Raw genomic sequence first — 115,343 nt, forward strand, 5'->3', positions numbered from 1 at the left:
TCACCGTGCAGGGGATGTATTTCGCCTCGCTGCTCGGCGGCGCGCTGGTGACGGAAATCATTTTTGCCTGGCCGGGCATTGGCCGCCTGGCCGTACAGGCCATTCAGAACCGTGATTTCCCGCTGGTACAGGCCATTGTGTTGCTGGCCGCGCTGGTGTTTGTCGGCATCAACCTGATTATCGACCTGCTCTATGTGGTACTGAACCCGAGGATCCGCCTGTGAGTATTTCAATTACGCCGTCGATTTATCCGACGCTGGATTTGCTGTCTGCCATCACGCCGTTTACCAGCGTATCCGGCCAGCTGGGTCAGCAACGCGCGCTGGCGCACTGGCTGGAAGACTGGATCCGTACCGAACTGGGCGGCGTGCCGGTGATTTCTGTCAGCGAGCAAACGCAGCAAGACGCCCCGCCGCTGGTGCATATGCGCATTGACCGGCAGGCGGAAAAAACGCTGGTGCTTTACAACATGTATGACGTGATGCCTGCGGACAATGCGGGCTGGGAGTTTCCACCGTTTACCGGCGGCGTGACCGACTGGCCGGGCGTCGGTGAAGTCTTTATTGCACGCGGTGCCGAAAACAACAAAGGCCCGCTGGCGGGCATGCTGATGGCAGTGAAATCACTGTGTGAGAGCGGAAAACTCAACGTCAATCTGGAAATACTGCTGGAAGGTGAAGAGGAAATTGGCAGCGGCCAGCTGCGCCGCTATCTGGCGCAGGAGCCGTGCCCGGTGTCTGCCGCCGGTGCGGTCTTTTTCCCGTCGCTGTGCGAATACGGCGGCGGCGAGCCGCGCGTTTATCTCGGATTCAGCGGGCTGAGCGGAGGCCGCTTAAAAGTCAGCGGCGGCAAATGGGGCGGCCCGTCTGCGGCGATCCACGCCAGTAACGCCAACTGGATTGCCAACCCGGTCTGGCGTCTGGTGGCTGCACTCAATGCCATCGCCCCCGCGCACAACAGCGGTGTGATTGCCCGTCAGGCTATTGATGAAGAAGCCAACCGCCTGCTTTCCACACTTGCCGCACAGTTCAGCATTGCCGACGAATTGACGTTTCGCCGCAGCGAAACGTTATCCGTCAGCGGCGATACGCTGGCCTGCCTGCAACAGCTGATCAACGGCGCAGTGCTGAATATTTCGGAAATCCGCAGCGACCCGCTGGAATCGCGCGGCGTGATCCCACGCAGCGCCAGCGCCGAGATTGCCCTGCGCGTCCCGCCGGGCATCGACGGTGAAAGCCTGCTGGCGGTGATCCGCCAGACGCTGTCCCGCCCGGAATTCAACGGCGTGGAACTGGAACTCGACGACTGTTATCCCGGCCACCGTTTCGCATACCACAGCCCCGGCGTTGACGCCCTGCTTGCCAGTTACGCAATGCAGGGCGCGAAACCGCAAATCTGGCCGTGGGCACCCGGCTGCGCACCGGCTTACACCTTCGCCCGCGTGGCACCGGCCTTCCTGATTGGCGGGCTGGGGCGCGGCGGCAACGCACACGGCGTGAACGAATTCGTCACCCTGCGCGGGCTGGAACGTTTTCAGCAATCGGTCACTGACTGGATCACCGGATTCAGCGATGACACCCCTTTTTCTACACCGGCGGTATAAGCCGCCGGTGTTTTGCGTCAACTCCCGGGAAAGTTTTAAAAATAAACCAGCAGGATACTTACCATGAAACAGTCCGATGATTTTGAAAGAGTGCCACTGGGGTTTTTCCCCACGCCGCTTGAGCGCCTGACGACACTGGGCGACTCACTTGGCATCACGCTGGATATCAAACGTGATGATTACACCGGCTTTGGCGGCGGCGGCAATAAAGTCCGCAAACTGGAATATCTGATGGCCGACGCCTGCCGTAAGGAGGTTGATGTGGTGATTACCACCGGCGGACATCAGTCAAACCATGCGCGCATGGTTGCCGCCGCTGCACGTAAGTTCGGCATGAAACCGGTGCTGGTGCTGCGTGGCAATCAGCCCGATACATATCAGGGCAATCTGCTGCTCGACAAACTGTTCGGTGCGGAGCTGGAGTTTCTCGACCCCGACGGTTATTTCACCCAGATTGAAGGCGCAATGAACGCCCACGCCGAAGCCGCACAGGCGCGCGGAGAAAAGGCGCTGATTATTCCGCTGGGGGGTGCCACACCGCTTGGCGCACTGGGATATGTCCGCGCCATCGAAGAAATGGACGCTCAGTTGAAAGAACGCGGCGAACCTGCGCCGGACGTCATCGTTGCCCCAACCGGTTCCGGCGGCACGCTGGCAGGTTTGTACGTCGGTGCGCGCCGTTACTGGCCGGACACCAAAATTATCGGTATCAGCGTCAGCGCTAAAGCCGAATGGTTCCAGACCCGCATTTCAGCCATGGCGCAGGATTGCGCTGACCTGCTCGAATGGCCGCAAAGCTGGACGCCGGAAGATATCTGGATTGAAGACGGTTTTGTCGGCACCGCGTACGGCGTGCCTTCTGACGGTGGTATCAACGCCATTTACCGCGTTGCGCAGGCCGAAGGGGTGCTGCTGGATCCGGTCTACACCGGCAAAGCGATGCACGGCTTAATCAGCCTGACGGAGCAAGGCAAAATCAGCGCAGGTTCGCGGGTGATTTTCGTTCACTGCGGCGGTTCACCGGCCCTTTATCCGTTTGCACAAACGTTGCTGGAGCACTGAACATGACACCGGGTTTTCGCACACTGAGCCGCGCGGACGTGGTGGCGCTTGGCGGCACCGATCCGCAGGCCGCGCTGGAAGATATCTGTGACGTTGTCACGCTGATGCGCCAGAATGCAGCGCAGATGCCTGCGGAAACCCACGTCAGTTTAGGCACGCCGCGCGGCAAAGCGTATGCGCTGCCCGCCAGCGTTGGCGGGCGGTTTAACGCCGCCGGGGTGAAATGGACCGCCCATCGCCCGGACGCGCAGGACCAGCTCCCGCAGGCGATGGCGCTGACGCTGATTAACCGCGCCGATAACGGCCAGCCGCTCGGGCTGGTGGAAAGCGGCGCACTGACCGCCACGCGCACCGCGGCGGTGTCGGCCCTTGCGCTGCGTCATGCCGCACCGCGTCCGGTTCAAAGTGTGTTACTGCTCGGTGCGGGTGTTCAGGCACTGGCGCATCTCGACATGCTTCGCCAGTTGTTCCCCGATCTGCGCCAGGTCAGCTGGTGGGAACGCAGTGCGTCTGCGTTGCCGGTGGATACCGCGCAATTCCCCTGGCCGCTGATTCGGGTTCCCGATCTTCACAATGCGCTGGCACAGGACGCTGGCGCCGTGATCACCTGCACCAGCGCCGCCGAACCGCTGCTCGGGCCGGAAGCGATCCGCGCCGGTCGTCTGGTGATTCAGGTCGGTTATCACGAAGTGTCCTTTGCAGCGATTAACCGCTCGACGCGCGTGCTGGTGGATTTATGGGGGGATTTCTGTGAAACCAGCGCCAAAAGCCTGTTCCAGATGTACCGCGCCGGAAAAATCCTGCCCGAACACGTGGACGCCGATTTAGGCAATCTGCTGCTCGACGGCTGGCGACCGGCGGCTGACGACAGCGTGTATTTCTCTTCGTTTGGCCTCAACGTTTTTGACATTGCCCTCGCATCACGCGTTTTAAAACTTGCCGCAGAACGCGGAACCGGCATGCTTTTGCCGCTTTTCCCGGAGTAAGATTTTGGCTGTTCATCCTTTACCTACACCAAAAAACCTCAATCATAAAGTGCTGATCAGCGCCGCAGAACTGCTGTCGCGCCGCCAGCTCGGGCAGGAATTTGCCCTGATTGATGTACGTGAATTCCCGCAGTGGCAGGCAGAAACGTTGCCCGATGCGCTTCATCTCAACGTGTACGATTATTTTATTCCCGACAGCACCGTTGCAGGTATCCGGGGCATGGCGGATGCCTTTCACCGGGCATGGCAACAACTGGCTATCAGTGACAACGTCACGCCAGTTTTTTTCGAACAACAGGTCGGCATGCGTTCCCCGCGCGGCGCATGGTTTGCGCAGTTCGGCGGCATCGAAAACGCGCTGATACTGGACGGCGGACTGGACGCCTGGGCACAGGCAGGCGGCAAATTACAGCCCGGCACCGGACGCAGCGCGGTGGTCAGCCCGGACAATCCGAACGCATTCACCTCCTCTTTTTTTCAGAAAGGCCTGACCGCCACCCGCGATGAAGTGCTGAACGCGCAGGCTAATGGCGCGCAAATTCTGGATGCGCGCCGCCCGACGGAATTCAGCGGTGAATTTGCGCATGAATGCTGTCATCGCGCGGGCCGGATCCCCGGCGCGACGCTGCTTTTCTGGGAAGATGTGGTGCAGAGCGGCGCATTTCTCAGCGCGGAGGAAATCCGTCAGCGGGCAGAAGCCGCAGGCTTATCGCCTGACCGGCGGGTGATCATTTATTGTCATCGCGGCGCACGGGCGGCTACGGTGTACACCGCGCTTCAGCTGGCCGGTTATCGCCAGCTGGCGGTGTACGTAGGGTCATGGCATGAATGGGCGGAGCACCGCGAACTGCCGTTGCTGACGGGCTGTTAACCTGCCCGACGCAGTTGCAGCGCCCGCGTGATATCGGGCGCAGCAGCCAGTAAGGTTTGCGTATAAGGATGTTGCGGCGCACGCAGAACCCGCGCCGTATCGCCGCTTTCCACGATTTTCCCGTGATACAGCACCACCACGCGATCGCACACCTGTTTCACTGCTGCCAGATCGTGACTGATAAACAGCACCGTCAGCCCAAGCTGCTGGCGTAACTGATCCAGCAGCGCCAGAATCTGCCCGCGAACGGAAAGATCCAGCGCCGAAACCGCTTCATCCGCCACCAGCAGTTCAGGCTCCAGCGCCAGTGCGCGGGCGATTGCCACACGCTGACGCTGACCGCCGGAAAACGCGCCGGGCAGACGGCTGGCGTGATGCGCTTCCAGCCCGACGAGTTTCAGTAATTCTTCTACCCGCGCCTGAATCAGCGCCGCAGGCCGCAGTTTATACACGCGCAGCGGTTCGGCAATCTGTTCACCAATGGTGATTTTAGGGTTCAGGCTGGCGTAGGGATCCTGAAAGATAATCTGCGCACGGCGGCGCATTTTCTGCCGCGTTCCGTGGCTGGCCAGGGTCAGCGAGACACCGTCAAATTCGATATCGCCACTGTCGGTGTCCGTCAGGCCAATAATGGCGCGCCCGAGCGTGGTTTTGCCGGAACCGGATTCGCCAATCAGCCCGAGAATTTCACCCCGGCGGATATCAAGCGTGGTCGGGAAAAGCACCGTCTGGCGTTTCGCCGGTACAAAAGGCAGACGCTGCGCCTGCGGATAGCTTTTGGTCAACCCACGCAACCGCACCAGCGGCGAATCCGCGCTGATTTCACCGGTCTTTTCACGCGGTTCGGGCTGTGATGCGCCAATCAGTTTGCGGGTATACAGCTCCTGCGGATCTGTCAGCAACTGCGCCACCGGCCCCTGCTCGACCAGATTCCCCTGATGCATCACGTAAGCGCGGTCGGCGTAGCGTGCCACCACGCTCAGGTCATGCGTGATCAGCAAAATGCCCATGTCCATTTCCTGTTGCAACTCCTGCAGCAGCGTCAGAATTTGTGCCTGAATGGTGACGTCCAGCGCCGTCGTCGGCTCATCGGCAATCAGCAACGCCGGTTTACAGCTGATGGCGCTGGCGATCATCACCCGCTGGCGCATCCCGCCGGAAAGCTGATGAATATACTGCTTCGCGCGCTGTTCCGGGTTCACAATCCCGACGCGGCCGAGCAGCGCAACCGCTTCACGGTGCGCCTGTTTCCAGGTCAGTTGCTGATGCCGTACCAGCACCTCGGCAATCTGCTCACCGACTTTCAGCACCGGATTCATGCTGGTCATCGGCTCCTGAAAAATCATCGCCAGCCGTTTCCCGCGCACCGGCGCGTCAAAAGGCATCTGCGGGCTGGCAATCTTCTGATCATCGAGCCAGATTTCGCCACCGGTCATATTCACGCCGGGCGGCAACAACCCCATCAGCGCCAGCGAACTCAGGGTTTTCCCCGAACCGGATTCCCCGACCAGCGCCACAATTTCACGGCGGTTCACCTGTAACGAAACCGGCTTCACCAGCGGTAAACCGGCGGCGGTATGAATGGCGAGAGAGCGGACATCGAGAAGCGGCTTGGCGATCGTCATGAGCAAATCCGGCGAAGAAATGAACTTAGAGAATATATCGTATATCTTTTAGTGACAACCCGAATACCCGCCATTGGTTAGACGGATTTTAGCGGGGTTATAGCGGTTTGGTTGGTGGATGGGCACAAAAAAACCGGCGAAATTCCGCCGGTTCATTCTGACTCTCATTTTAATTCTCAGACCTGCGCCATCCCGCCGTCGACGAAGAGTTCGACGCCGTTGATAAAGCTGGCGGCATCAGAGGCCAGAAACGCGACAGTTTTGCCGATTTCTTTTGGTTCGCCTAAGCGGCCTAACGGAACTTGTGCGGCCAGCGCATCGTACAGGCCCTGACGATGTTCTTCCGGAACCAGGTCGCCTAAGCCCGGCGTGCGGATCGGGCCCGGGCTGACGACGTTGACGCGGATGCCGCGGTCTTTCAAATCCAGCGCCCATGAGCGGGCAAAGTTACGCACGGCGGCCTTACTGGCGCTGTAGACGCTGAAACTTGCCGTGCCCAAAACCGACGTGGTGGAACCGGTCAGAATAACGGAAGCGCCATCGGTCAGCAGCGGTAAGGCTTTCTGAACCGTGAACAACACGCCGCGGACGTTGGTGCCGAAAATCCGGTCGAAGTGTTCTTCGGTGATGCCGCCCAGCGGTAGCATGTCGCCGCCACCGGCGTTGGCGAACAGAATGTCCAGGCGTCCGGCGGTTTTGGCGATTTGTGCATAAACCGCATCAAGGTCGGCCAGAACGGAAGCGTCGGCGCGGATGCCCGTTGCCGCAGCGCCGATTTCAGCGACGGCGGCGTCCAGTTCGGCCTGACGGCGTCCGGTAATAAAGACCTGCGCGCCCTGTTCTGCCAGCTCTTTCGCTGTACCCAAACCAATGCCGCTTGTCCCGCCGGTGACCAGTGCAATTTTACCGTTCAGTGGAGTTGTCATTTTTCATTCCTCAAAGTCAGATTAGGTTACGTCGCCTGAGGTTTGTGACCGTTGTCTGCCGCCTCAGGCATGGCTGTAATTTAGCGCCTGACGGTTTATTGAAAAATAGCGAAAAATGAAAATGACTATTCCCGTGTGTGTATAATCAATGCTTCGGATAGCCGGCGGGAAAAGCGTGTGGATCAGTTAACGGCAATACGGGCATTTGCCCGGGTGGTTGAGGCGGGGAATTTCACCCGTGCGGCAGATTCTCTGGATATGCCCAATGCAACGCTGAGCAAAATGGTGCAGGAACTGGAAGCGCATCTCGGCGTGCGCCTGTTGCAGCGCACCACGCGGCGCGTGACGGTGACCCCGGAAGGCAGCGAATATTATGAGAAAACCGCACGTATTCTGCGCGATCTGGAAGATGTCGATACGTCGTTTAACGCCGTGCGCAGCAAGCCGCGCGGGCTGTTGCGCATTGACGTCGGTGGCTCAACGGCGCGCGATGTGCTGATCCCGTCACTGGCCGATTTTATGTCGCGTTATCCGGAAATCCGTCTGGATCTGGGTGTCTCAGACCGTTCGGTTGATCTCATCAGTGACAATGTGGACTGCGTGATCCGCGGCGGCCCGCTCGACAACTCTTCGCTGATTGCCCGCAATATCGGTCATGCGACGCTTGTCACCTGCGCGACACCGGCCTATCTGAAAGCCTTCGGCACACCGGCTTATCCGGATGAGCTGAAAAACGGCCACCGGCTGGTGAGTTATCTGTCGCCGCAGAATGGCCGGGCTTTTCCGTTCCGGTTTGAACACGAGGGCGATAAAGCGGAAATTAAGGTCGATCACCGTATCGGCGTGAATGAAAGTAATGCCCATCTGGCCGCCGGAATGGCCGGCCTGGGGATTATCCAGACGTTCAGCTATTCCCTGTGCGAGGCGCTGCAACGCGGAACGCTGGTGGAAATCCTTGCGCAGTGGCGGCCTGCGCCCTATCCGTTCCATGTGGTGTATCCGCAAAACCGCCACGTTCCGCACCGCCTGCGCGTGTTTATCGACTGGCTGGTGGAAGTGTTTCCACAAAAAGTGGCACCTCCGTTTTAAAGCTTATCGTAACGAACCCCGCCGCGGGATTTGTGCTCCTTCGGCGTTTCATTCAGCGACACCACGATGTATTCATCAGGCACGCCGGTGACGTCTTTCACCACCTGAAAAATCCCTTCGAGCAATTTGTCTTTCTGTTCCTGGGTCCGGCCTGTGGCAAGGTTCACAATGACTTCTGGCATAGTTATTCCCCTGTTTATACAGTATGAAAAGTTATCGAATTTACGGACGTTTGCCGAATTCGCACTCCAGCTGCGTCCAGGCTCTGGCCTGTTCGCTCAACGTGAAGCCCAGACCCGGGCGGTCTGATATCCACATCCGGCCATCACGCAGTTCAAGCTGCTCGTTAAAGAGCGGGTTCAGCCACTCGAAATGTTCCAGCCAGGGTTCAACCGGATACGCGGCAGAAAGATGCAGATGGACTTCCATCGCAAAATGCGGTGCCAGTTTTTTACCGTGCCGGGCGGCCAGATCCATGATTTTTAAGAACGGGGTGATCCCGCCGACGCGAGGCGCATCGGGCTGTACGTAATCGCTGGCATTGCCCAGGATCAGCTGTTCATGTTCGCGGTAACTGGTGAGCATTTCTCCGGTGGCAATCGGCGTGTCGAGCGCAGCGGCCAGCGCGGCGTGGCCTTCCACGTCATAGGCATCCAGCGGTTCTTCAATCCACACCAGATTGAACGCTTCCATTTTCCGGCCCATGCGGATGGCGGTTTCGCGATCCCATTGCTGGTTGGCATCGACCATCAGCGGGAAATCATCGCCCAGTTCCTGACGCACGGCGGTCAGGCGGCGGATATCTTCGCGGGTATCCGGCTGACCCACTTTAATCTTAATGCCGCCGATACCGCTTTCGCGGGAGATCGCGACATTTTTGATGACCTGCTCCAGCGGCGTGTGCAGGAACCCCCCGGAGGTGTTGTAGCACTGCACGGAATCGCGGTGCGCACCGAGCAATTTCGCCAGCGGCAGTCCGGCGCGTTTCGCTTTGAGATCCCACAGCGCGATATCGATGGGCGAAATCGCCTGTACGGCCATGCCGCTGCGGCCAACGGAAGCCCCCGCCCAAAGCAGTTTAGTATAAATCTTGTCGATATCGTTCGGATCTTCACCCAGAAGGTTGTCGGCAATCTCTTTAGCATGGGCATAAATCCCCTGCCCGCCGGCGCGTTTGGAGTAGCTGAACCCGACGCCCTCAAAACCGTCGCGCGTGCGGATTTCTGCAAAAATAATCGCCACTTCGGTCAGCGGTTTTTGCCGCCCGGTGAGGACTTTTGCGTCACTGACGGGCGTTGCCAGAGGCAGAATCGACAGCGAGATTTTCACCCACGCAATTCTGTCACCGGTTTCTGCTGCCGTTTTTGTTCCTGTCGCTTTCGCGTAAGTCACTGCCTGAGAATTTGTTCCGGAATCCATCTGATGAACCTCCACGTTAGGTGATCATTTAAAATGATTGCGCAATCATTGATACACCTGCGGATTTCCTCTGGCTATAAACAGCGCGGATAAATTTGTTACCGATCACAAAAACTGTTTCAGTGCAGGCGGTGAGCATGATTTGTATTTCAATCCCTGCGATACTGTTTTTCTGCTGGTTTCACACAATGATGTCGCAATCATTTATGAAAGGTAACGCCGTGAAAAACGCTTCTGACGCTAAAAAAATGCCCGTCCGCCCCCCGACGCTGGAAGATGTCGCCCGCGCGGCGGGGCTTTCGCCGATCACGGTGAGCCGCGCGCTGAATACGCCGGGTATTGTGCGCCCGAAAACCGTCGCGAAAGTCAAAGAGGCCGTGCAGCTGACCGGCTACATTCCTAACATGCTGGCCGGAGGCCTGGCGTCGCGGCGCAGCCGGCTGATTGCGGTGGTGGTACCACAAATCAATAACAGCATGTTTATCGATACGATCCAGGCAATAACCGATGAGCTGGCGCTGCGCGGCTACCATATGCTGCTGTGCGTTTCCGGCTACAGCGCTGAAACCGAAGCGGATATTGTCGCCACCCTGCTTTCACGCAGGCCTGATGGCATTGTGCTGACGGGCATTCACCACAGCAACGAGCTGAAAAAGTGCATTCTGAATGCGGCGATCCCGGTGGTCGAAATCTGGGATCTGACCCCGACGCCGCTGGATATGCTGATCGGGTTTTCCCACGAAAAAATCGGTCATGCCGTCGCCGGTTATTTGCTGCAAAAAGGTCACCGGCGGTTTGGCCTGATGTGGACACCGGATCAGCGGGCCGGGCTGCGCCACAAGGGAATGATGGAGGCGTTTGAACGGCAAGGTTCTGTTACGTTTCAGGAGGTTTCCATACCGTTGCCCGCCACTTTGCGCCGTGGCCGTGAAGGGCTGGCGCAGCTTATGGACAGCGGCGGAGCCTTTGATGCGATCATTTGCAGCTCTGACACGCTGGCGCACGGTGCCATCATCGAAGCACAAGACAGGGGGCTCTCTGTGCCGGAGGATGTCGCCGTGGTCGGCTTTGGTGATCTGGATTTTGCCGGATGTACCGCCCCGTCGATCACGACCATCAGCATCGATCGCGGAAGAATAGGCCGGGAAGCCGCCACCCTGCTGGCCGATAAAATTGAAGGTTTACCGGTCGTGAATAACGTCGTGGATATCGGGTTTACGTTAATAGAAAGGGACTCTGCGTGACGTTGTCACTAAAAAGCCAGCGCGATGGCTGGCTTTACGTTGCTTACCGTGGAAAACCGTTACGCCTCAAACATTTCAGCGCCAATATACGAGCCTTCTTTCGGTGCAGGTGGCACAAAGAAAATCCCCGAGCCGATGTGCGAAATATATTCGTTCATCGCATCTGACGCGCCCAGACGGGTCTGAAGTGCTTCAAACTGCGCGGGGTCTTTCTGATAGCTGATAAAGAGCAAACCCGCATCCAGTTGCCCCATATTGTTCAGGCCGTCTGTATAGTTATAAGAACGACGCAGAATTTTAATGCCTGCATTATTCTCATGCGCGGCAAGGCTGATATGCGCAGTGGCCGGGATCACCAGATTGCCATCGGCATCTTTCTTTTTAAAATCCGGCGTATCAAATTCTTTGGTTCCGCTGAGCGGCGCGCCGGAAACTTTATGACGTCCGAACACATTGTTCTGATCGCTGACACGGTCAGTATCCCAGCTTTCAATGTGAATTTTTATTTTCCGCACCACCTGATAACTGCCCTGCTGCTGCCATGCCGGGCCGCCATCTTTGATCCAGACAAATTTGTCGAAATCCGCTTTTTCGGTGATGTTCCGCGTGCCGTCTTTATACCCGAACAGGTTGCGGGGCGTTGACTGGCCTTTACCCGCAGAAGCCCGGCCAAAGCCCATCACCGTCCAGCGGGTTTGCGCAGCGCCGGTGCTTTTCGCGATACGCGCCAGGTCGCGGATGGCGTGGTAAGCCACCTGCGGATCGTCGGCGCACGCCTGCAGGGAGAGATCGCCGCCGGTCAGTTCCGGTTGCATATCATCGCTGGGCAGTTGCATCAGCTCACGCATCAGCACCGGTTTGTGCTGCGTCAGCCCGAAGGTATCGGTGAACACCCGCGACCCCAGCCCCACCGTCACGGTCAGTGACGCCGGTCCCAGATCCATCGCTTCGCCGGTATCCATGCCGACGCCGCTGTCCCTTGCCGGCTCAACCTGTCCGATCGTGCCACCTTTCATCAGCTGGGCAATCGCCGATGACCAGCGCGCCAGCAGCACCTGCAAATCCTGGCGGCTGGTGGTGGTCAGATCAAACGTCATATACATAATATGGCGCTGCGGCGCGGTGCTGATACCCACCTGTCCGCCTGCGCCATAAAAATCGTGCTGCCGGGAGAGATCAACCATATCGTCAGGATCATGGGCGGCAGCCGCCTGACCGTGCGCATGGGAAACCGTCGGGATCGCCAGCGCGCTGGCCCCCACGACGGCGCCCTTGAGCAAATCACGGCGGGAGAACTTACCGGCCTCCCTGGCCGGTTCGAGTTTTTCGCTCATTCAGTCAGGCTCCTTTATTAGCCGCCACTTTTTCACCGATTTTAGACAGGGGTTCTTGCAACGCCTGAATAGTACGGCTCAATTTAGCGGCATCAGCGGCTTTCAGTTCAGCGGTGTAATACTTGTAGCCACCCGGGACGGTGGAATCACGGTAAGTTTCCAGCATGTCGTGCACGGCAGCAAACTGCGCGGCGACCTGTTTGGTCAGTGCCGGATCGATTTTTTCCAGACCCGGTTGCAGATAGGCAAAGGCTTGCTGTGCCCCTTCTACGTTACCGGCGAAATCGACCAGATCGAAATGGCTGAAGGCCTCTTCTTCACCGTTGATTTTGGTGTTCTGAACTTCTTCGAGCAGATCAGCTGCACCGTTTGCCAGATCTTCCGGTTTGTAAGTCAGCGCTTTGGTCAGGGTATCGAGCTGAGCCACGTTTTTCTGCAATTCAGCCGCCAGCTGTTTGGTTTCCGGAGTGATTTTGCCCTGACCAAACAGGTCACGCTCGATCGCATGGAAACCATGCCAGCCAGCTTTCGGGTCAAGGTTCGAAGCACGCATATCAATCAGGTAATCGAGGTTACCGGCGTTATCCGTGGCTTTGAAACCAGGCAATACAAACCCGTTTACATCAGATTCAATACGTTCATAGAACGGGCGCGCTTTCGCGTAATCGGCTTTGGCCGTTGCCAGGTCACCGGCGTCAATATCCGCTTTCAGGCGGTCAACCCCGACCACCATCGCATCAACGACGCCATTCACATAAGTCGCGTAATCCTTAGTGCCCTGCGCCAGGATAGTTGCAGTGCTGCCAACCGGCTGCGCGGCGCTTTTACCGGTCACGGTAAAGTCGATCATTTCGCGTTTCGCACCCGGGCAGTAGATTTGATATTTGCCGCCGTCGAGGGTCAGGGTGAATTTCACCGCAGGCAGACCCGGTGCCATATTTTCTTTTTCGCCCAGGATACGGTTGTTGCTCAGCAGTTCTAATTCCGTGATGGCTGTCGCCGTTTTATTCACCACGTTAAAGGTGACCGGGCCTGCTTTCGCAGAATTATGATCAACCACACAAGTCCCACCGGCATCACCGGTCATGGTGATGTTGACTTCGGACACCCCATTTTTCACCGGGGCTGGCGCAGCGTTAGCCGGTGCCTCAACGGAAAGCATCAGCAGTGCCGTCAGGCCCGCAGCGGTCATCAGAGATTCTTTTTTCTTAAACATCTTTTTACGCATGAATTTCCTACCCTTTATTTATTTTTTGGCAAATTGGTGTGTGGTTGAGAACCGAATGAAAGGCGATATTCATCAACATCTGATGACCTTTCGTTGCGCAGTCTCAGAAGAACCCGTACAGCAGATACAGCAAAAACCAGAGCCAGCGCCGCCAGAATGGCTGGCAGCATGTAAGCCCAGAAACGATAGGTGTCCTGATAGATTTGCATTTGTTGCAACGCGTCGGAAACGCTCTGCTGGTAAGCGCTGCTGACCTGCCAGTTACAGGCCGATACGGCAGATGTCGGGTTACGCGCGGTGATGGTCCGTGGCGATTGCAGACCGCTGCCTGACAACGTGATCAATTCATCGGCCTGCCCGCTGGCGTTCAGTAAAACCCCCTGCGACACCGAAGCCTGGACGGTGCACTGTACCGACCACTGCGCCTGATAAGGCCCCGGATGCATCGCCGGGTTCAGACCGATTGGGATGCGGTTACCATACAGCGCTACCAGCTGATCGAGCGTCAGCACTGCCGGTGCATCCGGCGGGGAAAATGCGCTTTTGGTGGTCCACTCCCGGGTTTGCAGGCTGCCGTGATTGCCGGTGGTCGAGGCCTGCGGCGTAAGCGCGATCAACGTCGCGTTCTCTCCGGCGGGTTTCACGCGAAGCTGGTAGCCGTTATTGCCAGCCGGTAACAGTTTTAGCTCACCGGCTGGCGCCGGATCCTGCGGGTCGCTGCTCACCAGCGGAAGGGTTTGCGGGAGTTGCAGTTTAAAGGTCGGATAAAACAGACACAGCGACAGCGCCGCTATCGCCATCACTGCGGCACAGGTCAGTTGCAGACGGGCAGCCGTTTTTGGCAACGGGCGGTGCCGCGCGGGCCAGTAAACCATCACTGACACAATCACGATGTAGAGCAGCCATGCTGCCGTCTGGATTTGGTTCGGGTCTGACGGGATCCCCAGCACGCCGGTCATGAGCGCCGATCTGATAGTGCCAGGGGGAACCAGCCAGCTAAGATCAGCAACGCGTTGCTGACCGATATTCAACCAGCCAGCCTCGTGCGCGGTTAGCAGTGCCGTGATAATCAGCCCGCCCGCCACCAGGATCAGAAACAACCCGGTAAAACGGAAGAAGCGGGATAAGTTGATGCGTATTCCGCCGAAATAAATGCCGCAGCCGATGACAACTGACACCAGCAGGCCAATGACTGCCCCGACCGCCGCCCACATGGCTGACTGGGCAACGGAGAATGTCGCCAGCAGAAAAACGCTGGTTTCGAAACCCTCCTTGAGCACCGCGAGAAAGGCCATACTGGCCAGCGCCCAGGCACTGGACTGGCTGATCGCCTGTGCGGCGTCGTTTTCCAGCGCCGTTTTCATGTTGTGGGCGTGCGTGTTCATCCACATGATCATGCCCGTTACAAAGAAGACGGCGATCGCGCCGATTACCGACTCCATCGCTTCCTGGCTGGCCTGCGGCAAAGCGCGTTCAGTCATATCCAGCGCCACACCGACAATCACCGATAACACGACGGCCAGACCAACGCCGACCCACATGGCGGTCAGGCTTTTACCATTTTTGCGTAAAAAAGCCGCGATGATCCCGACGATCAGTGAGGCTTCTAAACCTTCACGCAGACCGATAATAAATGTGGCTAACAATGGGTTAACTCCCAGGCAACAAGACGCATTATCAAATTATTAATGATAATTGATATCAGTTGGTCTACTAGCTGGGAAGAAATTGAGTATGTAGATTTGCAACAGAGTGATGTAGAAAAATCATTTTTACTAAAATACTGCCTTTTTTGTAACCAAATAATAAACCCGGCTTATGGCTGGCTCTGACATTTGCGCTTCAGGCTGATAATTTGCTTTACCGACTCCGGCAAACTGATGGTCCGGAAGATATCCCGCATCATCAGCGCATCGGCTTTGAGGCCCCGCAGCCAGCCCATTTTACTGGCTTTATAAGGGCTGATGACCGCTTCCCAACGAACAACCTGCACCCGCAGTTGCTCCGTGATCCACAGCCGGTTGATCCAGACTTCCAGCCCGAAATGCGCCAGCGAGCGGATCTCATCCAGACGGGCACTGACCAGATCCCGCGCGAATACCCGTTCGCCGGAAATATAGTCCAGATCAATCACACGCCAGATCCAGGGGCTGTTCCGGCGCAGGCTGATCGTGACATCCGCACGGTACTCCACGACCGGTTGTATCAGGGCGGTAATATCATCATAAGTCAGGCCCACCAGGTCAGCGTCCAGCATTAACACATGGCTGCCGGTGGCTGCCGCAATGCCCTCAGCAACGGCGTAACTTTTGCCCTTATTGCGGGCCAGGGTAACGACCCTGACGCCCTTAGCCTGCGCAATTTCAGTGGTGTTATCCGCAGAGCCGTCATCCACCACGATGATTTCAAACAACAGCGGATGGTTGCGCACGGCATCCAGCACCTTTTCAATGCGCAGCGCTTCATTATGGGCGGGAATAATACAGCTCACTGTTATCATTTTTTCGACCTCAGCCACATGACGCCTGCCGCGACCAGCACGATAAGCAGCCCCAGCGAGACGTACAGGATCCAGTTGTTCACCTGCGCGATGATGTCGCCGAACATCCAGCCGATCGCCAGCAGGAACAGGCTCTTGGGAATGGCGGCGATGATGTTGTAGAAGAGAAACGGGATCACGGGCATACGCGCCATACCCGCGCCGGTCAGCACCAGCGCACCGGCAGAATGGGTCAGCTTGGCTAACACCAGCAACCGTCCGCCTTTGCGCTCGAAACTGCGCACCATTTTTTCCAGCCTGGGCTGCGTCAGCCCGAGGCGCGCCAGCCAGCCGGGCGGTTGTCCGTCCGGCCCGATAACCCAGCGCCCGAGCGAATAGAAAAGAATATCGCCGAGCACTTCACCCGCCATCACCACGATTAAGACCGTGGCTAAACTGAAGTAGTTGAGGCGCACAAAGTAGCCGGCAAGTACCGTCACAACCGGTCCTTCGATAATCGCCAGCGGTGTAAGAAACAGCAATCCGTGCGCTTTAATCAGTGATTCAATGGTTTCAAGAGCAAACATACGGTCCTTATTTTCCCGGCGACTGACTCGCAGGCGCGGGTAGTTTTTCCACTAACAGCGTTTTCTCACCGGAGAGATTGCCGCGCCAGCTGAAGCCGCGTCCCGCCCAGCACCCTATCCACAGGGCGGGCAGCAGGATATCGCGCAGACACATCGCCAGAATATCCCTCATCTGATGCGGCCAGCCGAGCGCTTTTGCCAGCGCCCATTCCGCGCCGAACCACAGCACAAAAAGCACGGCAGGAGCGATCAGCGGCAAATCACCGCTGGCGGTCAGCCAGGTGACGGCAGCCAGCGCCGGCAGGAAACCCATAAAAATTTCGGGTATGAACAACCCCAGAAAACCGTCCCGGCGGATACGCGCCCAGCGCAGTTGCCTGCTCCAGACCGCGTCCAGGCTGCGATGCCCGATGGGTTGTGCAAAAGGCTGCGCCGGCAGACGCACCTTCAGCCCGGCGCGGCGTACCAGTTTGGTGGACGCCACATCTTCAGCGAGTTCACCGCCCAGCGCCGCCAGACCGCCGCCATTATCAAGCACCTCGCGCCGCCAGCACAGCGTTTTCCCCTGTGCAAAACCGTTACCCATGAAATCTGAGAGAAACTGCCAGCGGGCCTGATAGGTATTCAGCATTGCCGCTTCCACGGAACCCCACAAATTTCCCGGGCGAATGCCTGTCGCAGGCGAACTCACCAGCCCGGTTTTTTCATCAAAGGTGTTCGCCAGCGAACGCAGATAATCCGGCGGCAAAAGCAGGTTGCTGTCTGCCATCGCCACCACATCAGCCGTCGTGTTTTCCCACGCTTTATGGAGATTGTTCACTTTCGGATTCGCCGATATTTTGTCGTCACCAGTCAGCAGGCGCGCCCTCTGATGTGGATATTCTGCAATCAGTTTTTCCACCAGCGGGATCACCGGGTCAAACCGCGACGCCACGCAGAACACGATTTCGTAATCAGGGTAATCCTGAGTAAAGCTGGAACGCAGCGTTTCCTCTTCAAAGGCGTTAAGCCCGCACAGCGGCCTGATCAGTGCGATAAACTCTGCGGTTTCCTGCGTTTCATCCCTGCGCTCACGGCGGCGCAACCGCCAGTAAGCGATCGCCAATGACGTGAATTGCAACGTAATAAGAAAACTGCCGAAAGTCGCGGTTAATGCGGTATTTAAAGCCATGATGATGCCCCTTCATTCTGACGCACAGGTGATAACAGAGGTGCAGTGCCCTGATGCTCAGCGCCGGGATACTGCCCCCAGTCCAGCATGACGAGCTCTCCTGATGAATCTTCCGCAATGGCGCTCATGCTTTGCACCCAGTCACCACAGTTGGCGTAAAGCACGCCTTCCCGGTGCTGTAACACGGGCCGGTGCAAATGCCCGCAGACGATGCCGTCAAATCCGCCGCCGCCAGCGAAACGGATCAGCCGTTTTTCCAGCAGTTGTTGTGAGCGCAGAGAAATAGCGCTGCCTGCACGCGTAAACGGCAGGATAAGCTGGCGGAAAACCGGCATAGCGCTGATACGCTGCAACAAACGGGATACCCGTGAACGGTGTAATAACCCGTCAATGCTGCTGCCCAGCCGTGAAAACGTGTAGGACCGCAGGGGCCAGAAATCGCAACAATCGCCATGAACGACCAGATAGCGTTTGCCCTCTTTCGTTTTGTGAACCACTGAGCTGTGACAGGAAATAACCGAATTGAGCCGGGAATGGGATGAATGCAGGACTTCGCTCATGGGGTCGTGATTACCGGCAAGATTAATCACCCGGACACCTTGCCGGACCCGTTCACACAGTAAATCAATAATCAGATCATGCGTTCGCGTCCAGTGAACGGCACGCGGGTGCCAGATATCGAAAGTATCGCCGACCAGATAAATATGGTCAGCTTCATGATTTTTCAGGAAAGTCAGGAGCTTATCAGCATGGCATCTTCTTGAGCCCAAATGGAGATCGGACAGGAAAAGGCTCCGAAAACGCGTTGGTGTGTTGGCAAGTTCATATCGTGACATCACATACTCCGGTAAGAATTCCAGATTTCCGGCAGTCAACATCGCTTGGAAAAAGGTAAAGCGGTAACGAGGTAATAAACATCCTAAAGGTGTTTCGTTAAGGAATTCTTAAGGGGGAAATACGGTACTGCGGGGATGAATAATATAAGCCGTAAGAAAATGTTTTTATTATCTTCGGTTCGGATTTTTCTTAGTGCCATCAACAAACTGAAATATTTCCGCAGTATTCTGTTCATCTTCTTCGTGACCGGATCTGTCAGAGAATGGAACGCACAGGCTATCTGCAAAGACATTTCACCCCCGGTTCCCGTTCGCTGACCGCACGGGAATTGTGTATTGATGTCCCTTTTGTGACCCCTGAAAGTGACAACCTGCGGGTGATGGAATTATTTACCCAACACCATTCGCTGATCAGTTTGCCGGTCGTTGAAGGCACACGGCCATTCGGGCTTATTAACCGGCATATCTTTCTCTCCCAGATGGCCCGGCCTTATTTTCGTGAACTCTATGACCGGAAAAGTTGCATTGCCTTCATGGACAAACACCCGCTGGTGGTGGATTCATCCAGCACTCTCGATGAACTTGCCCGGCAAATGGTGGAATCCGGCGACCGCTCGGTCACCGATGGTTTTATCCTCACCAGGGGGGGTGATTACATCGGTATGGGGCTTGGGATCGACGTTATCAAAACGGTGTCGGGCATCCAGAAACAGCAGCACCAGCAAATCATGCAAAGCATTGAGTACGCGCGGGTTATCCAGGAGTCGATGCTGAATAAATCGCATCAGAATCTCGCCACCAAACTCAAAGACTGGAGCCTGGTCTGGCAGCCGAGAGACTGTGTCGGAGGGGATTTCTATGCTTTCCACGAAGTAGACGGCGGCTGGTTATTGTTTGTCGCCGACTGCACCGGTCACGGTGTTCCGGGGGCATTCATGACCGTTATTTTGTCTTCCGCGCTGGATAAATCCCTCAAAGAATGCCCGGCTGACCGTCCGGATTTATTGCTCGGCCACATCAACCATTTCATTAAAGAAACCCTCGGACAATCGCACCAGTTGCAGCAAACCTCAACCTCTAATGACGGCTGCGATGCCATGGCCGCCTTCATCGACCCGCATCATCATCGTATGGTCTGGTCGGGTGCCCGGGTATCAGGTTTCTTGCTGCCATCCGGAAGTGATGAAGCCGTTGCCCTCAGTGCAGACCGGATGGGTGTCGGGTATACCGAAACGCCCGCAGATTATTGCTGGACGCGGCATGAAACATCCCTTAACCCGCAGGATTTATTGTTTATTTTTACCGACGGTCTGACTGATCAGATTGGCGGAGAGCGCGGCATTATGTTTGGTAAGAAACGGATCAAGGCTTTGCTTGAACAGCACCGCTCAACGCCGGTCCCCGAACTGTCGGACGCGCTGATGCAGGCTTATCTCGACTGGCAGGGCAACCAGCAACGCCGCGATGATATGACCTTTTTAGGTTTTCGTTATTGTGGCCTGTAAGGCCGGCAACGGTAGAGTCTATTTATGAAAAGCAATCCTATTTTCACCGGGCATTTCAGCGCTCCGCATTACGACGTCGTGGCGCTCCAGTACACAGGTTTTTTCTCGCAAAACAATATCACGGCGATGGGCGAAGTGATCCGTCTGTACCTGGAACAGCATGAAGCATCCTCCAGCACGCGCCGTAAGCTGTTTTCCACCTTTATTGAGATGGTTCAGAACATTCTCCGTTATTCCTCAGACAGCCGTGCGCTGACCCGCGAAGACGATGAAATGCGCTTTGGTTCGGTTGCGCTGGGGATTGATAACGGAAAATATGTGTGTGAGAGCACCAATCTCATCAAAGCCGAAGACATCCTGCGGTTGCGCCAGTGTCTGGAGACGTTGAAAACCATGAGCCCCGATGAAATAAAGCTGACCTATAAAGCGACGCTGCGCACTGAAAGCCCGGCATGGAGTAAAGGCGCTAATATTGGTCTGCTCACCCTCGCCCGCGATGTCAGTGAACCTCTGGAATTTACTTTTAGGCAGGTGGAATCATCCGAACTCTCCACCTTTCATTTGAAAGCTGTTATCTAAAAATGAGCGCATCACTATGAATAATATCAGCATCCCTGCGACTTCCTGCACGCCGGAAGTTGAATTTGATTTTGATGGCCGCATCCTGTCGCTGGCAGGAGAATCTTATCCGGAAAATGCGGCGGCTTTTTATCGCCCGCTGGTCAATGCGCTGGAAAACTTTGTGACCACCCATTCGCAATACACCGGTTCCGCGCTGACCCTGCATGTGGCCCTGAGCTATTTCAACAGCTCCAGCACCAAAATGCTCTTTGGCTTGTTAAGCACACTCAATAACGGCGCTGTCGCCGGTATCACCACGGCGCTGCACTGGTATTACGACCCGGAGGATGATATTTCCGAGGAATTCGGCCAGGAGCTGAGCCTGGATTTTCCTGCCATCGCATTCCACCTCCACTCGGAAAGCTACCATGACGAGCTTAGATGAGTTATTCACGGCTGAAAGCGCCATCCTGCAAGACAATCGCGAACTGGCTGAGACGCACGGGCTGGACGCGGAAGTTTATCGCGACGCGCTGCTCAAACTCACCGCGCATTATCAGAAGATCATGAACGAATCTTACCGTCTGATACGTCGCAGCGACCGCGCCGAGAGGGATCTGAACCAGCTCAATGAGCGGCTGGAATATGAGGCCACGCACGACCCGCTGACGCGGGTCTATAACCGCAGCGCCATCATTGATCAGATAACCAAAGCCCTGAATACGGGAGAAGCCGGGCTGATTTTGCTCGACATCGACCACTTTAAGGCGATTAACGATCAGTACGGTCATCCGGCGGGCGATGCGGTGATTTGCGGGTTGATCCGTCGCATTGAACAGTCCGTGCCGGAACTGGGCACTATCGGGCGCGTCGGCGGCGAAGAGTTTACCATCCTGCTGCCCCGCTATACCAAAGCGCAGTCGGTGATTGTCGCCGGTTATATTCATGCGCTGCTCAACGCATCGCCGCTGGATTTACTGCCGAATCAGCTGGTGACGGCGAGCCTGGGAGTGAGCTGGGGAAAACAAAACAGCAGCTTTGATACGTTATACAACGATGCAGATGCCGCGATGTATGAAGCAAAAAGGCGCGGCAGAAACCGGGTTCATTGTGGATAACCATTCACCTGCATGCGTGTCTGAATACGTTCAGATGCCATGCAGGCATCAATAAACCGGGTCATTTTAGCCAGCGTGATCTCACGGTAACTTTCACAGAAAATATCATGCCGGGCGCCGGGAATATTATCAGCCTCACAATGTATCCCCCTGAGATGCTCCCACGCAGTTTGCGTTTCTTCGGCCAGCACGGTGGTATCCTGTGTGCCGTGCAGCCAGAGCGCCGGTAAATTGCCGAATCCGGGCCCCTCGTTAATCAGCATCAGCATACGCTCCATTGCCGCCAGGGTGCGGCGCATGAATGGCCCCACTTTTTCGCCCTTTTTCACCGTTTTACCTTCGCGCAAAAAAGCCTGCTGCGGTATGGCATATAAATCAGTGATACGCGTCCGGCTTCCCAAAAGCGGTGCCGACAGTACCAAACCCCTGACTTCCCCGCTGTTAAGCTGCACATAGCGCGTCGCAATCATGCCCCCCATCGAGTGCCCGACCACATACAGAGGCAAATCCGGATACTGACAACGAACGCTGGCGACGACATTCCCGACATCATTGACCACGGCGTCAAAATCTTCGATAACCAGTCTTTCCCCCTGAGAAAGCCCGTGTCCCGGATGATCCGGCCCAAAAACATACGCCCCGTGGGACTGAAAATGTCTGGCAACGTTTTCGTAATGACCAATATGCTCGCTGTGACCATGCACAAGGAGCAGCAGATAACGGGGCGACGCGGTGATCCACTGATACACCGCAATTGCCGCCGCACTGCCCTGAATGTAGTTAAGTTCAAAACCGGACACAGGCTCCCCCTTCAACATCAACGCGGATAAAAACATCGTTTATACGAGGGTAAACCGTCAAGGTTACAGTTTGCTTATGTCGAACCAACGCCAGATAACCATTGCCAGCAATAAATGGACCGATGCACAGGCACACATCATGATCGCCAGCGGAGAGTGTAAAGATTCACCTGCGAATGTTGATGGTAAGGGAGCGAACTCATCAGCGGTGTATCCGCTCCCTCAGGGCTTAGTTTTTCTTAAATTCCATGCGTTTAATTTCACCCACCACCAGCAGATAGCAAAGCATCGACATCAGCGCTGAACAGCCGACAAAAATCAACGCGCTGTTAAATGAATGCAATCCTTTCACCATATAACCGATGAGCAAAGGCGTGACAATAGAAGCCACGTTGCCAAAGATGTTGAAAATCGCACCGCACATCCCGACCATTTCTTTTGGTGCGGTATCGGCGATCACCGGCCAGCCGAGTGCCCCAAACCCTTTGCCAAAGAACGCCAGCGCCATCAGTGCCACCACGACCACATTATTGTTGGTGTAGTTACATAAGATAATGCCGGAGGCCAGAATCATGCCGCAAACGATCGGTATCTTGCGCGCGGCGGTTAATGAGAAACCGCGTTTGAGCAGATTATCCGAGACTACACCGCCCAGGATCCCGCCGCAGAAGCCGCACATCGCCGGGATTGAGGCAATCATCCCGACTTTAAGGATAGACATGCCCTTTTCCTGCACCAGATAGATGGGGAACCAGGTCAGGAAGAACCAGGTGATGGTATTCAGGAAATATTGCCCAAAGAAAATACCGAGCATCATGCGGCTGCTCAGCAACTGGCGCACATAGCTCCATTTTGGTCCCTGTTTTTCTTTTTTGCTTTTGGCCTGATCCATATTGACCACCGCACCGCCCTGCTCAATGTATTCAAGCTCACCGGCAGAAACCCCCGGATGCTCAAGCGGATTACGGACAAATTTCACCCAGAACAACGTCAGCACAAAACCAATCACACCCATGACGACGAAGACATTTTCCCAACCCCATGCGTAAGTCAGCCAGCCGAGGAAAGGTGAAAATATCGCGAGGGAAAAGTACTGTGCTGCGTTAAATATTGAGGATGCCGTTGCGCGCTCTTTGGTCGGGAACCACGCCGCTACCATACGGGCGTTCGCCGGGAAAGCCGGTGCTTCAGCAAAGCCTAATAAGAATTGCAGTAAGAACAGTGAGCCGACGGCGTAAGCCACCGGGAACCAGCCGACAAAACCCTGAACTAAAGTGAATAAAGACCAGAAGAACAGGCTGTAAGTGTAAACCTTAATGGTGCCAAATCTGTCGAGCAACCACCCGCCGGGTAATTGCATCAGCAAATATGAAATACCAAATGCCGAAAATATTTTCCCCAGATCCACAACGTCTAAACCCAGGTTTTTAGAAACTTCCGTACCGGCAATAGACAGTGTTACGCGGTCGGCGTAGTTAACAGCGGTAATAATGAAGATAATAAGTAAAATAATGTAACGCACATGCGTTTTTTTATTTCCTGATGCAACAGATTCAACACTCATGGTTCCCTCTCTATAATATTTTCCGGCCATAATCAAACCTGAATTAACTTTTATCGGATTTGAAAAACACCAAAGCCGGGGCTTTTCATCCCTGTTTAAATAAAAGTCCTTTAGGAAGATAGCGCCTTAACTCACCCGTATTGTTGACGCAATTAATGTTCGCCAGGGTTATCTTCAGAGAGTGGGGTCAGTATAAAAAAGAGGAAAGCGAATTAACACTGTGCGAACGCACAATAATACGCGGTGAATTTCAGCAAATTTATTTGCATTTTCACACCGGGTTAAAAATGTGATCACACAGCGTTACCGGCTCGCAATATGGCCTTCAGAGGGTGATACAGGTCACACTTTATATTTCATCTGCCATAATACTTTCGGTTTCTCCTGCGTAAAGCAGGTCAATTGCACAATGGGCATTTTGAGGTTCTGCTTTATAATTGACAGCATAGACCCGTAATAATTGACGCAGTGTTAGCCCGGAATTCAGAGATAAACGTTAGAGCGCTTTCTTTTGCAAAAAAAAGATTTACCGCAGGAGTCTTTAATAAAGGCAGGAATGCTTTAGCAATACGTGTGATTTAAACGGAGAATTTAAACAAGGCGTTTTATATTACGTCACAAATACTGATATACCCGCGGAGAATATTTCTCCGCGGGATATTATTGATTACGCCGTTGCCCCGGCCACCGCTTCACGGGCAAGATCGGTAATACGCGCATAATCGCCGTTTTCCAGCGCATCGGCTGGCACCAGCCAGGAGCCACCGATGCACAACACGCTCTTCAGCGCCAGATAGTTGCGGTAGTTCGCCAGTGAAATTCCGCCTGTCGGGCAAAAACGTACCTGCGGGAACGGGCCGCCGATCGCCTGTAACGCTTTCACACCACCGTTCGCTTCCGCCGGGAAAAACTTGAACTCACGTAACCCGTGATCCATCCCCAGCATCAGTTCTGAAACCGTAGAAATCCCCGGAATCAATGGAATAGTCCCGGCAGTCGCTGCGCTCAGCAGGTCATCCGTCAGGCCAGGACTGATGGCAAACTGCGCGCCAGCGTCAGTCACCGCCTTCAGCTGCTGCGCGTTCAGTACGGTACCCGCGCCGATGATCGCCTCAGGTACCTCTTTGGCGATAGCGCGGATAGCCTCCAGCGCGCAAGCGGTTCGCAGCGTCACTTCCAGCACGCGAACACCACCGGCGACCAGCGCTTTCGCCAGTGGAACGGCGTGTTCAAGTTTATTGATGACAATAACCGGCACCACCGGCCCTGCTGTCAGGATCTGTTCTGCACTTGTTTTCCAGTTTTTCATTTTCTTTTCTCTTCAGTCATCACATCGGCATTAAAATTTGATACAGCACGCGCCCTGTTCCGCGCCGGAAAGCTGGCTGCGGAGCGCACCGAAAAGTTCACGGCCACAGCCGGTATGTTCAGCACTCAGGTCCGGCTGGTACGCCGTGCGTTTTGCCAGTTCGGCGTCGTCCACCATTAACGCCAGCTCACCGGTACGGCCATTCACACGAATGATGTCGCCATTTCGCACTTTCGCCAGCATGCCGCCGGTACAGGCTTCCGGTGTGACATGTATGGCAGAAGGCACCTTGCCGGATGCGCCGGATAAACGCCCGTCGGTGACCAGCGCAACCTTAAAACCGCGATCCATCAGCACGCCGAGAGGCGGCATCAGTTTATGTAACTCCGGCATGCCATTGGCCTGTGGCCCCTGAAAACGCACGACGACCACGCAGTCCCGGTCAAGCTTACCGGCCTCGAAAGCCGGAACGATGTCATGCTGGCTTTCAAATACCACCGCAGGCGCTTCAATGATCTGATTATCTGCCGGTACTGCAGAGGTTTTCATCACCGCACGCCCCAGGTTGCCGGACAACACTTTGGTGCCACCATGATGCTCAAACGGCGCGGAAATACTGGCGATCACTTTCGTATCCAGCGAGCTTTCCGCACCTTCCCGCCATGCCAGTTTGCCGTTATCCAGCCACGGTTCCTGCGTATAACGTTCCAGGCCGAAACCGGCCACGGTGTTGACGTCCTGGTGCAGCAGGCCATTTTTCAGTAATTCACGCACCACCAGTTGCACACCACCCGCGGCCTGAAACTGGTTAATATCCGCCGGGCCGTTCGGATAAATACGGCACAACAACGGCACGGCGTCGGAAAGCTCAGAGAAATCATCCCAGTTAATGATGATGCCCGCCGCACGCGCCATGGCCACCATATGCATGGTCAGGTTGGTAGAGCCGCCGGTCGCCAGCAGTGAAACAATCCCGTTCACCACGGTTTTTTCATTCACCATCAGGCCGAGCGGTTGATAGTTACCGCTGTTTTCGGTCAGACGTGTTACCTGACGCGCCGCCGAATCGGTCAGCGCATCGCGCAATGCGCAATCCGGCGGCACGAATGACGAACCCGGCAGATGCAACCCCATCACTTCCATCACCATCTGGTTGGTATTGGCCGTGCCATAAAACGTACAGGTACCGATGCCGTGATACGACGCGGCTTCCGCTTCCAGCAGCGCCTGGCGATCCACTTTACCTTCGGTATACAGCTGGCGAATGCGGACTTTTTCTTTGTTCGGTAAACCGGTGCTCATCGGCCCGGCAGGAATAAAGACCGCAGGCAGGTGCCCGAATGACAGCGCCGCCATGACTAATCCCGGCACAATTTTGTCGCAAATCCCCAGATACAGTGCGCCGTCGAACATATTGTGGGAAAGGCCAATGGCAGCAGACATTGCAATCACATCACGGCTCATCAGCGACAGCTCCATGCCGTCCTGCCCTTGCGTGACACCGTCACACATTGCCGGTACGCCACCGGCGACCTGCCCGACGGCACCCACGGCTTTCAGCGATTCTTTCAGGCGTTGCGGATAATGCTCGTAAGGCTGGTGGGCCGAAAGCATGTCGTTGTAGGCAGTGATAATGGCGATATCACTGCGGACCATATTTTTCAGTGCATTTTTTTCATCCGGCTGACAGGCCGCAAAGCCATGTGCCAGATTGCCGCAGGCCAGTTGCGCGCGGTGCACCGTTTGCGAACGGGCAGATTCCATACGCACCAGATAGGCTTCACGGGTTGCGGCAGAGCGTTCGATAATGCGCTGCGTGACGCGGGATAAGGTTTCGTTAATCATATCGTTCTCCCTTTTTAAAGCATCGTGAAGGCAATCATGCCGATGATCCCACCGGTCGTGCCCAGAATGGTTTCCATCAGCGTCCAGGTTTTCAGCGTTTGCAGCTCACTGGCCCCGGTGAATTTGCCAAACAGCCAGAAACCGGCGTCGTTAACATGGCTGAGGACGATGGAACCGCCGGTGATACAGATGGCGAGCGCAGCAAGCTGGCCGCCGTTCAGCCCCATCTGATGGGTCACCGGCATCACCAGCCCGACCGTTGTCAGGCAGGCCACCGTGGCCGAACCCTGCATCACGCGCACGACGGCGGCCAGCACAAAACAGGCAACGGCTATCGGCAAACCGGTACCAATCAGCGCATCACCAATCGCCGGGCCAACGCCGGAATCGACCAGAATTTGTTTAAACACCCCGCCCGCACCGGTCATCAGCAGGATGATCCCGGCGGGTTGTACGGCTGCAGAGCAAATTGCCAGCGTCTGCTCATTGGTCATGCCGCGTGGTTTTGCCAGGCCGTAAATCACGATCAGGCAGGCAATCAGAATGGCGGTGAACGGATGTCCGATGAATTCCAGCCATTGCTGTAAATGCGAACCCTGCGTCACGAAACGCGCGCCGATGGTTTTCATCCCAACCAGCACCAGCGGGCAAAGCACCAGCGCCAGGCTAAAGCCAAAGGACGGCAGATTCTCTTTATTCAGCGTCGGCGCATTCTCTTCCACCGGCATTGGCCAGTTAACGCGTTTGCTGATGAAATTGCCGAAGACCGGACCCGCAAGCAGCATACCGACAATCGCGGCCACCAGACCGATGGCAATCATCCAGCCGAAATCAGCATGCATCTGCGAAGCCAGCAGCATCGGCACCGGACCGGGCACCAGGAAGCAGGCGGCGGCGGCCACACCGGCAAACAGCGGGATTGCCAGCCGGACAATATTGCCGTCAGTGCGGCGTGCGACGGCAAACACAATGCCGATCAGCAACACAATGGCGACATCAAAGAACAACGGCAAAGCACAAACCAGACCGGCGATACCCAGCGCATAGTTGGCCTTATTCTTGCCGAATCGTTTCAGTAAATGGGCCGCAATTTGATCGAGCGCGCCGACTTCATGCAGGATCTTGCCAAACATGGCACCCAGCGCGACGACAATCGCCAGAAAGCCCAGCGTGCTGCCCATCCCTTTTTGCATGGTGTCAGCGATGGTATCGATCGGCATGCCGGAAAAAATCCCGGCTGCGATCGACACCAGCATCAGCGCGACGAAAGCGTGCATACGCACTTTCATCACCAGGAACAGCAGCAATAAAACCGAACCAAAGGCGGTTCCGGCTAAGGTAATTGTATTCACGCGCATTGCTCCTGGGATTGAAAACTGTGGATGTGTTGCAGGGTTTCTGCGATCACGTCGTCGAGGGGCTGATTGATATTGATGGTAATCACATCGCTTTCTTCCGCACCGGGCTGCTCGAGCGCGGCAAACTGCGAAATCAGCATCTGAGGTTTAAAAAAGTGGCCTTTGCGTGCGGCCAGACGCGCTTCAATAACGGGCATTTCGCCATTCATATAAACGAACGACAGATTGCTGTTCCCGGCCCGCAGGCGGTCACGGTAACGCTTTTTCAGTGCCGAGCAGACAATGACCGACACGCTGTGGGTCCGCTGCATCGCAAATGCGGCATCGTTCAGGGCAGCCAGCCACGGCGCACGATCTTCATCGTTGAGCGCGTCACCGCCTGCCATTTTGAGAATATTGCTGCGTGGATGTAAAAAGTCGCCGTCAAGGAATCCGGCGGAAAGCTGCTGCGCTACGGCGTTTGCGACGGCAGATTTTCCACTGCCGGACACGCCCATGAAGATATAGATACGATTATTGTTTTGATGAGTGTTCACGACTTAGCTCCTGGTATTGGATGTTACCGGTAACATGTTATCGGTAACATTATCAGAGGGATTCTGGCGTCTGACAATCGGTGGCGGCGGCTGAAAACCATAAATGTGATCGGGTTCAAAGTTAACTATTAGCAATGAAACATTTTTTGTAGGGGTATTAACAGGCAGGTAACACAGGCACATAGCACACCCGGGTAAGTCTCACAGAATATTCATTCCGGCTTGTAATAATCACATTCCTTGTCTATTACTTAAACCACGTAATAAACCGCTGTTTTTGCACCGGCTTATTGCTTAACAGGATAATTATTGACGACTTATTCCGCCGGGTTTCCGGTACTCAAACTTCTGAGGCAAAAATGAAAATATCTCACGCATTGTTGGCAGTGGCTTTAACCGGTGGCCTTTCCTTTAGCGCATTTTCTGCTCAACTTTTGAAGAAAGCAGATTTTGAAAAAGTCGCTTCTCAATATACAAAAGTCGGTTCAGTCACCACCTCGAATAAAACGTCGCAGTCGGGCGCAATTGAAGATCTGTCCAAGAAAGCGGATAAAAAAGGCGGCGACGTTTTTGTATTAACATCGGGTAATACCAACAATAAAATCCACGGCACCGCTGACGTGTATAAGAAAAAGTAAGTTATTCTGGTTATAAAAAAACCACGTCAAGGCGTGGTTTTTTTACGTTATGATGATGCCGGTATCAGGCGGCAAGTCCTTCCGGCCAGCGCTGCGTCGGGTACAGCGCCATCCGGATGTTGAACAGATGGAACAGCGGTTTAAATAGCGTCATGTCATTACGGCATAGCGTTTCGAGCTGGATCAGCACGCGATTTAATTCCTCAAGCAGCGATTCAGGTGGTGCGATATAGATATTTTTCAGCCGCATTTTGATGTATTTATTAATTTCAAACATCAGCGCGTCCGTTTCCAGCGTATGGCTTTTTAAAATAGCCTGATGGCGGGCATAAAAATCATAACAATTGACTCCCAGCCAGATTTCCGTAATCAAATTCCCGCCCAGCGCGACATTTGAAATCGGATCCACCTTATTACGTGGCAAAATAATATTCACTTTATCGATCATGCTCGCGACATATTGCTGACGCCCGCGCAGTGACGATGCGTTAATTTTTATCTCGTTGGTAAACTGCAGCAGTTCTTTAATGCCTTTACGCAATGCGCGTTTTGCCGTCCACGAAGGCCGTTTATTGCGGATAAGCGCGGTGGTCAGCAGCGCAATCGCAATCCCCACCAGCGTGGAAATTGCCGCATTAACGATAACCAGCAGATCGGGCTTGAAGTCATGGCTCATGCCGATAAAACCGGGGATCTGCGTGGCAATAATCAGGCCGATAAAATTGGTTGAAGGATTGGCGATCACCAGCCCCAGCGCCAGCAAACCCGGGGCAAGGCAGATGATCAGCGATTCAAACGTCACCGACAGCGGGATAAACACAGCGGCGTAAACAATGCTGATAAGGATCGCTATCAGCACACCTTTCAGGAAAACTTTGATTGAGGCAATCGGGCTGTCGAGCGAGGCAAAGAAGGAGCAGATAACCGCCGCCATCATCGGTGCGGAAGCCCCGTCGCGCCAGCCGGTACCAATCCAGAACAGGCAGCCGATCATTGTCGCAGCAAAGGCGCTGAAGGCTGACAGCAAAATCATTCCTTCATCTTTATGTTTTCTGATGAGTTTGAGTTTGCTGCTTTTTTTCTCTTTGCTGAACTGACTCACGCGCTCGGTCACGCCGAAATACGATTCCGCAATGTGGATAAAATTCTGCAAACGCTCCAGCAAACCAATAAACAACAGCCCCTCTTCCGGCGTCATTTCGCCGCGGTCGTAGCACGCTTTGATTCTCTCCTGAGACGCACGGATATCCTCCTGAATCACTTTCGCATGACCGCTTTGTTCCGGGCTGTTCAGCCACAGCAGAAACTGGCTGAACGTTTCGCCGACAAAATCCGGGAACGCAATGCCCTGCTCACCCAGCAGGCTCAGCCGTTTTTCTATCGCCGTCAGGGTCGGGATCAGATACGACAGATGCTGATATTGCGCGGTCACCAGGCGAATTAACCTGCGCGCGGAGTCACCTTCAAAAACGCAGTGCGTGATCAGCGCTTCCACGCTGATGGGGTAATTCGCCATTTGCACCAGAATGTGTTCGCGCTCCGGCGACGTTTCTTTCGGGGTGGCGGTCAGCAGTTCGTTGCAGAGTTTTTTAGCACTTTCGTACCAGTTGCTGACGCTGTTTTCCAGCAGATTACGCATACGGACCGGGAAAATCAGCATGTGTATCAGGCTGCTGCACACAATCGCGACCGTGATTTCTTCCACGCGGGATATCACCGTATAGGTAATCGACATCGGTGTATCGACATCGGCAAACCCCATAATCGCCGCGCTGTAACCTGCCAGCATGAAGATATAGCTTTTCGGTGTGCGGTCATGCAAAGACAAATACAGGCAAAACGCCACCCACAGCGACACGCTGAGGCTGAAAAGAACCGGATCGGTAACGGTGAAGGGATACACCAGAAAAATGAAAACGCCGCCGAGAACAGTGCCGAAAAAACGATACGTGGCTTTAGAAAGCGTCGATGCGGAATAGAGCTGAGAAATGACATAAACCGAAACCATTGACCAGGCGGGTTTATCAAGATTCAGTTCCAGCGCTATGTATAAGGATAAAAATGCTGCAATACAGGTTTTGATTGAGAACAAAACAGCATTTTTTGTTAACCATTTCATCGTAAAATCAACAACTCAGCGTATTTTAAAACAGCATTTTATACTGTCCGAAAGATTACGCCCTTTTCAAGAGTGTAACAAAACATGCGAAACTATTAGTCACCTTACAAAATTTCCTGCGTGATTTTACCGGCCTTTCCGTTCAGGTACAAAAATCCACGCCGCAGCGTGGACTGTAGTGTGCCGCTAAGAGGATTCAGAAAGGCCGGATAACTGCCAATATCCCGATGATAATGACGCAGATGGCAATGATCCCCGCAGCATTACGCAATAACGCAAAATCTTTTGCCGGCTGGCCGGTGGCGCGTTTACGCAAATCACCCGAGAGCAAACCGTGAAGCGCCGAGAGGAAGAACACCACGACAATTTTAATCAGCAGCCAGGCATGCGGGAATTTGCCATAGCTGACTATCATCACAACCCCGGCAATCCACAGCACAATCATCGCCGGGCTGGTCACACAGCGGTTCCATTTACGGACGGTGTCGAGTAACGCGATTTTGCCCGCGTTATCCTGCATTCCGGCTGTTTTAGAAAACGTAATGGAAACCAGCGCCATCGCCAGCATTCCGCCAATCCACAATATCCCGGCAATAATGTGCAGGGCATTCAGCCACTCATGAAGCATGTTTTATTCCTTCTAAAGTTAACGACAATGCTGGTGCGCCGGACAACGTCAACCCGCTGTCTCTTCACGGCTTTTGCTGAATTATGTCCTTTTCCCCTGATAAAGGCACGGGTAATGTCCTGGCGTTCTCACTTGCCGGTCTTTCCGTTATCTTTCTTTTTGAGCATTGAGTAGGTAGACTGGTATACCTATTTAATGCTCAACCAGGATGAACCACCTATGTCACAACCTGAAACGCCACCGGAAAGTGCCCGCGACCGCCTGCTCGGCGCGGCGGGAGTCCTGTTTTATAACGACGGCATCGCCGCCACGGGTATTGATGCCATCGTGAAAAGAGCCGGTGTGGCGAAGAAAAGCCTCTACAACAATTTTGAATCCAAAGCTGAGCTGGTCGCGACGTACATCACCCTCCGTCACGATGAATGGCTTGGGCTTTATGCGCGCCGGGTAAAGGACGCCGTCACACCGAAAGATAAAGTGCTCGCCGTATTTCTGGCCTATGAAGATCACGCAGAATTTGCTTATGAGCACGGATTCCGTGGCTGCGGGTTGCTGAATGCTGCCGCCGAACTCCCTGCCGGTGCACCGGGAAGGCTGGCCGTTCGCGGGCACAAAGAGCAGATCGAATCGATTGTGACGGCTCATCTGCTGGAACTGTTCGCCGGTAATGAAGCAAAAGCACAGCGAACGGCACGGCACTTTTCATTCCTGCTTGAGGGGGCGATTTCCCGCGCCGGGCTGGAAGGCAATGGCGAATGCGTGCGTCAGGCGATGGCGATGGCCGAAGAAATGATGGAGGCACCATGATCAGCACGTCCGCAGAGCGGTTACTCGGTATTCTGGCGGTGGTGTTTGCCTCCGTGTTATGGGGCTCAACGGGTACGGCGGCCACGTTCGCCCCGCAGGTCAGCCCGCTGGCGATTGGTGCGGTGGCGATGGGGGTCGGTGGCCTGTTGCAGGCGGCGATTGCCGCACGCGGCATTCTCGGGCACCGCGCGGTGCTGTGCTCACACTGGCGCATTCTGCTGACCGGTGGCCTGTCCGTGGGCATCTATCCGCTGGCTTTTTATGCCTCAATGCATCTTGCGGGCGTGACCGTCGGGACCGTAATTTCCATCGGTTCCGCTCCTCTGCTTTCTGCGCTGATTGAATATTATCTCGAGGGGCAGCGGCTGACGCGGCGCTGGATGACCGGCGCGGCCATTGGCGTCGCGGGGATGGTGCTGTTATGTCTGGCGCAAAGCAGCGCGCATGCCCTGTCCGGCCAGCAACCGCACGCGCTGGCGGGCATGGCGCTCGGCCTGCTGGCCGGGCTGACTTACGCACTTTACGCGTGGGCGGCGCGCCAGCTGATGCAGCGCGGCGTTCCTTCGCGGGTGTCGATGGGCGCAACGTTCGGCCTTGGCGGTCTTTTGCTGATGCCGGTGCTTTTCGTTACCGGCGCGCCTTTGCTGGCTTCCTGGAATAACGCCGCCGTCGGCGCTTATATGGCGCTGATCCCGATGTTTACCGGTTACGTGTGTTTCGGTTACGCGCTGGCGCGTATTCCGGCCAGCATGGCGACCACCATCACGCTGCTTGAACCTGCCGTCGCGGCGGTTCTGGCGGTGCTGATTGTCGGAGAACGCCTGCCTGCAATGGGCTGGGCCGGCATCGGGCTGGTCGTCGCCTGCCTGATTTTTATCACCGTGCCGCTCAGAAGAAGAAAGGCATTACTCACCCCGGTCTGAAACAAAATCACGCCTGTCAGCAGGTTTTCTGCCTCACAACAGGCGTGATTTTGATATTTCACAATCAGATGTGAAAACAGTAAACACGCGAAAATAAAATATTTCCCTTCAATATCAATATTGATACAAAAAACCCACCGCTTAATCACATCGTTATTTCTGTGATTTCACAACTTTTAATGTGAAATTGAAATGCCTAAACTGTTAAACATCGAACAGATATCGTGTTCAGTCATTTATCAGGTGGTCAGCGTGCTGAGTGCAAACGAACGTCGGGATTTTATTTACCGGCATATTCATGAAAATCAGGTCGCCTACTACGATGAACTGGCGACCCTGATGAATGTCTCGCACATGACCATTCGCCGTGACGCCTCTCAGCTGGAACGTGAAGGCAAAGTTTTGCGCGTTAACGGTGGCGTCCGCTTGAGTGAGTTTTTGCATCAGGAACTGCCGTGGCAGGAAAAGTCCTACCTGAACCACAAAATTAAAAAAGAACTTGGCCAGTGCGCAATGCGCCGCATCACCGAAGGCACCATTATTTATCTGGATGCCGGTACCACAACGTTTGAAATTGCCTGTTGCATTCCGGCTAATTTCCGCCTCACCGTCGTGACCAATGATTTCTCGATTACTCAGTTATTAATGAATAATCCGGCCATTGATCTGTTTCATGTCGGTGGCCGGGTCGATAAAAGGAATTATTCCTGCGTCGGGCTGAGTGCGGCGAATTTTGTTAAGGCCCTGAACATTGATCTGGCATTTCTGAGTACCAGTTCATGGGATTTAAAACACGGTATTTCCACCCCTTATGAAGGAAAGGCGGAAGTTAAACAGACGGTTATTTCAGTCGCAAATCGCAGCATTTTAATTTCCGATAGCAGCAAATACGGTAAATACGGATTTTATTCGGTGTGCCCGCTGAGTACGGTCGATGAAATTATTACAGATTCGATATCCAAAGAGTGTAAACAGGCCTTATCCGATTTAACCTCACCCAAAGTGACATTTATCGATATTTTATAAAGTGAGAAAATAATGAAAGCAGAAAATAAAATACGCGAAGAGATTTGCTTTGCGGGGGAATCCCTGTTTAAAAGAGGCTATACGGTCGGTTCTTCCGGTAATATCAGCGCCCGTCTTGATGACGGCTGGTTAATTACGCCAACGGATGCCTGCCTGGGGAACCTGGATCCTGAAAGAATTGCTAAAGTGAATCACCAGGGGGAATGGGTGAATGGCGATAAGCCGTCAAAAACATTAAAACTGCATCAGGGGATATATCAGAATAACCCGCAGGCGCATTGTGTGACTCACACGCATTCGACCAACCTGGTCTTGCTGACACTGTGTGGCGTCTGGTCATCTGAGGCTATTTTACCGCCGATTACGCCTTATCAGATTATGAAAGTCGGCAAAATTCCGTTAATTAATTATCACCGCCCCGGCGCTCAGGCAGTCGCGGACATCGTTGCCACGCTGGCTAATCAGGTGCGTGGCGTGATGCTGGAACGGCTTGGGCCGGTCATCTGGGGTGACTCCGTCTCTCACGCCAGTTTCATTCTGGAAGAGCTGGAAGAAACGGCAAAATTATGGCTTAAAGCAGAAAGAAAGGTCAGCCCGCTGCCCGATGAGGCGATAAAGGAACTGTGCGCCGTATTTGGCTGCCGCTGGTAATAATAATAATCTTATCCGAACCCTAACACAGCAACCCTGAATAATGCGTGTCGCGGAAAAATTTTCTGCACCCCTGCGGCGCAAAATATCACGGGCTATAAGGTAAATAACATGACCGCATATGACATCATGCCACGGGTGGCCTATTTGATCGCCGTATCCATGCTGGGATGGTATACAACAAGAAAATTCAAAGTCAATTCGCAGGATATTGCGAAACTGCTGATTTATATTTTTTCACCGATTGTCTGCTTCGTGCTAATTCTAAACTCTCCGGCAAACATTGGCTATGCTATGTATTCCGTCGTGTTTTATGTGGTCTCCTGTATCGCCGCGTTTCTGGCGTATCTGACCGGGCGTTTATTGTGGAAAGATAACCGTGCCAATTTATTTGGCGCAGCGGGCGGCCAGGGTAATGTCGGGTATTTTGTATTACCTTTGGCAATCGGCCTGCTGGGGGGAACACCTGACGGTGCAGCCGCCATCAGTATTGTGGTTTTTGCTAAAGTCGCCTCCAGTATTTATGAATTCACAGCCGCTTATTATATTACCGCCCGTGGCCGTTATTCGATTAAGAACAGCCTGATTTTGGTTTTAAAAATGCCGACGCTGCATGCGGCCATTCTTGCCCTGATTTTGAAATATTTCCACTTTGAGCTGCCGGGCATCATTAAAAGCAGCGTCGACGGGTTCGTTGGCGGTTACTCAACCCTCGGCATGATGATTATCGGGATGTCACTGGCGCGTTTCGACAAATTAATCCCTGACTGGAAATTTGCTATCTCCTCCATTCTCTGGAAACAGGGTTTGTATGCGCTGGTCATCATCGCCATCTTCCGCTTGTTTAATCTGAGTCACTATGAATATGTGGTGATGGTCATGCTGGCCTGTAACCCGCTGGCGGCCAACATCGCGGCGGTGGCCTCTGCACTGGATGTCCATCCGGAAAAAGCAGCGTTCGCCATTATGCTCAGCACGATCCTGGCCGTTGTCACGGTGCCACTCACCATCTGGCTGGCGATGTGAATCGCCAGACATTTTACTGATAAACGATTTTATTCACGAATAAAGGAGTTTCTTATGTCTGCTTCTTCAAAAGCACTTACGCTGCAAAGCGGTCTGGTTGTCCGCTCCCCTTTTGACGCCACATTGATGGATATTTATCGCCAGGCCCACGGTGAGGTTGATATCACCTGGACACCGACAACCGTACTGATGAAGAACATCGAAAACGGGCTGACCGGTGATGTGGTTATCGTGACCGATCAGGCCATGGATGAGCTGGTCGCCAAAGGCGTCGTCGATGCGGAAAGTTGCAAAAAGCTTATCGTGTCACGCATCGGCTTTGCGGTAAAACAGGGCGAAGCGAAACCTGATGTTTCAACGCCGCAGGCACTGACGCAGACCCTGCTCGACACCCGCTCTGTTTGTTATTCCATTGGCGGAGCCAGCGGGATCCACTTCAAAACGGTGCTGGGCCGCCTGGGGATCGAAGCGGAAGTGGATGCCAAAGCCTGCCCGATCCCGGAAGGCTTCACGGCTGAAAAACTCATCACCGGCGAAGCCAGCCTGGCCGTTCAGCAAATCAGCGAACTGCTGGTGGTCTCCGGCATTGAAATCGTCGGTCGTCTGCCGGAAGAACTGCAAAAAGTCACGTCCTTTACTATCGGGCTTTACAGCCAGTCACAGCAAAAACAGAAAGGCGCTGCGCTGATTGAGATTGTGACGTCACAGGCTTCAAAAGAAGCCTACGCCCGCTTCGGGCTCGATTGCCGCTTCTGATACCAGCGGAGCACGGGAGAACAACATGTCTAAAACGATTGTATTGTTGCACGCAACGCCGGTGGCGATGCAGCCCATCAGTGATGCCATGGCTGAGCTGTGGCCGGATGCCACACCGGTTAACTTGCTGGATGACGGCTTATCCCTGGAGCGCGCGAAAGATAAAGAGTTAACCGAAGCCCTGACCGCACGTTTTATCCGTTTTGGCGAATATGCCCGTGATATGGGTGTGGATGGCATTCTCGCCACCTGCTCCGCTTTTGGTGAAGCATTGGAAAAACTGGCCGACAAGCTGGATATTCCCGTGCTTAAACCGAACGAAGCCATGTTTGCCAGCGCTATTGCCGCAGGCAACCGCGTCGGCATGGTGGCCACTTTCCGCCCGGCAATCGCCGGGATGGAGAAAGAGTTTTATGACATGGCTGCAAGGCTGAATAAAACGGTTTCGCTGACCACCGTTTGTGCCGAAGGCGCAATCGATCAACTGCGCGCAGGCAACGACAGCGCTCATAATCAGCTTGTGGCGCAATACGCCCGGCAACTGACAGAATGTGATGCCATTATGCTGGCTCATTTCTCCACCTCCCGCGCGCTGAAAGATGTTCAGGCCGTCACTGATGTGCCCGTACTGGCCGCGCCGCAGGCTGCCGTCACCGAGATGAAAAAGCGCGTGATGCAAACTGAAGGAAACACGACATGCTGATAGGTATCATCGCCGATGATTTCACAGGTGCCAGTGATATTGGTGTGACGCTGGCGAAAGGCCTGGCGGACGAAGGTGGCCTGAAAACCGCACTTTATATGGGGATCCCTTCTGTTCCCGCCGTGCCACACATTGCCGCTGGCGTGATTGCCCTGAAAAGCCGTTCACTCCCCGCTGAAGAGGCCGTTGCACAGTCTCTCGCGGCATGCGAATGGCTGCTGCAACAAGGCTGCCAGCAGATTGTTTTCAAATATTGCTCAACGTTTGATTCAACACCTGCGGGCAATATCGGCCCGGTGGCCGAAGCATTAGCGCAAAAGCTTGGCGCGTCGGGCGTTGTCGTCTGCCCGGCGTTTCCGGATATGGGCCGTACCCTGTTTCAGGGGCATCTGTTTGTCGGCGAACATCCGCTCAATGAATCCGGGATGGAAAACCACCCGCTGACGCCGATGACCGATCCGGATATCCGGCGAGTACTGGCGGCGCAATCTCAGTCCCCTCAGGGTTTTGTCGCCTGGCAGCAGGTTCAGCGCGGCAGCGCTGTGCTGCGGGAAGCCCTGGCCTCGCAGGCGCAGGCGGGGAATTGCCTGGTGGTCGCTGATGCCATCACTAATGCAGATTTAATTACTCTCGGTGCCGCCTGCGACAACGCACGGCTGTTGACCGGCGGTTCGGCGATTGCTCAGGGTTTGCCGCATAACTTTATCGCCCGTGGCGAAGCACAGGGTTCCGTACCGGAAAATATCGGCGTGACGGGTCCCGGGGCCATTCTGGTTGGCAGTTGTTCGCGAATGACATTGCGCCAGATTGCCTGGCACGCCAGGTCTCACGCGGTCATGCAGATTGATGCAGAAGAGCTGATACAGGGCACCGTTTCCCTGACTCCGTTACTGGCGTTTATCGGCGAAAACCAGCACCGCGCCCCCCTGATCACCACGTCCGGCGAAGTATCACGCGTCACCGCGTTACAGGATAAATATGGCCGGGAAAAAGTGGCGCACGTCATTGAAGATTTCTTTGCCAGACTGGCGGTATCTCTGGCGGATGCCGGGGTAAAACGCCTGGTCGTCGGCGGCGGTGAAACATCCGGTGCCGTGGTGAAAGGGCTGATGCTCGATTCCGTCGTGATCGGGGCAGAAATCAGCACCGGCGTTCCGGCCCTGCTGGCAACGCGTCGCGCACAACCTATGGCGCTGGCCTTAAAATCAGGCAATTTCGGCGGTGAAGACTTCTTCAGCGCCGCATTTCAGACACTGGCCCCTTAAAGGGGCCGGTTTTATCCCTTTCAGCCTGCGATTTCTGTTATCACGATACAGTTAGCCCCTTCTCCTCCCGCACATTGCCCCAGCAGCGTGAGCTCACCGGTTTGTGTACAGACGCGATACAGCGAAACTGTGCGGGATTTCTCCCCGCAGCTCAGCAAATACTGCCCGTCGGGCGTGAGCTGAATACTACGTGGCTGTTTCTCCGTATCTGTCTGTGCGCAGCACTCCAGCGCGCCCTCTGAATTCCGGTGATAAATCAGGATCTGCCCGGAAGTTCTTTCAGCGATATACACAAACCGTTCATCGGGTGTGACCTGAATTTCAGACGCCCAGCAAAGTTCTTTGAGCAATTGCGGGTCAGGCTGAACCGCCGCCGTGGCATTGGGACGGGGAAACCCGTCTTTCAGATGGGCCAGCGCCTGCGGGCGCGCGGACACCGTATCGCACGTCAGTTCACCCGTTTGTGCGCAGCGGTGAAATGCCGCGACGGCACCGGTGAACTCACTGATCACATACAGCCGGTCGCCCTGCCGGTTAAAGCAAAGGTGTCGAGGCCCGAAACCGGGGGCGATCGTGATACCGCCTTGCGCAACCAGCGTCTGGCCCTGCCAGCGGAAAATCTCAACCCTGCCGGTAGACAGTGAGGTCACATAAATAAACTGGCCATCCGGGGAGACCGCCGCGCAGTGTGCATGAGGGATGTCCTCCAGGGTCTGAATAAGCCGGAGATGCCCCTGTTTCAGCGCGGTAAAGTCATACACCCGCAACTGGCTGGTAGCATAGGAGACACCATAAAGATAACGCCCGTCCGGTGAAATGCTCAGATGGACCAGATTATCCGCGATACGCGTACACCTCTCATCGCGCAGATAATCAGGCTGTTGAAAAAGTGAATAGTGGATGAACGCCGGTGGCTCACCGCGCGTGTGGATAAACAACGTTGTTTTATCCGGTGACAGCGCCATCGGCATGGCTTTATCGCCGGCAGCCTGATGACGGTAAAGCGAAAGGGAGCCATCCTGAATCAGGTAAGAATAAAGCGTTCCGTCGGTAGCATTCGAAATAACAGCAAGAAATGAAGGTGCCTGCACAGACATGATCTGCACTCCGGGTTAGCAATAAAAAAATGGCCAGAAATCCTGACCATTTTTATCATTAATAACGCGTGTTATACAGCGGCCGGGGCTTCCAGTGATGCCATATCAATGACAAAACGGTAGCGGACGTCAGCCTTTTCCATACGCTCGAAAGCTTCGTTGATTTCATCCATACGGATCATCTCGCAATCCGGAAGAATGTTCTTTTCAGCACAAAAATCGAGCATTTCCTGCGTCTCGCGGATCCCACCGATTGGCGAACCGGCCACGCGACGACGGCCCAGCAGCAGCGGCACGGTATTAAACTCTTCCATCGGCCCGACCTGCCCGACCAGCACCAGCGTGCCATCCACATCCAGCAAAGACATGTACGGCGTGATGTCGTGTTTAACCGGAACGGTATCGATGATCAAATCAAAATGATCGTGTGCCTGTGCCATCGCATCGCCGTCAGCGCTGACCAGAAGACGGTTCGCGCCCAGTTCCAGTGCATCCGCCTCTTTGGCATTTGAACGGCTCAGCACGGTCACATCCGCACCCAACCCCACCGCCAGTTTAACGGCCATATGCCCCAGCCCACCGAGTCCAATCACCCCGACGCGGCTGCCCGCGCCGACATTCCAGGTTTTCAGCGGTGACCAGGTTGTGATACCCGCACACAGCAGTGGCGCTGCTTTGGAGAGATCCAAACCTTCCGGCATACGCAAACAGAATTCTTCACGCACCACTAAATGCTTGGAATATCCCCCCTGCGTGGGCTCTTTGGTAAAACGATCATAGCCCGCGTAAGTTCCGGTGTTGCCTTCACGGCACAGCTGTTCCTCACCTTTTTTACACTGATCGCATTCCTGACAACTGTCCACCATACAACCGACAGCCACATGATCACCGACTTTGTAACGTGTTACCTGGCTCCCGGTCTGCGTGACGCGCCCGACAATTTCGTGACCCGGAACAATCGGATAGTAGCTCCAGCCCCAGTCATTTCTTGCCGTGTGCAAATCGGAATGGCAAACGCCGCAATACAGAATTTCCATTGCCACATCGTTGTCACGCAGGCCACGGCGCTCGAAGGCGTACGGGGCAAGCGGTTTTTTAGGATCGTAGGCCGCAAATCCAACAGTTTTCATCAGTAAACTCCTGAGTCGTTAATGACCTGGTTACTATAGAATTTACCGCCGCCGGAACAAGCCACAGTTCTCTTTATTTCTTGCCTGATCCTGCCAGATACGCCGGTCAGGCTTTTCGCTCAGGCAACTGACTCAGCCACTGACTGCGGTACTCCGAGGGGGAACGCGCGGTACTTTTGCGAAACACGCGACAAAAGTAGTTACTGTCCACAAAGCCACAGCTGGTCGCCACTTCTTTGATTTTCAGCTCATAGCCTTTAAGCAGCAGTTTCGCCCTTTCCAGACGGACATGATTTAAATATTCGCTGAAACCGGTATCGCCGGATTTGCGAAACAGATGTGAAAGGTAATTCGGGGTGATATGAAACCGCTTCGCGACATTTTCACGCGTCAGGGAGAGTGAAGCATTCTCTTCAATGTACTGTTTGATCATCTCAAACAGTGCACCGCTGCGGGTCAGCACCTGTGCCCGGTTGGCCAGTTGCTCCTGACAGTGGCTCAGCAGCCCCGCCACGATGCAACGCGCGGTCTGCTGATCTTCCGGGTTCGACACAATTTCATTCATGGCCTGAAGGAGGAACGACCCTACCCGCGGGCCAAGGCGTGACACGCTCTGCTTGTCTGTTCCGGTAAATTTGTCGCCGTCCCAGAACTGCAGGCTGAACCCCAGTTTTTCTTTGCTGAACAGAATACTGAGCAATATCGCGGGTTGCTGCCAGACGGTCAGGTTCCATTTCCCGCCGGGGATATAAAAGGCATCCCCCTGACGCAGCAGCCCCTTACTGGCAGAAATACTCCGGTCATGTACCTCACCTTCCACGACAAATTCAAGGCGCGCAAAGCTGACCACGCAAGCCAGTTCAGGGGGAGGCTGGGAATTATCAGGAAACCGGACAGCCAGAGCATCGCTGCCGGAAACCGACCGGAAAAGGGTTTCTATGACATCAGGCAGCATAACGGTTTCTCTGTGATTTCTTTTCAGAATAACATATCCGTAACAAGTTAGGGGTTACGGAGAAACCGCAGACTGTGACCGTGCTCAACGCATTTGCATAAAAAAGCCTGAACGTCGGTTCAGGCTTTTGGCGGTAAACGGGGTTCAGAGAACATCAAGCAGCCATTTCTGCGCAGGTGTCAGGCGGTTAGCCGTTTCCGGTTTCAGCCATTTACGCTGATCCTGCTGCTGCGCATCTTCGCGATCAATATATAAGCTGTGTAACACCCGGCGACGCGTGCCGGCATGATTATTTGTCCCGCCATGCCAGGCATGAGCGTTATAAATCATCACACTGCCTGCCGGTGCCTCAAAAATCACCTCATCAGGATGCGGTAATCCGACATCCGCCAGCACATCCTCCGGCAGTTCAGGCCGGTGATGAGTACCGGGGATGATTCGCGGCGCGCCGTTTGCGGCACTGAGATCGTCAACCGCTAAGATAGCGTTGACCAGATGCACTTTCGGGAAATCCGGACGCGGCTTTTTCCAGTCAGCATGCAGTGGCTGATGCCCGCCACGGTGCAACGCCTCACGGCCATTTAAGCTCGAAACTTTAAATGCGCCCTGAAAAATATGGTGGCAGACAGAGAGGATCAGCGGATGCGACCACGCTTTTTCCCAGACCGTTCCTTTGTTGATCATGTTAGCGATACGGGTGGCGGTCGCCTCCTGATGGTGCTCAACGGCAAGGTTATCGCCCTCTTTTTCCACCAGAAAATCAAACGTGGCGCGCATGTCTTCAAGCCAGTCTTTATCGATAACATCATGAATAATAATGTAACCCCGGGTTTCCAGCTCATCAGCCTGCGCCGGTGACAGCGGTTGTGTTGCGCCCAGTGCTGCAAGATATGACTCAGATGAATTATTCATTTCCGACCTCTTCAGTTAACGTTTCCGTAACATGAAAGTACGGGAATTTTTATAGGAAAAAACGATGCAAATCCTACAAAAAACTGGATTTACGTGTGATCCGCAAAAAAGCGTGAAGCAGATTCACTCCGGACGCGGCGTATTTTCCGGTGCAGACACCAGCAACTGCGCCTTCAGCCTGTCTTGTAAAAAATCCAGAAAAACGCGGGTCACTTCGCTGCGCTGGCGGTGCTGCGGGTAGATGGCATGCAGGCTCAGCGAACCGGGATGGAATGCATCCAGCACACGAACCAGAGCGCCATACTGCAACGCCGGGCCGACAATAAACTCCGGCAACAAAACCAGCCCCAGGCCGGCAACCGCCGCATCACGCAGGACTTCTCCGTTGTTGCTCACAATCGGGCCGCGCACGTCAAACAGCCTGCGCCTGCCGTTATGCTCCAGTTCCCACCCGGTCTGCCCTTCACGGCCATAGCGCAGGCAGTGGTGATGCAGCAAATCGTCGGGCGTTTCGGGGGTTCCCATACGTTGCAGATAAGCCGGGCTACAGCAAATCACGCGTTTCAGCTCACCGAGGCGGCGCGCCACCAGTGAAGAATCCGCCAGATTGCCGATACGCAGCGCAATATCAAACCCTTCACCCACCAGATCCACATACCGGTCAACCAGCTCGATCTGAAACTGAATAGCCGGATGCTGGCCGAGAAACTCGGCAATTAAAGGCGAGAGATGGCTGATCCCAAACGACATCGGAATACTGATGCGGTACGACCCTTGCAGCGTCTGGCGTTTAGGCGATACCGCCCGCTGCGCTTCTTCAATATCATCGAGGATCCGCTGTGCGTGCTGCGCAAAGAGTTGCCCGGATTCGGTCACCGACAGTTTGCGGGTATTGCGGTTAAGCAGGCGCGCGTTTAATCCGGCCTCGAGCGCCGCCATCCGGCGGCTGACATACTGCTTTGACAGCAGCAACTGTTCAGCCGCCGCAGTGAAGTTCCCTGCCTTTACCACCGCAACGAAAATACGCAGATCTTCTATTTGCATCCCACTCACGCCTCTGTTTTGCACCGCGATTATTGTCAACTAAAACGTGACAGTGATAGTCATTCCACCTCATTGTTGAGCCATTTAGTTTACGTGTATTCTCTGTTCATCGGAAGCGCAAACGCACTTCCCCCCTGACACACTGAGGAGTACACCATGATCGAACAACGTCTCTCTGAACAACGCGGCTTAGGTGACCACGGCTGGTTACATTCCCGTCACACCTTCTCTTTCGCTAACTACTGGGATCCAAAACAGGTCGGCTTCTCAGACCTGCTGGTGATCAACGATGACCAGGTGGCACCGGGTCGCGGTTTCGGGGCGCACCCTCACAGCAATATGGAAATCATCTCCTATGTGCTGGAAGGCGCACTCGAACACAAAGATTCGATGGGCACGGGTTCAGTCATCGTACCGGGCGACGTTCAGCTGATGAGCGCAGGTTCCGGCGTAACGCACAGTGAGTTCAACCACTCCGGCGACGAAAACGTGCACTTCCTGCAAATCTGGATTGTGCCATCTGAAACGGGCACCAAACCGGTCTACCAGCAGGTGTCCGTCGCAGAGGCGGATAAACGCGGACAGTTCCGCCTGATTGTTTCGCCACAGGGTACGGAAGGCTCACTGACCGTTCGTCAGGACATGAAAATTTATGCCGGTTTATTTGATGGCGCAGAACAGGCCACGTTTACGCTTGATGCCGACCGCTATGCCTACATCCACGTAGCACGCGGTAATATCAAAGTGAACGGTATTGAGTTCAGAACCGGTGACGGCGCACGTATCCGCCAGGAAGATAAACTCACCTTTACCGATGGCGAGCAGGCAGAAGTGTTGCTGTTTGACCTGCGTCCGGTCGAAGTGAATCATCCGACACGGTAAGATAAATGGCATCAGCCACCTCCCCGGTTAAGGAGGTGGCGATGTTCCATGAGGATTTTTAGAAAAATCCCCCACCTGTATTTGCAGACCGCAAATAACGGCTAGAGCAATGACCAGCTATACGGGCTGTAAGCTGCAATTTTGGCATCCAGGTGATTATCTTTCGGCAACCAGACGGTGGTATTCCCCTGCGTTAAAGAGGCATAAGCAGGCGCGACCAGTATGGATGTCATGCTGCGGCCAAAAATAACCTTCCAGAGATATTGAACATAGGAATAATCAGGCCTTTCGCGGATGGCCTTCTCTTTCGTATACTCATTTAAATACCATGAAAGCAGACCATTTCCGTCAGTTCGGGAAACAAGATGGAATTTTAAGTGATAGCTTTTCCGTTTAGTACCGCTGGCTTCTACATCAACCGTAATTTCACCGGTATAAGGTAATTCCCCGAGGTAAGGGTGTTCAGGCCTGACATGTTTTGCCACTAAAGCACCTGACAAAGACATCTCCTTCTCCGGATTTAATGCTTTCAATGCAAATGCCATTTCACAGCCATCATTGTAGTAACGCGGTTCAAAAACCACATCTCCCTTAATAAGGTTTCCGCGCATACTGACAAAATTTAAAATAGATTCAGGTGGGCAAAGAGCCTTATCATTATAATGAGACGTTATCCGGATATCCGATAACGGTTTGTCGCCCGGATTCATCACAGAAAAATTCACCGGCACGAGCAACGTATCACGCTCAGTGACCGCTGAACCCGCCGCCACATAGATGTCTACCGGCTTATCTTCATCCAGCGCATGCCCGCCATAGCTCAGCACAACCTCCGTATCGTGGACATAATCATTATACTTATCAGTGAGAAATAATCCCGCAATGGTGGTGAAAACTAAAGCCAACACCCACTTTACCACTTTCCCGGCCTTTTTCTTATTAATCATCACGCCTCCTTAACGCAATCGAATAAACAGTAACAGACTGAACCTGTATATTTTACCGGCCTGTACCCTTAAGCCTGACAATAGTATTTTTACAGATAAAAATCAGAATTGGGGAAAAGAAAACCACCAACAAAATCCATTCAGCATAATAATTCAGGCCAATAATAAAATTGACATTCATTCTATCCATGACCGCTGGGAATTTAATGATGACATTGAAAAAAACATAATCCAACAGATGGAAAATAATCACACTCAGACAGTAATGCAGGATCGTACATGCTGTGAACCCAGGTAAAGATATTTTTGCCAGACTCCCGTCAAACACAAAGATGTTTTTAATTGAAAAATAATACCCTGAAAGCAACTTTCTCACCGAACTTTGCTTACTGACGAAAATAAAATAAAAAGCCAGCACTGACAGGGTCAGGTAAGTCACTGACCTCGCAACTTGCATTCCATTAAGGTAATGATAATAGATTGACAATGCGTAAATATGGTAAGCAAAAGCTGCAACTGATAACGCAGATCCCAACACTTTCAGATAGTGAATTTTCACATTCCTCCCCAGAATCAAATAATTCAGCTATTTCCCCGACAGACTATCAGGTCAGAACATGCATTCTTATCGGAAATTTTGAAAAAAGCTTTAGCAAAAATAGCAAGATTACACCATGGTGCGAAATGCTCATTTGTTCCCCTTCCCTGACGCAGTCACATTTAATTCCCCCCGTTTTAATTAGCTAACTAACTGATAATCCACTAAACAGCTGATAATGAAACATTTTGATGCATTTCGCGCATCAATGTTTATCGCCCGCTGGCCGTTAGTAAAGTCACTACTAAGTGAATGGATTTAAGGGGTTGGCATGAGAAACATAGGATTTATGGGTAGATTACGCATTGCATTAGCCATGGCACTAGTGGGTTTGCTGGTGCTGGGAACGTGGTCGGCCTTTGAAGGCCGCAATGTGATGCTCAAAGAAAGGGAAGACGGCGTCCGCAATATGGTGCAGGCTGCGCAGGCCATCGTTGCGGACTATGCCGCGCAAGCGAGTCAGGGCGTGATGCCGCAGGCCGAAGCGCAAAAGCAGGCGCTGGCGAAACTGAAATCGATGAAGTACGGCAAAGACGGCTACATGTTTGTTTTTGACAGCAATCTGACCTTACTGACGATCGGTAATCAGTCACTGCAAAAGCTGGAAAATCAGAGTGTGAGGGATCGCACCGATCCGAACGGGCTGCTCTATTATCAGGCGTTTCTCAAAACCGGTGAGGCGGGTGGCGGCTTTGTGAATTACGTCAGTAACCTGCCGGATACCGGCAAAACGGCGGACAAAGTCAGTTACGTCGGCAAATACCCGGCATGGGACTGGTATATCTGCTCCGGCGTCTTTCTCAACGATGTGCAGAACGTTTTCTATAAAAGCCTGATCCAATATTTCCTGATGATTTTACTGGTTGGCCTTGCGGTTTCCGCCGTGATGTTGCTCACCATGCGCACCACCCAGCGCAGCCTGGGCGGTGATCCTTTGTATGCCCGGCAGATCATCGAACAAATCGCCGACGGCAATTTAAATACGGACATCAGCCTGCGTTCCGGCGACAGCGCCAGCCTGCTGGCAATGATGGGGAAAATGCAGCAGCGCCTGGCCGAAATCGTTGGCGATGTCCGGCGCGGTGCCGATCAGATGCAACTGGCGTCGCAGGAAATCTCACAAGGTAACGATGACCTTTCCCGCCGTACCGAAGAGCAGGCTTCTTCTTTACAGGAAACCGCAGCCAGCATGGAACAGCTCACGTCAACAGTGAAACTCAATGCTGATAACGCCAGGCAGGCACGCGATCTGGCGGCGGATACGCGGGCTCTGTCGCAAAAAACCACCCAGACGGTCGATGGCACCGTCTCCACCATGCAGGGGATTAATGATCAGGTGGGTAAAATGGGTGACATTATTTCCACCATCGAGAGCATTGCCTTTCAGACCAATATTCTTGCGCTCAATGCTGCGGTAGAAGCCGCCCGCGCGGGCGAGCAAGGGCGTGGCTTTGCCGTCGTGGCGGCTGAAGTCGGCCAGCTGGCGAAAAGCAGCGCCAGCGCGGCGAAAGAAATCAAAGCTATGATCACCCTGTCAACGGAACGGATCGCCACCGGCAGCAATATGGTGACGCAGGTCGGTGAATCGATGCATGCCATGATGAAATCTATCGCCAATGTCTCGGATCTTATCTCTGAAATCTCTGACGCTTCCAATGAGCAGAGCAAAGGCATTCATCAGGTCAATATTGCTGTCACGCAAATGGATCAGGTGACCCAGCAGAACGCCGCGCTGGTTGAGCAAGGTGCGGCGGCAACGTCGTCACTCAACGAGCAGGCGCAGGAACTTCAGCAGGTCGTTTCTCTGTTTAAACTGGCCTGACGGCGTCAGCCACTCAGCAACATCACGCGTCTGTCCCCGCCCGGGGACAGATTTTTCAGTGCCATCAGACCGGCTTTTTGGTTGCAGGATTCAGACATGATGTATTTCAGGTTTCGCCCCGGTCATCAGGGGCGCGGGAGCCACTTCGCCTGATACTTCCGGCGGCGTTTCCTGCCGCATAGCCAGCGTAAAGCCGAAAGTATTGATACCGCCACGACTGCTGGCAAACACATCACCGTGGTGCATTAACGCCACTGCCCGTACGATAGAAAGCCCCAGCCCGTGGTGAGTGTCACTGCGCGTGCGCGACGAATCTGCCCGGTAGAATCGTTCAAACAGACGTGACAGATGCTGCTCGTGTATCGGCTCACCGGCGTTGCCCACGGCAATGACCGCCATCCCGTCATTCTGCGTCAGTGAGACGGTAACACAGGAATGTCGATCCGCGTGGCGGGCGCTGTTTTCCAGCAAATTGGCCAGTGAACGGTGAAACAGACGCCGGTCAATACGCACGGTGACATCCCCTTCTACCGCAATATTCAGTGATTTTTCGGCAAATGACGGCTCCACGTATTCCGCTGTTTTAAGCGTTTCCTCCCGCAGCGAAACGTCCGTCAGCTGCGTGGCGTGCTCCCCGGCCTGTGCATGCGAGAGAAAAAGCATATCGTTAACAATGGATGTCATGCGTGCCAGCTCTTCAAGATTGGATTCCAGCAGGTCTTCCAGCTCACTGATTTCCCGCTCACGCGATAATCCCAGCTGAGTCTGGCCGATGAGATTGGTCAGCGGCGTGCGAAGCTCGTGCGCCACATCGGCATTGAAACTTTCCAGTTGTCGCCAGGCAATTTCCTGACGTTCCAGCACGCCGTTGAAAGAACGGGCAAGCTGCTGGAGTTCGTCGGGCAACAGTGCGGTGTCCAGCCGCTGGCCGTGATTTCCGGGTGCCAGAGTTTGCGCCTGACGGCTCAGTTGTCTGACCGGCCGCATCCCGATACGGGTAATGGCAAAGCCCAGCAGCCCGACCAGAATCAGCCCGATAACCGAGATAATAATCAGCGTACGGGTAAATTCATTCAACGTGCCGATATAAGGTGTGGAATCGATAGCCACCACATAGCGCAACGCCGGGCGTTCACCCCGCGCAGGAATCTTTGTGATCAGCAAATACAGTGAACATGCCCCTTTATGCGCGCCGGGCACTTTATTATAGCCATCACTCAGTACGTCCCAGTCGACGCCCGGCGGCGGAGCGCCACCCACCTGAAAACGCGGATCGTCACTGAGGATCCAGTACTGCACCCTCCGGCCTTCGGTGTCCGACAGATCGGCAAATTTTGCAGGCAGCGGCTGCCAGTCCTGCACCGTCGTGCGGGCCAGGATCCACGGCTCCATTAATGAAGTCCGGAACTGGAGTTCATTGTGCATTTGCTTTTTCAGCGATTCATGCAGCGAAGTGCGCAGAAACAGGGCATAGGCCGAGACAATCAGCACCGCTGCCAGGGTAAACATCAGCGCCAGACGTACGGAGATCGAGCGTGTAAAGTTAAGCTTTTTCATTCAGGGTTTAACCGGGCGTTCAGGTCGGGTTTCAAGAACATAGCCCATCCCCCGGACGGTATGCAGAAGTTTGACCGGATAAGGCAGATCAATTTTTGCCCGCAGACGTTTGATTGCCACCTCCACCACATTGGCATCGCTGTCAAAGTTCATATCCCAGACCTGTTCTGCAATCATCATTTTTGACAAAATTTCCCCCTGATGGCGCACCAGCAGGCTCAGCAGGGCAAACTCTTTTGCCGTCAGCTCGACCCGCTCACCCGCGCGGGTCACACGGCGAGACAGCAAATCGACGTGCAGATCATTAATCTGCAACTGGGTAATATCGGCCCCGTCACTCGGACGGCGGCGCAGCAGCGCCTGAATACGCGCGACCAGCTCAATCAGGGAAAACGGCTTTGGCAGATAGTCATCCGCTCCCCGGCGCAGCCCTTTGACGCGTTCATCCACCGAGCCACGCGCGGAAAGCATCAGCACAGGTGTCTGTTTCACGGCGCGCAGCCCTTCAAGTACGCTGTAACCGTCCATTCCCGGCAGCATGACATCCAGGATAATGGCGTCGTAATCATATTCTGTGGCAAGGTGCAGCCCTTCAATTCCTTCTGCAGCCACGTCCACGGTAAAGCCCAGTTCGCTCAGCGCCCGGTTAATATAGGAAGACGTTTTTTCTTCATCTTCAACCAACAGTAGCCGCATATTGACTCTTCCCTTTCGCCCGACGGCGGTAATCATACATTTTTCTAATTTTAGCATTTCAGACCGTCGCGAAGCTGACATTTACCTGACATTTCTGTCAGGAAAGAATGTCGTCTGTTTTAAATCAGGGAACGTTGAAACAGGGATTATTAAGATCGGCCAAATTTAACAGGAAGAAGGGAATTTAAATATTCAGGAAGCACATTCCGATAAGACATAAAAAAAGGCGACCGGAGCCGCCTTTGAATACACTTCTCAGACAAATCAGAACTGGTAAACAATACCGACAGCAGTCACGTCATCGGTGCTGATCCCGGCTTCGCGGGTGAAGCTATTTTCATCCACCAGGTTAACCATGTAATCAACAAACATATTAATGTTTTTGTTGAAATAATACGTCGCACCGAAGTCTACGTATTTAACTAAATCCTGATCGCCGTAAGTACGACCAGAAGCAGAACGGCCCAAATCTTTACCTTTATTCACATCATAAGAAATGAACGGTTGCAGACCGAAATCAAACTGATAGCTGGCATACAGCTCCATAATTTGGGATTTATTGGCATAACCGTAAGCACTGTCATCTGAAACGCCCCCGAAGCGGGAAGCATTATAAGACTGCGTATACATCGCACCTAAATAAACACCGTGGGCATCATATTTAATTGCACCGGAATACGCTTCTGCGCGTTTACCATTCCCCATAATCCCGGAGGTCCGGCTATTTTGTTCAATGGTACGGTCGGCGCTGCTCATTGCACCCACAACGCTGACGCCTGCGCCGATATTATAGGTGGCAGACATCCCGTAGCCGTCGCCATTCTGGCGTAATACGCTACGAACACCCGGCTCACCGCCGCCGTCATTTTTACCCTGGTACTGAATCGCAATATCCAGACCATCAATCAGGCCGTAGAATCCGCTCTCACGGTAGGTGGCGACACCGTTTGCGCGGCTGAACATGAACTGGTCAGAACCGTAGGTCATGGCATCAAATTCAGGCTGCATATCGGTAAAGCCGAGGGAGTCGTACAGCACGCCACGGTTACGGCCATAGTCGAATGAGCCGTAATCACCGAATTTCAGGCCGGCAAATCCGTAACGGGTTTTAGGTGTTGCATCCTCGTTTTCAGCAGAGCTGGCATCAAACTGGGACTGCCACTGGCCGTAGCCGGTCAGCTGGTCGTTGATTTGTGTTTCACCACGGAAACCCAGGCGGACATACGTCTGGTCGCCATCCATACTTGGATCACGGGAGAAATAGTGTTCGCCGGAAATCAAACCGGTGATGTCCAGTTTGCTGCCGTCTTTATTGTAAACTTCTGCTGCGTGAGCTGTGCCTGCCAGCAGTACCGATGACATGGCTAAAAAGATCGCTTTATGCTTCATCATAACCCTCAATGATTGATATATCGCCGCTGCTAATTTATTGAGCCTTGGGCAAAATAAAGTTTCGAGCCTTAACTATCACGCCAGGCCCATTTATTGGTTATTTCGTATCACAGTGAAAACACTGCGTATTTGATTTATCATTTTTTATTCGCGGGTGTAAATAAATGTTTTATTTTGTCAGCACAGATTGATAAATATCACACGGTGAAATTCAAATCGCACATTTTGATAATCCAACCTCGCAGGCAATCGGTTACTTTGAGTCGCTTCATTATTATTATTGGCTTTTTATTGGCCTGATTTAGATTATTTTAATTATATGCTTTTCATATAACCGAATATTAATTTATTCGGTTTTTTGTTCATTCTTTTAAAATACTTTGAGATAAGAAAAACTTATATTACCTCAGTCGGGATATCGCATTGATTAGACTAACTGACAACGTGCGTTGTGAATTTAGGTTAAATCAGTGTTTTTTTGTTTTCTGTTATTCATTTTATAAGAATGAAAATAGATAAATGTTCTGAGGCTATAATGATGATAATACGCGATGAAATCGTTCGATCAATCATGTTATGGATTGACGACAATATTGATAAACCGCTTAAAATAAATGATGTGGCGGAGAAATCCGGATATTCCAAGTGGCACTTGCAACGCGTTTTTCATGAGAAAACGGAACAAACTATTGCGAATTATATCCGCGACAAAAAACTTGAAAGTGCTGCCTGCGATCTCATCAAAAAGACTGATTCTATCGTTGATATTTCTTACCGGTATGGTTTTGATTCGCAACAATCTTTCACCCGCGCGTTTTCCCGGAAATACCATATTTCGCCGGGGCACTGGCGCAGAAGATTCAATGATTACATCGGGAGTTCATGAACGACGCACTTCCCGCTGAGGCATGTGCCTTTGCACTCAGCGGGACAGAGGCTTACCGGGCGGGGCTGAGCCTGCCACACGCGGCCGCAATGCGCCGCCCGGCTTCGGCTACCGTGGCGTTATCGGTGGCAATCGATAACCGGAAATAAGGCGACAAGCCGTACGCACTGCCGCCCACGCCGGAGACGCCATTTTCTAACAGATAGTCCATCACGTCGGCTTCATTTTCGATTTTCGCACCGCCCGGACGATAGCGCCCGATAAGCCCTGCACAGCGGCAGAAAACGAAGAAACCGCCCTGGGGCACCCGCAATTCAAGGCCGTCAACAGTCGCCAGAATGCCGGTGATCGCGTCACGGCGCTGCTGATAGGCCGCCACCTGTGGCGCGAGGAAATCCAGCCCGCCGGTGTACGCCGCCAGCGCTGCGGCCTGGCTGACAGAACTTGCGCCAGAACTGATTTGTGACTGCACCACGGTCATGGCGGTGATCAGTTCTTTCGGCCCGGCACCGAAACCGATGCGCCATCCGGTCATGGCATAGGTTTTAGACACGCCACCGACCAGTAAACTTCGCGCCTGAAAATCGTCCGCCACGTTCAGCAAATTACGGTGTTCGCGGCCATCAAACAGAATGTGCTCATACAAATCATCGAGCATGACCAGCACCTGCGGATGCTGGCGCAACACATCGGCCAGCGCCTGTAATTCTTGCGTGCTATACACCGCACCGCTTGGATTCCCCGGATGGTTGAGCACCAGCCAGCGCGTGCGCGGCGTAATGCTGGCCGCCAGTTGCTGTGGAGAAAGCTTATAACCCTGCTCCAGATGGCACTCCACAAACACCGGCGTGCCGCCGTTAAAGCGCACGCTGTCCGGGAACGTCGGCCAGTACGGCACCGGCACAATCACTTCATCGCCGTCGTTTAACGTCGCCGCAAACGCGTTGAAAATGACCTGCTTCGCGCCGTTGGCAATCATCAGGTTTTCGATGCCAAATTCCAGCCGGTTTTCCTGCTGCAATTTACGCTGCACCGCCTCGCGCAGCGCCCGTATCCCGGGTGTTGGCGTGTATTTAGTTTCACCGCGCGCGATGGCCTCATACGCCGCCTGCTTAACGTGCTCCGGCGTATCAAAATCCGGCTCGCCGGTGGTGAGATCCAGAATATCGACACCGGCCTTTTTCAGATCATTGGTACGCTGCTTTGCCGCCGCGTTGGCGGAAAGCGAAACGCGCTGCACGCGCTGTGACAACGAAACTGTCATACCTTTATCCTTATATCAGAGCGCGGGCAAACCCAGGTTTTCGCGCAAAGTGCTGAATTCATACTCTTCGCGGAACAACCCGCGACGGCGTAATTCCGGGATCACCAGCTCGACAAACAGCGAAAGCTGCTCCGGCATGATGGCAGGCATAATATTGAAACCGTCCGCGCCGCCCTGCTCCAGCCAAAGCTGGAAATCATCGGCGATATCTTCTGCTGTCCCCACCAGAACGCGGTGTCCGCGTGAACCGGCAGCAATCGCAGCCAGTTCACGCAGGGTCAGATTCTCGCGGTATGCCAGATCCGTCAGCAGTTTCACGCGGCTCTGATTGCCTTCACCGGCAGGCACGTCCGGCACCGGGCCGTCGAGCGGGAACTGGCTGAGATCCATATTAAAGCGGGTTGAAAGCTGACGGATGCCGTTATCGATATCCACCAGCGAATTGAGTTCACGCCAGGTTTCACGCGCTTCTTCCCGCGTGCGGCCCACGACCGGCATCACGCCGGGCAGGATCAGCACGTGATCCGGATTACGCCCCGCGTCTTTCACCTGCTGTTTCTGCGAACGGTAAAACACCTGCGCTTCTTCCAGCGTCGCGGCGGCGGTAAACACCACTTCGGCGGTGGCGGCCGCCAGCTTCTGGCCGTCAGCGGATGAACCGGCCTCGATAATGACCGGACGTCCCTGCGGTGAACGGGTGATATTCAGCGGCCCCTGCACCTGGAAATATTTCCCGCGATGATCAATCGGCTGAATTTTTTCATTCACGAAATACTGGCCGCTGTCTTTGTCCGGCGCCACCGCGCCTTCCTGCCAGCCTTCCCACAGCTTAAACGCCACATCGAGAAACTCGTGCGCCACGGCGTAACGCTCGGCGTGCATCGGCATATCTTCCCGGCTGAAATTGCGCGCCACGTCGGTGGAAAACGACGTCACCACGTTCCACGCCGCACGGCCATGGCTGATGTGATCCAGCGACGAAAAGCTGCGCGCCAGATTAAACGGATCGGTAAATGTGGTCGATGCGGTCGCCGCCAGCCCGATGTGACGGGTCTGCACTGCCAGCGCGGCCAGTAACGTCAGCGGCTCGAGGCGCGCCATGGTAGAAGGCAGGCGGTAAACGCTGGTCGCCAGCGCGTCACCGATGAAGAACATATCGAACTTGCCTTCTTCGGCTTTTTTGGCGATCCACGTCAGCCATTCAACGTCCGTTGGCGAACCGAGCTTTTCGGTTAAACGCCAGCCGCTGACGTGATGCCCGAGCGGTTGAACAAACAGGCCGAGGCGCAGCTTTCTGGTGTTTTCTGAAGAAGAAGTCATGAAATGTTCCTAAGAATAATGTTGATTTTCTGTCGCCCGCAGGGCTTTTTCGATGTGTTCAGCGGCCATGGAAAACGGCAGGCGCGCCGCGTTTTCGGCGGAGAATTTCACTTCACGGGCAATAGATGAAAGGATTTCATCGCGGTTGCCGTTGAGTTCCGGCAGCGCCAGCGGCGCATCGTACTGCCGCAGCAGCGCCAGAAGTGCCGGCTCCGGTTCGCCGTTGTCGCTTTCCATCAGCGATTGCACCAGCAGACCGAAACCGACTTTCTCGCCGTGCAGCCAGTCGTGCAGTTCAGGCTGATGGGTAAAACGGTTGTGAATGGCGTGCGCCACGCCCGGCGCGGGCGTTTCATCACGCATGCTGTTGGCCATACCCGCCGCCGCGATATTGGCGTCGATTACTTTAATCAGCGCCGGAGTCACTTCATGGCGGGCATTATCAAGCACTGCCTGTGCGCCGTATTTATCAAAGGTTTCCACCGCCAGTTTTGCCGCCTGAACCTTGAGATTCAGCGCCAGGCTGTCGTCGCTTTTCTGTTTATACGGCCGGAATTCGTACCATTTCGCCAGCGCATCCACGATGCCCGCTTTCAGATAACGAACGTCGTTTTGCGCGATGACTTCGCTGTCCACCAGCACCATCAGCGGCATGCGCGACAACGGCTGGCTGCGGACGTGCCCGCCTTGCGCATTGTAAATAATGCTGACCGGCGACCAGGCGGCGCAGGTCGCGGCCACCGTCGGCAGCGTCACCAGCACAATGTCATCAATCAGATTCGCGATAGCTTTCGCGCAGTCCAGCACGCGTCCGCCGCCGATACCCAGCACCAGCGTGGCGTTTTGCGCCCGCACGGCGTTGAGATGTGTTTCGATCGCGGCATCGGTGCATTCTGTGGTCAGGAAATTCACCTGCCAGCGGATCCCCGCCTCACGCAGGCTGTTTTCCAGCTGCGGATTCACCGCCTGCCACGCTTTCGGGCTGGTGATAATCGCGATTTCAGCAGAGTGCGCGGCAAGAAGTTCGCCGGCACGGGCACGCAGCCCCGGCTGATGGTGGTAGGTTTTCGGTGATTTTATAGCGAACACGATGATGCCCTATTCTCTGGTCAGTAATTGAATAAACTGCCTGCCCGTAATAAACAGGAATTTGGATATGGGATATATTAAGTCGTTATATAAAGCATCGTACGAGAATTGAAAAAATAAACAAAGCGCTGATTACGGATCCTTATTCACTAATTCGCAATAGAATAGATGAATTTTCGCTATAGCCTATAAACTCCTTGCATCCTGTGCTGGATCAAAGAAATGATAGCGCCAGACGGGGCTAATTTAACTCAATAAAAACAGATGCATCGGGCCATCACCCGCGCCGGGCAACCTGTTTTCATTATTGTTTTCAAAACAATGTTAATTAACCCTTTATATAAGAAGAGAATATTCATGGCCTCACATCCGATAGATTTTCTATTACTTGGTAACAATTTTGGCACACCAGAAATGCGGGAAATCTGGTCAGAGAAAAACCGTCTGACACAGCAAATAAACGTTGAGGTCGCGCTGGCATTAGCCGAAGGCGAACTCGGCGTGATCCCGCAACAGGCGGCTCTTTCGATTGCGGAGCTGGCCGACGCCAGCCTGCTGAATATTGATGAAATCGCCACGTCCGGCGCGCAGATGAAACATTCGCTGATGCCGGTGCTGACGGCGCTGCAAAAACAGTGCGGCGAAGCCGGTGAATACATTCATTACGGCGCGACCACGCAGGATATCGTGGATACCGCCACGGTTTTGCAACTCGCCCAAACCCTGAAAGTGATCGTGCGTGACAGCACCGCGCTGGCGGAGGTGCTGAGAAATCTGGCACGCGAGCATCAGTACACCCTGATGGCAGGCCGTACCCACGGAATGCAGGCGCTGCCGACCACCTTCGGCTTTAAAGTCGCCGTCTGGCTGGATGAATTTATCCGCCATCTTGACCGCCTTCAGGCCATTACACCGCGTCTGTTAACCGGCAATCTCAGCGGCGCGATCAGCACGTATGCCGCGCTCGGCGAAGCAGGGCCGGAAGTCGAACGCCGCACGCTGGCACGCCTGAACCTGAACACGCCAAATATCGGCTGGCAGGCGGCGCGCGACCGTTTCTCCGAATACGCCAGCACGGCGGTGCTCATCAGCGGTACGCTGGGCAAAATCGGCAACGAACTTTATAACCTGATGCGCACGGAAATTAATGAAGTCGAAGAACCGTTCAGCGCCGGGAAAATCGGCTCAACCACCATGCCGCATAAACGTAATCCGGCGGCGATTGAAGGCTTAGCCAGCCTGACCGCTCCGCTTTTACACAGTGCGTCACTGATTTATCAGTCCATGCACGTCGAGCACGAACGCGATGCCATGAGCTGGCGCGCGGAGTGGATTGCCCTGCCGGAAATCTCGATTTATCTTTCTGCTCAGTTGCAAAATGCGCACGCCATTTTGTCCGGCCTGACGGTCAATAAAGCCCGCATGCTGGCGAATTTGCAGATGCAGGACGGCCTGCTGTTGTCAGAAAAAGTCATGTTTGAAGCCGGTAAAAAACTCGGCAAACAGACAGCGCATCATCTGGTTTACGAGTGTGCTATGCAGGCGTTCGAGAACCGTCTATCTTTTAAAACCGTGCTCTTAGCGCACCCGGTTCTGGCCGCCAGTATTACAGAAGAAGATTTAGACCACTGGCTGGATCCGGCAAACTACATCGGCTGTGCGCCGCAAAAAGTGGATGACGTGATCCGCTTCGCCGAACAGTCCGGTCATTTATCACCCCCGGAGAAACCTGCGATATGACCCCACATTTCCGGCGGCTGAACTCAGACGACAAACACGAATATCTGTCGCTGATGCTGGCCGCCTATGCCCCGATTAAAGCCCTCGGTATTCACTTTGACGCCGCCACCGCCGATCTGGCGCGGGTGACAAAACACCTTGACGAACACGCAGTATTTGCCCTGTTTGACGGCCAGCGCATGGTGGCGTCGGTCACTTTGCGTTTCCCGTGGGGCACGCTGCCGGGGCCAATGGGCCTGCCGCATATCGGCTGGTTCGGAACGCACCCGGAATATAAAGGCCAGAATCTCGGCAAACGGCTGCTGGAGTGGCTGGAAGACCACATCCTTATCGGCGAACTCAAAGCCCCGGCGTATTCACTCGGCACCGCCACCAGCCACCCGTGGCTGCGCGAAATGTACATCAAACTGGGCTTTCAGCCGGTCTTCGAAAGAGACCTCGGCAAAGGCCATATCACGCTGTATCTGAAAAAGATCCTCGACGAAGAACGCCATGCCGGATGGCTGGCGCGTCAGCCTGCTTAAGGAGTTTTACATGTCAGACATCGGTCAGGAACATCAGGCTCTGGCGAAATTCATTCAGGATTTTCGCCATAACATGCACCGCCATCCTGAGCTTTCCAACCAGGAATTCGAGACCACGGCGCGCATCAAAGCCGTGCTGGAAAGTCATCAGATCCGCGTTCTGAATCTGCCGCTGAAAACCGGCCTGGTGGCCGAAATTGGCGGCCATAAAGCCGGTAAGCTCGTGGTATTACGTTCCGATATCGACGCCCTGCCGATAGAAGAAAAATCGGGTGTGGAATATACCTCGGAAAACCCCGGCGTCATGCACGCCTGCGGCCATGATTTCCACACCTCGGCGGCGCTCGGCGCGGCGATTTTGCTCAAGGAACGCGAGGAAACACTTTCCGGCACCGTGCGCATTTTATTCCAGGCAGCGGAAGAAACCGGCCACGGCGCACCGGCGCTGATTGAAACCGGCGCGCTCGACGACGCCGCCGTCATCTTTGGTATTCACAACGACCCGACGCTGCCGGTCGGCGTAATCGGCAGTAAAGACGGCGCACTGACCGCGGGCGTCGACCGTTTTGCCATCACTATTTCAGGCACCGGCAGCCACGCCGCCCGCCCGCATGAAGGCAACGACCCGATTATTATTGCCGGGCAAATCATCGGCGCATTGCAGACGCTGATTGCGCGCAACGTGCCGTCAGATCACAACGCGGTGGTGTCCGTCACGCAGGTGCACAGCGGCAGTACGTGGAACGTGATCCCCGATTCCGCCTGGCTTGAAGGCACGGTGCGTTCGTTTAATCAGGACACCCGCGAACTTATCGAACGCCGTTTCCGTCAGGTGCTCAAAGGCATCGCCGCTGCCTTTGATACGCAAATTGAACTCGACTGGCAGCCCGGCCCGCCGTCGGTGGTGAATACCGCTGAATGGGTGGATTTTGCACTGGCGCAGGCCGCCGGTTCGGGCTTTGAAGCCCGTCGCGTGGAAGCCAGCCCGATTGGTGAAGACTTCGCGTTCTATCAGCAAAAACTGCCCGGCGCATTTCTGATGATTGGCTCAGGCGGCCCGTTCGCGCTGCATCATCCGGAATTTCGTGTCGATGACCGCGCGCTCTTCCCGACCGCACATTACCTCGCGCAACTGGCCGTTAACGCCCTTGAACACCTCAGCCCGAAGGCCTGAAACAGGAAAAAGCATGACACTGACTTCATCGCTGGCAAAGCTTATTGTCAGTGCGCGCCCCTCCGCCGAAGCGCGTGAAAATGCCCGCGAAGGGCTGCTCGATTTTCTGGCCGTCACCCTGCCCGTTGTGCGTGGTGAAGCCGGCGATTCCGGGCTAAAAAGTTTGCAACAGGTTTACCGTGCGGACGATGCACAGACGCGCGCTGTGCTGCTCGGCTACGCCGGTCATGCGCTGGATTTCGATGATTTCCACCCGGATTTTCGCGGTCATCCCGGCGTGGTGATTTTGCCTGCTTTGCTGGCGCTGGCAGCCGGTCGACCCGACATCAGCGGCGAGCAGTTTCTCAATGCGTGGGTGACGGGCGTGGAAACCGCCGGTCGCCTCGGGCTGGCCGCCGGTTCGCAGCATTACAAACTGGGCTTCCACAATACCGCCACGCTCGGCACGATTGCCGCGGCGGCGGCCTGCGCGCGGCTGGTCAGCGCCAGCGAACCGGAAACGGCCCTTATTCTGGGGACGGCGGCTACGCAGGCGGGCGGTTTACGTGCGCAGTTTGGCAGCGCGGTTAAACCGCTGCACGCCGGGCTGGCGGCGCAGATCGCAGTCACGGCCACCCTGCTGACGCTGGCCGGTTTTCACAGTCAGGCAGAAAACGTGCTCGACAGCTTTTTCACTGCTTACTGCGCCGGTCAGCAGCAACCTGAGAAACTCACCGAAAGCTGGGGCGCGCCGTGGCGTATCGTCTCACCGGGGCTGGAATTCAAACCTTATCCGACCTGTGGCGGTACGCACAGCGCCGCCGATGCCGCGCGGGCAATCCGCCATGACTGGCTGCAACAGGGGAACTCAGTCAGCGACCTGAAAAATGCGGTGGAGCGGATTGAAGTGTCATTCCCGCCGGGCGGCGATATTGCGGCGTCGGTGCGCGTGCCGTCGAACGGTATTGAGGCACGTTTCAGCCTGGAATACGTGATTGCCGCCAGCCTGCTGCGCGACGCCTTGCTGATACAGGATTTCTCAGAAAACCCGCCGGATACCGAAATCGCCGCGCTGGCCGCCCGTGTCACGCGTCATCCGGATGTCAGCGCCCCGCCGGATGAGCTAAACCCGGCAGCCCGTTTTCATCAGGTGACGGTATTTTTACGCAACGGAGAAACGCTGCAAAAACGCTTTACGCGTCAGCAAAGTCTGGCGATTGCGTTCGATTTACCGGGCAAATTGCGCGCCTGTTTGCCGGATATGACGGACGCACAGCGTGCCAATATTGTGGCGCTGAGCAGGCTGGAAAGCCGCGACAGTTTGCCGCAGCTGTGTGACTTACTTTTTGGTGCAGGAGCTACAACACGGTAGACAGGAAATGGCGGACACGGACGTTCTCCGCTTCATCCAGCACGGTTTTCACCGGCCCCGATGCCACGATTTTTCCGCCTTCCATAAAGATGACGTTATCGGCGACTTCACGCGCAAAGCCAATTTCGTGCGTCACGATCACCATGGTGATCCCCGAATGCGCCAGTTTTTTGATGACCTGCAACACTTCGCCCACCAGTTCAGGATCGAGTGCCGACGTCGGCTCATCAAACAGCATCACTTCCGGATCCATCGCCAGCGCACGGGCAATCGCCACGCGCTGCTGCTGACCGCCGGAAAGCTGCTGCGGCCAGTCATCTTCACGGCTGGCTAACCCCACCTGTTGCAACAGCGCGCGGGCTTTAGCGAGCACCTGCTGGCGGTTTTGCTTTTTCACACGCTGCGGCGCATCGGTAATGTTTTGCAGCACCGTACGGTGCGGGAACAGATTAAATTGCTGAAACACCATGCCGGTACGGCTGCGCTGTGCGGCGATTTTCCCGCTGCTCAGCTCATACAGCGCGTTGCCTTTTTGCTGATACCCGACCAGTTCACCACCGATACGGATGGTGCCGCCGTCGAGTTTTTCCAGATGATTAATGCAACGCAGCAACGTGGATTTTCCGGAACCGGACGGCCCTAAAATCACCGTCACCGACCCCGCCGGAATATCCAGGCTGATTTCATCGAGAATGGTGTTTCCTGAAAAACGTTTGGTGACTTTCCGGAATTCAATCGCCTCACCCATGGCTGGTTTCTCCTGCATTCAGGCCGGTATTCACCGCCCGCGGCGTCTCATCACGCGGTTTGGATTTACGTTTCACCTTGCGGAAACTGCTGCGGCTGAAATGACGCTCGACGTAGTACTGAATCACCGAAAGCAGCGACGTCAGCACCAGATACCACAGTGTCGCAACCAGCAACAACGGGATCACTTCATACGTGCGCTGATAAATAATCTGTGCGGAAAACAGCACGTCTTGCAGGGAAATCACTGACACCACCGCGGTGGTTTTCAGCTGACCGATCACTTCATTACCGGCTGGTGGTAAAATCGCCCGCATCGCCTGCGGCAACACGGTATGACGGAATATGGCCGCCGGACGGTAACCAAGCGCACGCGCGGCTTCAATCTGGCCGGTGCCCACGCTCTGGATCCCCGCACGGATAATCTCAGCGGCATACGCCGACTGGTGCATCACCAGCGCAATCACGGCGGCGCTGAACGGGCTGATTAATGAGTTGGCCGACGCACTCCAGATTTCCCCTACCCACGGCAGCGAAAACGAAATGTTCGGATACAGCGCGGCAATGTTGTACCAGAGAAACAGCTGAACCAGCATCGGCACGCCGCGGAAAAACCAGGTATAGCCCCAGCTCACGGCGACCAGCACCGGATTGGACGATAACCGCATCAGCGCCAGCACGGTGCCACCGGCAAAACCGAAAATCACCGAAATGGCAGTCAGCTGCAACGTCATCAAAACGCCCTGCAAAATCGACGGACCGGTGAAGTTTTCGGCAATCACTGACCATTCAAAACGCGGGTTATTGAGCATGGAATGGGCAGCGGCGCCCAGCACCAGAACGACGATCAGGGCGCTTATCCAGCGCCCGATGTATTTCTTACCGACGATCCGCAGCTCTTCCGGCTGCTGACCGTGTGTTTCAGTGCTCATCCGAAAATCTCTTCATTACGTTTGGATTCTTTCACTGCGCCAAAGCCAATCGACCATTTATCGAGGATCTTCTGATAAGTCCCGTCTTTAATCAGCGAGTTAAGTGATGCCTGCACGGCCTCTTCCAGCGCAGATTGTTTCGGGAACGCAACCGAAACCGGTGCGTCATCCACATGAATGGTGCCGGACAGCGCCAGCGGTTTCACCTGGCTGACCTGATACGTCAGGCCTTCATACGGGCCAAAGAACATCGGCACGCGACCGCTGACCACGGCCTGCACGCCCGAAGGACGGTCAGGGAAGACGGCAATTTTGATCGGCTGTTTGCCTGCATCGGTACAGGTTTTGCTGGCCGCTTCGAGACGCCCGATTTGCGTCGTGCCCGCACCGGCACCGATTTCCTGCCCGCAAACGGCATCAAAAGACGTAAACGGCGCGATATTGGCGTCTTTACGGGAAATCACGCCAAGGCGCGACGCATCGTAATAACTGACAAAATCGACCTGCTCGAGGCGTTTTTTGGTGGCGTTAATATTGGAAAGCGCCACGTCATAGCGGCCTGATTTAAGCCCCGGAATGATGTTGTCGAAACCGCCGGTATCCTGCCAGCGCACTTCCACGCCCAGACGCGCCGCAACGGCATTCATCACGTCAATTTCACGGCCCGCGAGGGTTTTATTGTCTTCCTGGAAAAACGTGGTCGGCGGCGTATTCGGGTTGGTGCCCGCGACAATATATCCGCGTTTGGCAATATCGGCTGGCAGTTTGCTTTTCAGCGATTCATCGGCGGATACATGGAAAGTGGTAGAAGACGGAACAATTTGCTCGGCTGCCCACGCGGTAGATAAATTCCCGGCAATCAGCAGCGGGAGCAATAACTTGGATAATGTCATGACGGGACCTTTTTCCTGGTGTAATACCTGTGAAAAACCACAAATATAATGTGGTAAAAGCGACAAGGTCATTGCTGTTTATATTTCATATCTGAATTAACGCCCGACCTGCCGATAGAACTGATTTTGCGGGTATATACCTTTTGGTGACAAATGAGAAAATGAGATAAGGATTTCACAAATATGGGAATGGTTATTACGTTCGCGCGTGGGTAATTCAAAACCTTGGGTTTCCCCACCAAAACTTCAAAACCTTGGGCTCGCCGCCCAAACTGGCCCAAAGGGCGCGTTAACGCGCGCGCCCTCTGGACTCCCACGCTTTTTAAGTGCGCGCTGCCGCTTGTAAAGTATGTTTCAGGTACCACAGCTATTGCCGCGAAATCTTGCCGCTACGCGGTTCCCTTACTCGGTTTCGAGCCATTGGTCTCGAAACTCTCGCTCGGCAAGCTTTCTGAAAGCGGCCAGAGGCTTATCTAAATTCAACGGCATTCCGTTTTCTTGCTTAACTTATGATGAAAACAGTTACTCATTTTTAAAAAACAATCAGCGGCAAGGTTGCGAACTAAAAGCCTCTGGCCGCTTTCAAAACGACGTTGAGTGAGCGGTGAGAAACGGCGAGAGTATTTTCCGAGCAGGTTCGAACCCGAAGCGAAAGAACCGCGCAGCGGCGGCGTTTGCGGCACTGGCCGGAGTTGCTGAAACAATGCCAGCCAGCGGCAGCGCGCAGTTGAAAAGCGCGGAGTCCGGAGGCCCGCGCGTTACCGGGTCTCTGGTCGGTGTGGGCCGACGCCCACGACCTTGAACTTGAACTTGAACTTGAATTTAAACTTGACGTCCCCCCGCACGTGCGCCCAACCCACAGGTTTCCCGATTTCCGCAACTCCATAGCTACTATTGTTCTTTTACATCCCTTCCCCCCGACTTTAATAATCGTTGTTAATGATGTGTTGCGATTACAAGGGAAAACGATGGGATACCGCATTAGTTTGCTGGAAAAAAGTCCGCTGGATGAACATGAGGATGCCGCCGGGGCGCTGCGCCGGACGCTGGAACTGGCGAAGCTGGCGGAGCGCTGGGGCTATCACAGGTTCTGGCTGGCGGAACATCACAACACCGACAAACTCGCGATCTCCTCGCCGGAAATTGTCATCGCCTGGATCCTCGCGCATACGCAAAAACTGCGGGTCGGCTCGGGGGGCGTGATGCTGCAACATTACAGCCCGTATAAGGTCGCCGAGAATTTCAATCAGCTGGCGTCCCTCGCGCCCGGTCGTGTCGATATCGGTATCGGCAAAGCGCCGGGCGGATTGCCGCTTTCTACCCACGCGTTGCAATACGCTGTCGATCCGGCGCGTAAAGGCGAGTTTGCCGATCAGCTGCGTCAGCTCGATGACTGGCTCTCTGTGCCGGTTCGCGGGCGCGGTGTCGATTCCCTTTCGGCCACGCCACAACCGCCGCAGTCGGCATCGCGCTTTCTGCTCGGCGCGAGCGAACAAAGCGCACGGATGGCGGCCAGTCTCGGCTGGGAATTTGTTTTTGCCGCGCACCTTAATGCCGACGAACGCGATATTTCCAGCGCCCTTTCCGCTTATTCCTGTGAAAGCAACGGCAGACGCGCACTGCTCGCCGTGCCGGTGATTGTTGCCGACACCGCCGCTCAGGCCGCACGGCTGGTGGATAACACCCAGCGTTACCGTGTGACCGGCAGCGACGGCCAGAGCGTAAACGTCGGCAGCCTCGAACAGGCGGAAACGTATATCCGGCAATCCGGCGCGGCATCGCATCAGATTGAAGAACGCCAGTCGGACGTGCTGCACGGCACCGGCGAGGACGTTCACCACCAGCTGGAAGCGTTGCAGGCCCGCTACGGCGTGGAAGAATTCATTATCGACACACCGGTCGCTCAGCCACAGGCGCGCCTGCGTTCACTCGAACTGTTAGCCGCGTCCAGCGTGGCGCTGGCATAAGGAACCGAACATGAGTCATCTGATCCGCCTTGCTCAGGAATCTGAAGCCGCGGCGCTGCATTCGCTGCTGCAAAAAGCCTATGAACCGCTGCTCGAACACGGCATCCATTTCACCATCACCCGCGCCAGCGTCGAGGATGTGCGGGATGTGATCCGCAATGAAACCACGTATGTGCTGGAAAAAGACGGCGAGCTGACGGCCACGCTGACGACCCGTTTTTTGTGGACACCGGCGAAAAATCATCTCGCGCCCTGGCCTTTCGTTCACTGGTTTGCCGTGGCGGAACACGCCAAAGGGCAAGGTTTTGGCGGCGAGATTATCCGTTATGTCGAAGAGACGTTTTTGCGCGACACGCTGAAATCCCCCGCCGTGTATCTGGCGACCGCCATCAGACACCCGTGGCTGACGGATTTGTATCAGCGCCGGGGTTACGAGCCGTTTCATACCGCGACTAATCCGCTGGGCGTCGAGCTGGTTTATCTGCGAAAAGTGCTGATTCAGCAGGCTTTCGACGCGCAGGAACAGGCCCCGCTGGTGCGCTCCATCGCAGAATTACGCACGCTGGTTTGACCGCGCTTCAGCGCTATTTAATTCACGAATGCTTTATTTCTGAGAGCCGTCCATTAAAGGGAAAGAAAATGACTCAAAAACAAAATATACGTCTTGGCGCTATTATTCAGGGCGCATCGGGAAATATGTCCGCATGGCGACACCCGGATGCCATTGCCGACGCCAGTATTAATATTCAGTTCTGCCAGCAATTAGCGCAAAGAGCCGAGCAGGCTAAATTTGATTTCTTATTTGTGGCCGATGGTTTGTTTATTACTGAGAAATCAATCCCGCATTTTCTTAACCGTTTTGAACCGATTACGCTGCTTTCCGCGCTGTCGCTGGTGACACAAAAGATCGGGCTGGTCGCCACGCTTTCCACCTCGTACAGCGAGCCGTTCACCGTCGCGCGCCAGTTCGCCAGCCTCGATCATCTCAGCGGCGGCCGCGCAGGCTGGAACGTCGTGACTTCTCCGCTGGAAGGTTCTGCCAAAAACTTCTCACGCGACAAACACCCGGAACACGATGAGCGTTACCGCATTGCCAGCGAATACGTCAGCGTGGTCAAAGGATTATGGGATTCCTGGGAAAAAGACGCGTTTGTACGCAACAAAGCCACCGGCCAGTTCTTTGCGCCGGACAAACTGCATACGCTTAATCACCACGGCAAATATTTCTCGGTACAGGGCCCGCTGAACGTCGGCCGCTCTCCGCAGGGGCGTCCGGTCGTCTTCCAGGCCGGTGCTTCCGAGCAGGGAAAAGCCTTTGCAGCAGAAGCCGCCGACGCGATTTATACCCGTCAGGAAACGCCGGAGCTGGCACGCGAATTCCGCGATGACGTCCGCCGTCAGCTGGTCGAAAATGGGCGTAATGCTGACGACATCCGGGTCTTCCAGGGCATCAGCGTGATTATCGGTGACACCGTCACGGATGCCGAGCGTAAATACCAGGAAACCGCGCAACTGGTGACGCTGGAAAGTGCGCTCGATTATCTGGGCCGTTACTTTGAACATCACGACTTCGCGCAATACGACCCGGATGCGCCGTTCCCGGACATCGGCGATTTAGGCCAGAACAGCTTCCGCAGCACGACCGATGAAATCAAACGGAATGCTAAAGAGCACGGGCTGACATTACGGCAAGCCGCGCTGGAAGCCGCCACGCCGCGCCCGACATTTTTCGGCACCGCCGAACACGTTGCCGACGGGCTGGAGCACTGGTTTACGTCAGGGGCAACGGACGGTTTTATCGTTCGGGGTGGCACGCCGACGGCGTTTGATGACTTTATTGACTCCGTCATTCCAATTTTACAGGCACGCGGGTTGTATCGTACCGAGTACGAAGAAGGGACGCTTCGCGGGAATCTGGGGTTACGGGAGCCGGAGAATCAGTTCACTGAGGTTGTGTATTCTGATGCCCTGACGGTTTAAATTTTTGCTGAGACCGCAGCAAAAGGTGGTTTATCACTTGCAGTGAGGGGCAATAAATTGACCGAGAAAGTTTTGGTTTTTCACTTGCTGTGAGGGCCGGTGTTGACCGAGAAAGTTTCGGTTTCTCACTTGCAGTGAGGGCTGGATCTAGATCGAGAAAATTTCGGTTTTTCAATTGCAGTGATCGCTCAGCGGCTGGCGCCGAAACCGACCAAAGAGGGCTATGACGAGCCCTCTTTGGAATCTCCGCGTCTTTTTTACTGCGCGCTCCGCTCGTTGGCTATGTTTCAGCAACTCCGCTAGTGCCGCAAACGCCGCCGCTGCGCGGTTCTCTCGCCTCGGGTTCGAACCTGCTCGAAAAAAGACTCTCGCTGTTTCTCACCACTCACTCGACGTCGTTTTGAAAGCGGCCACAAACTTTCTAGTTCGCAACCTCACCGCTGATTGTTATTTATAAAATGAACCGACGTTTCCACTAGAAATTAAGTAAGAAAAGAGAATGCCGTTGAATTTAATTATGCTTCTGGCCGCTTTCAGAAAGCTTGCCGAACGAAGTGTTTCGAGACCTGTGGCTCGAAACCGAGAAAGGGAACCGCGTAGCGGCAAGTTTTCGCGGCAATAGCTGCGGCACCTGAAACATAGCCAGCGAGCGATAGCGCTTGTTGAAAAAGCGGGGAGAGATCCAAGAGAGGGAAAGCACTTCCCTCTCTTGGTCGGTTTCGGCGCAGTGAGTTAAGTGATCACAGTTATTGAAAAACCGAAATCTTCTCGATCCTTCGTCAGCGTCACACTGCAAGTGAAAAACCGAAATCTTCTCGATCAGCAGTTCGCTGCAAGCGATAAAACGAAACTTTCACGGTCAGCTTTTATAAAGCGGCTCCGGCAAACCAAGATTTGCCCGAAAATCCCCCCCGTTGTAATCACGGTCGATTAGCTCCCGTTTCCGCAACTCCGGCAATAACCCGTTCAACAGTAAATCCTCCTGATCCGCCTGCCCCAGTCCATGTAATGAAATCACATCCAGCACACCCGCGCGGTAGCGCTCTTCTATGGCGTCCGCCAGCGATTCCGGCGTTCCGGCAACAAACCAGTGGCCGGTTTCCTGTGCCTGGATGATCAGTTCACGCAGCGTCAGCCCCTGTAAGGCGAAACGTTTGAAAATTTCCGCACGCCCGCGACGGCGGTTGACCTGTTCGACGTCCGGAAGTAACCGCAGCGGGATCGGCTGATCCAGCGGGGAATCGCGCAGGTCTATTTCACCGCCGAGCATGTCTGCAACCTTGAGCCGCCCCTGCTGATAATCAATCCGCTCGTGCTTTTCAAACAGACGTCGCGCCACGTCTGACGGGCTTTCGCCGATGATCGAATGGAACGAGTTCATGATCAGTGGCCGGTTTTCGCGGCGGCCATATGCATCGGCGTGACGATGCACGCGCTCAACAAAGGCTTTGGCATCTTCCAGCGTCGGCTGCGAGGTGTAGATCACTTCGGCGTATTTCGCACCGAGTTTCAGGCCTTCTTCGGATTGCCCGGCCTGAAATTGTACCGGCCTGCGCTGTGGCGGCGGCGGTACGTTCAGCGGGCCCTGCACGCGGAAAAAATCCCCGTGATGATTAATCGGGTGCAGTTTACGCGGGTCAATTTTCACCGAGCCGTTCTTACTGCGCGTCACCGCGTCCGGCTGATTGGCGTCAAATAATGCATTGATGACCTGAATAAATTCCGTCGCGCGGGCGTAACGCACTTCCGGCGCGGGAAGCAGAATGTCACCAAAGTTTTCCTCACCCACCGAGGACGTCACGGCGTTCCAGCCCGCTCGGCCACCGCTGACGTGATCAAGCGTGCCTATCAGTCGCGCCAGATTGTACGGGTGCTGATAGGTGGTTGAAACGGTGGCGATCAGCCCGATTTGTGACGTCACCTGGCTGAGCGCGGCGAGTGTGACAATCGGATCCTGGCTGCCGGTTGAACCGGAAAGCCCGTCGGGATCCGCCTGCAATAAATCGGCGGTAAAAAGCGCGGTGAATTTCTCTTTCTCCGCTTTTTTAGCCAGCGCAACAGCGCGGGAAATACCGGTATCCGGGCGCGGATCATCAGAGGCGTAGATCGCGCTCCCTGCTCCGGCCAGGGTTTTTAAACGTCTGCGGGATGAACTGGTCAAACTGATCTCCTTTAACGGGAAAGATAAACCTGCGTTAAAAATAGAGAACAGAGGTGATTAAGCCACGAAGAAAAAAGCATTTCATAACCCTGAATATGGATAAGCCGGGTTTTCCTGATTATTCCCTGACTGATCAAAAAAATAATTTCCCGCTAAGTCATTTATTTTCGCTGATAAGCAAATATTGTGATTTTACAACTTAGTAACCTGCCCTTAATAATTCCTTTCAGCCGCCGGTTAATAGCGCGGCATCCTTATTATTTATGCGCTTATTCAAATAATTCATGATTAATGACCTGACGGGAAATGTATGAAATCTTTTGCTGGTGTGCGTTCTCTTTCTGCTTTAACACTTCTGGTGCTTTCTTCCGGGCAGTCGCTGTATGCCGCTGAACAACCTCAGCAAGGCGGAAGCCTGACGTGGGGCGTCGAAACCGAGCCCAATACGCTGAATCCGCAATTAAACGGGCAATCCAAAGCCGAGCTTATCCTGCGTGTTGCCTATGAATCACTGCTGGCGCGCACGCCGGACGGCGCGTATATCCCGTGGCTGGCGACCGGTTATCACGTTTCCGATGACGGCAAAACTTACACCTTTACCCTGCGCGATGACGTGAAGTTTTCCAACGGGGAAAAACTGACGTCCGCCGCCGTGGCAGAAAACTTCCGTCATGCACAGGATCCGGCGTATTGCGCAGGTTCGAGTATTTGTGCGCTGGCCGGGCGAATCGATACCATCGCCACACCGGACGAGCACACGGTTACCCTCACGCTGAAGCAGGTTTACAGCCCGTTCCTCTCGTTTGCTTCCGGCCTGAAACTGATCTCACCGTCGTCGTGGACATCACCGCAGCTGAAAGCCGGTGGCACAGATATCGCAGGCACCGGCCCGTTCATACTCAGGCGCTATGAGAAAGGCCAGCAGATTGAATACGTGCGCAACCCGGATTATCACTGGGCGTCGGCGAATGCGAAACATCAGGGCCCGGCGTATCTCGAGAGCGTAACGTACCGTTTCCTGCCGGAATCTTCCGTACGCACCGGCGCGCTGCTTTCCGGTCAGGTGGATGTGATTGAAGGCGTGTCAGGCAACGATGCAGGCGAATTCAAGGACAACGCGGATTTCAGCTATCAGCACGCGCTGAACACCGGCACGCCGTATTCGCTGTTTCTGAATGTGAAATATGGCCCGACGCAGGAAGTGAAAGTGCGGCAGGCGATTTTACAGGGGCTGGATATTTCTCCGATTCTGCAATCGATTTATCGCGGCGAACGCACGCGCGTCTGGGGCATTACGTCGCCGGTTGACCCGCTGTATGACGCCAGCCTGACCGGCAAATACGGCAATAATCCGACGCTGGCGAACCAGCTTCTGGACGAAGCTGGCTGGAAAACCAAAGGCGCTGACGGCATCCGCACCAAAGACGGCAAGCCGCTGAGCATCGAAATTATTCAGGCGCAGGCCACCGTGCGTGATCAGCGTGACGTCCTGTTGCAGGCCTTGCAGGCACAGGCACGGCAGCGGCTGGGCGTGGATCTGAAAATCCGTTACGTCGATTCCGGAACCTATACCGAAGTCAGAAAAACCGGTCAGTTTGGCTCCATTGCCAACTCCAATACCGACACCGACGGCATCGATATCGAGAACCATTACCTGCCTATCAATGCCGGTGGTTCGATCAACTACAGCCGCACCGATGCACCGGAAATCATTCCGCTGCTGAAAGGGGCGTCGCAAACGCTGGATAACGCAGAACGCAAAACCTACTACGGCCAGTTGCAAAACTTTGCCGTGTTGCAGCAGGCGCTGGCGATCCCGCTTTACGAGCCGGAAGACCAGATTGCGGCGGCGTCTTACGTTCACGGCGTGGGTTTCAGGCCGTTCAAACAGATGCCGGAAAATGCCTACGACGTCTGGCTGAGCAAGCATTAATCAGAAGTAAGGAGCTTTATTATGTCGGCTGAAAGTACCTTTATTCCCCCGCAGCGGCCTAAGTCAGCGCCGTCATGGCGCGGTCGCGTTGTCCGGCGGCTGCTAAGCGGCGTGCTGGTGCTGTGGGCCGCGGTCACGCTGTCTTTTATCAGCGTGTATCTCGCACCGGGCGATATCGTCAGTTTGCTGATGGGCGAACAGGTACAAACACCGGCGATTGAAGCGGCGATCCGCGCCGAATGGGGGCTGGATCAGCCCCTGTACATGCAATATCTGCACTATCTCTGGCGCGTTTTGCACGGTGATTTTGGCCGTTCTTATATGCTCAATACCGACGTCAGTTCGCTGGTGTTATCGCAGCTGTGGCCGACGCTCAAACTCACCGGTCTGGCGCTGGTCGTCAGCCTGGTGTTTGCCGTGGTGATGGCCGTCGCGACCGCGCACCGTCGCCGGGGGCAACGCATTGCGGGCGGCATCGAGCTGGTTCTGGCCTCGACGCCCTCTTTCTGGCTCGGCATCGTGCTGCTGTTTATCTTCAGCTTTACGCTGCGCTGGTTCCCGGTGGCGGGCGACCGCAGTTTTTCCTCGCTGGTTTTACCGGCGTTATCCCTCGGACTGGCGCAGGGCGCGGTGGTTTCTCAGGTACTGCGGCGCGGGCTGGAAGATGCGCTCGACGAACCCTTTGTGCTGACGCTGCGTGCGTGGGGGCTGGGCAACCGCATTATCCGTTTACGTCACGCGCTGCGCCACGCCGCCCTGCCCGCCGTCACACTGACCGGCTGGCTGATTGGCGGTTTGCTCAGCGGCGCGGTGATCACCGAGCAGGTATTTGGCCGCCCGGGTTTGGGCAAAATCACCGTCGATGCCGTTCTGGGTAAAGACCTGCCGGTGGTGCTGGCGGTGGCGATTTTCTCCGCGCTGGTGTACGTCGTGCTGAGTACGCTGGTGGATATTTTGTATCTGTTTATCGACCCGCGCCTGCGGGATAACGGCCAGAATGACGGAGAAAATGCATGAGCCAGTTACTGATTTCAGGCGGCGTGAAGCGCCGGTTTTCCACCGGTTATATTCTCGCAGCCGTGTATTTGCTGCTGGTCGCGTTGGCGGTGATTTTCCCCGCGTGGCTGACGCATTTTGACCCGCTGAACGCCGATCCGGTTAACGCGCAGCTTCCACCTTCGTCTGAACACTGGCTGGGCACCGACCAGCTCGGGCGCGACGTGCTGGCGCGCATCATTTACGGCAGCCGGTATTCCCTGCTGATCAGCCTCGCGGCGATGGCCGTGGCGGTCAGCATCGGCAGCCTGCTCGGTTTACTCGCCGGATTGTTCAAAGGCCCGCTTGATGAACTGATCAGCCGCGCCGTGGACGTGGTTTCCGCGTTCCCGGATTTACTGCTGGCACTGATGCTGATTGCGTTCACCGGCCCCGGCACCACCAATCTGATCTTCGCGCTCGGCGTCGCTTCCGTGCCGCGATTCACCCGCGTGGTGCGGGCGCAAACTTTTGTAGTCATGTCCTCCGGTTACGTGGAGCAGGCTCGCACCCTGGGCCTCAAACGCCACGTTCTGGTCTGGCGGCATGTGCTTCCGCACGCTATCGCGCACGTTCCGGCGCTGGCTACACTCGGGCTGGGCACCGCAATTATCGGCACGGCAGGTTTGAGTTTTCTCGGCATGGGGCCGCAACCGCCGACCGCTGAATGGGGGCTGATGCTGGCCGAAGGCCGTAATTATCTGCGCAATGCGTGGTGGATTGGTGTCTGGCCGGGCGTGGCGATCACCCTGACGGTAATTTCTGTGAACACGCTTGGCCGCTACTGGCAGGCCACTTTTGAAGGGAAACAGCCATGAGCGACGAACTGTTTATTGATATCCGCAATCTTTCGATCTCCTTTCCCTCAGCAGACGGCGAAAAACCGGCCGTCAGCGGCCTGAACTTACAGCTTAAACGCGGGGAATCCATCGCGTTCGTCGGAGAATCCGGCTCAGGGAAAACTGTCACCGCCCGCAGCCTGCTGGGGCTACAGGACGCCAAAGCGCGTATCACCGCCGACCGTTTTGTGATCGACGGGCAGGATATGCTCGGCGCCAGCCAGCGCCGCTGGCGTAAAATTCGTGGCAGCAAAATTGGCTATGTCTTACAGGATGCGCTGGTGTCGCTTGACCCGTTGCGCCGCATCAGCCAGCAGCTGCGTGATGCGTTGCAGGCGAACCGCGCCGGTAAGCCGAACGAGCTGTATCCGCAAAGCATTTCGCTGCTCAAATCTGTTGGCATTCCTGATGCTGAAAACCGGCTGACGGCGTATCCGCATCAGCTTTCCGGCGGGCTTCGACAGCGGGTGCTGATTGCCACCGCGCTGGCCGGGAAACCCGGTTTGCTGATTGCCGATGAACCGACCACGGCGCTGGATATGACGGTGCAGAAGCAGATTCTGGATCTGCTGCAACAGCGCCGCGACCGGGGCGAAAGCCTGCTGCTGATCAGCCACGACCTTTCCGTGGTCGGGCAACTCGCCGACCGGATCCTGGTTATGCATCAGGGCAAAGTGGTGGAAGAAGGCTCCGGCGAAAAACTGCTGAGCACGCCCGATCACCCGTATACCCGCCAGCTGCTCGCCGCCATTCCCGGCCCTGCCACGCGCGGGCTGAAACTCTCCGGCGAGAGCGGCAGGCCGCTGCCTGCCAAAAATATCGCCACCGGCGAACCGGTGCTGGACGTGCGCAATCTGAGCAAGCATTACGCGGACAAAGCCGTGGTTAACCACGTCAGCCTGACGCTGGCGGCGGGCGAAACGTTGGGGATTGTCGGTGAGTCCGGCTCAGGGAAAACCACGCTGGCCAGAATGGTGCTCGGCCTGACTGAACCCGGTTCCGGCACGATTACCATTCAGGGGCAGCGCTGGAGTCAGATCCCCGAATCCGTCCGCAGGCTGCAACGCCGCGGGATTCAGCTGATCGCACAAGATCCGCTCAGCTCTTTTGACCCGCGTTATAACGTGGAAAAAATCATCGGGGAAAGCCTCGACAGCGTGGGCATTTTTGGCGATGAACGACGCCGCCGCATCCTTCAGTTGCTCGATGAAGTGCAGCTCGGCGAAGGATTTTTGCGGCGTTATCCGCGCGAGCTTTCCGGCGGTCAGCGCCAGCGTGTTGCGATCGCCCGCGCGTTTGCCCCGAATCCTGCATTACTCGTGGCCGACGAACCGGTGAGCGCGCTGGACGTTTCCGTGCAGGCGCAGGTGCTGGATCTGCTGGCCGAAATGCAGGCCGAACACCGCACCGCGCTGCTGTTTATTTCGCACGATCTCGGCGTGGTCCATCACCTGGCGGACAGGGTGATGGTGATGAAAGACGGCAGCGTGGTCGAGCACGGACAGGTCGATGACGTCTTCCACCGCCCTGCTCATCCGTGGACCCAAAAGCTGATTAATGCCCTGCCGGTGGTGAGTTCAAACCGGCAAACGGCGGCAGAGTTTTAAACGCCGTTCAGACAAGCCGTTTGCCGTCTTTATCCACCACGCGTTCGCCGTCTTCTTTGGTGAACGCGCCTTTCTGCGCATCCGGAAGAATATCCAGAACCTTCTCTGACGGGCGGCACAGCGCGGCCCCGAGCGGCGTCACCACGACCGGGCGGTTCATCAGGATCGGCTGCAAAAGTATCGCGTCAATAAGCTGCGCATCGGTGAAGTCCGGATTATCCAGCCCGAGTTCGCCGTAAGGCGCGGTATTAACGCGTAGCAGTTCCCTGACAGAAATGCCCATCGCGGCAATCAGTTTCACCAGTTCTTCACGCGAAGGCGGTGTTTCCAGATACAAAATGATTTCAGGCTCAGCGCCGCTGTTGCGGATCAGTTCCAGCGTATTACGCGATGTGCCGCAAGCCGGATTATGGTAGATCGTTATATTGCTCATTTTTCATGACTCAGTGGAGAGTAATCGACAAACGCAACGCCAGCGCGCTGAGCGTGATAAACAGAACCGGCAGGGTTAGTACAATTCCTGTGCGGAAATAATATCCCCATCCGATATTGATATTTTTCTGCGACAAAACATGCAGCCACAGCAAGGTCGCCAGACTACCGATTGGCGTTATTTTCGGCCCCAGATCGCAACCGATAATATTGGCGTAAATCATCGCTTCTCTTACCACACCCTGCGCCGTACTTGCATCAATGGACAACGCGCCAATCAGAACGGTGGGCATATTGTTCATCACGGAAGAAAGAAAACCGGTCACCAGCCCCGTTCCAAGCGTTGCCGTCCACAACCCCTGACCGGCGAAAACATTGAGCAGTTCCGTCAGGGCATTGGTTAATCCGGCATTGCGCAGGCCGTATATCACCAGATACATCCCCAGTGAAAACACGACAATCTGCCACGGTGCGCCTTTGATCACTTTTCTGACATTGATCACCCGGCCTTTTCTTGCCGCAATCAGGAGCATAATCGCCCCGGCAGCAGCAATTGCACTGACCGGAACACCCAAAGGTTCAAGAATAAAGAAGCCTGCGAGCAGCAAAATCAGGACACCCCAGCCGATACGAAATGTCAGCAGATCTTTAATCGCACTCGCGGGCTCTTTCACTTTCGTAATATCGTAGCGTGCCGGGATATCCTTTCTGAAATAGAGATGCAGCACCCCCAGCGAGGCGGCCACTGCCGCCAGATTGACCGGGAGCATCACCGCCGCATATCGGTCAAAACCGATGCTGAAATAGTCAGCCGAAACGATATTCACCAGATTCGATACCACCAGCGGCAGGCTTGAGGAGTCGGCGATAAATCCGGCAGCCATAATAAATGCCAGCGTCGTTGCGGGGCTGAAACCCATGGCAACCAGCATCGCGATGACGATCGGCGTCAGGATCAGCGCGGCGCCGTCATTGGCAAACAGAGCCGCAACCGCAGCGCCAAGCAGAATAATGAAGGTAAAAAGCACCCTTCCATTGCCTTTTCCCCAGCGGGCAACGTGGAGGGCACACCACTCGAAAAAGCCGGACTCATCAAGCAGAAGGCTGATGATGATGACCGCAATAAATGCCCCCGTGGCGTTCCAGACAATATTCCAAACGACAGGAATATCACTGAAATGAATGACTCCGCTCAGAAGCGCTAACAGAGCGCCAGCACCGGCACTCCAGCCAATGCTCAATCCGCGAGGCTGCCAGATGACCAGAATAAGCGTGAGTAAAAAAATCGACCCTGCCAGAAGCATTCCACACCTCAATCACATTCGAATTGGTGAATATATCCCTGTCATGAACAAGACGAGAGTTTACTGTTGTTCAGTGAAATCCGGATATCTTCACGCTCGCAGTTCCACGCTGTGTCGATGACAGCCGCTGCCCAGGCGGGCATATGCGGAGATAAACGGTAATACACCCATTTGCCTTCACGGCGGTCAATGACCAGCTCCGCTTCGCGTAACAGCGCCATGTGGCGGGATATTTTGGGCTGCGACTCCTGCGTAACTGCGCAGAGATCGCAAATACACATCTCCCCGGCCTCTCTCAACAGCATCACAATGGTTGAGCGGGTTTCGTCGGCGAGCAGTTTAAAAAGCTGAACAGGATGCTGCATCTGTGACTCCGATAGCGATTGACAACATATATGATAATTCATATATGTTATAAATCAACCCTCTCTTTACAACGGATGAACACCATGTCTGATTTACCTGCGGTTAACCACGAATACTTCGACGACGCTATTGCCAGTAATCTTTCGGATGACGCCTCGCCAATGCCACGTTTTCTGATCCTGTATGGATCCGTGCGTGAGCGTTCTTACAGCCGGTTTGCCGCAGAAGAGGCCGGTCGTTTGCTGACGAAAATGGGTGCAGAGGTGAAAATATTTAACCCTTCCGGCTTGCCGTTGCCGGACGATGCACCCGACACGCATCCCAAAGTGCTGGAGTTACGCGAGCTGGTGAGGTGGTGCGATGGCATGATCTGGAGTTCGCCGGAAAGACATGGCGCCATGAGTTCGGTGATGAAGGCGCAGATAGACTGGATCCCGTTGAGTGAAGGCGCGGTTCGTCCGTCTCAGGGGAAAACACTGGCCGTTATGCAGGTTTCCGGCGGTTCGCAATCTTTCAATGCGGTCAATCAGATGCGGATCCTGGGTCGCTGGATGCGGATGTTCACTATTGCGAATCAGTCCTCCGTCCCCAAAGCCTGGCAGGAGTTTGACGATGCGGGCCGGATGAAGCCCTCTGCCCTTTACGACCGGATTGTGGATGTCACCGAGGAGTTATTCAAAATAACGTTAATTCTGAAACCCCATACGGCGTATCTGGCTGACCGTTACAGCGAAAGAAAGGAAAGCCATCAGGAACTCTCTGCCCGTGTGAATCAGGCAAAAATCTGAGATTTCACAGATGGCTTTATGGCTTGTTTACGCCCGCAATGCCTGACGGCGTTTAATCGATTTGCCCGCAAGATACGCCAGTGATGCGCACAGCAGGTAATACATCAGGCCGACAAACAGGAAGATTTCCGCCGGGTAGATTTGCACCCGGTTATTCACCTGCCCCGCGACGGTGGTCAGCTCCGGCACATTGACGATAAACGCCAGCGAGGTGTCTTTCACCAGCGAGATCAGCAACCCGAGATATGACGGCAACAGGTTCGGCCACGCCTGCGGCAGCAGGACATTGAGCAAAACCTGGCTGTAACTCATGCCGGACGCAATCCCCGCTTCGGTTTGCCCGCGCGGCAGTGACTCCAGCCCGGCCAGCGTGGAGTGCATCACCGCCGCCGAGGTAAACCAGGCTAGTGCGATAATCACCGTCAGCGGGCCGGGGATCGAGCCGCCAAACACCACCGGCAGCAGGAAATACAGCCAGAAAATCACAAAAATCAGCGGGATGCCGCGAATAAACGACGCCCACAGAAACAGCAATTTTCGCGTCCAGCCACCGAAACGCCAGGCTAACGCCGCCATCGCGACGCCCAGCACTAACGCCAGCACACCAGCAGAAACAGCCATGATCAGCGTGAGCAAAATGCCGCCCGGTTCGCCGTCGGCCAGCCTTCCCCACAGCATGTAGGTAAAGTTATCGTGCAGAACCGACCAGTCAAATTCCATCGTTCACCTCCGCCTTCTGCGCGGCCTGCGGCCTTTGTTGCGGGCGTTTCGGGCCAAATATTGTCATCAGCCCGCCAAGGATCATCCCCAGCGCCAGATACAGCAACGTGCCGACCGCAAAACCTTCAAAGGCGTGCGCGTTGTAACTTTCAATCTGGCTGATCTGATACGTCAGCTCGGAAAATCCGATGCCGGTCGCCAGCGAGGAGAGCTTCATCAGGTTGAGATACTGCCCGGTGACCGGCTGCCACGCGTTGGTCAGCGCCTGCGGTAACAGGATCGAAAGCAGCAGCGTTTTGCGGCTGAAACCCTGTGAAATCGCGGCTTCGGTCTGGCCTTTCGGCACGGAATTCAGCCCCGCCTGCACTTCTTCCACCAGAAACGCGGCGGTGAATAATCCCAGCCCCCACGCGGCGCACAAAAACTCCGGTGTGAGCCACGCGATATTACCGGGGAAAACCGCCCACACGTGGGTATCGCCGATGTAAAAACGCCAGCTTTGCGGCAGCGCGCCGTACGCGGCGAAATACCAGAAAAGCAGCTGAACCAGCAGAGGCGTGTTGCGGAAAACCGACACAAACGCCGCTACCGCGCCGCGTGCCAGACGCGACTGACTCAGGCGCAGCGCGATCAGTAACACCACCAGAAGCGTCGCCAGCACACTGCCTGCAATGCTGACGTAAAACGTGGTGAGAAAGCCGGAAATAATCCACTGCAAAGGCTGGCCGGTGAGCACGCCAGCCCAGTCGGGATGCCAGATCATTGCCCTGCTCCTGTTTCAGGATGCAGCGGGAACAGGACTTTTTGCAGAAAACGCTGCGCACGCGGATGCTGCGGCCGCAGGAAGAAATCCTCCGGTTCCGCCTGTTCCAGGATCTCGCCGCCGTCCATGAAAATCACCCGGTCGGCAATTTCACGGGCGAAACTCATTTCATGCGTCACCACAATCATCGTGATGCCGCTTTTCGCCAGTTCCTGCATCACCAGCAGCACTTCGCCGATCATCTCCGGATCCAGCGCCGATGTCGGTTCATCGAACAAAATGATGTCCGGATCCGTCACCAGCGCCCGGGCGATCGCCACGCGCTGCTGCTGTCCGCCGGAAAGTTGCTCGGGATAATGCTGCGCTTTGTCCTGCAAACCGACGCGGGTCAGGAGCGCCAGCGCTTTCGCGCGCGCATCACTTTTCTTCCAGCCGTGGACTTTAATCAGCGCGAGGCTGACGTTGTCCTGCGCGGTCAGATGGGCGTACAGGTTGAACTGCTGAAACACAAAACCAATGTGCGTACGTAATTCGCGCAGTGCCGGTCCGTTCAGGCCGCGCGTCGGTTTGTTGTGGATGAGGATTTCGCCATCAGTGACGGTTTCCAGCTGATTAATCAGGCGGATCAGCGTGGATTTCCCCGAGCCGGACGGCCCGCAGACCGCCACCACATCACCGCTGGCGACGCTCAGACTGACATTCCGGATCACAAGGTGATGACCGAAAGATTTACTGACCTGACGAAACTCAACCGCCGTGGTTTTCGCGGCGTTTGAATGTGAAAAAACCGCAGACGTCGCTGCGGTTGATAAGGTGTCTTGCTGCATGTGCATTACCTTGCAAAAAACAGATTATTTGGCTTCGATTTTAAACAGACGTGGCTGTGGAGATTTTGTCTGCGGACCGAACCAGACGTTATAAATGCTCACCGCCTGACCGTTTTTCTCCAGATTCAGCAGCTCGTCATTCACCACTTTCAGCAGGCTGGTTTCGCCTTTTTTCACGCCCACGCCAATCTCTTCTTTGCTCAGTAATTCAGGCAAAACTTTGTATTTTGCCTTGTCCGGCGCGCCATCCAGCAAACCGGCCAGAATGGTGCTGTCCTGCGTAATCGCCTGCACGTTGCCGTTACGCAGCGCAGAAAGTGCCAGAGGAATATCGTCGTAAGACAACACGCGCGATTGCGGGAAGCGGTTATGCAATTCCTGCTCGCCGGTGGTGCCTTTCACCGCACCGATACGCGCCGTGGCGTAGGCATCGAGTTTATCCGGTGAATTGGCCGGCACCAGGAACTGCTGGCCAGTCACAAAATAAGGGATGGAGAAATCGACCACTTTCGCGCGTTCCGGCGTGATGGTGATATCGGCGACAATCAGGTCAGCTTTGCCGGACTGCAATAACGGAATGCGGTTCGCCGGATTGGTTGGCACCAGTTGTAATTTTACGCCCAGCGTTTTAGCCAGCGCTTTTGCGAAATCGACGTCATAACCGACAATATCGTGGCTTTTTGTATCAACAGAGCCAAACGGCGGATTGGAATCGAATGTCGCGACTTTCACAACACCGGCTTTTTTGATATCCGCCAGCTGGTCAGCGTGCGCGGTAAAGGTAGTGACTGTGCTGATTGCCAGGAACAGGCCGGCAGCAATTTTAGTTTTTTTTAAGTTAACAACGGCCATCGTTTTTCCTTATGAATAGTCTTCAGGAGGCTTACGCCTCAAATTTTTAATACGGGGGAATAACCTGTTTTTCTTTTGTAGGTCAGAGAATTGCATAAGGAGGGAAGAGCGACTACGAATTAAAACATATAAATATGGACGAATAATGCATAAGAAAAACGTCTGGCAAGGTGCACTACCGGCGCCAGGCCTTAAGATCAGCCGGAACATCAATATCCCGCACGCATCCCGGCTCCGTGCAGTCTGTTCGCTGCGGCGGACAGGCGCGCAGCAGTTCCCGCGCGCCCTCTTTCCCCTGCAAAGCCAGCAAGTCCTCTATCACCGGCGCAGGGAACCCGACCGGATGCCCTGGTTGCCCGAGATAGAACGGCCTTGCACACCGCCCTTCCTGCACTGCGCTGGCAATCGCCCGGTAAACCGGCAACATAATGCCGGGCAAATCCGCCAGCGTGATCAACCAGCCGTTGGCTTCGCGGGTGGCCTCTACGCCTGCACAGATGGAATCGCCCTGACACTGGCTGTTCACGCTGACAAAAGGGATATTCGCCTGCTGACAAAAAGCCTGTAATTCCAGCGACTCAGGCCGCACAACCACCACCACCGGTAGCCCGCTTTTCAGCGCATTGCCGAGGCTGTGCTGAAATACCGTCAGGCCAGTGCCGTCAACGGTTTCCAGTAACTTGTGCCGGCCTGTCGCCTGCCGGTAGCGGCGGCTGAAACCTGCTGCCAGTAAAATAATGACCGGGTTATGCATCACCGCTCCTGCGGACGTTATTGTTTACGCTGATCGGCCACCTGTTTCGGGGTTACCGAGCCATTTTTATCCCCGAACTGGCGCAGGACGTAATTGGCCACCGCGGCCACTTCATCATCCGAGTATTTAGCCCCAAAATCAGGCATCAGCACCTGTTTACCGTCTACCGTCAGCTGGGTCCCGTGCAGAATTGCCTGAACCACACTGCGCCCGGCCGGGTCATTGACGGCGGTGCTGCCTTTGAGCGAAGCATAAGGCGTCTGACGTCCGTCGCCATTCCACTGATGACAGCCGCTGCAGTCACCGGCAAACAGCTGGCGGCCCGGCGAGTCATCCTGATCACCTGGCAGGACCGCTGTGGCGTTCATCGCACCTTTCGGTTGCAGATTCACCTGGCTGGACGTTTCTGTTTTCACCGGTTCGATATTGCGCAGGTATTTCACCAGCGCAATATTGTCTTCCTGTGTCAGGAACTGCGTGCTGTTTTGCACCACTTCAGCCATCGGGCCGGAAGCACTGCTACGCCCTTCTGCGTGCCCTTTTGCCAGAAATTGTGAAAGCTGGGCGTCACTCCAGTTGCCAATTCCGGTGTCTTTATCTGGTGTGATATTTCCGGCTAACCACCCCTGAACGACTTCACCGCTCAGGCTTTTTCCCTGATTCAGGTTAAAGGCAAAGGTGCGCGGCGTATGGCATTCCGCACAGTGCCCCAGCGCCGTAGCCAGGTAAGCGCCCCGGTTCCACTGTTCGTCTTTTTGCGGATCCGGTGCAAAACGCTGGTTATCGAAGAACGCCAGATTCCAGAACTTCATCCCCCAGCGCTGATCAAACGGGAACGACAGTTCGTTGGCGCGGTTAGCCTGTTTCACCGGCGGCAGGCTGAACAGATAAGCTTTGATCGCCAGCACGTCATCACGGCTCATTGCCGTGTACGAGGTGTACGGCATGGCCGGATACAAGTTACCCTGAGGCCCGGTGCCTTCGCGCACGGCGGCGACAAACTGGTCATCAGTCCAGTTACCGATCCCCGTTTCTTTATCTGCTGTAATGTTGGTACCGTAAATCGAACCAAACGGCAGTTTAAACCGGAAGCCCCCGGCAAAGGGCTTACCGCCCGGTGCCGTATGGCAGGCAACACAGTCTGCCGCGCGCGCCAGATATTCACCACGTTTTATCGGATCCGTCATGCTGGCAGGCGCACCGGCAACGGGCGCTACAGGTTCGCTGCCAGACGGACGCAGCATCACATACGCCACGTAAATAAGCGCAAGGATAATCAGGGTGATGATCAGCCAGAACAGGCGTCTGAGGGACGTTCTCATCCTTTCACCTCCGTCGCCAACGCGTCTGCCGCCTGATGTATTGCCGCGCGTATGCGGACATACGTAGAACAACGGCACACGTTCCCACTCATCGCCGCATCAATATCGGCATCGGTGGGATGTTGTTTCTGAGCCAGTAACGCCGTCGCTGACATGATTTGCCCTGACTGGCAGTAACCGCACTGCACCACGTCGAGATCCACCCAAGCGGCCTGCACGGCTTTACCCGCCTGCGTTTCACCGACAGATTCAATGGTTGTAATATGTTTTCCCTGCGCACTGGCAATGGTGGCCTGGCATGAGCGCACCGGTACGCCGTCAATATGCACAGTACATGCGCCGCACATCGCTACGCCACAGCCGAATTTCGTGCCAGTCAGCCCCGCTTCGTCGCGTAAAAACCACAACAGCGGCATCTGGTCGTCACCCTCAAACTCAATGGTTTTGTTGTTAATGATTAAAGTTGTCATGATGCTCCCCGGAATTAAACGGCGTCAGAATGGTCAGGACGATGAAAAGGCAGGCTCAGCGAACTGCGCGGCCTGCCCAGCAACGCCAGCGCATTGCCGACAGCGGGCGCAATAGTCGGCAACCCGAGTTCCCCGACGCCGCTTGGCGCCTCTGACGACGGAACAATAATCACCTCAACTTCCGGCATTTCATTAATGCGCAGGGGGCGATAGTTGTTGAAGTTAGACTGGTCGATCACGCCCTCTTTCATCGTGATATTGCCGTAGAGCGCAATGCTCAGCCCGTAGCCGATGCCGCCTTCAATCTGTGCTTTGATCACATCGGGATTCACCGCCACGCCGCAATCCACCGCACACCAGACCTTATGAACTTTCGGTACGCCGCCATAACCAATCGAGACTTCGGCAATTTGCGCCACCCGGGTACCAAACGCTTTCGCGACTCCCACACCGCGCATTCTTCCCGGCGTTGAGGCCGGGCCGCTCCAGTTTGCCGCTTTCGCCACCGCGCGCAGAACACCGGCCTCGCGCGGAGCATCGCCCATCAGCGCCAGCCGCCCCTCGACCGGATCCTGGCCCGTCTCATGCAACAACTGATCGATAAAGCTTTCTACCGCATGGCCGGTGTGCGTACTGCCCACCGAACGCAGTGAAGTCGTCGGCACTTTGCCCGGTATGATGTGGGCATCGCAGCGAAAATGATCGAAGGTATAGGGAAGTTCTTTCGCCCCTTCCACCATCGTGCGATCTACGCCCTTGCTGACCATTGCGCCAAAGACGCTGCCGACGGCAAAGGAATGCCCGGCCACCGTGTTGGTCCAGGCAACGATTTTGTTATCTTTAATTGCTGCACGAAAACGATGCAGCATCATCGGCCTGTACCAGCCATTGCGGATATCATCCTCACGGGTGTAAATCAGTTTGACGCCCTGACCCGGTCCGATGGCTTTTGCCACTGCCGACATGTCAGAGGCCAGATCCGGGCCGTTAGTCTTGTTACCTAAGTCAATACGACGCCCAAAACTGCCACCGGCCAGAAGGGTTTCGATGTGGATCTTTTCAGGGGGAAGTTTGAAATATTCGCAAAACTGGTTCTGATCGATAGTCTGGATCTGACAGGCATATTTCGCGTGCACGCTGTCACCATCCCAGAACAGATAACCGGCCAGCGGTTCCATTGGCGCGTGCGCCAGATACGGAAAGGTGTATTCCGCTTCAATCACCTTGTCTGCATTTTTGAGCGCGTCGTCAGGGTTGCCCTTTACCGCAGCCACTTCGCCCGGCGACTGAGCCTTCTCGCGAAACTCGGCAAAAATCGCCTCTGTGCTGCGTTTTTCTGCCGCTGTGTCGTCCCATTCCACCTGAAGTTTTTCGCGACCACGTATCGCAGCCCAGGTGTTGCGGGCATACACGGCGACGCCGTTGTCCGTGGCTTTAACATCCACCACATCCGGGGTTTTCAGCGTTTCGCTGGCATCAAATGATTTGAGTTTACTGCCAAACTGCGGGGGCTTTTTCAGCGTGACCGTCAGCATGTCTTTTTCGTGGATGTCCTGAGAAAAAAAGGCCGAGCCGTTGGTTTTGGCGACAGAATCCACACGATGTAAGCCGCTGACTTTGCCAATCAGCGTAAAATCTTTCGGATCTTTGAGCGCAACGTGCTGCATATCCGGAGAAGGCAGCGCGGCGGCGGCAGTGGCGAATTCGCCAAATCCGCCCGATTTTCCCGTTGCGGCATGCGCGATAATGCCGTTATTGACGGTGATTTCTGCTTCCGCCACCTGCCACAACTGCGCGGCGGCACGCACCAGCATCAGGCGCGCGGTCGCGCCCATCTGCCGCATCTGATCATAGGCATTGGCGACGGAACTGGAGCCGCCGGTTCCCTGGATCCCCATTTTGAGATTTTTGTAGACGGGGGTATCAACCGGCGCAGCAATTACGCGTACATCCGCCCAGCTGGCGTCCAGTTCCTCAGCCACCAGTGTCGCCATTCCGGTATAAACGCCCTGACCGACTTCGGTATGTTTACTGAATACGGTGACGATGCCATCCGTGCCAATCTGGACAAACGCATTGGGTCTGAATGTACCGGCGGCAGATGTTGCCTCACTGGCAGCAAGGCCGCCGGCCTTCGCCCCTTTTGCCGGCAGCCAGGCACCGACCACCAGCGCGCCAGCCCCGATAATAAAGCGGCGTCTTGATAACTGAACTTCAGGATTCTTCATTGCAGATTGCTCCAGAAAGCCATTCTTATTAACGGTTATAATTATGATTTTATAAATACTGAGATTATTTTAAACAAAATACGGGTGAGAAAAGCGATGCGGAAATTATAAAAAACGCTATAAATCATCATGATCATTTTTAATATAGCAGGGTTACGGGAAAGTGATTACCCCGATAATTCGATTAGGCTTATGAGCGATATTAATCAATCCATCATTCTTTTTCAGCATAAAACAGATTTCAATAAAATTATTATAATTCATTGAGATAAAAAACACCCACCGGTGTGAGACTGCGAAAAACCATTGGCAATATATAATAAATTATATTACGAATATTATTTCATCTTGCCGCTGACAGTGAACTTCGCTATTAATGACGCAAAGTCAGCCCTATTTACGGATGTTAACCGATGCAAAGTCTGGATATCAGTGTTATCAGTCAGTCTGCCAACTGGATTAAAGAACAACCAATCTGGTTATGCACGGTACTCAGCACCTTTGGTTCTTCACCCCGTCCGCCGGGAACGTTAATGGTGATTAACGGCAGCGGACATTTTTGCGGTTCATTATCAGGCGGATGTATTGAAGACGATTTTATACAACGCATCCGGGATGGGGATTTTCGCGAGCCGTCTCAGGTTGTGCGTTACGGCGATGGCGGCTTAACACCGGGCCGTGCGCTGCCCTGCGGCGGTGTCCTGGATATTCTGATTGAGTATCTGGAGCCGACGGCGGCTAATGCTCTCTATATTGCACAAATCCGTCAGTCGCAAAACCGTCACGTCTCGCTGAAGAAGCAGATAATCCCGCCCTTCGCCTGCCATTCCCTGACGGAAGAAGTGTGGAAAAGCAGCACCCTCGTCGGGCGCAACGACAACGGAATTACGATCACCATCGCTTGCGCGCCATGTATCATTATCGCCGGGCTTTCTGCCGTTGCGGTGTTTTGTGCCGAATTCGCGTCAGGCCTGGGGTTTGAAACAATCATCTGCGAACCGCGGGAGGATATTCTGGAGAACTTCCACCCGCAAATCGCCGGACGCTTCACGCTGGAAAAGGTTTTTCCGGCACGATATCTCGAACAGCACGGGTGCCACCCGAATACGGCAATCGTCGCATTAACCCATGATCCACGGATGGATGACCTGACGATGATGGAAGCCGTGAATACTGACGCCTTTTATATCGGCGTCATGGGTTCACTGCGTAACAGCCAGAACCGTTTAAACAGGCTGAAAACCACGGCGGGGATGACCGGAGACGAACTGGCGCGGATCCACGCCCCGGTGGGTATGGATATTGGCAGTAAAACACCTGCCGAGATCGCACTGGCCGTGATGGCAGATATCGTACGGGTGAAAAATCAGCCGGAGAGATAGAGATAATGCGGAGCAGCGTCTCCCCCTTTGCAGGGGGAGAAAGTGAGTTAACATTATAAGTTAAAAGAATAATTTATTTTTTAAGAAATTTTTTATCCGTTTTTTATCCTGCCAAAAAACTTTTGTAAAAAAAGCTTCACCACATCGCCAAACCGCACGACAAGTCAACATACTTCGCAGACTTAAACGAAAAGCTAATTTTTGAAATAAATTCCATTAGCGTGATATATAGATTTTTTGCATTATATCCATATCAATTTTGAGGGTATATTGGGATTAAACAAATACAGGAAAGGACTCGTTATGAAAAATGGAAAACGCATTCACTTTTACTCTCCGGAAGAAAAAAACTATTTGTCACGGATGAACTTGTTCAGGGAAAACGAATGGATTGCTTATTATCTAAAACATGATAATGCAAATTAAAAGGGAATTAAAATGAGCATAGGATATTTCTTGGTCTTAGGCGATGGCACATCATGTGGCGGCAAAATATTAGAAGGATCCCCGTATGTAACATTTCGTGGCTTACCTGTCGCATCTGCAGGTGCAAAGGTCACTTGTGGTAAAAACCCCGGAAAGCTATATCACATTGCGGGAGGGATACCGAATATTATTGATATGGGGTTGCCACGCGCAGGAACATTAGATAGTAGAAGTTCATGCCCTTGCAAAGCTTTTTTAATACCCAGCATCCTTAATGCTTCTTACTATCCGATGGCAGAAAAAGTAAAAGTGGTTCGCGCCTCTACTCAGGAGCCAGAACAGCATGCACAAACTATTAAAAAAACGATGGTATCAGATTCCAAATCTGAACCAGTAGCACCAGGACCAAAACCAGAGCGCGAACCTGCAGAGCCGGGATTCTGTATTGTCGATCTACCAGCCACTGTGAAAGATTTTGGGGACTATCTTTTTTATAACCCGGTTGAAGGGGCGCGGGAACTATATGATGCTTTAAATGGCAGTGGTTATATAAAACCCGCATCTATTTTATTACTGGTTGACCCACTGAAACAAACGCCGGAACAGGTTGAAGTTTTAAAAACGGCTAAAGCAAGGATTGATAAAGCCCTTGCCCCGCTTACAAATGATGAAGCAAATTTTTTCCATAAACACAAAGATGCTATTGAGGCATTCACTGGTTACGGAAGCAAGATTTTAGGTACTGTGTCAGAAGTCGGCGGTAAGTATTTTGAAGAAATAGAAAAGGTTTTAAAGGATATTCATAAAACTTATGAAAATGCATTTATAACAAGGGGTGCATTATTTGGTGAACAGTTCTATGTAGCAAGAACAATGCAGTTCAAAAAACTTAATTTATTGCTTAATAATTTTATGAAGTACAAATTAGGAATGCACCAGTATGATGATATTAGAAAGGCGCTAGGTTTATCAAGCAGGAGCATAATGCATCACTGGTCACAAACAGGTGTCTCAGACATTGAAGGTTATGCCACATATATTGAAAAATCAGCCAAACTCGTGAAAGCCATGAAAACACTAGGTTATATTGGCATTACATTTGATTTCGCCAATACCGCAAAGACCATATATGATGCATGCTCTATAGGGAGAGAATCAGAATGTAGGAAAACAAGCTTCACAGAGATAGGTAAATTTGCAGGTTCACAAGGTGGTAGTTTAGCAGGGGGCGCTATGGGGGCGGGAATTTCTGGTTCAGTTTGCGTATGGGCTTTAGGATTTACAACCGTTGAAATTGGTGGGACTGGAGCATTGTTTTGCTCAGCGATAGGAATGACCGGGGGGCTTATAGGTGGAAAAGTGTTAGGCTCATATGGTGAAGATTTAGGTAGCGCCGCTGGTAAAGAAATATATGAGGCATTTTATAATGAATAGTAATCTTGCAGTTTACCTATTTATTGCCTTGTTAATTTTAACAATAACTTATGTTATTTTAACTTACTTCAATTCCAGATTATATAATGAAGTATGCGAACAATATAAAAATAAATATGGGGAAATAAATCCAAGCGCAATTTCATTTAAATATTTCAACTTTAACTTTATTTATATAAACATGCCAAACGAAAAGTTTAAATTTGTTTATTCCCCTTTGCTTCTGAGAAAGCATTCACCACTAAATAAAATAGACAGTGGTAAATGGTATGAATTTATAAATACCCGAAAAACCTCAGTTAAAGTTTGGTTTTACGCTGAACTTATTACACTTTTACTTTGCATGACAATATTCTTTGTACTCCTGACTTGTTACACCGTATCAAAGACAACTGGTTAGTTTCTCAACTATTCTGTGAATTCAGTGGTACCATTAATTTAATTGCACCACTGAATAACTCTACTCCATGATTTGCATGGGAATATTTTTAAGATGAAAAGTTGCTCTCGCAGCGAATTAATCGGGTTGCTACCGAAATAGTTCATTATAGACTTCCTAAAAAAATGGCCCAACAGGAACCATTGGATAAGCAATAATTAATTAACGCGGATTTTTGTGTCTGTCAGTGCCATGAGTACGGGTTTCCTTTTGTAGAAGTTGCCCGATTCTTTATACGGTTAGATCTGTGCTGTCAAGCAATGGCAGGGAGTTGCAAAAAACTCAATAAGCATTATAAAACAACAAGTTGACTTGGCTTTGCAACCCCTTACAAAGGCGTGCAACGCTAATACTCCCCCTTTGCAGGGGGAGACGCGCGGATTAATCCGCGAAGGCGGCACTGTGAAAATCAATCTCCCACTGAAGCACCCTGCCGTATAAATCTGACAAGGCGTTTTTTTGCCCGTCATCCAGCGTTTGCGCGCAGCGATTCAGCTCCGTTTTCAGCCAGTCTGCCTGCTGGAAAAACGCATCTTCAGCATGCAGTTCGACCCAGCGGCGGATATCTTCATCGCTCTGGCTTTTCTCACTGACGCGCTGACACCAGGTGTAATACATCCACTCCGCGCCGAACATCAGTATGATGAATTCCTCATAACTGCCGTGGCGGGCCACATCGAGCATGCCTTCGCGAAAACGGATTACGCCCGGCAAATCATCCGGATAATCTGCCGGATTAACCTGCCGCTTTGCCAGTACCGTCTCAAACCAGGCAATTTGTGTGTCCACCAGCGCATTCAGCACACCAATCAGCCAGCGTTGCTGACCGATACCCGGCGCCTTGCTGATCCCCAGCGCAAAGATCGCAATCGCCGTAGAAACAAACTGACCTTCGAACACCAGATAGCGGTTAAACACGCTGGCGGGCAACCGATTCTGCTCAATATCGCACACAAACCGGTGCTGCTGCATGGCATGCCAGCGTTCCTGATGCTCACGCAGCAAACGGTCACTGAAAACTTCCATCGCTACACCTCCAGCGCTTCACGGGCGGCGGCCATGAAATGTTTCACGCGCGCCAGTTCCACATCATTCCACCATACGCCGTCCACTTTCAGCGCACTGGCGACGATCACCCCCTGAGTCCGGGAGAGAATTTCCACCACGTTATCCGGCGTGACGCCCGAACCGACCAGCAGCGGCAGCGCGGTTGCACTGCGGATTTCGTCAATCTCACTGAGCGTGGCGCTGTCCCCGGTGCGCTGGCCGGTGGCGATCACCGCATCGGCTTCGAAGAAGTCAACATCCCGCGTCAGCTCTTTAATCGAACGATCGGCAACAATCGCATGGCTGCCGTGCTTAACGTGGCTGTCCGCAAAAACGCGGATATGCTCAGCGCGCAGCTGGCTGCGGTAGCGCAGCGCCCTGGCCGCTGCCCCCTCAATGAACCCTTCGTTAGCGATGTAGGCGTTCGCCCACTGATTAACGCGCACAAAATCGGCTCCACCGGCCAGCGCCGTTGCCAGCGCCGGAACGGCGGCATTCGCCAGAACGTTAATCCCCAGTGGCACGTCAAAACGGGTACGGATCCGGTCGGTGATCACCGCCATCAGTGCAGCGGTTTCCGGGCCAATATCCTCCGGTTTTGAAAAAGGAATATCGCCATGGTTTTCAACAATCAAACCGTGAACGCCGCCGGAAATATAATTATCCGCATCACGAAGTGCGCGTTCAATTATATCACTCACCTTTTTTCCGCTGTATTTAGGCGAGCCAGGGAAAGGGTCGCAATGAATAACACCAATCACGGCTTTACTTCGTGAAAAAATAGCTTGTATTGCGCTGATTTTTTCTGCTGATATAGAGGCCATCTTCTTAATCCCGTTTAAGGAAACACTATGCGTGTTTATGTTGTTGGTAATATTACCGTCGATGAAATTTGGGCAATACCTGATATTCCCATGAAAGGTTCTTCTATTCACGGGAATAAAATCTCACAAGATATCGGTGGTAAAGGCGCAAATCAGGCTGTCTTACTTTCCCGTTGCGGAATTAAAACAACATTAATTGCCGCCATTGGAAATGACATGAATGGCCGCTGGATTTCGGGACAAATTCGTCACGAACCCTTGCAGCTTTTGCCTGATTATTTATTCCCCTGCAACAGCGATACCTCTCTCATTTTTCACTGTGCCGATGGCGATAATGCCATCATCACGACCACTACGGCGGCAGATTCCCTGAGCATCGGGAATGTCACCCTGGCATTGGCGGAAGCCGTGCCCGGCGATATTTTGCTGCTTCAGGGCAATTTCTCTTATGAGAAAACCCGCGATTTGCTTCAGTCAGGCAAGCAGCACGGCATGACAACGGTGTTTAACCCGTCACCGGTCCGGGCCGGTTTCAGCCAGTTGTGGCCCTGGGTCGATATCGCGGTGCTCAACCAGCCGGAGGCCGAAGAGCTGCAACCGTCTGGTGTCAGCACGCTCGTGGTGACACAGGGTTCACGCGGCGCCACGCTGACCAACACAACACACCAACATTTCAGCCCAGCCACTCCCGTACAGGTGGTGGATACCACCGGTGCAGGCGATACTTTTCTCGCCGTCATGCTGGCTTCATCGCTGCTGCGTAATACAGATATCGATGCGCTTTCGCTGGCGCACGCCAGCCAGGCTGCGGCCATTACGGTCAGCCGCCAGGGCACGTACAGCGCTTTCCCCGATACAGCCGAGCTGGCCACCCTGTTTGCCCGCACAGAATAAACGGGTAAACCGGCCTGCATTTTTATGTGCATGCCGGTTCTCCTTTTATTTAAACATTGCGCGGTAAGCCCCGACATTGGCTTTGGTCACCACGGTCGCCGGAACCAGAATTTTCTTCGGCACGGTTTTACCTGCGGTGATGTCATTGAGCGCTTTCAGCGCCTGTGCGCCCATCTGTTCAGGATCTTGCTGCAAAACAGCCACCACGTAGCCGCCGTCAATGCCGCCGATCGCTTTTGCTGTCAGATCCCAGCCAAAAACTTTGATGTCTTTCTGACGCCCCTGGTTTTCGACTGCGGCAATCGCACCCAGCAAGGCAGGCTCGCCGGTGGCGTAAATCGCCGTCATATCCGGGTTACCGGTGATCAGGTTTTCCGCTGCAGTCATGGCGTTATCCTGAATATTTTGTCCGTCAACCACGTCAGCCACGGTGATCTGTTTATTGGCTTTAATCGTATCGACGAACCCTTTCTGGCGGTCGTTCTGGATGGCAGAATTCAGTGCCCCCACGATGCCAATACGGGCTTTACCTTTCATGTCTTTTTTTACGTAATCCAGGAAGTAATTACCGAGGATTTTACCGCCGGCAATGTTATCCACGCCGACCTGAGATGCCTGCGGGCCGTCAGGTAATACGGCATCGATCGCAATGACCGGGATTTTTGCAGCAGCAGCCTCTTTAATCGCCGGCATAATGCCGTTCACGTCAATGGCATCAACCAGAATGCCTTTCACACCTTGCTGAATATAGTTTTCAATTGCATCATTTTGCGCAACGGGGTTATCTGTGGCGTTAAATACCACCAGATTTTTTCCGCTGGCCTTTGCAGCTTCCTGTGCCCCTTTATTCATCTGATTAAAGAAAAGTGCCTGCTGGTTAATTTGCACCATCGCATAAGTCGGTGCAGCGGCCATTGCGTTAGTCATATAACTGCCCGATGCCAATATCGCTGTCACCAGCGCTAAAACACGAAATTTTCCGGTGTTAAATAACATCATTTTTGTCCTCATTGGGATTGCGTTATAACCAGCATTGCCCCGGCGTAAATACGCTGAGCAGTCAGAGTGTTGGCAGGACAAATAATAAAGTGAGCGCAGTATAACCTGATCAAAAAAAACAGGCTGATCGCTGAGGCCGCTAAAAAACATTTAGGCAACCGGTCCGTTTCGGCGCACTGATAAAATGGTCTTTATCGGTTGGGAATTGCTTCCCGGGTGGTGCAGGTAAACTGCCTATTACAATTCTCCGCGACTGAAAATTTGTCAAGCGTTAATTTCAACCTGCGTTTTATCGCCGGAAAATGCTATAACTGCTGCGTTTAATTATGTTACAGATATCTTTTATCCAACGTGGCCTGATGATGAAAAAACGCGTGTTGTTATCCGATGTTGCCAGTCTTGCCGGTCTTTCCAAGGCGACGGTATCGCGTTACATGAACAACAGCATCGTTCTGCCCCAGGCCACGGTCAGCCGGATTGAATCGGCCATCACTCAGCTCGATTACCGCGGCAACAGCCTGGCACGAAGGCTGAGCAAAGGTGGCAGCGAAACGCTGGGCCTGGTGCTGCCGGATATCACAAACCCCTTCTTCGCTGAGCTGGCAGATGCGGCCGAAGAAGCGGCATTTGAGCACGGTTACAGCCTGGTGCTGTGCATCACCCGTAACAATCCTGAAAAAGAGAGTCAGTTTATTCACTGGCTGGATACCTGTCAGGTCGATGGTTTGTTGTTCACCACCAACCGGCCTGATACCGGCATGCTGCGTAAGGAAATTCAACGTCATCAACGCATTGTGTTGCTGGATGAGGATATTCCCGGCAGCTGCGCGCCAAAGGTTTTCGCCGATAACGTGCAGGGCGGCATGCTCGCCACGCAGCACCTGATTGCCGCCGGGCACCGGGAGATTGCGTTTATCGGCGGCCCCGATGCGCTGATGAGCGTACGCGAACGCTATCAGGGTTTCTGCACCGTTCTGGAGCAGGCAGGTTTGCACTGTCCGCCCGAGTGGGTGATGTACGGCGACTATCAGCGTGAGTTCGGCCAGCGCGCGCTGCACCAGCTGTTCAGCCATAAAAAACGCCCCACCGCGGTCTTTGCCGCCAGTGACTTTTTAGTCCTCGGCATGCTTGATGGCCTGCGCGATTTTGGCCTGCGTGCACCGGATGCACTTTCGCTGGTGGGCTTTGACGATGCCAGTTATGCCGATTTTACCCAGCCACGTATTTCCACTATCCGCCAGCCCGCACGGGAGCTGGGCCGCACAGCCGTCAGCCTGATGCTGCGGCTGCTCAATGGCGATGAAAATGTCCCCGCCGAAACGCGTCTTCCGGTCAGCTGGATAGGCCGCGATTCCATTCAGCCACGATAAAAACGCCCGAACAGCGCAACTTATGCACGCTTTTGGCGCAAAAAATGGGCGAAAAGGTTAATCAGGTAAACCGGTTTACCTGACAATATAAAATTATTTAACGTAATTACAACCAGTTAGAAACCCCCTGTTCATCTTCATCTCCGCTCTGGCATGGAAGCTGCTTAGTTCCCTGTGGCGAACAAATAGTGCAGCGTTTTGACCCGGAGGGCGTGGCAACAATTCTGTCATTTAGGTAAACCGGTTTACTAGATTGAAAACCGTGAATGACGGAACATTTTTCTTTTTGCTTCAACCTCTTACCCTTATGTCTGGCAACAGGAGTTTACGATGCAACAGACGAAACCCGCAACGGCGCGGGTAGAGATGGTCAATATCACCAAGACCTACGGTTCGATCCGCTCACTGCGTGGCGTGAACCTGAAACTGGAGCCTGGCGAAGTGCTGGGGCTGGTTGGGGATAACGGTGCAGGCAAATCGACACTGACTAAAGTGCTGTCAGGTGCGGTGGTGCCCACCAGCGGCGCTATCCGCATTGATGGCGAAGAGATGCATTTTACCAACCCGGCGGATGCCCGCCGGTGCCACATTGAAATGGTTTATCAGGATCTTTCACTGTGCGATACGGTCGATGTCGCCGGGAATTTGTTTATGGGGCGTGAACCGCTCAGACACGTACTCGGCATCCCCTTTCTGGATCAGACCAAAATGCACGCAGATGCGCGTGAAATGCTCAAAGGCCTGGGGATTTCGATTCCGGATACCCACCTGCTGGTGCGCAATCTCTCCGGCGGACAACGTCAGGCGATTGCCATTGCGCGTGCCGCCGCCTTCGAACCCAAGGTGCTGATTATGGATGAGCCTACGGCGGCACTGGCCGTGGCAGAAGTGGAAGCTGTGCTGGAACTGATCCGCCGCGTCAGCGCACGCGGTGTCAGCGTCATTCTGATTACCCACCGGTTGCAGGATCTGTTCCTGGTCTGTAACCGCATCATGGTGATGTACGAAGGGACTAACGTGGCGGAACGTCGGGTAGCAGAAACCAGCCTGGCAGACATCGTCAACCTGATTGTCGGTGAAAAATTCACTGCGCAGTCCGCTGCCCCACATTGAGGTAAACGGGATGAGTATGATCAACTTAAGCGGTTCACGCGTAATCCGGCATTCGCTGCCGCGCCGCCTGCTGCATAGCCACTCCGGCGTTGTCAGCATTGCGCTGTTTTTTATCTTTTGCTGCGTGGTGTTTTCGCTTATCACCCATAGCTTTCTCAGTGCCACTAACTGGCTGAATATCATCCGCCAAAGTGCACCGTTGCTGATCGTCGCTGCCGCCATGACGCTGGTGATCACCACCGGCGGGATTGATCTTTCCGTCGGCTCGACCCTGGCCCTGGTCGGTGCGCTTTCAGCCATTGCACTCAACAACTGGGGACTGCCCTGGCCGGTGGTGTTAATCGGCGGGCTGGCGCTCGGCGGGCTGGTCGGTGCCATCAACGGATTCTTTATCGCCTACGAAGGGATCCCCGCGTTTATTGTCACCCTCGCCATGCTGGCGGTGGTGCGCGGCGTCGCGTTGCTGATTACCCAGGGCTATTCCATCCCGATCCCGGCGGACAGCCTGTTCAGCTTTATGGGGCGCGCCTGGGTTTTAGGTATCCCTATGCCCGCGCTTATCGGCATTGTTTTACTGCTCGTGGCCCACATTGCGCTGAATCACATGCGCTTTGGCCGCTATGTTACGGCCATTGGCGCCAACGCGGAAGGTGCCCGCCGCAGCGGGATCAACACCAAAGCGGTGACGATGCGCGTGTATATCATCAGCGGAATGGCCGCCGCGCTGGCCGGGATGATTATCACTGCCCGTCTCGGCAGTGGTTCGTCTAACCAGGGGGAAGGCTTTGAGCTGCAGGTCATCGCCGCCGTCGTGCTGGGCAGCACCAGCCTGTTTGGCGGTTTTGGCACGATCCTCGGCACCCTGCTGGGCGCAATGTCGATTGCCATTATTCAGAACGGCCTGATTTTGTCGCACATTTCACCGTTCTATACCCAGATAGCCACCGGCACCATCATCCTGCTCGCCATCTGGCTGAACACCCGCATTCTCAACCCGACGCGAACACCGTCAAAAGGATAGCCGATGAAAGGGTCTATTTTTCGCCACGCCGCCCCCCTGCCCGTGGGCGTGAAAAGCGGCCATGTGATGACCGTACTGGGTCCGGTTCCGCTGGCCGACATGGGCGTCACGCTGATGCATGAACATATTTTGCTGGATGCGTCCGGCAAATGGGTCGCCCCCTGCTGTTGCAGTGACCGCCACGTCGCCGAGATGCCGGTGAAGATCGAAAATTTAGGTGAGCTTTCGCTGAATCCGCTGATGAGCCGCGATAACTGCCAGTTATTCGACGTAGATGTGGCGATTGAAGAACTGATGAAATACCGCGCGCTGGGCGGGGAAACGGTGGTGGATCCGACCAATATCGGCATTGGTCGCGACCCGAAGGCCTTGCAGCGGATCTCACGCCTGACCGGCCTCAATATCGTGATGGGCACCGGGCTGTATCTCGAGCCTTCACACCCGGAATGGGTCAAAACGATCTCTGTGGAACAACTGGCCGAGAAACTGATTTATGACGTGGGCGGCGCGCAGGAAAAACCGGAGGTGATAGCCGGTCTGATTGGCGAAATTGGTGTATCGGGCCGTTTTACCGCCGATGAGGAAAAATCCCTGCGCGCCGCAGGGCGTGCCAGCGCGGCCACCGGTGTGCCCATAGAAGTGCATCTTCCCGGCTGGGAACGGCTCGGCCACAAGGTGCTGGATATTCTTGAGCACGAAGGGGCCGACCTGCGCCATACCGTGCTATGCCACATGAACCCGAGCTTTGCCGATAAGCAGTATCAGCGCGAGCTGGCGCAGCGCGGGGCATTTCTCGAATACGACATGATTGGCATGAACTATTACTACGCCGATGAATCCGCACAATCCCCTTCGGACGAAGAAAATGCGCGGGCCATTCGCGAGCTGATCGATGACGGGTATCTGAATCAGATCCTGCTCTCGCAGGACGTCTTTTTGAAAACCATGCTGACGCGCTATGGCGGCCACGGCTACGGCTACATTCTTAAGCACTTTGTCCCCCGTTTGCGCCGGCATGGCGTCAGTGGCGAACAGCTTGAACACCTGATGATCAATAACCCGCAGCGCGTATTTGGCGGGCAATAAGGAGCAAGGCATGCAGAAAAAAATCCTGCTGGTGGGTGAATCCTGGACCAGCACGTCAACGCACGTAAAAGGTTTCGACCAGTTCGCCACTGCGACCTGGCACAACGGTGCCACCGGTTTTCTGGCCGCGCTGGCAGACAGCCATTACGCCATTACACACATGACCGCGCATGAGGCACCGGTCAGTTTTCCGCTCACGCTGGCACAATTGCAGGAGTGGGACGCCATTATTCTTTCCGATATCGGGGCTAACACGCTGCTGCTGCACCCGGATACCTGGCTCAAAAGCCAGCGCACCGCCAACCGCCTGACGCTGCTGCATGATTACGTGGCAGCGGGCGGCAACCTGATGATGATAGGGGGCTATTACAGTTTTCAGGGCATCAACGGTGGCGCACGCTATCGCAACACCGCCGTGGAAAAAGTGCTGCCGGTGCGCTGCCTGGCCTGGGATGACCGCGTCGAAACACCGGAGGGGGTTTACCCGGAGATTAAAGAGCCGCACGCCGTTTTCACGGATATTTCCGGCGACTGGCCGTGGCTGCTCGGCTACAACGAGGTGGAAATGCATCCCGAAGGCCAGCTGCTGGCAACCGTTGCCGGCACGACACACCCGCTGGTGGCGGTGCGTGAATATCAGAAAGGCCGCTCTCTGGTGTGGACCAGTGATATGTCCGCCCACTGGTTGCCGGAGGAGTTCGCCGCGTGGCCGGGCTACCGCCAGCTGTGGATTAACTGCCTGGACTGGCTGACGGAGAAATCCTGATGACGTCCGTTACCCTGTCACTTGCCCGGCAACTGCTGGGCTTTAATACCATCAACCCGCCCGGTGATGAAGCGGCCTGCATGGCGTTTTTGGCTGACTGGCTGGAGAAACGGGGTTTTGACGTCACGCTGCAACGCTTCGGTGAGAAGCGTTTCAACCTGATCGCACAGATGGCGGGCAGCATGCCGGGGGAACCGCTGGCTTTTACCGGCCATCTGGACACCGTGCCGCTGGGCAATCAGGCCTGGCAGTTTGACCCTTTTGGCGCGGATGTCACCGGTGACCGGTTATACGGACGGGGTTCGAGCGATATGAAAGCCGCCGTTGCCGCTTTTGCCGTTGCCTGCACGGTGCATCAGGCCGTTATCCGCGCAGGAAAAGGGGTGCTGATGGTGATTACCGGCGGTGAAGAGACCGGCTGCGATGGCGCGCGGGCGCTGATTGATGCCGGTGTGTTACTTCCCGTCGGCGCACTGATTGTCGGTGAGCCGACGGCAAATTATCCGGTGATCGGCCATAAAGGTGCGTTATGGCTGCGGTGCGAAACCCGGGGTAAAACGGCGCACGGCGCGATGCCTGAGCTGGGCATTAATGCCATTTATCTGGCTTCGGAGGCGCTGACGAAGATTCAACATTTTGAGCCGGGCGCACCCCATCCGCTGATGAAAAAGCCGACCCTGAACGTCGGGCGGATCAGCGGCGGGCTGAACATTAATTCTGTTCCGGATCTCACGCAGTTTGACGTGGATATCCGCACGGCGCCCAACCTGCAACACGCCACCATCCGGCAAAATCTGACCACCGCACTGGGTGAAACGGTGACGATTTCCACGCTGGTTGATTTGCCTGCCGTGCTGAGCGAAGAAGGGAACGTCTGGATCACCCGCGTTTACCAGCGTTGCCAGACATTACTGGGACAGCCCGTCGAAGCGAGGATTGTGCCCTACTTTACCGACGCCTCGCTGCTGCTTCCGGCGCTCAACAATCCGCCCTGCATTATCCTCGGGCCGGGTGAGCCGGGTATGGCGCACCAGACTGATGAGTACTGCCTGCTCAGCCGCCTGTCGCAGGCCGAAATGCTGTACGGCGAGCTGATTCTGGACTGGCAGTCATAACCTCAACGCGTTTTTCTCCCAAAAAAAAGCGTCCTGTTAGCGCTCAGTTTCCTGAACGCTAACGGACGCCTCTATCGAAATCCGATTTAAACCATTATGGCCTGATGCTAATGTCCCGGAAATAATGCAGATTACATGCCAGTTTTATGGCTTAAAATTAAACCTTAAACATCAGAAAGTTAATAATCCACCTGGCATTTCTGGTGATTTTTCGCACTACAACGGGACATTCTGCACTGCCGGATGGCAGAAAATTCGCCGTATCTATTCCTCCGGCGCAAAACAAACGGCCCATTCATAACACTCTTCACAGCTGGGGGAACGGCAGGTGATTTCCCCAAGGGATCGCATGCATTGCTGGCGGTAGAAAAATTTCTTCCAGCGCATATTCTGGTGATTCATTTCCACCAGTTCAGGGAAACAGGCCGCCATCAGTTCGCGTAATTCAGCGCGGGAATCTAACCCGAGATCTTGCCAGAGATGATCAAATGCCATTGATGCTGTGGCGATCAGCTCATGCATGGGCGCGGCATCCGGCACCTGTGACTGCCACAGCCACTGCGCCAGCTGCGCACGCTCGTTCCCCCGTGACTGCTGCAGCAAACCGAGCAAATTTTGCTGCTCGAGTTGCAACGTCGACAGCACCGGTGTGGACCGTCCGGTACGCTGCAACAAAGCCTGCCACGCCTCGTCTTCCAGCCCCATCTGCGGGGGAAAACGGGAGCGCCCGGCCAGATGCAGCGACAACAACCTTCCTAACCACGCCTGCGCATCTTTCATCACGCCACCCCGCGTATGCTGATTTCACCCCCGGCCAGCTTGCGTTGCTGCCACCATTGCGCCAGCACGGTTTCCACCGGCTGCCATGCACCTTCAACCTGCGGCTCGATGCCTGCCGTCTCCAGCCGTTTCCACGGTGTCATGCCAATACGGGCACAAAATACCGCTTTCACATCGGCCAGCAGCGCCAGTAACGCATCCATATTCTGCGCCGCATCTTCCGGCTCACAGTCATCAGGCGAATGGCAGTAACGCGGCGTAAAACGCTGCCCGACCTGCACGATGCCAGCCGCCGACAGGCTGTACAGCGTAAAGCGCTCGGCGTGCCCGAAGTGCTGATCGACGGCCTGCCCCTGTGTGGTCGCGACCGCCACCAGGCAGGCGTCCGGTTCTTCAGATTCCCCCTGAGAAACAATGCTGGCATGAAGTTGCGCACGCTGATGTAAAACCGGCAAATACGGCGGCGGATTGACCGGCACAGAAGCCAGCGGGAATGCCGCGTTGCGGTCTTCGCCCAGCATACCGATAGCATCGGCGCGGCACTGGTGGCAATGCGTCATCTGCGGCATGGAAATCCCGCAGGATTTCCTGACCTCCGCCACCATTTCGGCATCCGGCTCGGCCTGCCCGCTCAGCCCGAACACGGTTCCGTGCTCCGGGCGTGAAATCAGCGGCATGATGTTGTGTAAAAACGCGCCCCACTCCCCGACCTGCTGACTGACGGCCTGCATATGCCGGTCGTTAATGCCGGGTATCAGCACGGAATTGATTTTCACCAGTACCCCTTTTTCGATCAGTTTTCTGATGCCTTCTGCCTGACGTTCAATCAGCAGTTCTGCGGCCATGCGCCCGGTTAAACGTTCGCCTTCATACCAAAGCCAGGCGTAAATCTGTTCCGCCACCGCAGGGTCAATCGCATTCATCGTGACTGTGACGTGATCGACGCCAATATCCACCAGACGGTCGGCCACATCCGGCAGCATCAGGCCGTTGGTCGACAGGCAAAGTTTAAGATCAGGCAGTTGCTGGCGCAGCAGTTCGAGCGTCTGGAACGTGCGGCCAATATTCGCCAGCGGATCGCCCGGCCCGGCAATGCCGACAACGGAAAGCTGAGGGATTGCCGCCGCCACCTGGCGGGCTTTGGCGACAGCCTGTTCGGGGAGTAACAACTCCGATACGACACCCGGACGCGATTCATTACTGCAATCGTATTTCCGGTTGCAGTAATTGCATTGCAAATTACAGGCGGGCGCGACGGCCAGATGCATACGGGCAAAACGGTGATGACCGCTGACCGAATAGCAGGGATGCTGCGCCGCCTTGCTGGCCAGTTGTTCATTAACACGGGTCTGGCTTTGGCCGGAGCAACCCGCAGAGGAAGGACAGGATGTCATAGCGGTGAACCTTAATCAGCAGAAGGTTCTGGATATTTGCAAAGGTTATACCGAAGAGGAATGCTGTAAAAACCGTGATTTATTAATGCGTTAAATTTAGTACAGGTCGTTTTCTTTTGTCAGGTTCACCGCGTTGTGCCGACATTGTCCCAAAAGCAACAAGGCCGGCAAACGCCGCGTGCGGTTTGTCAGGTTAAATACGGTGCATGTTGATATCCATAATCTGAATCCGGTATGCGATCTGCCTTGGCGTCATCCCCAGCAGCCTCGCCGCTTTGGCCTGCACCCAGCCTGTTTTTTCCAGTGCGGCAATCACGCGCTGACGCTCGTCGAGTTCCTGATCCAGCCAGCTTTCGTCTGTCGCGACCGGCGCACCCGCTTTGACGGTCAGGGCCGGTGATTCATGGTGATTGAACAGGATGACGTCGCGGTCAATCAGCCCCTCATCGGTCATTACCGACGCCCGTTCGAGGCAATTTTCCAGTTCACGGACATTGCCCGGCCAGCTGTAGGTCATCAGCAGGCGGATGGCGCCGTCACTGATATGCAGCTCCCGCCCCTGACGCAACGCGATCTTTTTCACCAGAAACGGGGCCAGTTCAGCGATATCATCCAGCCTTTCGCGCAGCGCCGGTAAGGAAACCGGCATGACGTTGAGGCGATAATAGAGGTCTTCACGAAAATTACCGGCCCGCACTTCTTCCTCAAGATTACGGTTGGTGGCGGCAATAATCCGCACATCCACTTTCAGCGTGGTATCGCCGCCGACCCGCTCCATTTCCCCCTCCTGCAAGATGCGCAGCAGCTTTGCCTGGAAGGAGGCGCTGGATTCACCGATTTCATCTAAAAATAACGTGCCACCGTCTGCCAGTTCAAAGCGACCTTTACGCGTACGGATAGCGCCGGTGAAAGCCCCTTTCTCATGGCCGAACAGCTCACTCTCCAGCAAGTTATCCGGCAACGCGGCGCAGTTGAATTTCACAAAAGGCGCGGTGGCACGCGGCGAGTTGTAGTGAATGGCGTTAGCAATCAGCTCTTTCCCGGTGCCGCTTTCCCCCCGCACCAGCACCGTCGTATCCCATTTTGAAACCTGCCGCAGGATATCCATCGTCTGGCGCATCGCCTGGCTTTTCCCCACCATCTGCTCGAAACCGAACTGGCGCGGAACGCTGCAACGCACGGGTGTTTCAGCCGGCAGAGCCTCCGGCGGATGGTTCGCCCGCAAAGGCTGGCTGATGAGATTCGCCACCATTTCCAGAAAGCGGGTGCTGGCAGGGAGCCGGTCTTCGTGCAACGCCATCGGCTGTGCCACCAGAACGCCCGCAGGCTGGCTGTCCGGGCCGGGGATCGGCACGCCAATCAGCGGCAGGCTGTAATCATAAATATTCAGGCGATCGAGAAACCGCTGATCGTCGGAGATACGCGGCAGCACCAGCGGTTGCCGCTGGCTCATGACCGCACCGATCACCCCTTCACCCACACGGTAACGGACATGGCGGGAATCCTTTTTCCGCTCGCCATCAATGCCGTGCAGGGATTCCACAAATAACGCGTTACGCTCTTTATCGAACAGGCACACCATGCCGTATTGCATAAAAGCATGTTCGTGCAGGACTTCCAGAATCGCTTCCAGCGCCCGCTCGGTATGACTTTCCTGGCTCAGCGCCACGCTGATGCGGTAAAGCGCCGTGAACTGCGCAGACATATCAAAACGCCGGACAACCGGGCCTGCGGTGGGTAACTGTGTCATTTCAATCCTCCTTTCAGACCCTGCAGAACGGGCAGGCGTAGCGTCAGCGAGGTGCCGCCATCGGGGCGGGTCGAGAGATCTAAAGAGCCACGATGATGAGCGATAAGCGTCTGGATCAGACGCAGTTCCATTCCATTTCCGGGGCGGGAAAACGCCGCTTCCGGGCGGGCATAGCGCACCTGCTCACGCGGTACGTTATCGGTGATGTAAAAACACAGCCACCCGTTATCCTGTTTCGCCACGATATTCATGACCAGCGACAACGACGGCATGGCCTGCGCCTGGGACAGCGTATGATCAAGCCACAGGCTGAGCGCCGTGAGGATTTGTGTCCGTTGCCCGAAAGCCTGTAAATCAGGAGGGGTGACAACGTAACGCAATTCCCCTTCACCTAAAAACCGGCTGTCGTACAGTGCACTGAGATCATCGAAGAATTCTCCGAGCGACCAGACGGCCAGCGGTTCAAAATCCAGCGACGGGCGGCAGGCCTGTAACCGGCTCACCGCCTGCTCACCTTCGCGCCAGGCAAATTCCAGCGCCATATTATTGCCTTCTTCGCCATTAAGCCGCCTCGCTGCCGCCAGCATGTTGATTGGCCCGTTGAGCTGGATCAGTGCGGCATCCAGGGATTCGCGGATCGCCGCCAGCAGTTTGCCGTTAGTGAGCTTTTGCTTCAGGCGATCAAGATAGCCCTGTTGCTGTCGGTGGTGCTGATCGGTGCAATCGGTGAGCACAATCAGTTTTCCGGGTGATGTAATGCCGGTAAAGAAGCGGCTCGCCTCTTCGTTAACCCCCTGAATCGCCCACTGTCCGAAGGAAAACCACCGGATACCGCCGCGGATTGACACGGGCACCGGCTCACCGCTGTTCAGCTCATCTTTCAGTTCCGGATAACCCATTTCGGCCAGCAGTTCAGTGCCCCCGCAATCCGCGCACAGGGTTTTGTAAGCCAGATTATCCATCACCACTTTGTCATGCTCATCGACCACCACCACCGCTGCCGGGATGTTATTCAGCACCTCGGTAAACAGGGTGATGTGATTACGCAGGCGTTGCTCCAGCGCGTATTTCTCGCTGATGTCTTTATGCATCCCGAGATAGTGCTCGACGCGCCCGTCAGCCCCTAAGATCGGCGTAATCGTGACATCCGCCAGATACAGTGACCGGTTATTACGGCGGTTAATCAGCTGGCCGCTCCAGGGGTTTCCCTGTAACAGCGTTCGCCACATTTCTTCATAAATGTGCTTCGGCGTCTGCTGGCTGGCCAGCAGACGATGGTTCTCCCCTAAAAGTGTCGCCAGTGCAAAACCGGTCTGGCGGCAAAATGCCGGATTGGCATATAAGATCCGCGCCTCCGGGTCGGTCAGCGAAATCGCCACCGAAGATTGTTCAACCACGGTATAAAACAGTGAAGGATGTTGCAGCGACAGTCGGCTGGCGATATTCCCCTCTGGAAACGATGTTGATAGCGCCGTTAAGCTCATGTCTTTCTCCCCTTTGTTGCACAATGCTGGAACCCAAATCACAGATAAAACCTCAGAAATACCCGTGCAATTTGCAGGCCTTTTGCAGGGGCATCTCACCAAAGCTTGATCTGAACAGGCTCTTTTGGGGATTAAGAAGTAAAGTTTGCGGTTTTCAGGGCGCGGGAGGGCGAAGAAGTGCGTGGTACAAGGCCTGAGAGGAATTTCCTTTGCGCTTTTATAAGGCAAACGCAAAGGGAAATGTGCAATTTTCGTGCAAAACGGGCATGACGGAAGGATGATAATACCGGCTCAGGCCGGGATCAGTTGTTGCAGCCACGCCCGCTGGTAATGCTTCTGTTGCCGTGCCGTGAGTTGCTGGCGTACCAGCGCTAAGGCTTCCGCTTTTGGCACCGGCTGTGGCAGGCGGATTTCTTCACACAGGAGCAAATGCCAGCCAAGCTCTGTTTCAACCGCCGGGCTAAGCTGACCGGCCTCAAGACGAAACAACATTTCATCCAGTTCAGGATAAAGAATGCCGCGCCCGACCCAGCCGAGAACACCCCCACCCATTGCGCTCGGGCAGTGGGAATAGCGCAGTGCCTCGCGGGCGAACAGCTCCTGCCCGCTGCGTAACCGGCTGGCAATCGCCTCAATCTGGTCGAGAACGCCCTGTGAATTGCCTTCAACGGTGAGCAACAGATGGCGGGTATAGCGCTGTTCCGGGCGGATAAAATGCTGCGAGTGCCCGCGATACCAGGCTTCTACCTGTTCGTCGTCCGGCAGCGGTGCCTGCTGCTGCACCCAGTTCAGCTGCTCACGCAGCAGCGTCTGGTGGAGGACCAGTTCTTCGATTTCCTCCCCCGTCAGTGACAGTTCTGATAATTCTGCCGCCAGCGCCTGGCGCGTCATTTCAATCGAGTGCGGTTCAATCTGCAAAGAACGCCCCAGAGCGGCCTGCGCCACGGCCTCTTCTATGACCTGCTGGCGCTGCCAGGCTTCAATAAATTGCTGGTACTGCGCGGACGTTGCGCTAAGTTCATCGCTCAGGTTCATTTGTTTCGCCAGCTTCCAGCGGCTGTAACGGTGCCACACGGGGGTACTCATATCCGCTCCTCCTCCAGATTCAGTGCATGCTCGGGTACCTGAAATATTCGCTGTGCGAACAGCACCTGGTAATGAAATACGTTATCCAGCGGTTCGCAGCCCATCACACGCCCGATACCCCCCAGCGGCATCACTACCTCACCGCGAATGACCAGATCACGCCGGGAACTGACCCGGTCGCCATATTGAAAAGCGCCCGCCAGCCAGGGCGCGTCGGCGGCAATCAGTTCCTGTTCACGGCACCCCACAATCAGGTCATCGTCCAGGAAATGAACCTGATAAACGATGGTGTCCTGCAAAAACACGCCCCACTCGCGTACATACCCCAGGCTGCCGCGCCGGATCAGTAAATCCCCACGATTTTTACCGGCGAAAGTTCCGTCATCGCGCACAATGCGTGTGACCCGCACCTGCTGATCAACCTCAAATGCCGGTTTCATGGCCGCAGCTCCAGCAGCTCTTCCCAGCCAATAAAACTGGCATTATTGCGCTGATAAACAGCCAGCCCGGACTGCGTCGCCAGCGGTCCGGCGATTGTCTGCGCGTAACTTTCCGCCAGCAAACGCCGCGCCAGTTGCCAGCTGGCGCGATCTGAGGCGTCTTCATCAACAAAATGCACCGGCACCGCAGCCGTCAGCCGCTGATTAAACTGCACCATAATGTGCAGATGGCGGCTGCGCAGCATCACCGGATCCACCTCCAGTTCAAAAAAATCAAAAAAGGCTTGTGCGGAATCCAGCTCTTCAACCCCTTCAATACGGGTAAACCACTCCATATCAGCCTCCCTGAGCCTGAAGATGCCCTTCAAAAGAAAACTGACCTTCCGTCCGCTGCTGGCACATGGCGATCACTTCATCCTCGCTCGGGTTGCGTTTGAGATGCTCGGCAAAGCGTTTGACTTCCGTCAGTATCGACATCGTCTGTTTCTCGTTGAGCGAATACCCCAGCCGCGCACAGATGCCGCTCACCGCCTGCCTTCCGGAATGTTTACCGAGCACCAGATTAAATTCACGCCCGACCAGTGAAGGTTCGATGCCCTGATAGCTGCGCGGATCACGCAAAAGCGCAGCCACGTGTAACCCGGATTCGTGCGTAAAAACCTGTTCACCCACCAGCGGGTGCTGGACATCAATAGTCCGGCCTGCGGCGGCGGCAACAATGCGACACAGCTCCGGCAGCTCGGTGAAATCAATCCCGCAATCAAGATTCAGGCAGCGTGAAAGTGACAGCGTCACGCTTTCCAGCGCGGCATTTCCGGCCCGTTCCCCCAGCCCCAGCACGGTCGTATTCACATGCGTGGCACCGGCCCTGACCGCAGCCAGCGTATTGGCGGTCGCCATGCCCAGATCGTTATGCGCATGCATCTCCAGCTCGCCTTTCCAGTTTTCGCGCAGCCGGGAGATCCGGGCGAACGTGCTGAACGGATCCAGAATGCCCAGCGTATCCGCAAAACGCATGCGCTCAATCCCCAGATCGGCGGCCACTTCCGCCAGCATGCTCAGGGTTTCATCGGCAGTGCGTGAGGCATCTTCACATCCCATACTCACCCGCATACCGAGACGGCGTGCCAGCTGAACCAGCGGTTTGAGCGAGGCGATCACCGCCGGCCACGGCTGATGCAACTTCTGTTCACGCAGCAAATCCGATGCCGGTACAGAGATATCCACCCAGTCCATGCCGACCCGCGCGGAGTCGTGAATCTCTGCCGAATTCATCCGGCACCACGACATCATCATGGTGTCCGGCAGTTGCCTGCGCAGGATAGCCAGCCGGACGCACTCTTCCTCACCAATCGCCGGCGTACCGGCTTCCAGCTCCCGGACACCCGCATTCACCAGCGCCTGCGCAATTTCCAACTTTTCACTGGCCCGGAAAGCCACGCCGGGGCTCTGTTCACCATCGCGCAATGTGGTGTCATTGATAGTGACAGCCGGTGGCACAGTGCCGGAGTTAACTTTTTCTGTTTCTAAAGCCGCCATAGCCAACCCTCTGCCTCAGCCATACGTCGGAGAAAAAATACTGCCCTGGGCGACTTCCGGTTTTCCCTGCTGCCAGTAAGGTGACAGCGTGCGCAGTCGCGCAACAATATCCGGCATCTGTTCAATCGCCCATTCGATTTCCCGTTCACGGGTAAAACGTGACAATGAGAAGCGGATACTGCCGTGCGCAGCGGTATAAGGGATATTCATCGCACGCATGACGTGGGAAGGTTCAAGCGAACCAGACGTGCAGGCGCTGCCGCTGGAGGCGGCAATGCCGCAATGATTGAGCAACAGCAAAATAGCTTCGCCTTCGATATATTCGAACGCAATATTCACGGTATTGGGCGTGCGGGGCTGGTTTGCGCCCATCAGCAGCGTATGCGGAATACTGCTAAGCAGGCCGTTTTGCAGCCGGTCGCGCATTTCCTGCACCGATGCCATCATCGGCAGATGTACATCTGCCAGTTCGCAGGCAGCCCCCATGCCCACAATCCCGGCGATGTTCTCCGTCCCGGCGCGGCGTCCGCGTTCCTGATGCCCGCCACGCACCAGCGGGCGGAAACGGGTATTGCGGCGCAGGTAAAGGCAGCCGCAGCCTTTCGGCCCGTGGATTTTGTGCGCCGAACAGGAAAGCATATCGATATCCGTGGCACGCAGTGAAATCGGGATCTTACCGACGGCCTGCACCGCATCGCAGTGAAACAGAATGCCGCGTTCGTGCGCCGCGCTGGCCATTTCCGTCACCGGGAACAGCACGCCGGTTTCGTTGTTTGCCCACATCATGGTGACCAGCGCGACATTTTCACTCAATGCATCGTAATAATGGGCCGTATCCAGCGCACCTTCTTCGGTAACACCAATGCGGTGGATCATATATCCCTGACGCTCCAGGTGTTCGCATACCGCCAGCGTCGCCGGATGTTCCACTGCTGTGGTAATAATTTCACGGCGTTCCGGCGCCAGCGCAATGGCCGAGTAAATGGCAGTCGACGTGGCTTCCGTCGCGCAGGAGGTGAAAATAATTTCGCTGGTATACGCCGCACCCAGCAGGCTTGCCACCTGCTCGCGCGCGCGTTCAAGCCCGGCGCGGCACGGCTCGCCGAAATCATGAATCGAGGACGGATTACCGTAATAATCGCGCAGATAAGGCATCATCGCTTCCAGCACCATCGGGTCGATGCGGGTTGTGGCATTGTTATCCAGATACACATTTTTCATTGTCTGTTCCTCATGGCCGGGCGGACATTGATGTGGCAAAGACTAGGCTGCGCAGACAACGCGCATATAACGCCCCATACGTTCAACCAGTTTCTGTTGCAACCAGGCCAGCGTCATATCGGTCATCATGCAACCACTGCAACTGCCGGAAAGCTCAACCGTCACTTCCTGTCCTTCAACACGCACCAGCGACATATCGCCCCCGTCCGCCTTAATGTGCGGGCGCAGTGATGCGACCACTTCTTCTACCGCCAGCCAGTTTTCATCCCGTGCGGCGACGGCCACCGGTGTTTTCACCGGATGTGTTTTCAGGATCTCTTCCAGGCATAACTCGATTTTTTCGTGGCATGAGGTACAACCGCCACCGGCTTTGGTGTAATTGATCACGTCTTCAAGCGTGGTCAGGCCATTGGCAATCACGGCGCGGCGGATCTGTGCTTCATCGACGGCAAAGCATTTGCAGATCAAGGCACCTTCCTCATGGTCTTCATCCGGCGCTTCCCCCCGGTAATGCTTGATCGCGGCGCGCAGCGCTTCCTGCCCCATCACCGAGCAGTGCATTTTTTCCGGTGGCAAACCATCAAGATATTCAGCGATTTGCTGGTTGCTTACCTGCTGAGCCTGCGTCAGGCTGCGGCCAATGATCAGTTCGGTCAGCGCCGAGGAGGAGGCAATAGCACTGCCGCAGCCGAACGTCTGAAACCCGGCATCGAGAATAATTTCAGTCTCAGGATCGACTTTCAGCATCAGGCGCAGTGCATCACCGCAGCTCAGCGAACCGACGTCACCAATCGCATTCGCCTCATCCACGACCTTGGCGTTACGCGGATTAAAAAAGTGTTCTTTAACTTTCTCAGAATAATTCCACATGTCTTTAACCCCTTTGATTAGCCCTGTTCGGGAGATGTCGCACAACGGCTGCTTTCACAATTGCAGGAGGAAACAACGGGCAGAACGACGCGAATACCCGCACGCTGATCCTGTTCTGCCGCGGTCAGCGTCGCGTTTTGCAATAACGTCCAGTGCAGCGGATCCGCCAGCAAACGCAGGCCATTAAGCATTTCAACGTGATCACGCGGCAAAAACGTGGCGCTCCAGTGCATTTTCACTTTCCAGCCACCACAGGGATCCCCTTCCAGCGCCATCCGCAAGCCTCCGCCCTGTGGCGACAACTGGCGCTGCAACGCCAGCAGGCGGTCAAAAACCGGGGTATCAATAGCAATCATGGTGTCACCTCCAGTACGGGTTTCTTACTATTGAGCAATTGTGATGCCAGTCACATTTTTAGTGTTATTTCAATCACATAACACCTGGCGATATAAACAATGCCCACACAGATGTCGCGATATTTGTCAGGTTTGTCATACAGATGACACAGTGCTCAGGGCACTTTCCCTGCACGAACCGGGTTTTCACAGCCGGTCGTCCTCCTGCCATTCGTCCCCCGCCAGCAGTTTGTCGAAACGTCCGGGATCCCGCTGACGGCGCGTCACCTGGCGCTCTGCCGCTGACCAGTGTTGTTGCGTTTGTTTGAGCAACTGAGCAATGTCGGTGTCCTCCGGCACTTTGATGGCCCGCACCCCGATTTCCAGCAACTGGCGGAAAACGGAATCGCCGATAGCCAGGCAATAAAGCGTCACACAGTCTTCCAGCGCCGCCATCCGGCAGGCGATTTTTTCCTGCTGGTGGCCGGAGTGCGCATTGAATTCCGCCACGCGCAACAGCTGCACCTGATCTTGTTTTACGCCGTACACCACCAGACGGGTGGTGGCACCAAAATGCTGATCGACGTGGTGATAATCCGAACTGGCAAAGGCGACCTGCATGGGCCATTCGGTGGCGCTGACGGTATCGAGATAACGATTAGTGCGAGCCATAGCTGGCCTCCGGCATCAGGTTAAAGCTGAACACCTGCTTAAGCGGCGAATGGTAGGCGGCCAGCATGTGATGCTGTTCCTGCACCAGGTTGGCGAGCTCAAACAGCGTGTCGCGGATCCCCGCGTAACCCTGCCGGACCCGCCGGAATTCGCCGAGCCGGTCGTAGAGCGGAAAACCGGCACGCACCAGGGCGATGCCGTTTTTTTCGGCCAGCGGCGCGGCGTGGGAGTTAGCCACCAGCAACGACGCCGGGCGGCTATCGAGCTGGGTTTGCAAATCTTCCAGATCGCCGATCACCACCTGCTCAACCGGCAAACCGGCCAGCGAAGGCTGATTGACCGGCGCAATGACCGGCCCCACGCTCATCCCCTGGCTTTGGGCAAAATCACACCAGGCCACCAGCAGATCGGCCTCAGCCGCCAGTGCAATACGTTGTGATTGCAGCCAGGTGTGGCAGTCGATCATTGCGTCCAGCAGTTGCCCGCGCTGGCGTTCAATCCAGGCGGGAACTTCGCGGCCTGAAATCTGATGCAGATGCCGGATCAGGTTGTCGGTATTTTCCAGCGTCATCAGGTGCGGCAGATTCAGCGCCATCCCGCGGCTGCGCATTGCCATCAGGCTGGCAGCACAGTTAAGCGAACTGCCGACGGTTATGGTGGTCAGGCTTTGCCCCATTTGCTCAATCTGGCGCTGCGGCGTGCCCCCCTGCGTGACCGGATGGAAATCCCCGTTAGCCAGATGCCCGTCCAGCGACTGCGATAAATCCGGCAGGATCACCGGTTGCAGGCCGAAGGCTTCGACATAGCTGCGCAGCAGTTCCAGATCTCCCGGCGTCAGTAAATGGCTGACCAGCAGATTGACGCGTTTATTGCGCGTGCCGGTCGGGGGTTTTTCCGGCACCCACTGGGTGATCACGCTTTCCATCAGCGCGCTGTAGCCGTTTTCCAGCGAGCCATAGAAATCCGGCGTGTTCACGGTCAGGATCGCGATATTGTTAAAGCGAGGTTCTTTCTGGCGAAACTCGCGTAACGCCATCGACAAATCGCTGCCCTGCGCTTCCGAAAGCCCGGTGCTGAGGATCACAATGGCTTTCGGATTACTGCGCTGACACAGCGTGGTGAGCGCAGTACTGACGTTGCCATCCGACCCCATAATGGTGGTGGTCGATTCCATCGCCGTGGATTGCAACGGGATCGGATCATGAAAATGCTGGATAAAAAAGACCTTGGCGAACGCGCTGCAACCTTGCGCGCCATGAACCAGCGGAATGCAACTTTCCAGCCCCTGACTGGCCAGAATTGCCCCGAGCGGTTGCCCGCTTTTAATGGGCGTAGTCGCCAGGGGTTTGGAATTACGCAGAATTTGAGCCATACACATCCTCCAAAACAATGATTGAGAGCAACGCTTCTGAAGCCCTTTTTAGCGCCACGGCGCCAGACGGTTGACCTGCGACCAGATCGGGCTTTCCATCGTGACGCACAGTTGTTCCGCCAGATTGACTAATCCGGGATAACCGGCAAAGGCGTGTTCACGCTCCTGATTGATATCCAGGAACGGCAGGCGGGCTTTGTAGGCGGTGTACATGTTGCGGCCACCGGCGATCATGATGTCGCCGCCAAAGCGGTAGAGGGTATCGAGCAGGATCCGCGCATTGCCTTCATCAAGCATCAGCACGTCTTCACCCATCAGTTCGCGGATACGTTGTTTGTCTTCTTCGGTGGATTTACGGGTGCCGGTCGCTACAACCGTAATCCCCAGATCCTGCAAGGCGGAGACAACCGACCAGGATTTCACCCCGCCGGTATACAGCAGCGCTTTACGGCCGCTGAGCCTCGCGCGGTAAGGGGCCAGGAGCTTTTGGGTCGCCGCTTCTTCCCGTTCGATCAAACGTTCGGTACGCTCTTGTAAATCCGGGTCTTTCAGCAGTGCGGCAATGGTACGCAGGGAATCCGCCATTGCGCGCAGACCGTAAAAACTGCCCTCGAACCACGGGATTTGGTAACGCTCTTCCATCTTGCGGGCAACGTTGATCAGCGCCCGCGAACACACCAGCATATTGACCTCACTGCGGTGCATGGTCTGGATTTCGGCAAATCGGGAATCTCCCGACAGGCTGCACAGCACGCGGATACCCAGTTCATCGAGCAACGGCAGAACGTGCCAGAATTCACCGGCGATATTGAATTCACCGATCAGGCTGATGCTGTGGCGATGCGCTGCGGGCACCGGTGAACCTTCCGGCCAGGGGGCAGGCTCGCGCTGGCCGATCACCTTTTTCACCATGACTTCCCCGGCGATACGGTTGCCGAGATTTTTGCTGCCATAGAATCCGGCGGCATCCACGGAGATAACCGGGACACCGGCCGCCGCAGAGGCCGCACGGCAGACGGCTTCGACGTCATCCCCCTCCATTGCCGGTACGCAGGTGTTGTAGATAAACACCGCCGCCGGATGGTAATGGCTGACAATATGCTGAACAGCGTGAAACAACCGGCGTTCACCGCGCCCCATGATCACATCCTGTTCGCTCATGTCGGTGGTAAATCCCATCCGGTTGACCGACGGCCCGGAACTGCGGCTGCCACGGTTATCCCAGGAGCTTCCGGTACACCCAATCGGGCCATGAACCAGATGCGCGACGTCCGCGACCGGCAGCAGGGCAATCTGCGCGCCGTCAAAGGCACAACCGCCCGCCGTCGCCCCCGGTTTGGGCAGGCTGCAGCCTGATTTTTGCTTGTGGTTATGCTCACAGGCTGGCTCATCAATCAGTGCCAGTATTTCTTTTGCCTTCATCGCAACCTCGTCATGACAAATAAGTATCAGTGAGAATGTTGCAAGGAGCAGGCCAGTCGTTACGCTATGATTTTGAAGGGGATTTATTTGTCGCGTTTGTGACAAACGACACAAAGGACACAAAGAAGACACAGGGAACAGAAGTAAACCGGGAATGGGTGTAG

Annotated in this window: 108 protein-coding genes (1 of these 108 only partly in view); 44 read left to right on the plus strand and 64 right to left on the minus strand. The window is 54.8% G+C overall.

The genetic code is table 11. From position 1 onward, the window contains the following. The 5 genes from CWS43_RS08570 to CWS43_RS08590 form a co-directional block, all read left to right on the plus strand. Positions 1 to 224, plus strand: partial view of an ABC transporter permease gene (locus CWS43_RS08570; RefSeq protein WP_101076528.1) — the final stretch only. Its footprint begins 691 nt before the window's first position; 224 of the gene's 915 nt are visible here — the last part of the coding sequence; the start codon falls outside the window, past its left edge; the stop codon is at positions 222 to 224. Continuing rightward, on the plus strand, positions 221 to 1,603 hold the full coding sequence (locus CWS43_RS08575; protein WP_101076529.1) for a M20/M25/M40 family metallo-hydrolase: 1,383 nt from the start codon (positions 221 to 223) through the stop codon (positions 1,601 to 1,603). The genes CWS43_RS08570 and CWS43_RS08575 overlap by 4 nt, the downstream gene beginning before the upstream one ends. A 63-nt stretch (positions 1,604 to 1,666) precedes the next feature. After that, positions 1,667 to 2,665 carry a 1-aminocyclopropane-1-carboxylate deaminase/D-cysteine desulfhydrase gene (locus CWS43_RS08580; RefSeq protein WP_101076530.1) on the plus strand — a complete coding sequence of 333 codons (999 nt, stop codon included), beginning with the start codon at positions 1,667 to 1,669 and terminating at the stop codon, positions 2,663 to 2,665. 2 nt (positions 2,666 to 2,667) lie between these two features. Further along, positions 2,668 to 3,651 carry an ornithine cyclodeaminase family protein gene (locus tag CWS43_RS08585; RefSeq protein ID WP_101076531.1) on the plus strand — a complete coding sequence of 328 codons (984 nt, stop codon included), beginning with the start codon at positions 2,668 to 2,670 and terminating at the stop codon, positions 3,649 to 3,651. A gap of 49 nt (positions 3,652 to 3,700) precedes the next feature. Beyond that, positions 3,701 to 4,522: a sulfurtransferase gene (locus CWS43_RS08590; RefSeq protein WP_101076958.1), complete on the plus strand. Its 822-nt coding sequence runs from the start codon at positions 3,701 to 3,703 to the stop codon at positions 4,520 to 4,522. Here the strand turns inward: CWS43_RS08590 and CWS43_RS08595 are convergent. Together CWS43_RS08595 and CWS43_RS08600 are read right to left on the minus strand one after the other, a co-directional pair. Next, complete coding sequence (locus tag CWS43_RS08595) at positions 4,519 to 6,147, minus strand: ABC transporter ATP-binding protein (RefSeq protein ID WP_101076532.1); 1,629 nt, start codon at positions 6,145 to 6,147, stop codon at positions 4,519 to 4,521. The two genes, CWS43_RS08590 and CWS43_RS08595, sit on opposite strands and share 4 nt — an antisense overlap. A 176-nt stretch (positions 6,148 to 6,323) precedes the next feature. Then, the gene (locus CWS43_RS08600) at positions 6,324 to 7,073 is read right to left on the minus strand and encodes a glucose 1-dehydrogenase (RefSeq protein ID WP_101076533.1); all 750 of its coding nucleotides are present in this window, start codon (positions 7,071 to 7,073) and stop codon (positions 6,324 to 6,326) included. A 177-nt stretch (positions 7,074 to 7,250) separates the two neighbouring features. Here CWS43_RS08600 and CWS43_RS08605 point away from each other — a divergent pair, with 177 nt between their 5' ends. After that, complete coding sequence (locus CWS43_RS08605) at positions 7,251 to 8,162, plus strand: LysR family transcriptional regulator (RefSeq protein WP_101076534.1); 912 nt, start codon at positions 7,251 to 7,253, stop codon at positions 8,160 to 8,162. On the opposite strand, the gene CWS43_RS08610 is transcribed toward CWS43_RS08605, so the two are convergent. Continuing rightward, positions 8,159 to 8,344 (minus strand): 2-hydroxymuconate tautomerase, encoded by a 186-nt coding sequence (locus tag CWS43_RS08610; protein WP_101076535.1) that lies wholly within the window; start codon positions 8,342 to 8,344, stop codon positions 8,159 to 8,161. The genes CWS43_RS08605 and CWS43_RS08610 overlap by 4 nt on opposite strands. 40 nt (positions 8,345 to 8,384) lie before the next feature. Further along, on the minus strand, positions 8,385 to 9,581 hold the full coding sequence (locus tag CWS43_RS08615; RefSeq protein ID WP_101076536.1) for an L-talarate/galactarate dehydratase: 1,197 nt from the start codon (positions 9,579 to 9,581) through the stop codon (positions 8,385 to 8,387). Positions 9,582 to 9,769: 188 nt separating this feature from the next. Here CWS43_RS08615 and CWS43_RS08620 point away from each other — a divergent pair, with 188 nt between their 5' ends. After that, a complete protein-coding gene (locus CWS43_RS08620) occupies positions 9,770 to 10,825 on the plus strand; it encodes a LacI family DNA-binding transcriptional regulator (RefSeq protein WP_369825854.1) in 1,056 nt (351 codons plus the stop codon). Between the two features lie 59 nt (positions 10,826 to 10,884). Here the strand turns inward: CWS43_RS08620 and efeB are convergent, their stop codons facing one another. The 7 genes from efeB to CWS43_RS08655 all read right to left on the minus strand — a co-directional run bounded on the left by efeB (position 10,885) and on the right by CWS43_RS08655 (position 18,460). Continuing rightward, on the minus strand, positions 10,885 to 12,159 hold the full coding sequence (efeB, locus tag CWS43_RS08625) for an iron uptake transporter deferrochelatase/peroxidase subunit (protein ID WP_101076537.1): 1,275 nt from the start codon (positions 12,157 to 12,159) through the stop codon (positions 10,885 to 10,887). Between the two features lie 4 nt (positions 12,160 to 12,163). Continuing rightward, complete coding sequence (gene efeO, locus CWS43_RS08630) at positions 12,164 to 13,387, minus strand: iron uptake system protein EfeO (RefSeq protein ID WP_101076538.1); 1,224 nt, start codon at positions 13,385 to 13,387, stop codon at positions 12,164 to 12,166. Positions 13,388 to 13,401: 14 nt separating this feature from the next. Further along, the gene (efeU, locus tag CWS43_RS08635) at positions 13,402 to 15,033 is read right to left on the minus strand and encodes an iron uptake transporter permease EfeU (RefSeq protein ID WP_101076539.1); all 1,632 of its coding nucleotides are present in this window, start codon (positions 15,031 to 15,033) and stop codon (positions 13,402 to 13,404) included. Positions 15,034 to 15,203: 170 nt separating this feature from the next. Beyond that, positions 15,204 to 15,887, minus strand: coding sequence for a glycosyltransferase family 2 protein (locus CWS43_RS08640; RefSeq protein ID WP_101076960.1), 684 nt, complete (start codon positions 15,885 to 15,887; stop codon positions 15,204 to 15,206). Beyond that, entirely contained in the window at positions 15,884 to 16,453 is a 570-nt protein-coding gene (locus CWS43_RS08645) for a DedA family protein (RefSeq protein ID WP_101076540.1), read from the minus strand. Before CWS43_RS08645 ends, CWS43_RS08640 begins: the two co-directional genes overlap by 4 nt. Positions 16,454 to 16,460: 7 nt before the next feature. Further along, positions 16,461 to 17,624, minus strand: a complete 1,164-nt coding sequence (locus tag CWS43_RS08650; RefSeq protein WP_101076541.1) for a ceramide glucosyltransferase — start codon at positions 17,622 to 17,624, stop codon at positions 16,461 to 16,463. Next, a complete protein-coding gene (locus CWS43_RS08655) occupies positions 17,615 to 18,460 on the minus strand; it encodes a UDP-2,3-diacylglucosamine diphosphatase (protein ID WP_157825367.1) in 846 nt (281 codons plus the stop codon). Before CWS43_RS08655 ends, CWS43_RS08650 begins: the two co-directional genes overlap by 10 nt. Positions 18,461 to 18,723: 263 nt before the next feature. On the opposite strand from CWS43_RS08655, the gene CWS43_RS08660 reads away from it, so the two are divergent. From CWS43_RS08660 to CWS43_RS08675, 4 genes are read left to right on the plus strand one after another with little or no spacing between them, the layout of a single operon-like run. After that, on the plus strand, positions 18,724 to 19,965 hold the full coding sequence (locus CWS43_RS08660) for a SpoIIE family protein phosphatase (protein ID WP_101076543.1): 1,242 nt from the start codon (positions 18,724 to 18,726) through the stop codon (positions 19,963 to 19,965). Between the two features lie 24 nt (positions 19,966 to 19,989). Continuing rightward, positions 19,990 to 20,544, plus strand: a complete 555-nt coding sequence (locus tag CWS43_RS08665; protein ID WP_101076544.1) for a SiaB family protein kinase — start codon at positions 19,990 to 19,992, stop codon at positions 20,542 to 20,544. 16 nt (positions 20,545 to 20,560) lie between these two features. Beyond that, on the plus strand, positions 20,561 to 20,971 hold the full coding sequence (locus tag CWS43_RS08670) for a DUF1987 domain-containing protein (protein WP_101076545.1): 411 nt from the start codon (positions 20,561 to 20,563) through the stop codon (positions 20,969 to 20,971). Beyond that, entirely contained in the window at positions 20,955 to 21,644 is a 690-nt protein-coding gene (locus CWS43_RS08675) for a GGDEF domain-containing protein (protein ID WP_101076546.1), read from the plus strand. The genes CWS43_RS08670 and CWS43_RS08675 overlap by 17 nt, the downstream gene beginning before the upstream one ends. Here CWS43_RS08675 and CWS43_RS08680 read toward each other — a convergent pair. From CWS43_RS08680 to gntK, 6 genes are all read right to left on the minus strand, one after another. Next, entirely contained in the window at positions 21,632 to 22,444 is an 813-nt protein-coding gene (locus CWS43_RS08680) for an alpha/beta hydrolase (RefSeq protein ID WP_101076547.1), read from the minus strand. The genes CWS43_RS08675 and CWS43_RS08680 overlap by 13 nt on opposite strands. A gap of 229 nt (positions 22,445 to 22,673) precedes the next feature. Continuing rightward, positions 22,674 to 24,008, minus strand: a complete 1,335-nt coding sequence (locus CWS43_RS08685; protein ID WP_101076548.1) for an MFS transporter — start codon at positions 24,006 to 24,008, stop codon at positions 22,674 to 22,676. A gap of 667 nt (positions 24,009 to 24,675) precedes the next feature. Next, a complete protein-coding gene (locus CWS43_RS08690) occupies positions 24,676 to 25,317 on the minus strand; it encodes a bifunctional 4-hydroxy-2-oxoglutarate aldolase/2-dehydro-3-deoxy-phosphogluconate aldolase (protein WP_101076549.1) in 642 nt (213 codons plus the stop codon). A gap of 30 nt (positions 25,318 to 25,347) precedes the next feature. Continuing rightward, positions 25,348 to 27,162 carry a phosphogluconate dehydratase gene (edd, locus tag CWS43_RS08695; protein WP_101076550.1) on the minus strand — a complete coding sequence of 605 codons (1,815 nt, stop codon included), beginning with the start codon at positions 27,160 to 27,162 and terminating at the stop codon, positions 25,348 to 25,350. Between the two features lie 14 nt (positions 27,163 to 27,176). Beyond that, positions 27,177 to 28,514: a gluconate transporter gene (gene gntU, locus CWS43_RS08700; protein ID WP_101076961.1), complete on the minus strand. Its 1,338-nt coding sequence runs from the start codon at positions 28,512 to 28,514 to the stop codon at positions 27,177 to 27,179. Further along, a complete protein-coding gene (gene gntK / locus CWS43_RS08705) occupies positions 28,511 to 29,056 on the minus strand; it encodes a gluconokinase (RefSeq protein WP_255414155.1) in 546 nt (181 codons plus the stop codon). The genes gntU and gntK overlap by 4 nt, the downstream gene beginning before the upstream one ends. Positions 29,057 to 29,415: 359 nt before the next feature. On the opposite strand from gntK, the gene yahO reads away from it, so the two are divergent. Then, positions 29,416 to 29,694, plus strand: coding sequence for a DUF1471 family periplasmic protein YahO (gene yahO / locus CWS43_RS08710; RefSeq protein WP_101076551.1), 279 nt, complete (start codon positions 29,416 to 29,418; stop codon positions 29,692 to 29,694). A 64-nt stretch (positions 29,695 to 29,758) separates the two neighbouring features. Here the strand turns inward: yahO and CWS43_RS08715 are convergent, their stop codons facing one another. Both CWS43_RS08715 and CWS43_RS08720 read right to left on the minus strand, forming a co-directional pair. Then, positions 29,759 to 31,813, minus strand: a complete 2,055-nt coding sequence (locus tag CWS43_RS08715; RefSeq protein WP_101076552.1) for an FUSC family protein — start codon at positions 31,811 to 31,813, stop codon at positions 29,759 to 29,761. A gap of 196 nt (positions 31,814 to 32,009) precedes the next feature. After that, the gene (locus CWS43_RS08720) at positions 32,010 to 32,441 is read right to left on the minus strand and encodes a CopD family protein (protein ID WP_101076553.1); all 432 of its coding nucleotides are present in this window, start codon (positions 32,439 to 32,441) and stop codon (positions 32,010 to 32,012) included. A 219-nt stretch (positions 32,442 to 32,660) separates the two neighbouring features. Between CWS43_RS08720 and CWS43_RS08725 the strand changes: the two genes are divergently transcribed. From CWS43_RS08725 to otnK, 8 genes are all read left to right on the plus strand, one after another. Beyond that, on the plus strand, positions 32,661 to 33,248 hold the full coding sequence (locus CWS43_RS08725; RefSeq protein WP_101076554.1) for a TetR/AcrR family transcriptional regulator: 588 nt from the start codon (positions 32,661 to 32,663) through the stop codon (positions 33,246 to 33,248). After that, positions 33,245 to 34,171 (plus strand): DMT family transporter, encoded by a 927-nt coding sequence (locus tag CWS43_RS08730; protein ID WP_101076555.1) that lies wholly within the window; start codon positions 33,245 to 33,247, stop codon positions 34,169 to 34,171. The genes CWS43_RS08725 and CWS43_RS08730 overlap by 4 nt, the downstream gene beginning before the upstream one ends. Positions 34,172 to 34,363: 192 nt before the next feature. Further along, the gene (locus CWS43_RS08735) at positions 34,364 to 35,197 is read left to right on the plus strand and encodes a DeoR/GlpR family DNA-binding transcription regulator (protein ID WP_232776818.1); all 834 of its coding nucleotides are present in this window, start codon (positions 34,364 to 34,366) and stop codon (positions 35,195 to 35,197) included. 12 nt (positions 35,198 to 35,209) lie between these two features. Further along, a complete protein-coding gene (locus CWS43_RS08740; protein WP_101076556.1) occupies positions 35,210 to 35,848 on the plus strand; it encodes an aldolase in 639 nt (212 codons plus the stop codon). 111 nt (positions 35,849 to 35,959) lie between these two features. Further along, positions 35,960 to 36,874, plus strand: coding sequence for an AEC family transporter (locus CWS43_RS08745; protein ID WP_101076557.1), 915 nt, complete (start codon positions 35,960 to 35,962; stop codon positions 36,872 to 36,874). Between the two features lie 54 nt (positions 36,875 to 36,928). Further along, positions 36,929 to 37,630, plus strand: a complete 702-nt coding sequence (locus tag CWS43_RS08750; RefSeq protein ID WP_101076558.1) for a substrate-binding domain-containing protein — start codon at positions 36,929 to 36,931, stop codon at positions 37,628 to 37,630. Between the two features lie 25 nt (positions 37,631 to 37,655). Then, entirely contained in the window at positions 37,656 to 38,333 is a 678-nt protein-coding gene (locus CWS43_RS08755) for an aspartate/glutamate racemase family protein (RefSeq protein WP_101076559.1), read from the plus strand. Continuing rightward, positions 38,327 to 39,598, plus strand: a complete 1,272-nt coding sequence (gene otnK, locus CWS43_RS08760) for a 3-oxo-tetronate kinase (protein ID WP_101076560.1) — start codon at positions 38,327 to 38,329, stop codon at positions 39,596 to 39,598. Before CWS43_RS08755 ends, otnK begins: the two co-directional genes overlap by 7 nt. A gap of 20 nt (positions 39,599 to 39,618) precedes the next feature. On the opposite strand, the gene CWS43_RS08765 is transcribed toward otnK, so the two are convergent. The 5 genes from CWS43_RS08765 to CWS43_RS08785 form a co-directional block, all read right to left on the minus strand. After that, positions 39,619 to 40,695: a beta-propeller fold lactonase family protein gene (locus CWS43_RS08765; RefSeq protein WP_101076561.1), complete on the minus strand. Its 1,077-nt coding sequence runs from the start codon at positions 40,693 to 40,695 to the stop codon at positions 39,619 to 39,621. Between the two features lie 71 nt (positions 40,696 to 40,766). Then, on the minus strand, positions 40,767 to 41,825 hold the full coding sequence (locus CWS43_RS08770) for an NAD(P)-dependent alcohol dehydrogenase (RefSeq protein ID WP_101076562.1): 1,059 nt from the start codon (positions 41,823 to 41,825) through the stop codon (positions 40,767 to 40,769). Positions 41,826 to 41,931: 106 nt separating this feature from the next. Further along, positions 41,932 to 42,780, minus strand: a complete 849-nt coding sequence (locus tag CWS43_RS08775) for an AraC family transcriptional regulator (protein ID WP_101076563.1) — start codon at positions 42,778 to 42,780, stop codon at positions 41,932 to 41,934. Positions 42,781 to 42,924: 144 nt separating this feature from the next. After that, positions 42,925 to 43,692, minus strand: a complete 768-nt coding sequence (locus CWS43_RS08780; protein ID WP_101076564.1) for a phytanoyl-CoA dioxygenase family protein — start codon at positions 43,690 to 43,692, stop codon at positions 42,925 to 42,927. A gap of 123 nt (positions 43,693 to 43,815) precedes the next feature. Further along, positions 43,816 to 44,736 carry a LysR family transcriptional regulator gene (locus tag CWS43_RS08785; RefSeq protein WP_101076565.1) on the minus strand — a complete coding sequence of 307 codons (921 nt, stop codon included), beginning with the start codon at positions 44,734 to 44,736 and terminating at the stop codon, positions 43,816 to 43,818. 156 nt (positions 44,737 to 44,892) lie between these two features. Here CWS43_RS08785 and CWS43_RS08790 point away from each other — a divergent pair, with 156 nt between their 5' ends. After that, the gene (locus CWS43_RS08790; RefSeq protein WP_101076566.1) at positions 44,893 to 45,618 is read left to right on the plus strand and encodes a pirin family protein; all 726 of its coding nucleotides are present in this window, start codon (positions 44,893 to 44,895) and stop codon (positions 45,616 to 45,618) included. Between the two features lie 101 nt (positions 45,619 to 45,719). On the opposite strand, the gene CWS43_RS08795 is transcribed toward CWS43_RS08790, so the two are convergent. Beyond that, positions 45,720 to 46,565 (minus strand): hypothetical protein, encoded by an 846-nt coding sequence (locus CWS43_RS08795; protein ID WP_101076567.1) that lies wholly within the window; start codon positions 46,563 to 46,565, stop codon positions 45,720 to 45,722. Between the two features lie 52 nt (positions 46,566 to 46,617). Then, complete coding sequence (locus CWS43_RS08800; protein ID WP_101076568.1) at positions 46,618 to 47,124, minus strand: hypothetical protein; 507 nt, start codon at positions 47,122 to 47,124, stop codon at positions 46,618 to 46,620. A 310-nt stretch (positions 47,125 to 47,434) separates the two neighbouring features. Here CWS43_RS08800 and CWS43_RS08805 point away from each other — a divergent pair, with 310 nt between their 5' ends. Further along, positions 47,435 to 48,985, plus strand: a complete 1,551-nt coding sequence (locus tag CWS43_RS08805) for a methyl-accepting chemotaxis protein (protein WP_101076569.1) — start codon at positions 47,435 to 47,437, stop codon at positions 48,983 to 48,985. 90 nt (positions 48,986 to 49,075) lie between these two features. Here the strand turns inward: CWS43_RS08805 and CWS43_RS08810 are convergent, their stop codons facing one another. The 3 genes from CWS43_RS08810 to ompC form a co-directional block, all read right to left on the minus strand. Beyond that, the gene (locus tag CWS43_RS08810) at positions 49,076 to 50,542 is read right to left on the minus strand and encodes a heavy metal sensor histidine kinase (RefSeq protein ID WP_101076570.1); all 1,467 of its coding nucleotides are present in this window, start codon (positions 50,540 to 50,542) and stop codon (positions 49,076 to 49,078) included. Next, positions 50,543 to 51,238 carry a heavy metal response regulator transcription factor gene (locus CWS43_RS08815; protein ID WP_101076571.1) on the minus strand — a complete coding sequence of 232 codons (696 nt, stop codon included), beginning with the start codon at positions 51,236 to 51,238 and terminating at the stop codon, positions 50,543 to 50,545. Positions 51,239 to 51,502: 264 nt separating this feature from the next. Then, positions 51,503 to 52,627 (minus strand): porin OmpC, encoded by a 1,125-nt coding sequence (gene ompC / locus CWS43_RS08820; RefSeq protein ID WP_101076572.1) that lies wholly within the window; start codon positions 52,625 to 52,627, stop codon positions 51,503 to 51,505. Between the two features lie 541 nt (positions 52,628 to 53,168). Between ompC and CWS43_RS08830 the strand changes: the two genes are divergently transcribed. Then, positions 53,169 to 53,516 carry a helix-turn-helix domain-containing protein gene (locus tag CWS43_RS08830; RefSeq protein WP_101076574.1) on the plus strand — a complete coding sequence of 116 codons (348 nt, stop codon included), beginning with the start codon at positions 53,169 to 53,171 and terminating at the stop codon, positions 53,514 to 53,516. Between the two features lie 52 nt (positions 53,517 to 53,568). Here the strand turns inward: CWS43_RS08830 and CWS43_RS08835 are convergent, their stop codons facing one another. Genes CWS43_RS08835 through CWS43_RS08845 form a run of 3 tightly spaced genes read right to left on the minus strand, consistent with a single transcriptional unit; the run spans position 53,569 to position 57,189 of the window. After that, on the minus strand, positions 53,569 to 54,780 hold the full coding sequence (locus tag CWS43_RS08835; protein ID WP_101076575.1) for an aminotransferase class I/II-fold pyridoxal phosphate-dependent enzyme: 1,212 nt from the start codon (positions 54,778 to 54,780) through the stop codon (positions 53,569 to 53,571). A 15-nt stretch (positions 54,781 to 54,795) separates the two neighbouring features. Further along, positions 54,796 to 56,100, minus strand: coding sequence for an LLM class flavin-dependent oxidoreductase (locus CWS43_RS08840; RefSeq protein WP_101076576.1), 1,305 nt, complete (start codon positions 56,098 to 56,100; stop codon positions 54,796 to 54,798). A 9-nt stretch (positions 56,101 to 56,109) separates the two neighbouring features. Continuing rightward, positions 56,110 to 57,189, minus strand: a complete 1,080-nt coding sequence (locus tag CWS43_RS08845) for an iron-containing alcohol dehydrogenase family protein (RefSeq protein WP_101076577.1) — start codon at positions 57,187 to 57,189, stop codon at positions 56,110 to 56,112. Positions 57,190 to 57,546: 357 nt separating this feature from the next. On the opposite strand from CWS43_RS08845, the gene purB reads away from it, so the two are divergent. The 4 genes from purB to CWS43_RS08865 are packed head-to-tail and all read left to right on the plus strand — an operon-like array spanning position 57,547 to position 61,978. Next, positions 57,547 to 58,929 carry an adenylosuccinate lyase gene (purB, locus tag CWS43_RS08850; RefSeq protein WP_101076578.1) on the plus strand — a complete coding sequence of 461 codons (1,383 nt, stop codon included), beginning with the start codon at positions 57,547 to 57,549 and terminating at the stop codon, positions 58,927 to 58,929. Continuing rightward, the gene (locus CWS43_RS08855; RefSeq protein WP_101076579.1) at positions 58,926 to 59,453 is read left to right on the plus strand and encodes a GNAT family N-acetyltransferase; all 528 of its coding nucleotides are present in this window, start codon (positions 58,926 to 58,928) and stop codon (positions 59,451 to 59,453) included. The genes purB and CWS43_RS08855 overlap by 4 nt, the downstream gene beginning before the upstream one ends. A gap of 10 nt (positions 59,454 to 59,463) precedes the next feature. Further along, a complete protein-coding gene (locus tag CWS43_RS08860) occupies positions 59,464 to 60,627 on the plus strand; it encodes an amidohydrolase (RefSeq protein ID WP_101076964.1) in 1,164 nt (387 codons plus the stop codon). Between the two features lie 13 nt (positions 60,628 to 60,640). Further along, entirely contained in the window at positions 60,641 to 61,978 is a 1,338-nt protein-coding gene (locus CWS43_RS08865; RefSeq protein ID WP_101076580.1) for an MmgE/PrpD family protein, read from the plus strand. Here CWS43_RS08865 and CWS43_RS08870 read toward each other — a convergent pair. The 3 genes from CWS43_RS08870 to CWS43_RS08880 are packed head-to-tail and all read right to left on the minus strand — an operon-like array spanning position 61,965 to position 64,550. Further along, positions 61,965 to 62,726 (minus strand): amino acid ABC transporter ATP-binding protein, encoded by a 762-nt coding sequence (locus CWS43_RS08870; protein WP_101076581.1) that lies wholly within the window; start codon positions 62,724 to 62,726, stop codon positions 61,965 to 61,967. The genes CWS43_RS08865 and CWS43_RS08870 overlap by 14 nt on opposite strands. Next, positions 62,719 to 63,657 (minus strand): amino acid ABC transporter permease, encoded by a 939-nt coding sequence (locus tag CWS43_RS08875; protein ID WP_232776821.1) that lies wholly within the window; start codon positions 63,655 to 63,657, stop codon positions 62,719 to 62,721. Before CWS43_RS08875 ends, CWS43_RS08870 begins: the two co-directional genes overlap by 8 nt. Further along, positions 63,654 to 64,550 (minus strand): ABC transporter substrate-binding protein, encoded by an 897-nt coding sequence (locus CWS43_RS08880; protein ID WP_101076582.1) that lies wholly within the window; start codon positions 64,548 to 64,550, stop codon positions 63,654 to 63,656. The genes CWS43_RS08875 and CWS43_RS08880 overlap by 4 nt, the downstream gene beginning before the upstream one ends. Before the next feature lie 968 nt (positions 64,551 to 65,518). On the opposite strand from CWS43_RS08880, the gene CWS43_RS08885 reads away from it, so the two are divergent. The 3 genes from CWS43_RS08885 to CWS43_RS08895 all read left to right on the plus strand — a co-directional run bounded on the left by CWS43_RS08885 (position 65,519) and on the right by CWS43_RS08895 (position 68,497). After that, positions 65,519 to 66,517, plus strand: a complete 999-nt coding sequence (locus CWS43_RS08885; protein WP_101076583.1) for an MsnO8 family LLM class oxidoreductase — start codon at positions 65,519 to 65,521, stop codon at positions 66,515 to 66,517. Positions 66,518 to 66,527: 10 nt separating this feature from the next. Then, the gene (locus tag CWS43_RS08890) at positions 66,528 to 67,088 is read left to right on the plus strand and encodes a GNAT family N-acetyltransferase (RefSeq protein WP_101076584.1); all 561 of its coding nucleotides are present in this window, start codon (positions 66,528 to 66,530) and stop codon (positions 67,086 to 67,088) included. A 68-nt stretch (positions 67,089 to 67,156) separates the two neighbouring features. Continuing rightward, on the plus strand, positions 67,157 to 68,497 hold the full coding sequence (locus tag CWS43_RS08895; protein WP_101076585.1) for an LLM class flavin-dependent oxidoreductase: 1,341 nt from the start codon (positions 67,157 to 67,159) through the stop codon (positions 68,495 to 68,497). 859 nt (positions 68,498 to 69,356) lie between these two features. Here CWS43_RS08895 and CWS43_RS08900 read toward each other — a convergent pair. Beyond that, a complete protein-coding gene (locus tag CWS43_RS08900; RefSeq protein ID WP_101076586.1) occupies positions 69,357 to 70,658 on the minus strand; it encodes an NtaA/DmoA family FMN-dependent monooxygenase in 1,302 nt (433 codons plus the stop codon). Between the two features lie 310 nt (positions 70,659 to 70,968). On the opposite strand from CWS43_RS08900, the gene CWS43_RS08905 reads away from it, so the two are divergent. From CWS43_RS08905 to CWS43_RS08920, 4 genes are read left to right on the plus strand one after another with little or no spacing between them, the layout of a single operon-like run. Continuing rightward, positions 70,969 to 72,591, plus strand: coding sequence for an ABC transporter substrate-binding protein (locus CWS43_RS08905; protein ID WP_101076587.1), 1,623 nt, complete (start codon positions 70,969 to 70,971; stop codon positions 72,589 to 72,591). Positions 72,592 to 72,612: 21 nt separating this feature from the next. Continuing rightward, positions 72,613 to 73,608 (plus strand): ABC transporter permease, encoded by a 996-nt coding sequence (locus CWS43_RS08910; protein ID WP_101076588.1) that lies wholly within the window; start codon positions 72,613 to 72,615, stop codon positions 73,606 to 73,608. Further along, positions 73,605 to 74,444 carry an ABC transporter permease gene (locus CWS43_RS08915; RefSeq protein ID WP_101076589.1) on the plus strand — a complete coding sequence of 280 codons (840 nt, stop codon included), beginning with the start codon at positions 73,605 to 73,607 and terminating at the stop codon, positions 74,442 to 74,444. The genes CWS43_RS08910 and CWS43_RS08915 overlap by 4 nt, the downstream gene beginning before the upstream one ends. Then, positions 74,441 to 76,072, plus strand: a complete 1,632-nt coding sequence (locus CWS43_RS08920; RefSeq protein WP_101076590.1) for an ABC transporter ATP-binding protein — start codon at positions 74,441 to 74,443, stop codon at positions 76,070 to 76,072. The genes CWS43_RS08915 and CWS43_RS08920 overlap by 4 nt, the downstream gene beginning before the upstream one ends. Before the next feature lie 7 nt (positions 76,073 to 76,079). On the opposite strand, the gene arsC is transcribed toward CWS43_RS08920, so the two are convergent. The 3 genes from arsC to CWS43_RS08935 are packed head-to-tail and all read right to left on the minus strand — an operon-like array spanning position 76,080 to position 78,173. After that, on the minus strand, positions 76,080 to 76,505 hold the full coding sequence (arsC, locus tag CWS43_RS08925) for a glutaredoxin-dependent arsenate reductase (RefSeq protein ID WP_101076591.1): 426 nt from the start codon (positions 76,503 to 76,505) through the stop codon (positions 76,080 to 76,082). Between the two features lie 10 nt (positions 76,506 to 76,515). Further along, on the minus strand, positions 76,516 to 77,808 hold the full coding sequence (locus tag CWS43_RS08930; protein ID WP_101076592.1) for an arsenic transporter: 1,293 nt from the start codon (positions 77,806 to 77,808) through the stop codon (positions 76,516 to 76,518). A 41-nt stretch (positions 77,809 to 77,849) separates the two neighbouring features. After that, positions 77,850 to 78,173, minus strand: a complete 324-nt coding sequence (locus tag CWS43_RS08935) for a metalloregulator ArsR/SmtB family transcription factor (RefSeq protein WP_101076593.1) — start codon at positions 78,171 to 78,173, stop codon at positions 77,850 to 77,852. 84 nt (positions 78,174 to 78,257) lie between these two features. On the opposite strand from CWS43_RS08935, the gene arsH reads away from it, so the two are divergent. Then, complete coding sequence (gene arsH / locus CWS43_RS08940; RefSeq protein WP_101076594.1) at positions 78,258 to 78,962, plus strand: arsenical resistance protein ArsH; 705 nt, start codon at positions 78,258 to 78,260, stop codon at positions 78,960 to 78,962. Between the two features lie 27 nt (positions 78,963 to 78,989). Here the strand turns inward: arsH and CWS43_RS08945 are convergent, their stop codons facing one another. The 8 genes from CWS43_RS08945 to CWS43_RS08980 form a co-directional block, all read right to left on the minus strand. Next, positions 78,990 to 79,682: an amino acid ABC transporter permease gene (locus tag CWS43_RS08945; RefSeq protein ID WP_101076595.1), complete on the minus strand. Its 693-nt coding sequence runs from the start codon at positions 79,680 to 79,682 to the stop codon at positions 78,990 to 78,992. Continuing rightward, positions 79,672 to 80,445 carry an amino acid ABC transporter permease gene (locus CWS43_RS08950; RefSeq protein ID WP_101076596.1) on the minus strand — a complete coding sequence of 258 codons (774 nt, stop codon included), beginning with the start codon at positions 80,443 to 80,445 and terminating at the stop codon, positions 79,672 to 79,674. The genes CWS43_RS08945 and CWS43_RS08950 overlap by 11 nt, the downstream gene beginning before the upstream one ends. Next, positions 80,442 to 81,272 (minus strand): amino acid ABC transporter ATP-binding protein, encoded by an 831-nt coding sequence (locus CWS43_RS08955; RefSeq protein ID WP_101076597.1) that lies wholly within the window; start codon positions 81,270 to 81,272, stop codon positions 80,442 to 80,444. The genes CWS43_RS08950 and CWS43_RS08955 overlap by 4 nt, the downstream gene beginning before the upstream one ends. A 24-nt stretch (positions 81,273 to 81,296) precedes the next feature. Next, positions 81,297 to 82,124 carry an ABC transporter substrate-binding protein gene (locus CWS43_RS08960; protein WP_101076598.1) on the minus strand — a complete coding sequence of 276 codons (828 nt, stop codon included), beginning with the start codon at positions 82,122 to 82,124 and terminating at the stop codon, positions 81,297 to 81,299. A 175-nt stretch (positions 82,125 to 82,299) separates the two neighbouring features. Continuing rightward, positions 82,300 to 82,878 (minus strand): NTP transferase domain-containing protein, encoded by a 579-nt coding sequence (locus CWS43_RS08965; protein WP_101076599.1) that lies wholly within the window; start codon positions 82,876 to 82,878, stop codon positions 82,300 to 82,302. A 17-nt stretch (positions 82,879 to 82,895) separates the two neighbouring features. Further along, complete coding sequence (locus tag CWS43_RS08970) at positions 82,896 to 84,200, minus strand: cytochrome c (protein WP_101076600.1); 1,305 nt, start codon at positions 84,198 to 84,200, stop codon at positions 82,896 to 82,898. Continuing rightward, positions 84,197 to 84,670: a (2Fe-2S)-binding protein gene (locus tag CWS43_RS08975; protein ID WP_101076601.1), complete on the minus strand. Its 474-nt coding sequence runs from the start codon at positions 84,668 to 84,670 to the stop codon at positions 84,197 to 84,199. Before CWS43_RS08975 ends, CWS43_RS08970 begins: the two co-directional genes overlap by 4 nt. 14 nt (positions 84,671 to 84,684) lie before the next feature. Continuing rightward, positions 84,685 to 86,898, minus strand: a complete 2,214-nt coding sequence (locus tag CWS43_RS08980; protein ID WP_101076602.1) for a molybdopterin cofactor-binding domain-containing protein — start codon at positions 86,896 to 86,898, stop codon at positions 84,685 to 84,687. Between the two features lie 413 nt (positions 86,899 to 87,311). On the opposite strand from CWS43_RS08980, the gene CWS43_RS08985 reads away from it, so the two are divergent. Together CWS43_RS08985 and CWS43_RS08990 are read left to right on the plus strand one after the other, a co-directional pair. Continuing rightward, a complete protein-coding gene (locus CWS43_RS08985) occupies positions 87,312 to 88,280 on the plus strand; it encodes an XdhC family protein (RefSeq protein WP_101076603.1) in 969 nt (322 codons plus the stop codon). 438 nt (positions 88,281 to 88,718) lie between these two features. Continuing rightward, the gene (locus tag CWS43_RS08990; protein WP_101076604.1) at positions 88,719 to 90,140 is read left to right on the plus strand and encodes a PAAR domain-containing protein; all 1,422 of its coding nucleotides are present in this window, start codon (positions 88,719 to 88,721) and stop codon (positions 90,138 to 90,140) included. An 820-nt stretch (positions 90,141 to 90,960) separates the two neighbouring features. Here CWS43_RS08990 and CWS43_RS09000 read toward each other — a convergent pair. Together CWS43_RS09000 and CWS43_RS09005 are read right to left on the minus strand one after the other, a co-directional pair. Beyond that, positions 90,961 to 91,605, minus strand: a complete 645-nt coding sequence (locus CWS43_RS09000; protein ID WP_101076606.1) for a TenA family protein — start codon at positions 91,603 to 91,605, stop codon at positions 90,961 to 90,963. 2 nt (positions 91,606 to 91,607) lie between these two features. Then, complete coding sequence (locus CWS43_RS09005; protein ID WP_101076607.1) at positions 91,608 to 92,450, minus strand: BtpA/SgcQ family protein; 843 nt, start codon at positions 92,448 to 92,450, stop codon at positions 91,608 to 91,610. 27 nt (positions 92,451 to 92,477) lie between these two features. Between CWS43_RS09005 and CWS43_RS09010 the strand changes: the two genes are divergently transcribed. After that, a complete protein-coding gene (locus CWS43_RS09010; protein WP_101076608.1) occupies positions 92,478 to 93,344 on the plus strand; it encodes a PfkB family carbohydrate kinase in 867 nt (288 codons plus the stop codon). Positions 93,345 to 93,389: 45 nt separating this feature from the next. On the opposite strand, the gene CWS43_RS09015 is transcribed toward CWS43_RS09010, so the two are convergent. After that, a complete protein-coding gene (locus CWS43_RS09015) occupies positions 93,390 to 94,343 on the minus strand; it encodes a substrate-binding domain-containing protein (protein WP_101076965.1) in 954 nt (317 codons plus the stop codon). A 359-nt stretch (positions 94,344 to 94,702) separates the two neighbouring features. Here CWS43_RS09015 and CWS43_RS09020 point away from each other — a divergent pair, with 359 nt between their 5' ends. The 6 genes from CWS43_RS09020 (at position 94,703) to CWS43_RS09045 (ending at position 100,814) form a co-directional block, all read left to right on the plus strand. Further along, positions 94,703 to 95,713 carry a LacI family DNA-binding transcriptional regulator gene (locus CWS43_RS09020; RefSeq protein WP_101076966.1) on the plus strand — a complete coding sequence of 337 codons (1,011 nt, stop codon included), beginning with the start codon at positions 94,703 to 94,705 and terminating at the stop codon, positions 95,711 to 95,713. A gap of 366 nt (positions 95,714 to 96,079) precedes the next feature. Beyond that, positions 96,080 to 96,826 (plus strand): ATP-binding cassette domain-containing protein, encoded by a 747-nt coding sequence (locus tag CWS43_RS09025; RefSeq protein ID WP_198555807.1) that lies wholly within the window; start codon positions 96,080 to 96,082, stop codon positions 96,824 to 96,826. 19 nt (positions 96,827 to 96,845) lie between these two features. After that, positions 96,846 to 97,847, plus strand: a complete 1,002-nt coding sequence (locus CWS43_RS09030; protein WP_198555808.1) for an ABC transporter permease — start codon at positions 96,846 to 96,848, stop codon at positions 97,845 to 97,847. 3 nt (positions 97,848 to 97,850) lie between these two features. Further along, on the plus strand, positions 97,851 to 98,933 hold the full coding sequence (locus CWS43_RS09035) for a phosphotriesterase (RefSeq protein WP_101076611.1): 1,083 nt from the start codon (positions 97,851 to 97,853) through the stop codon (positions 98,931 to 98,933). Between the two features lie 10 nt (positions 98,934 to 98,943). After that, positions 98,944 to 99,699, plus strand: a complete 756-nt coding sequence (locus CWS43_RS09040; RefSeq protein ID WP_101076612.1) for a glutamine amidotransferase — start codon at positions 98,944 to 98,946, stop codon at positions 99,697 to 99,699. Next, positions 99,699 to 100,814 (plus strand): M20 family metallopeptidase, encoded by a 1,116-nt coding sequence (locus CWS43_RS09045; protein ID WP_101076613.1) that lies wholly within the window; start codon positions 99,699 to 99,701, stop codon positions 100,812 to 100,814. Before CWS43_RS09040 ends, CWS43_RS09045 begins: the two co-directional genes overlap by 1 nt. 264 nt (positions 100,815 to 101,078) lie before the next feature. On the opposite strand, the gene CWS43_RS09050 is transcribed toward CWS43_RS09045, so the two are convergent. From CWS43_RS09050 to nifE, 14 genes are all read right to left on the minus strand, one after another. Then, a complete protein-coding gene (locus tag CWS43_RS09050; RefSeq protein ID WP_101076614.1) occupies positions 101,079 to 101,594 on the minus strand; it encodes a nitrogen fixation protein NifQ in 516 nt (171 codons plus the stop codon). Then, complete coding sequence (gene nifB / locus CWS43_RS09055) at positions 101,594 to 102,988, minus strand: nitrogenase cofactor biosynthesis protein NifB (protein ID WP_101076615.1); 1,395 nt, start codon at positions 102,986 to 102,988, stop codon at positions 101,594 to 101,596. The genes CWS43_RS09050 and nifB overlap by 1 nt, the downstream gene beginning before the upstream one ends. 193 nt (positions 102,989 to 103,181) lie before the next feature. Then, positions 103,182 to 104,738, minus strand: coding sequence for a nif-specific transcriptional activator NifA (gene nifA, locus CWS43_RS09060; protein WP_101076616.1), 1,557 nt, complete (start codon positions 104,736 to 104,738; stop codon positions 103,182 to 103,184). Further along, entirely contained in the window at positions 104,735 to 106,222 is a 1,488-nt protein-coding gene (nifL, locus tag CWS43_RS09065; RefSeq protein WP_101076617.1) for a nitrogen fixation negative regulator NifL, read from the minus strand. The genes nifA and nifL overlap by 4 nt, the downstream gene beginning before the upstream one ends. A 291-nt stretch (positions 106,223 to 106,513) precedes the next feature. Continuing rightward, positions 106,514 to 107,308, minus strand: a complete 795-nt coding sequence (nifM, locus tag CWS43_RS09070; RefSeq protein ID WP_101076618.1) for a nitrogen fixation protein NifM — start codon at positions 107,306 to 107,308, stop codon at positions 106,514 to 106,516. Beyond that, positions 107,305 to 107,748, minus strand: coding sequence for a nitrogen fixation protein NifZ (locus CWS43_RS09075; RefSeq protein ID WP_101076619.1), 444 nt, complete (start codon positions 107,746 to 107,748; stop codon positions 107,305 to 107,307). Before CWS43_RS09075 ends, nifM begins: the two co-directional genes overlap by 4 nt. Continuing rightward, positions 107,745 to 108,083 carry a nitrogenase-stabilizing/protective protein NifW gene (locus CWS43_RS09080; protein WP_101076620.1) on the minus strand — a complete coding sequence of 113 codons (339 nt, stop codon included), beginning with the start codon at positions 108,081 to 108,083 and terminating at the stop codon, positions 107,745 to 107,747. The genes CWS43_RS09075 and CWS43_RS09080 overlap by 4 nt, the downstream gene beginning before the upstream one ends. Position 108,084: 1 nt before the next feature. After that, positions 108,085 to 109,287 carry a homocitrate synthase gene (gene nifV / locus CWS43_RS09085; protein WP_101076621.1) on the minus strand — a complete coding sequence of 401 codons (1,203 nt, stop codon included), beginning with the start codon at positions 109,285 to 109,287 and terminating at the stop codon, positions 108,085 to 108,087. Between the two features lie 15 nt (positions 109,288 to 109,302). Next, positions 109,303 to 110,508 carry a cysteine desulfurase NifS gene (nifS, locus tag CWS43_RS09090; protein ID WP_101076622.1) on the minus strand — a complete coding sequence of 402 codons (1,206 nt, stop codon included), beginning with the start codon at positions 110,506 to 110,508 and terminating at the stop codon, positions 109,303 to 109,305. Between the two features lie 42 nt (positions 110,509 to 110,550). Beyond that, complete coding sequence (gene nifU, locus CWS43_RS09095; protein WP_101076623.1) at positions 110,551 to 111,378, minus strand: Fe-S cluster assembly protein NifU; 828 nt, start codon at positions 111,376 to 111,378, stop codon at positions 110,551 to 110,553. Positions 111,379 to 111,395: 17 nt separating this feature from the next. Beyond that, entirely contained in the window at positions 111,396 to 111,734 is a 339-nt protein-coding gene (locus tag CWS43_RS09100; RefSeq protein WP_101076624.1) for a hypothetical protein, read from the minus strand. Between the two features lie 186 nt (positions 111,735 to 111,920). Then, complete coding sequence (locus CWS43_RS09105; protein ID WP_101076625.1) at positions 111,921 to 112,385, minus strand: NifB/NifX family molybdenum-iron cluster-binding protein; 465 nt, start codon at positions 112,383 to 112,385, stop codon at positions 111,921 to 111,923. Then, positions 112,372 to 113,757 (minus strand): nitrogenase iron-molybdenum cofactor biosynthesis protein NifN, encoded by a 1,386-nt coding sequence (nifN, locus tag CWS43_RS09110; RefSeq protein ID WP_101076626.1) that lies wholly within the window; start codon positions 113,755 to 113,757, stop codon positions 112,372 to 112,374. Before nifN ends, CWS43_RS09105 begins: the two co-directional genes overlap by 14 nt. 48 nt (positions 113,758 to 113,805) lie before the next feature. Beyond that, positions 113,806 to 115,179, minus strand: coding sequence for a nitrogenase iron-molybdenum cofactor biosynthesis protein NifE (nifE, locus tag CWS43_RS09115; RefSeq protein ID WP_101076627.1), 1,374 nt, complete (start codon positions 115,177 to 115,179; stop codon positions 113,806 to 113,808). Positions 115,180 to 115,343: the final 164 nt, after the last annotated feature.

Origin of the sequence: Rahnella sp. AA, assembly GCF_002834385.1 — a bacterium.
GTDB lineage: Bacteria > Pseudomonadota > Gammaproteobacteria > Enterobacterales > Enterobacteriaceae > Rahnella.

Excerpts from the sequence above, each read along its gene's own strand:
- CWS43_RS08580 (WP_101076530.1), top strand. The coding sequence starts at position 1,667 with ATGAAACAGTCCGATGATTTTGAAAGAGTGCCACTGGGGTTTTTCCCC.
- CWS43_RS08585 (WP_101076531.1), top strand. The coding sequence starts at position 2,668 with ATGACACCGGGTTTTCGCACACTGAGCCGCGCGGACGTGGTGGCGCTT.
- CWS43_RS08595 (WP_101076532.1), bottom strand. The coding sequence starts at position 6,147 with ATGACGATCGCCAAGCCGCTTCTCGATGTCCGCTCTCTCGCCATTCAT.
- CWS43_RS08600 (WP_101076533.1), bottom strand. The coding sequence starts at position 7,073 with ATGACAACTCCACTGAACGGTAAAATTGCACTGGTCACCGGCGGGACA.
- CWS43_RS08610 (WP_101076535.1), bottom strand. The coding sequence starts at position 8,344 with ATGCCAGAAGTCATTGTGAACCTTGCCACAGGCCGGACCCAGGAACAG.
- CWS43_RS08615 (WP_101076536.1), bottom strand. The coding sequence starts at position 9,581 with ATGGATTCCGGAACAAATTCTCAGGCAGTGACTTACGCGAAAGCGACA.
- CWS43_RS08620 (WP_369825854.1), top strand. The coding sequence starts at position 9,770 with ATGATGTCGCAATCATTTATGAAAGGTAACGCCGTGAAAAACGCTTCT.
- efeB (WP_101076537.1), bottom strand. The coding sequence starts at position 12,159 with ATGAGCGAAAAACTCGAACCGGCCAGGGAGGCCGGTAAGTTCTCCCGC.
- efeO (WP_101076538.1), bottom strand. The coding sequence starts at position 13,387 with ATGCGTAAAAAGATGTTTAAGAAAAAAGAATCTCTGATGACCGCTGCG.
- CWS43_RS08640 (WP_101076960.1), bottom strand. The coding sequence starts at position 15,887 with ATGATAACAGTGAGCTGTATTATTCCCGCCCATAATGAAGCGCTGCGC.
- CWS43_RS08645 (WP_101076540.1), bottom strand. The coding sequence starts at position 16,453 with ATGTTTGCTCTTGAAACCATTGAATCACTGATTAAAGCGCACGGATTG.
- CWS43_RS08650 (WP_101076541.1), bottom strand. The coding sequence starts at position 17,624 with ATGGCTTTAAATACCGCATTAACCGCGACTTTCGGCAGTTTTCTTATT.
- CWS43_RS08655 (WP_157825367.1), bottom strand. The coding sequence starts at position 18,460 with ATGTCACGATATGAACTTGCCAACACACCAACGCGTTTTCGGAGCCTT.
- CWS43_RS08660 (WP_101076543.1), top strand. The coding sequence starts at position 18,724 with ATGGAACGCACAGGCTATCTGCAAAGACATTTCACCCCCGGTTCCCGT.
- CWS43_RS08665 (WP_101076544.1), top strand. The coding sequence starts at position 19,990 with ATGAAAAGCAATCCTATTTTCACCGGGCATTTCAGCGCTCCGCATTAC.
- CWS43_RS08670 (WP_101076545.1), top strand. The coding sequence starts at position 20,561 with ATGAATAATATCAGCATCCCTGCGACTTCCTGCACGCCGGAAGTTGAA.
- CWS43_RS08675 (WP_101076546.1), top strand. The coding sequence starts at position 20,955 with ATGACGAGCTTAGATGAGTTATTCACGGCTGAAAGCGCCATCCTGCAA.
- CWS43_RS08685 (WP_101076548.1), bottom strand. The coding sequence starts at position 24,008 with ATGAGTGTTGAATCTGTTGCATCAGGAAATAAAAAAACGCATGTGCGT.
- CWS43_RS08690 (WP_101076549.1), bottom strand. The coding sequence starts at position 25,317 with ATGAAAAACTGGAAAACAAGTGCAGAACAGATCCTGACAGCAGGGCCG.
- edd (WP_101076550.1), bottom strand. The coding sequence starts at position 27,162 with ATGATTAACGAAACCTTATCCCGCGTCACGCAGCGCATTATCGAACGC.
- yahO (WP_101076551.1), top strand. The coding sequence starts at position 29,416 with ATGAAAATATCTCACGCATTGTTGGCAGTGGCTTTAACCGGTGGCCTT.
- CWS43_RS08715 (WP_101076552.1), bottom strand. The coding sequence starts at position 31,813 with ATGAAATGGTTAACAAAAAATGCTGTTTTGTTCTCAATCAAAACCTGT.
- CWS43_RS08720 (WP_101076553.1), bottom strand. The coding sequence starts at position 32,441 with ATGCTTCATGAGTGGCTGAATGCCCTGCACATTATTGCCGGGATATTG.
- CWS43_RS08725 (WP_101076554.1), top strand. The coding sequence starts at position 32,661 with ATGTCACAACCTGAAACGCCACCGGAAAGTGCCCGCGACCGCCTGCTC.
- CWS43_RS08730 (WP_101076555.1), top strand. The coding sequence starts at position 33,245 with ATGATCAGCACGTCCGCAGAGCGGTTACTCGGTATTCTGGCGGTGGTG.
- CWS43_RS08735 (WP_232776818.1), top strand. The coding sequence starts at position 34,364 with ATGCCTAAACTGTTAAACATCGAACAGATATCGTGTTCAGTCATTTAT.
- CWS43_RS08740 (WP_101076556.1), top strand. The coding sequence starts at position 35,210 with ATGAAAGCAGAAAATAAAATACGCGAAGAGATTTGCTTTGCGGGGGAA.
- CWS43_RS08745 (WP_101076557.1), top strand. The coding sequence starts at position 35,960 with ATGACCGCATATGACATCATGCCACGGGTGGCCTATTTGATCGCCGTA.
- CWS43_RS08750 (WP_101076558.1), top strand. The coding sequence starts at position 36,929 with ATGTCTGCTTCTTCAAAAGCACTTACGCTGCAAAGCGGTCTGGTTGTC.
- CWS43_RS08755 (WP_101076559.1), top strand. The coding sequence starts at position 37,656 with ATGTCTAAAACGATTGTATTGTTGCACGCAACGCCGGTGGCGATGCAG.
- otnK (WP_101076560.1), top strand. The coding sequence starts at position 38,327 with ATGCTGATAGGTATCATCGCCGATGATTTCACAGGTGCCAGTGATATT.
- CWS43_RS08765 (WP_101076561.1), bottom strand. The coding sequence starts at position 40,695 with ATGTCTGTGCAGGCACCTTCATTTCTTGCTGTTATTTCGAATGCTACC.
- CWS43_RS08770 (WP_101076562.1), bottom strand. The coding sequence starts at position 41,825 with ATGAAAACTGTTGGATTTGCGGCCTACGATCCTAAAAAACCGCTTGCC.
- CWS43_RS08775 (WP_101076563.1), bottom strand. The coding sequence starts at position 42,780 with ATGCTGCCTGATGTCATAGAAACCCTTTTCCGGTCGGTTTCCGGCAGC.
- CWS43_RS08780 (WP_101076564.1), bottom strand. The coding sequence starts at position 43,692 with ATGAATAATTCATCTGAGTCATATCTTGCAGCACTGGGCGCAACACAA.
- CWS43_RS08785 (WP_101076565.1), bottom strand. The coding sequence starts at position 44,736 with ATGCAAATAGAAGATCTGCGTATTTTCGTTGCGGTGGTAAAGGCAGGG.
- CWS43_RS08790 (WP_101076566.1), top strand. The coding sequence starts at position 44,893 with ATGATCGAACAACGTCTCTCTGAACAACGCGGCTTAGGTGACCACGGC.
- CWS43_RS08795 (WP_101076567.1), bottom strand. The coding sequence starts at position 46,565 with ATGATTAATAAGAAAAAGGCCGGGAAAGTGGTAAAGTGGGTGTTGGCT.
- CWS43_RS08805 (WP_101076569.1), top strand. The coding sequence starts at position 47,435 with ATGAGAAACATAGGATTTATGGGTAGATTACGCATTGCATTAGCCATG.
- CWS43_RS08810 (WP_101076570.1), bottom strand. The coding sequence starts at position 50,542 with ATGAAAAAGCTTAACTTTACACGCTCGATCTCCGTACGTCTGGCGCTG.
- CWS43_RS08815 (WP_101076571.1), bottom strand. The coding sequence starts at position 51,238 with ATGCGGCTACTGTTGGTTGAAGATGAAGAAAAAACGTCTTCCTATATT.
- ompC (WP_101076572.1), bottom strand. The coding sequence starts at position 52,627 with ATGAAGCATAAAGCGATCTTTTTAGCCATGTCATCGGTACTGCTGGCA.
- CWS43_RS08830 (WP_101076574.1), top strand. The coding sequence starts at position 53,169 with ATGATAATACGCGATGAAATCGTTCGATCAATCATGTTATGGATTGAC.
- CWS43_RS08835 (WP_101076575.1), bottom strand. The coding sequence starts at position 54,780 with ATGACAGTTTCGTTGTCACAGCGCGTGCAGCGCGTTTCGCTTTCCGCC.
- CWS43_RS08840 (WP_101076576.1), bottom strand. The coding sequence starts at position 56,100 with ATGACTTCTTCTTCAGAAAACACCAGAAAGCTGCGCCTCGGCCTGTTT.
- purB (WP_101076578.1), top strand. The coding sequence starts at position 57,547 with ATGGCCTCACATCCGATAGATTTTCTATTACTTGGTAACAATTTTGGC.
- CWS43_RS08855 (WP_101076579.1), top strand. The coding sequence starts at position 58,926 with ATGACCCCACATTTCCGGCGGCTGAACTCAGACGACAAACACGAATAT.
- CWS43_RS08860 (WP_101076964.1), top strand. The coding sequence starts at position 59,464 with ATGTCAGACATCGGTCAGGAACATCAGGCTCTGGCGAAATTCATTCAG.
- CWS43_RS08865 (WP_101076580.1), top strand. The coding sequence starts at position 60,641 with ATGACACTGACTTCATCGCTGGCAAAGCTTATTGTCAGTGCGCGCCCC.
- CWS43_RS08870 (WP_101076581.1), bottom strand. The coding sequence starts at position 62,726 with ATGGGTGAGGCGATTGAATTCCGGAAAGTCACCAAACGTTTTTCAGGA.
- CWS43_RS08875 (WP_232776821.1), bottom strand. The coding sequence starts at position 63,657 with ATGAGCACTGAAACACACGGTCAGCAGCCGGAAGAGCTGCGGATCGTC.
- CWS43_RS08880 (WP_101076582.1), bottom strand. The coding sequence starts at position 64,550 with ATGACATTATCCAAGTTATTGCTCCCGCTGCTGATTGCCGGGAATTTA.
- CWS43_RS08885 (WP_101076583.1), top strand. The coding sequence starts at position 65,519 with ATGGGATACCGCATTAGTTTGCTGGAAAAAAGTCCGCTGGATGAACAT.
- CWS43_RS08890 (WP_101076584.1), top strand. The coding sequence starts at position 66,528 with ATGAGTCATCTGATCCGCCTTGCTCAGGAATCTGAAGCCGCGGCGCTG.
- CWS43_RS08895 (WP_101076585.1), top strand. The coding sequence starts at position 67,157 with ATGACTCAAAAACAAAATATACGTCTTGGCGCTATTATTCAGGGCGCA.
- CWS43_RS08905 (WP_101076587.1), top strand. The coding sequence starts at position 70,969 with ATGAAATCTTTTGCTGGTGTGCGTTCTCTTTCTGCTTTAACACTTCTG.
- CWS43_RS08910 (WP_101076588.1), top strand. The coding sequence starts at position 72,613 with ATGTCGGCTGAAAGTACCTTTATTCCCCCGCAGCGGCCTAAGTCAGCG.
- CWS43_RS08915 (WP_101076589.1), top strand. The coding sequence starts at position 73,605 with ATGAGCCAGTTACTGATTTCAGGCGGCGTGAAGCGCCGGTTTTCCACC.
- CWS43_RS08920 (WP_101076590.1), top strand. The coding sequence starts at position 74,441 with ATGAGCGACGAACTGTTTATTGATATCCGCAATCTTTCGATCTCCTTT.
- arsC (WP_101076591.1), bottom strand. The coding sequence starts at position 76,505 with ATGAGCAATATAACGATCTACCATAATCCGGCTTGCGGCACATCGCGT.
- CWS43_RS08930 (WP_101076592.1), bottom strand. The coding sequence starts at position 77,808 with ATGCTTCTGGCAGGGTCGATTTTTTTACTCACGCTTATTCTGGTCATC.
- CWS43_RS08935 (WP_101076593.1), bottom strand. The coding sequence starts at position 78,173 with ATGCAGCATCCTGTTCAGCTTTTTAAACTGCTCGCCGACGAAACCCGC.
- arsH (WP_101076594.1), top strand. The coding sequence starts at position 78,258 with ATGTCTGATTTACCTGCGGTTAACCACGAATACTTCGACGACGCTATT.
- CWS43_RS08945 (WP_101076595.1), bottom strand. The coding sequence starts at position 79,682 with ATGGAATTTGACTGGTCGGTTCTGCACGATAACTTTACCTACATGCTG.
- CWS43_RS08950 (WP_101076596.1), bottom strand. The coding sequence starts at position 80,445 with ATGATCTGGCATCCCGACTGGGCTGGCGTGCTCACCGGCCAGCCTTTG.
- CWS43_RS08955 (WP_101076597.1), bottom strand. The coding sequence starts at position 81,272 with ATGCAGCAAGACACCTTATCAACCGCAGCGACGTCTGCGGTTTTTTCA.
- CWS43_RS08960 (WP_101076598.1), bottom strand. The coding sequence starts at position 82,124 with ATGGCCGTTGTTAACTTAAAAAAAACTAAAATTGCTGCCGGCCTGTTC.
- CWS43_RS08965 (WP_101076599.1), bottom strand. The coding sequence starts at position 82,878 with ATGCATAACCCGGTCATTATTTTACTGGCAGCAGGTTTCAGCCGCCGC.
- CWS43_RS08970 (WP_101076600.1), bottom strand. The coding sequence starts at position 84,200 with ATGAGAACGTCCCTCAGACGCCTGTTCTGGCTGATCATCACCCTGATT.
- CWS43_RS08975 (WP_101076601.1), bottom strand. The coding sequence starts at position 84,670 with ATGACAACTTTAATCATTAACAACAAAACCATTGAGTTTGAGGGTGAC.
- CWS43_RS08980 (WP_101076602.1), bottom strand. The coding sequence starts at position 86,898 with ATGAAGAATCCTGAAGTTCAGTTATCAAGACGCCGCTTTATTATCGGG.
- CWS43_RS08985 (WP_101076603.1), top strand. The coding sequence starts at position 87,312 with ATGCAAAGTCTGGATATCAGTGTTATCAGTCAGTCTGCCAACTGGATT.
- CWS43_RS08990 (WP_101076604.1), top strand. The coding sequence starts at position 88,719 with ATGAGCATAGGATATTTCTTGGTCTTAGGCGATGGCACATCATGTGGC.
- CWS43_RS09000 (WP_101076606.1), bottom strand. The coding sequence starts at position 91,605 with ATGGAAGTTTTCAGTGACCGTTTGCTGCGTGAGCATCAGGAACGCTGG.
- CWS43_RS09005 (WP_101076607.1), bottom strand. The coding sequence starts at position 92,450 with ATGGCCTCTATATCAGCAGAAAAAATCAGCGCAATACAAGCTATTTTT.
- CWS43_RS09010 (WP_101076608.1), top strand. The coding sequence starts at position 92,478 with ATGCGTGTTTATGTTGTTGGTAATATTACCGTCGATGAAATTTGGGCA.
- CWS43_RS09015 (WP_101076965.1), bottom strand. The coding sequence starts at position 94,343 with ATGATGTTATTTAACACCGGAAAATTTCGTGTTTTAGCGCTGGTGACA.
- CWS43_RS09020 (WP_101076966.1), top strand. The coding sequence starts at position 94,703 with ATGATGAAAAAACGCGTGTTGTTATCCGATGTTGCCAGTCTTGCCGGT.
- CWS43_RS09025 (WP_198555807.1), top strand. The coding sequence starts at position 96,080 with ATGGTCAATATCACCAAGACCTACGGTTCGATCCGCTCACTGCGTGGC.
- CWS43_RS09035 (WP_101076611.1), top strand. The coding sequence starts at position 97,851 with ATGAAAGGGTCTATTTTTCGCCACGCCGCCCCCCTGCCCGTGGGCGTG.
- CWS43_RS09040 (WP_101076612.1), top strand. The coding sequence starts at position 98,944 with ATGCAGAAAAAAATCCTGCTGGTGGGTGAATCCTGGACCAGCACGTCA.
- CWS43_RS09045 (WP_101076613.1), top strand. The coding sequence starts at position 99,699 with ATGACGTCCGTTACCCTGTCACTTGCCCGGCAACTGCTGGGCTTTAAT.
- CWS43_RS09050 (WP_101076614.1), bottom strand. The coding sequence starts at position 101,594 with ATGAAAGATGCGCAGGCGTGGTTAGGAAGGTTGTTGTCGCTGCATCTG.
- nifB (WP_101076615.1), bottom strand. The coding sequence starts at position 102,988 with ATGACATCCTGTCCTTCCTCTGCGGGTTGCTCCGGCCAAAGCCAGACC.
- nifA (WP_101076616.1), bottom strand. The coding sequence starts at position 104,738 with ATGACACAGTTACCCACCGCAGGCCCGGTTGTCCGGCGTTTTGATATG.
- nifL (WP_101076617.1), bottom strand. The coding sequence starts at position 106,222 with ATGAGCTTAACGGCGCTATCAACATCGTTTCCAGAGGGGAATATCGCC.
- nifM (WP_101076618.1), bottom strand. The coding sequence starts at position 107,308 with ATGAGTACCCCCGTGTGGCACCGTTACAGCCGCTGGAAGCTGGCGAAA.
- CWS43_RS09075 (WP_101076619.1), bottom strand. The coding sequence starts at position 107,748 with ATGAAACCGGCATTTGAGGTTGATCAGCAGGTGCGGGTCACACGCATT.
- CWS43_RS09080 (WP_101076620.1), bottom strand. The coding sequence starts at position 108,083 with ATGGAGTGGTTTACCCGTATTGAAGGGGTTGAAGAGCTGGATTCCGCA.
- nifV (WP_101076621.1), bottom strand. The coding sequence starts at position 109,287 with ATGGCGGCTTTAGAAACAGAAAAAGTTAACTCCGGCACTGTGCCACCG.
- nifS (WP_101076622.1), bottom strand. The coding sequence starts at position 110,508 with ATGAAAAATGTGTATCTGGATAACAATGCCACAACCCGCATCGACCCG.
- nifU (WP_101076623.1), bottom strand. The coding sequence starts at position 111,378 with ATGTGGAATTATTCTGAGAAAGTTAAAGAACACTTTTTTAATCCGCGT.
- CWS43_RS09100 (WP_101076624.1), bottom strand. The coding sequence starts at position 111,734 with ATGATTGCTATTGATACCCCGGTTTTTGACCGCCTGCTGGCGTTGCAG.
- CWS43_RS09105 (WP_101076625.1), bottom strand. The coding sequence starts at position 112,385 with ATGGCTCGCACTAATCGTTATCTCGATACCGTCAGCGCCACCGAATGG.
- nifN (WP_101076626.1), bottom strand. The coding sequence starts at position 113,757 with ATGGCTCAAATTCTGCGTAATTCCAAACCCCTGGCGACTACGCCCATT.
- nifE (WP_101076627.1), bottom strand. The coding sequence starts at position 115,179 with ATGAAGGCAAAAGAAATACTGGCACTGATTGATGAGCCAGCCTGTGAG.